Raw genomic sequence first — 114,113 nt, 5'->3', positions numbered from 1 at the left:
GTTTGGCGACGCAGGAACAATTGCGCCGTTTTGCCACCGACGTTGAATTGACCGGAAACCCACGGGCCAAGTTTCATTGTTCGCACAAGCGGGGCTTTATGTTTGCCCGGTAACCGTCGAGAATGCCGCACGTATTCAGGCTACGGCCCGAAGCTCCAATCCCGTAGGAACGTTATGAAACTCGATAAAAAGCAGGCCATTGCCCGCAGGAACCAGGAACTGGGCGGCGCCGTACTGGGCGTCAACAACTGCCATTTCAGCGAATTGAACCGTAACCGCAATATCTTCTGGTTCAACATCCCGGTGACACGCCTGGCCGTCGGTCAGTACGAATGGATTCATCTGCTGCTGCACACCCCGGCCACCGACGAGCTGCTGCACCTGAAAGTGCCGACCGTATTCCTGCGGGAAAAAATGGAAGGCCTGGAAGTGCGCAACCAGGGCAAGCGCAAGGCAGCCTTGAGCCTGGAGCTGAGCGCCGACAAGGATTCGTATCTGCAGGATTTGCGGCCCGGTGGTACCAACCTGAATTTTGCGCAGTTCAAGTTGTAACCGGCACCGCCGTGGGAGCAAAGCTTGCTCCCACAGATTGTGGATTGCAGCCTGCCCTACTTCTTCACACCCAGCTTCCTGAGCTCTTCATCGCGCAACTCGCGTCGCAGAATCTTGCCCACGTTGGTAGTCGGCAAGGCATCGCGGAACTCCACCGCCTTGGGCACCTTGTAGCCAGTGACGTTGGCGCGCATGTGCTCCATCACCTGCTCCTTGGTCAGCGTAGCCCCCGGCCGGACGACAATGAAAATCTTGATCGCCTCGCCGGACTTCTCGTCCGGTATGCCGATGGCGGCGCATTGCAGCACACCCGGCAAGGTCGCCAACACGTCTTCCAGTTCATTGGGGTACACGTTGAAGCCCGAGATCAGGATCATGTCTTTCTTGCGATCGACGATGCGCATGTAGCCATCGGGCTGGATCACCGCGATGTCGCCAGTCTTGAGCCAGCCTTCGCTATCGAGGATTTCGTCGGTGGCTTCCTGACGTTGCCAGTAGCCCTTCATGACTTGCGGTCCCTTGATGCACAGCTCGCCGACTTCACCCAGCGGCAGTTCGACGCCTGCGTCGTTGATCACCTTGCACAGCGTCGACGGCACCGGAATGCCGATGGTGCCCACATGAACTTTCTGGATCGGGTTGACGGTGGCCACAGGGCTGGTTTCGGTCATGCCGTAGCCTTCACAGATCGGGCAGCCGGTGACCTCCTTCCAGCGCTCGGCTACCGCCAGTTGCAGGGCCATGCCACCGGACAGAGTGACCTTGAGCGCCGAAAAATCCAGCTTGCGGAAAGCTTCGTTGTTGCAGAGGGCCACGAACAGCGTATTGAGGCCGACGAAACCGCTGAACTTCCACTTGGACAGTTCCTTGACCATCGCCGGAAGATCCCGCGGATTGCTGATCAGGACGTTGTGGTTGCCGATCAGCATCATCGCCATGCAATGAAAGGTGAAGGCATAGATGTGGTACAGCGGCAACGGCGTGATCAACACTTCGCAACCTTCATTGAGGTTGGAGCCCATCAGCGCCTTGCATTGCAACATGTTGGCTACCAGGTTGCGATGGCTCAGCATCGCGCCCTTCGCCACGCCGGTGGTACCGCCGGTATATTGCAGCACCGCCACCTTGTCACTGGACGGGTTGGCCTCAGTCACGGGCTGGCCGTGGCCCTTGCTCAGCACATCGTTGAACTTGACGGCCTTGGGCAGGTGATACGCCGGAACCATCTTCTTCACGTACTTGATCACGCTGTTGATCAGCAGACGCTTGAGCGGCGGCAACAGGTCGGCAACTTCGGTCACGATGACGTGCTTGACGCTCGTCTTGGGCACCACGTTTTCGGCCAGGTGCGCCATGTTCGCCAGGCACACCAGCGCCTTGGCGCCGGAGTCGTTGAACTGATGTTCCATTTCCCGCGCGGTGTACAGCGGGTTGGTGTTGACCACGATAAGACCGGCACGGATCGCACCGAACACGGCCACCGGGTACTGGAGAACGTTGGGCAGTTGCACGGCGATTCGATCACCGGGCTGCAAATCGGTATGCTGTTGCAGATACGCGGCAAAGGCACCGGACAGTTCGTACAGTTCACCGTAGGTGATTGTCTTGCCGAGGTTGCTGAATGCCGGCTTGTTGGCGAAGCGTTGGCAGGATTGCTTCAACACCGCCTGAATATTCGGATACTCGTCTGGATTGATGTCGGCAGCAATCCCAGCTGGGTACTTATCCTTCCAAAAGTCTTCAATCATGGAAGCCCACTCCTCAGCAACGCGAATTCTCACCGCATTTGATGCGATTATTATTGGTGTGTGTTTGTTGGTGAATCTGGCTTGAATGAAGGCCGAGAAGTCACAAAAGCGCGCCGAGAGTAGCAGCTTTGCCAAGGGTCGACTAGAGCCAAAATAGGCCTCCATAGTCACCAATACGACTCAAGAATATTCAGTGGTCATTTTTAGAGTAAAAATTCTAAGCCCTGTCAATTTCCTCTGAATACATCAAAACTGTGGGAGCGAGCCTGCTCGCGATAGCGGTGTTTCGGTCACCTCTACAATGACTGACCTTCCGCTAGCGCGAGCAGGCTCGCTCCCACAGGGTTTGGTTTTTACTGAAGCACTGCCCGGGTCTCAGGCGATATCCCGCAACTCCCGCCGCAGGATCTTGCCCACCGGTGTCATAGGCAGCGACTCGCGCAAGACGATGTGCTTGGGAATCTTGTAGCCAGTGAAGTTCTCCTTGCAGTAGGCCTTGAGTTCTTCGAGGCTTACGCCCGCCTCGCGAGCCACCACGAACAGCTTCACCGCCTCCCCCGAACGCTCGTCCGGTACACCGATCACCGCGCAGTTGGCAACCTTCGGGTGAGCCATGACCACGTCTTCGATTTCGTTGGGGTACACGTTGAAACCCGAGACGATGATCATGTCTTTCTTGCGGTCGACGATGCGCACGAAACCGTCCGGGTCGATCACGGCGATGTCGCCAGATTTGAACCAACCCTCGCTGTCCAGTACTTCAGCGGTGGCTTCAGGCTTGTTCCAGTAGCCCTTCATGATCTGCGGCCCCTTGATGCACAGCTCGCCGCGCTCGCCCAAGGGTTGCTCGACGCCGTCGTCGTTGACCACTTTCATGAGCGTCCCCGGCACCGGCAGCCCTACCGTACCCAGTCGGGACTTCTGGCCATAGGGATTGGTGCAGGCCACGGGTGAGGTTTCGGTCAGGCCATAGCCTTCGGTGATACGGCAGCCGGTCAACTGTTCCCAGCGATCAGCGGTGGCCTTGACCAGGGCGGTGCCACCGGAGTTGGTGAGCTTGAGGCTGGAGAAATCCAGGGTCTTGAAATCGGGATGGTCCATCAACGCCACGAACAGCGTGTTGAGCCCCAGCAACGCCGAGAAACGCCAGTTCTTCAACTCCTTGATGAAGCCGCCGATGTCCCTTGGGTTGGTGATCAGCACGTTGTGGTTGCCGGTGACCATCATGCACATGCAATTCGCTGTAAAGGCGTAGATGTGGTACAGCGGCAACGGCGCGATCATCACTTCCTGGCCTTCGCGCAACAGTGGATGACCGTCGTCGCCGAACTGCCCCAGGCACGCCCGGGCCTGTTGCATGTTGGCCACCAGGTTGCCGTGAGTCAGCATCGCGCCCTTCGCCAGCCCGGTCGTACCGCCAGTGTATTGCAGCACCGCGATGTCATCGAGGCTGACGCTCAATGGCCGCAGCGCCTGGCCGCGCCCCAGGCGCAAAGCGCTCTTGAAGGAAATGGCCTGGGGCAGCGAATAGTCCGGGACCATCTTCTTGACCTTGCGCACCACGGTGTTGACCAGCCAACCCTTGGCGGTGGGCATCAGGTCGCCCATCTTCGCTTCGATCAGGTATTGCAGGTCCGTGTCGGGCAGCACTTCCTGGACCTTGCTGCCGAACAGGTTCATGTAAACCAGCGCCCGGGCACCGGAATCCTTGAACTGGTGACGCATCTCCCGTGGGGTGTACAGCGGGTTGGTGTTGACCACGATCAGCCCGGCGCGCATGGCCCCGAATACGGCGATCGGGTATTGCAGGACATTGGGCATCTGCACCGCGATGCGATCGCCGGGGGCCAGGTCGGTGTGGGCTTGCAGATAGCCGGCGAACGCCGCGCTGTAGCGCTCCAGCTCGGCATAGGTCAGCGTCACGCCCATGTTGCTGAACGCCGGGCGATCGGCGAATTTCTTGCAGGAACGCTCGAACACCTCGATGACCGACTTATAGGCCCCGACGTCAATGTCGGAGGGCACGCCGGCCGGGCGTTTGTCATTCCAGAAATCAGGCTGCATTGTTTTTGTCCTCTTTACCTGAACTGTCCCGGGCCGCCTCCGAGCTGTGCGAGAAGCGGAGCTCTTGGGACACTAGCAGCTCTGGCCAATCAGGCAAATACGGCAATTTGTGTCATATATTGTGTGAATCTTGCTGCCTACGCATGGCCTGATCAGGCGGAACGCAGCGGATGGGCTATACAATGCAGCAACGGCGCGCATGCTCCCCTGCAAAGGAATCGTCATGATTCATGAAACGTTCTGGCTGACCACGACCGACCACAGCCGCCTGTTCGTCAATCAGTGGCTGCCCGAAAACGCCCCCCGGGCAGTGATCATGGTGGCCCATGGGATGGCCGAACACAGTGGCCGCTACGCACGCCTGGCCCAGGCGCTGTGCAACGAAGGTTATGGCGTCCTCGCCCCGGACTTGCGCGGCCACGGCCGCACCGCCGAGGGCGCGATCCTGGGCCATTACGCCGACCATGACGGCTGGGCCAAAGTGGTGGGTGACCTGGCCAGTCTCAATCAGCACATCGGCCAGCAACATCCCGAGACCCCCATCCTGCTGCTGGGGCACAGTATGGGCAGCTATATCGCCCAGGCTTATCTGCTGCATCACAGTGCAAGCCTGCATGGAGCGATTCTCAGCGGTTCCAATTTTCAACCGGTGGCGCTTTATCGCGCCGCTCGCCAGATCGCCCGTTTCGAACGCTGGCGCCAGGGGGCCGCCGGGCGCAGCGCCTTGATCGAGTGGCTGTCGTTCGGCAGTTTCAACAAGGCATTCAAACCAACGCGTACGGCCTTCGATTGGCTCAGTCGTGACCCGGCCGAAGTGGACAAATACGTTCAGGACCCGCTGTGCGGCTTTCGTTGCACCAACCAGCTATGGGTGGATCTGCTCGGCGGATTGCAGCAAATCAGCAAAGCGTCCAATCTCGCCCAGATCGATCCGGGCCTGCCGCTGATGGTCATTGGCGGCGAATGTGATCCGGTGAGCGAAGGCAAGCGTCTCAAGGATCTGGCCGATGCCCTGCGCGACGCCGGCAACCGGCACTTGCAATTGAAGATTTACCCGCAGGCCCGGCACGAATTGTTCAACGAAACCAACCGCGATGAGGTGACGACCGACGTGCTGGCCTGGATCGCCCAGGCGTTGAGCCACAAACGGCCGCCACGAAGCGAGTAATTTCCTGGCGCAGCCCGCTGGCTGCGTTTTTCCTTTTTACCCGTCACAGGATTTGAGACAAATGACCCAGGTTACCAACATCCCTTACGAAGCCCTCGAAGTGGGCCAGACTGCCAGCTACAGCAAGACCGTCGAAGAGCGTGACATCCAGCTGTTCGCCGCGATGTCGGGCGACCACAACCCGGTGCACCTGGACGCCGAGTTCGCGGCGGCGAGCATGTTCAAGGAACGCATCGCCCACGGCATGTTCAGCGGTGCACTGATCAGCGCGGCGGTGGCTTGCGAATTGCCTGGGCCGGGCACCATCTACATCGGCCAGCAGATGAGCTTCCAGAAGCCGGTGAAAATCGGCGACACCCTGACCGTGCGCCTGGAAATCCTGGAAAAGCTGCCGAAGTTCCGCGTGCGCATCGCCACCCGCGTGTTCAACCAGCGCGACGAGCTGGTGGTCGACGGCGAGGCCGAAATCCTCGCACCGCGCAAGCAACAGACCGTGACCTTGCCGACTTTGCCGGCGATCAGCATCGGCTGAGCGGCCCTATCTCTGGTGTGACATCTACCTGTGGCGAGGGGATTTATCCCCGCTGGGCGGCGAAGCGGCCCCAAAACAGTCAACTCAATCTGTCTGGCACACCGAGGTAACAGGCTCTAGGGCTGCTTTGCAGCCCAACGGGGATAAATCCCCTCGCCACAATTATCTCAGTGCCAGAGCTATCGAGTCCCACCTCCCTCCTGCACCTGCACACTGGCGGTCATCCCCGCACTCAGGCTGACCCCGTCCGGCACCTTGTCCAGCTTGATCCGCACTGGAATCCGCTGGGCCAGGCGCACCCAGTTGAAGGTCGGCTCAACCTCGGCCAGCAACTGGGTATCGGGGTTGGTGTTGCGGTCGGTGATGCCGCGGCTGATGCTTTCCACGTGCCCCTCCAGCGCATGGTCGGCGCTCATCAACCAGACCTTGACCGGATCGCCCACGCGGATCCTCGGCAATTTGGTTTCTTCGAAATAGGCCTGCACATAAAACGTCGAGTCGTCGATCAGCGCCATGACCGGCTGCCCGGCGTTCACGTAGTTGCCTTCGGCCAACCGCAGGTTGGTGATGTGGCCGCTGCGTGGGGCCAGCACCTGGCTGCGGGCCAGGTTGAGCTCGGCAACCTTGGCTTCGGCCTGGGCTTCGCGCAGTTCGCCCCGGGCGATGCCCGCATTGATCTGGGCGTTCTCCCGCAGCTCGGCGCTGATGGCCTGGGGTCCAAGGGCGGCGCGGCGACTGGCTTCGTGTTCGCGCAGGCTCAGTTGCTGCTGGCGGGTCTGGACCACCGCCCGGGCCTTTTCCACCGCCGCCTCGAAACGCTCGCGGTCAATGCTCAATAAAAGGTCGCCCGCCTTGACCTGCTGGTTGTCCACAGCCTTGAGCTCGCGCACCCAGCCCGATACGTCAGGGGCAATCACCACCACGTCGGCGCGGATCCGCGCATCCCGGGTCCAGGGGGTGAGCATGTAGTACTGCCACAGATGAAAGCCGGCGAAGATGGCCACCGCCACCACGCTCAACGTGACGGCGACGCGTACGGAGGTCCGCATATTCAACTCCTTATAACGGCCCGAGGACCACAGTTATGACAGTCAGGACGCAGACGTACAGGGCGCAGTCGAACAACGCCTCATGCCATATCCAGCGCCCGGCCGGCACGAGGCTGAGCAACAGGCGCAAGGCACCGGTCACCAGCAGAGCCAGCACGACATAAATCAGAAACGGGCTGAGCAGCACCCCGCCGATCGACCATTCACGCAAGCCCATGGCTGTGCTCCCGTCGTTCAGGTTCGTGCTGGCGGCACCAGGCACGCCAGCTGTTTTGCAATTGCACCACCGCCCCCTGGGCCAGCTTCAACGCATCGCCCGGCGGCTGCGCCGACAGCACCTTCAGGAACTCGGCGCTCGCCGGAGCCAACGCCTCGGCCTGCTCACCGACAGGGCCACGTTGGAGCACCCGCTCCAACGCGTCGAAATAGCGCTCCTGCGCCAAGTGATCGGGCACTTGGGCAACGGCCAGGCTCAGGCGCAGGTGCAACAACTCATCACCGATGTCCAGGCCCAACAACCCATCATCCCAACGGCTGCGTGCCGGTACCGGCAACTCGGGATAATGCCGCGCCAGTTGCAGCAAGCGGTCGGCCATGCGTCCACCGAACCAGCTTTCGGCGCCGCGCAGGTTGCGATGGGTCAGGCGCACCAGGTCGTCGAGCGTCGCCGCCAGGAGTCGACGGCTGTGCCAGGCAGGATCGCGCAGGATCAGCAGATTGAACGCCAGCACCGCCGCCCCCACGCCGATCATCATGGCCTGGGCATTATTGAAGAACGCGGCAACGTCGTACTTCATGGTATTGAGCGGCGACACCAGCACGATAAAGTGCAGAACGAACGAGGTGGCCGTGGCGAAAATCGGCGGCTTGGCCATGCCCAGCGCCCCCAAAAACAGCGGCACGCCCATGGCCATGCAGAGCATCGCGAAACTGCTCCATTGCGGCAGCACGATCTCGCCGACCACGAAGGCCGTCGGCACGGCCAGCAGGATGCCCCGCAGGAAACTCAGGCCGATCTGCGCACCGTTTTCGCGACTGGCAAACAGGCTGCACACCACGCAGGTGAGCAGCAGCGCACCCGATGCGGCGGGCCAGGCCGTCGCCAGCCAGAAACAGCTCACGGCGAGAAACGCCAGGGCGCTGCGGGCGCCGAACACCATCGCCAGGGACAGGTCACGGTGCGGCGTGAGGGTACGTGGCGGATCCGCCGCCTCCCTGCCCTCCTGCACCGCCGACAGCGCAGCGCAGGCAGCCAGGGCGGTATCGAGCAACAAGGCGAAGCGGGCCAGGCAATAACTTTGCGCCGAGCTGATGTCAGGATCATGGGAGGCGTCCAACACCCTGGGCCGCAAGGCGTGCAGCGTTGCGCTGTCGGCGGCGAGGGCGTGTTGCACGTCATCCATCCAGGGCTTCAAGGCCTCGGCTTCCTGCGGCTCGAGCTGCTTCCATTGCCGGCGCACCGAACGGGATATGCGCAACAGCATCAGCAGCTTCTGGCTCAAGCCGCTGATGGCCCGGGCACGCTGCCGGCCGAGGCGGCCTTCGAACCAGGCATGTTCACGCTGGGCGTCCACGGCGACGATTTTGCCGAGGATTTCCAACAAGCCTTTTCGCGCCTGGGCGTCACCGGCCAAGGTAGCACGGGCGGCCTGCATCCCACTTTGCCAGGCGGCACGAGCCTGATCCGCCAGTTGCCGCTCGACCCGTAACGGCCACAGCAAGGCGCTGGCCGCCGTCGCACAGACAATGCCCAGGCTGATCTCGGTGCAGCGCGCCACCGCTTGGTCGAACACGGTCAACGGATGGGAAATGGCCGGCAGGGCAATGATCGCCACCGTGTATCCAGCCAGTACGAAGGAATAAGACCAAGCGCTGCGCAGCAACGTGGAGCAGGCCGTGCACAGCCCTAGCCATAGCGCCAGCGCCAGAAGGAACAACCATGGCGCCTGGGCGAACAGGCCCATGAACACCACTGACATGACCGTTCCTACCAAGGTGCCGAGCAAACGCGCCAAGCCCTTCTGCACCACCATCCCGGACAAGGGTTGAGCCACGATGAACGCGGTCATCAGCGCCCATGACGGCTGCTCCAGACCCCAGCGCAGAGCCAGCCATAGCGCCAGCCCACCACCGAGTACGGTTTTGATGGCGAACTGCACAGCGAGGCGGTCGGGGGCAAACAAGGCCTGCAAAGTAATGGGCACGCAAGAAACTCTTCAAGGATTGCAGTAACAATAGTCGCAACGACAAATGCAGGGACAGCGCAATTATTAGCTAGCTATCTACTTGAGTCCATAGCCAATTACCCCAAGATCGAGCAACACACTTTTACGTTTCCGGAGGCAAACGCCGTGCGCAATCGCAACCACAAAAAAACGCCAGACTGGCTGGCGTTTTTTTGGACAACAGGCGTACTCAGCTGGCTTTAGCCCGATTACGCAAGGCCTTGACCTGATCATGGTTGCGTTGCACGCCGTGATACTGACGCTCTACCAGATCACGAATGCCGACCAGATTGTGCTTGTTGATCTTTTCAAGCGCTTCCTGATAGGCCTTCTTCGCATGGTCTTCGCCACGCTCGGCCTCGTTGAGCACCGCCTCTTCATCCTTGCCGGTGAACATCGACTTCACATCGACCCAACGGCGGTGCAAGTCACCGGCTACGCTGGTGGAGGTTTCCGGATCTCCGCCCAGGGAGCGAACAGCGGCTTGAAGCTCAGACGCGGCAGTGGCGCAATCGGCGGCGCGCTGAACGAACAGAGCCTTGAGTTCAGGGTGCTTGATGTCTTCAGCACAGGTCTTGAAACCTTCCTGACCGTCCTTGCTGGTCTGGATCAGGTCGTTGAGGACGGAGATGGCTTCTTTGTTCATATCGGTCATTTTTCAGTTCCTTTGCTGGTGAATAAAAAACCTGCAAGGAACGTTGCATCGGCCATGCCAGATTAAATCGAAATAAAAAATCATTAAAAATCAAATAATTAATTCGTAACAAGCAAACTGTATCCGCGTTATTTGCATGATCTGTCATTTGGCCTGCATGCAGAATGCCTGTATTTTTCAAGGCTGTTGAATCAAGACATTTGCCATGAATCCGGAAACCCTCGAACTGCTGGTGACGCGCCAGATGCCCTTTGGCAAATACAAGGGCAGAATCCTGGCCGACCTGCCCGGTCCATACCTCAACTGGTTCGCCCGCGAAGGCTTCCCGCACGGGGAACTGGGGGGTTTGCTGGCATTGATGCAGGAAATCGATCACAACGGTCTGTCCGATCTGCTCGATCCCCTGCGCCTGAAACACGGCAAACCCAAGCCCCGTCCCTGATTGAGCCTCACCATGCCCGAGAATACGCTGCGCGCCCACGATGAAGCTTTCTGGCAGACCTTTGTCGGCCGCTACGATGTTGACCCCGATGGGCCGCTGAATCTGGAGAACGGCTACTTCGGCCGCATGTCGCGAACGGTCGTGGAGGAATACCAGCGCAACATCGAATTCATCAACCGCAGCAACTCGGTCTATGTGCGCCAGCACTTCGACCGTGAACATGGCGAAGCGATTCGCCGCCAGGTCGCGGAGCTGATCGATGTCGCCCCGCAAACCGTGGCGCTGGTCCGTAGCGCGGTCGACGCCCTCCACTCCCTGATCCGCAACTATAACGGCCTGGTGCCAGGCGATCAGATCCTGATATGCGACCTGGAATACCCATCGGTCAGGGACGCCATGCGTTGGCTGGCTCGCCAGCGTGGGGTGGAAGTGATCGAGCTGGTCCACCAGCACCCTGCCAGTTTCGAAAGCCTGGTGGGGACCTATCGCGAAGCGCTCATCCGCTACCCTCGCCTGAAGCTGATGACGCTGACCTACGTCAACCACCTGACCGGGCTGGTCATGCCGGTCCAGGCCATTGCCGAAACGGCGCGGGAATTCGGCGTCGACATCATTCTCGACGGCGCCCATGCCCTGGGGCAGATCGACTTCGATCTGAAGAAGCTGGGAATCCCGTTCGCCGGCTTCAATCTGCAGAAATGGATCGGCGGCCCGCTGGCCCTCGGGTTTCTGTACATCGACCCGCAGCGGCTGGCCGACATCGACCCGGATATGGGCGATGCCAGTCATCCGTTGAACGACATTCGCTCCCGCACACCCCACAGCACGCCCAACATCCCGGCGTTGATGACCCTGCCCCTGGTCTTCGAAGAGCACTGTGCCCTGGGGGGCGCCCCGGCCAAGGGCGCACGGCTCGCCTACTTGCGTGATTTGTGGGTGAGTGCCGTGCGTGACCTACCGGGCATCGAGGTGATGACGCCGGATGATCGGCGACTCTACTGCGGCATCACTTCCATGCGCTTTACCGCTCGGACAGACCAGCAGGCGATGGCCGATCGATTGCTCAACGATTACGGGATCTTCACGGTGGTACGCAACACCCATGTTGGACCCTGCATCCGTATCACGCCGGGGTTGATCACGCTGGCCAGCGACATCGAGCGGCTGACCCAGGCCCTGTTCGAGCTCAGCCATATATAACGACTCGCGCCGCCTTCTGTGGCGAGGGGATTTATCCCCACTGGACTGCGGAGCAGGCCCGAAAGGGAGTGGGGCCGCTGCGCGACCCAGCGGGGATAAATCCCCTCGCCACAGGAGGCTGTGTCTAGTCAGAAAATCAGGGCAAAAAAAAACGGCGCGCCGACCAAGCGCACCGTAAAGCCGTAGATACACCCAACGAAATTCGGTCAGATTCAGTCCAGCAGCGCCAGGGCCTCGGCGGTGCATTCCTGGATGCGGGCCCAGTCGCCGTTCTTGATCCATTCGGGATCGAGCATCCAGCTACCGCCCACGCACATCACGTTCTTCAACGCCATGTAGCTCTTGATATTGGCCGGGCCAACGCCGCCGGTAGGGCAGAACTTCACTTCGCCGAACGGACCACCCAGCGCTTTGAGGGCCGCAACGCCGCCGCTGACTTCCGCCGGGAACAACTTGAAGCGGCGATAGCCCAGGCCATAGCCTTCCATGATGCCGGATGCGTTGCTGATGCCCGGCAGCAACGGGATCGGGCTCTGGACACTGGCCTCAAGCAGATCGCGGGTGATGCCCGGGGTGACGATGAACTGCGAACCAGCGGCCTCGGCAGCGGCCAGCATGTGACGGTCGAGCACGGTGCCAGCGCCGGTCACCAGCTCCGGGCGCTGCTCGCGCAGCACTTGAATGGCCTTGAGGCCATACTGGGAACGCAAGGTCACTTCCAGCGCCGTCAGGCCACCGGCGGCCAACGCATCGGCCAGCGGCAGGATGTCCTGTTCACGGGCAATGGTGATCACCGGCAGGATCCGCGCCTTGGCGCAGAGGTTGTCGATCAGGGTAACTTTGTCCGCCATGGAAACGGTCGGGGATGGGTTTTTCATAGCGGCTGATCCTAGGTTCATGGGCACCAGTAAATCTCTAACGTAGGTTGCAAAAACGCACGGATCGGCATCTCGGCGACATTGTCACCAGCCACCGCGGCGTTCAGGGTGGTCAACTTCGATTGACCGGAAATCGACAGCACCTTGTGCTTCGCCGAAGCCAGCAAGGCACGGCTCATCGTCAGGCGCTGGTGCGGCACGGTCGGCGCCAGCATCGGCCAGCAACGACGAGTCCCCTGGGCATCCAGGGCTTCGGCCAGGTTCGGGCTGTCGGGAAACAGCGAGGCGGTGTGCCCGTCATCGCCCATGCCCAGGACCAGCACGTCGATGGGCGGAAACTCGGCCAGCAAGCGATCCGCCTGTTCGGCAGCCGCCTCCAGGTTGGCGCTGGCGCTGTAGAGACTCAGGAACTGAGCCTTGGCTGCGGCCCCCTGCAACAGGTAACGCTTGAGCAAGCCGGCGTTGCTGTCGGCGTGCTCAACCGGTACCCAACGCTCGTCGGCCAGGCTCACTACCACTTTCGACCAATCCAGCGCCTGCTTGGCCAGGCTCTGGAAAAACGCCACCGGGCTACGACCGCCGGAGACCACCAGGGTCGCCGCACCACGTGTTTCAATCGCTTCGCGCAATTGCTCGGCCACTTTCAACGCCAGCCCTTCGGCCAACAGCACCGGGCTCTTGAATTCAAGGGCGCTGACGCCCTGGGGCAGTTTCAGTTCAGATATCGCCATACCATGACCTCCCGTCCCGCGTGATCAGTGCGATGGAGCTCATCGGCCCCCAGGACCCGGCCGCATACGGCTTGGGCGCGTCACCGGACTTCTTCCATCCGGCGATCAACTGGTCACACCACGTCCACGCGGCTTCGATTTCATCTTTACGGACAAACAGGTTCTGATTGCCGTTCATGACTTCCAGCAACAGCCGCTCATACGCATCGGGAATCCGTGCGCTGCGCCAGGTGTCGGAAAAATTGAGTTGCAACGGACCGCTGCGCAATTGCATGCCCTTGTCCAGACCTTGCTCCTTGGTCATCACCCGCAGGGAAATCCCTTCGTCCGGTTGCAGGCGGATGATCAGTTTGTTGCTGATCTGCAAACGCTGCTCCGGCGCGAAGATGTAGTGGGACGGTTCCTTGAAGTGGATGACGATCTGCGACAGCTTCTGCGGCATGCGCTTGCCGGTACGCAGGTAGAACGGAACGCCGGCCCAGCGCCAGTTACGAATGTCGGCGCGCAGGGCGACGAAGGTTTCGGTGTCGCTCTGGGTATTGGAATTGGGTTCTTCGAGATAGCCAGGCACCGCCTTGCCCTCGCTGTGGCCAGCGATGTACTGGCCGCGCACCACCTGGGTGGTCAGGCCTTCCGGACTGATGGGCGCCAGGGCCTTGAGCACCTTGACCTTCTCGTCACGGATGCTGTCGGCGGACAGGTCGGCCGGCGGGTCCATGGCGATCAGGCACAACAGCTGCAACAGGTGATTCTGGATCATGTCCCGCAGTTGACCGGCCTTGTCGAAATAGCCCCAGCGGCCTTCGATGCCGACTTTCTCGGCCACGGTGATTTCCACGTGGGAAATGTAATTCTGGTTCCACTGGGTTTCGAACAGGCTGTTGGCGAACCGCAGCGCGATCAGGTTCTGTACGGTTTCCTTGCCCAGGTAGTGGTCGATGCGATAGGTGCGGTTCTCCGGGAAAAACTGCGCCACGGCATCGTTGACCTTGCGCGACGATTCCAGGTCCGAGCCGATGGGTTTTTCCAGCACGACACGGGTGTTTTCGCTCAGACCGACCTTCGCCAGGTTCTCGCAGATCGCGCCGTACACCGCTGCCGGCGTGGCGAAATAGGCGATGACCTGCTGGGCGGAACCGGCCTGCTCGGCCAGGGCGACGTAATCGTCAGCCTTGAGGAAATCCACATGCAGGTAGGTCAATCGTGCCATGAAGCGCTCGACGACGGTTTCGCTCAGGTCCTTGTCGCCAACGTAGCGGCGCAACTCAGTGCCGATGAACGCCAGATGCTGCTGCTCGCTACCCGGTTCCCGCGCCAGGGCGAGGATCCGCGTGTCCTCGTGCAGCAGGCCCGCCGCATCGAGTTGGTAGAGGGCAGGAAACAGCTTGCGCAAGGCCAGATCGCCCAGCGCGCCGAACAAGGCAAAGGTGCACGGTTCAACCGTAATCGGAGGCATGATGTTTGTTCTTTTATCAAGTTAAGCTACAAATACCTTTTTTCAAGGCATCACTCAAGGAAAAATGTAGTAATAACCACAACATTTTCCGAAAATATTGATTCCGAGTGGTGGTCCGCCGGAGCCAACAGTAGGATAGGCCACCACAAAGGGTCGTATCAAAGACCCGTCTTTTCTAGGAATCTTTTATGGACCGCGTGCGAAATCTCCTGGAGCAGATCCAGAGTCGCCTTGAAGACCTCAACAAGGCCGAGCGCAAGGTGGCCGAGGTGATCCTGCTCAACCCACAGCAGGCCACTCGCTTCAGCATCGCCGCCCTCGCCCAGGCCGCGTCGGTGAGCGAACCCACGGTAAACCGTTTCTGCCGCTCGTTCGGCGTCAGCGGCTACCCGGAACTCAAACTGCAGCTGGCGCAAAGCCTGGCCAGCGGCGCTGCTTATGTCAGTCGTGCAGTAGAAGCCGACGACAATCCGCAAGCCTATACCCAGAAAATATTCGGCAGTGCCATTGCCTCGTTGGACAGCGCCTGCCAGGCACTCGATCCAAATTTGATCAGCCGTGCCGTGGACCTGTTGATCCAGGCCCGGCAGATCCACTTCTTCGGCCTCGGTGCCTCGGCCCCGGTGGCTCTGGACGCCCAGCACAAGTTTTTCCGCTTCAACCTGGCGGTAACCGCCCATGCCGACGTGCTGATGCAGCGCATGATCGCGTCGGTGGCCCACACCGGCGAGTTGTTCGTGATCATTTCCTACACCGGTCGTACCCGTGAGCTGGTGGAAGTGGCTCGCATCGCCCGGGAAAACGGCGCTTCGGTGCTGGGCCTGACCGCCGAAAACTCCCCCCTGGCCAAGGCCAGCACCCTGAGCCTGAACATTCCGTTGCCCGAGGACACCGATATCTACATGCCGATGACTTCTCGGATCATCCAGCTCACCGTGCTGGATGTACTCGCCACCGGCATGACCCTGCGCCGTGGCGTGGATTTCCAGCCGCATCTGCGCAAGATCAAGGAAAGCCTGAATGCGAGCCGGTATCCGGTGGGGGATGAGTTCAACTGAACCTGCTCGCGATAGGGCCAGCAGCAACACTGACAACCTGCCTAAGCCCCCGCCCACGCCTGCAAGCTCAAATGCGCCCGCTCCCCCGGCGCCAGGCACAGGCTGTCCGTGCCGCCACTGGCCGCCTCGACGCACACGAACTCGTTGACCTCATCCCAGCTCACCCCCAGCAACGGTCGGGCGCCGGGATGCCACACCACCGTGTCGGTACCGTCGCCTGTGTCGATGCACAATTGGCGCTGCCAGGCACGGTCCTTGAGCTGCAATTCCCCTTCGTGCTGGAACACCCGCTGACAGCCGCCCTCGACTCGTAATTCGCCTTCCTGCCGACAAACCGCACGGTTCAAATGGTCGTAACCCTGCGCGCCCTCGAGCCCAGACAGCGCTACCTCGCCAACGTCACCAATACGCCAATAAGCGTGCAACGCCTGGCTCAATTGACAGGGCAGGCTGTCCTGATGCTCGGTGCTCAAGCGCAATTCCATGCGTTCGCCCAAGTCTGCATGCAGGTCGACTTGCCAATCGCACAGCTGTAACTGCCAGTGCAGGTGCACGCCGTCGTCGTCGCTGCGGCTGTCCATCAGCTTCCAATCGATCAAACGCGCCCAACCATGGGATGGCCAGGCGTTCTCGCTCGGATGGCGGCCATACCAGGGCCAGCACACCGGGACTCCGCCCCGTATCGCGCCGACGTGCGGCCATTTGGACGCGCACCACAGCCACGGTTTCTGGCCACGAGGCTGGAAATGCAGCAACTGCGCACCCTGGCGACTGAACACCGCCTGGCACAGCGGATGATCGATCACCAGCACATCGCGCTGCCGATAGCGCTCCCACGCAAACACCGGGCGCTCGCGCAAGGATTTGAAAAAGCGTTGTAGCGGATGCTCATGCATGGGCCACGGTCCTGGAAATCATTGAACTCTCAATTGGGTGAAACACGCTGTTGTGGCGAGGGGATTTATCCCAGCTGGGCTGCGAAGCGGCCCCCAACCAGTAACCTGATGCGCTGAGTTGCCATTTTCAGGGCCGCTGCGCGCCCCAGCGGGGATAAGTCCCCTCGCCACAGGGTTCTGTTCCGGCCAGCCACTTCACAAAAAAAAGCGGACAGCCTTGGCCGTCCGCAAATATGCGCACATAGAGAGGAGCTTATCGCAACAGCGTTAGAACACCGACTGAATTTTCAGGCCGGCCACCAGCGCGTTGTCCACTTCATCCACACCGCCTGGATGGGTGATGTATTGCAGGTTGGGACGCACGGTCAGCCAGTTGGTCACGTGGACACCATAGTTGAGCTCGTAGTTGTACTCGGTGTCGCGCAGCGGAGCGAACAGTGGGTTCTCGTAGTCGCTCACACCGTTGGCCGCGTTGGTCAGCTCGGCGTTTTTCTTCACGTCATCGTTGACATGGATGCGGGAGAAACCGATGCCGATGTCATCCTTCGGACGAGCGTCGAACGGGCCCTTGTACACGAACATCAGCGACTGGTAGTTGTCGACGATGTTGGTGTCCTTGTCGTGGAACGTCGCGTTGGCCGCGATGTTCAGACCGCGAGACGCATCGCCGTTGTGGGTGGTGAGTTGCTGCTGCGCCACGAACCAGTAGCCGTGCTTGCTGCTGTGGCTGCGATAGGCGTTACCTGTGGTCGCGGCGTCATCACCGTTGTCGTCTTCGCGGACGTCATCGGCATCAGCCGTACTCTTGTAGTAACCGACACGGTATTCGCCCGGCAGGTTGTTGACCTTCGGCGACCAGACCAGCTCGACCGGGATCACGGTGCCCTTGGTGCCACTGCCGCTGAGTTTGAAGCCGTTGCCGTGTTCCAGCTGCGAAGGGTTCTGGTTGTACGCACCGATCTGCGCGTAGAACTCTGGCGTGAGGTTGTACTTCACGCGGATCGCGGCCTGGCTGACCGGCCAGTTGTACCAGATGTTGGTCGCCCAGTTACCCACTTGGGAACCGCAGAAGGCCAGGTTCTGGAATTCGCAGGGGAAGGTGTTGAAATCTTCGCCTTCGCCGAAGTAACCGGCCTTGACGTCCAGCTTGCCGTCGAGGAACTGGTGCTTGATCCACAGTTGGGTCAGGCGAACCATGTGGCCACGGCCATAGACTTCCTGGGAGGAGCTGAGGGTGCCGGCACGCGGGTCGCCGACACGATCGTTGGAGATGTTCTGACCGTTACGATTGGTGAGCTGGATCTTGGCCTGGGTGTTGTCCCAGCCCCACAGCTTCTGCAGGTCCAAAGCCACGCCCAGACCGAACTGGTCGGAATAACGCGCAGTCTTGTCGTTGTTGTAGCCCCCGTGCAGGTTGCCGCCCACTTCGCCGACGTAGTCAGCCTTGATGTCGATGCCCTGTTCGATCAGCTCGGTGCGCTTACCACCCCAATCGCCCGTCATCCACTTCGAATCGGCGCTGAACGCTTCGTCAGCCTGTGCGCTACCCACCAGCATCATCGCCGCAACGGCTGACAACTGGCAGATAAGCTGGGCGTTGTTTTTCTTCTTCATCCCTACATTCCTCGTCTTTATTGTTATTGACTGTTTTTATTTTTTCTAACGCGGTTTACAACGATTGCGGTGGACGGTTTCCCACCCACCGCATACTTCTTTGGGGGAGCGAGCCTGCTCGCCCCCACATTTGTTCTTCACCGACCTTTGAACTGCGCCACGTTCGGCGCTCGCCCTTCGGCTTGCGCCTGACCAGCCGCTCCTAGACGCTCACCGGTCTTCGCATCAAATAGTAATACTTTTTGAGGATCAAACTGAAGCGTCATTGTTTCCCCGGCCTGCGGAGCCACGTCCGGAGCCAGGCGGCAGCAAACCTTGGTGTCATTTAGACTGACAAATACCAGGGTGTCCGGGCCGGTGGGCTCGGTGACCTGGACTTCGGCGCGAATGGTCGGCAGGCCATTCGGTTCGCTACCCGCCAGCGCGATCTGCTCCGGACGCAAGCCCAGGATCACTTCGCGATCCTCCAGACCGACGTCCTGCATGCCCAGCGGCAGCTCGCAACGGGCCTGGCCGCTGTCGAGCAAAGCCAGCAGGCGACCGTCCTTGCGTTGCAGGCGCAACGGGATGAAGTTCATCGGCGGCGAACCGATGAAACTCGCCACGAACTGGTTGGCCGGGTTGTTGTAGATCTCCTTCGGCGTGCCGAACTGCTGGATGATCCCGTCCTTCATCACCGCCACCTTGTCGCCCAGGGTCATGGCTTCGATCTGGTCGTGGGTGACGTAGACCGTGGTGGTCTTGAGGCGCTGGTGCATCAGTTTCATTTCGGTGCGCATCTCGACCCGCAGCTTGGCGTCGAGGTTGGACAGCGGTTCGTCGAACAGGTAGATCTTCGGTCGCCGCGCCAGTGCGCGGCCCATGGCCACGCGCTGTTGCTGGCCGCCGGAGAGCTGGCCGGGCTTGCGGTTGAGCAGGTGTTCGATCTGCAACAGCTTGGCGACCCGGGCCACTTCTTCGTCAATGGCCGATTGGGGCATCTTGCGGATCTTCAGGCCGAATTCGATGTTCTCGCGCACGCTCATGGTCGGGTACAGCGCATAGGACTGGAACACCATGGCGATATCGCGATCTTTGGGACTCATGCCGCTGACATCCTGGTCGCCGATCATGATCGCGCCGCCAGTAATGGTTTCCAGGCCGGCGATGCAGTTCATCAGGGTCGACTTGCCGCAACCCGAAGGGCCGACAAGAATCAGGAACTCACCGTCCTTGATGGACAGTTCGATGTTCTTCAGGGTGTCGGGCAGGCCGGCGCCGTAGGTCTTGTTTACATTGCGAAGTTCGAGCGTTGCCATGATTACCCCTTGACCGCGCCGGCCGTCAGCCCGCGCACGAAATACTTGCCTGCGACCACATAGACCAGCAGGGTCGGCAGCCCGGCGATCATCGCCGCCGCCATGTCCACGTTATATTCCTTGGCCCCGGTGCTGGTGTTGACCAGGTTGTTCAGCGCCACCGTGATGGGCTGCGAATCGCCGCTGGAGAACACCACGCCGAACAGGAAGTCGTTCCAGATCTGCGTGAACTGCCAGATCAGGCAGACCATGATGATCGGCGTCGACATCGGCAGGATGATCCTGCGGAAGATCGTGAAAAAGCCCGCACCGTCCAGGCGCGCCGCCTTCACCAGCGCATCGGGAATGCTGACGTAGTAGTTACGGAAGAACAGCGTGGTGAACGCCAGGCCATACACCACGTGTACGATCACCAGGCCGGTGGTGGTGCTGGCCAGCCCCATCTTGCCGAGGGTGAACGAGGCCGGCAGCAGCACGGTCTGGAACGGCAGGAAGCAGCCGAACAGCAACAGGCCGAAGAACAGCTGCGAACCACGGAAACGCCACATCGACAGCACGTAGCCATTCAACGCACCGATGGCGGTGGAGATCAGCACCGCCGGAACGGTGATCATGATCGAGTTCCAGAAGTAACCGTTCACCGTGGCCCAGGCCTTGGCCCAGCCGATGCCACTGACCACGGTCGGCCAGCTGAGCAGGTTGCCGGTGCTGATGTCTTCCGGCGTCTTGAAGCTGGTCAGCAACATGACCACCAGCGGCACCAGATAAAGCAGTACGGCAAGGATCAGCACGGCATGGATCGCGATGCGACTCAGGCTGATACCCGGTTTGGCGACGAGACTAGTCATGGCGCTTGGTCCTCAGCTCGGAATACAGGTAAGGCACGATGATCGCGAGGATCGCACCGAGCATCAGGATCGCACTGGCCGAGCCCATGCCCATCTGGCCACGACTGAAGGTGAACGAATACATGAACATGGCGGGCAGGTCGGACGAGTAGCCGGGGCCACCGGCCGTCATCGCCGCCACCAGGTCGAAACTCTTGATGGCGATGTGCGCCAGGATCATCACGGCGCTGAAGAACACCGGACGCAGGCTCGGCAGCACCACTTTCCAGTAGATCGTGGGCATGCTCGCACCATCGATCTGCGCTGCGCGGATGATCGACTGGTCGACACCCCGCAGGCCGGCAAGGAACATCGCCATGATGAAACCCGAGGCTTGCCACACGGCCGCGATCACCAGGCAATACACCACGCGGTCCGGGTCGATCAGCCAATCCAGGCGAAAGCCTTCCCAACCCCAGTCACGCAGCAGCTTGTCCAGGCCCATGCCTGGGTTGAGCAGCCATTTCCAGGCAGTACCGGTGACGATCATCGAGAGCGCCATCGGGTACAGGTAGATGGTGCGGATAAAACCTTCGCGGCGGATGCGCTGATCGAGCAATACCGCCAGCAACACACCAATGACCAGCGTGATGCCGATGAACAGTCCGCCGAACACGGCCAGGTTCTTGCTCGCCACCCACCAGCGGTCGTTATCGAACAGCCGCGCATATTGCGCCAGGCCGACCCATTTGTAGGTCGGAAGAAAAGTCGAGTTGGTGAACGACAGGAGAAACGTCCACAGGATGTAGCCGTAAAAGCCCACCAGGACGATGAACATGCTGGGCGCCAGCACCAGTTTTGGCAGCCAGCGTTGCAGTGCATCGAACGGCGAGGCTTTGCTGAACACAGCAACAGAACTCATGGGAAAATCCAGTACAAAGATAGATTAGGGGCAGCTACAAGCCGCAAGCTGCGAGCTAAAACACACCCTTGCAGCTTGTAGCTTGTAGCTTGCAACTGCTCTTATTTGGCCGACTGAACCGCCGCGCCGAGTTTCCTGGCGGCGTCGGCCGGATCAGCTTTCGGGTCATTGATGTAGTTGGTCACCACGTCAAAGAACGCACCCTGTACGGCCAGCGTGGTCGCCATGTTGTGCGCCATGCTCGGTTGCAGGCCTCCGGTCTGGGCGTCCGCCAGGAAGTCCTTGGCCGCGGTCTGGGCACAGGAGTCGAACCCGTACTTGGCCATGTCCTTGAGCATGTCGTTACGCACCGGGATCGAACCCTTGTTGATGCTGAAGACCTTCTGGAAGTTTTCACCCAGGACGACCTTGGCGATATCTTCCTGACCGGCCGAAGTGCCCTTGTCCTTCTGCTTGAACACTGCCAGGGAGTCGATGTTGTAGGTGAAGGCCTTGTCGGTGCCCGGGAAGGCTACGCATTCGTAATCCTTGCCGGCGACTTTCTTGGCAGCGGTCCACTCGCTCTTGGCCCAGTCACCCATGATCTGCATGCCGGCCTTGCCGTTGATGACCTTGGCCGCTTCCAGGTTCCAGTCCTGGCCCTTGCCATCGACGTCCATGTAGGTCGCGACTTTCTTCAGTTCGGTCAGTGCCTTGACCATTTCCGGTCCGGTCAGGGCCTTGTTGTCCAGGTCGACCAGGGCCTTTTTGTAACCGTCGGCGCCCATGACCGACAGCACCACGGCTTCGAATACAGTGCTGTCCTGCCAAGGCTGGCCGCCGTGGGCCAGAGGAATGAAGCCCGCAGCCTTGAGCTTGTCGCCGGCGGCGTAGAATTCCTGGAGGGTGGTCGGCGCTTTGTCGATGCCGGCCTTCTTGAAGACTTCAGGGTTGATCCACAGCCAGTTGACGCGGTGGATGTTCACCGGCACGGCTACGTAATCCCCCTCATACTTGACGGTGTCGGAGACTTTCTTGTCGAGCAGCGAATCCCACTTCTCTTGCTTGGCAACGTCCTTCAGGACGTCGCTGTCGAGCAGGCCAGTGGATGCCCACTCCTGAATGTCCGGACCTTTGATCTGGGCAACGCCTGGCGGGTTGCCGGCCACCGCGCGGCTTTTCAGCACGGTCATGGCCGTGGCGCCACCGCCACCTGCGACGGCACCGTCTTTCCAGGTGAAGCCGTCTTTCTCGACTTGGGCCTTCAGGACATCTACAGCCGCCTTCTCACCGCCCGAGGTCCACCAATGCACCACTTCGACCGTCCCTTTCGAGTCGGCGGCAAAAGCACTGAGGGGGAACAACGTGGCAATGGAAACAGCAACGGCGAGGCGATTGATCGCGTTCATCTGAGTACCTTTCTTGTTGTTATGCATGCAAGTCTGGTGCTTGCGCTGCATGGATTCTAATCAGGGGAAATCCCCTCGCAGGTAACGAAGGGATGCGTCTATGTCACGACATGGTTACACAGCGACCAGGCTGGAATACTCCGCCAGGGCCGACGCCATGCTGGGCGCCAGGGGCAGTCGCGGAATCAGCACCGCCTGCCAGGCGTGATACAGGTCCGGCTTACCCGGCCAGATATCGGCGCTTGGGCGGTTCTGAGGATCGAGCTCGTGGTGCCAGCTGCCGTTGCAACGGTCGATGAAATGGCGCTCACAAAACTCCCAGAAGCATCGGTACCAGGTCTCGTATTGGGCTTCATCGGTACGCTTGAGCAGCGCACTGGCAGCGGCGGCCGCTTCGGCATGCACCCAATGCAACCGATGGCGGACCACCGCGCGATTATCCCAGTCCAGCGTGTAGACAATGCCGGGCGCACCATCGACCTCCCAGCCGTGGCGACAGTTCCGTTCGAAGAGTTTTTGCGCGTCCTGGACCAGCCAACCCGGGGTCAGCATGCCGATCCGCACCCGCGCCGCTTCGAGATGCAACAGCAGGCGCGCCCACTCGAAACCATGGCCCGGCGTGGTGCCGTAGGGCCGGAAGCCGTCGGCGGGGTTGTCGTGGTTGTATTCGCGCAGCGGCTGCCAGTCGCGGTCGAAATGCTCCACCACCAGGTAGTCGTTGGCGGCGGCATGGCCATGGATCACACGCTCAACGATACGCAGCGCACGGGCCAGCCAGCGGGGGTCGTCAGTGGCATCGGCCAGTGCGAGGAAGGCCTCGGTGGCGTGCATGTTGCTGTTGGCGCCGCGATAGGCTTCTTCGTCACGCCAGTCACGGGAAAAGGATTCGCGCAGGGCGCCCTCCTCCTCGCTCCAGAAATGCTCGTCGATGACCCGCACGGCTTCCTCCAGCAGCGCCTGGGCGCCGGGACGCCGGGCCACCACCGCTGAACTGGCGGCCAGGGCCACGAACGCATGGAGATAAGCGGCTTTGCCGGCGTTGTCCTCGGTGGGTTGCGCAGTGGCGAACCAACCGCCGTACTCGGCGTCCCGCAGCGGGCCGCTGAGGGCTTCGATGCCGTGATCCACCAGCTCGGCGAATCCTGGCAGGCCCTGGATGTGGGCCATGGCGAAGCTGTGGGTCATGCGTGCGGTGTTCATGGTTTCGGCCTGGGCCCCGGCCGGCAGGCGTCCCAGCTCGTCAAGGTTGCCGAAGCCGACCGGCAGCCTCGACGCCCTGGCGAAGGCCAGCAGCCGCAAGCCTTCGGCGGCGAGCCATTGCTGGTGGGCAGGAGCGTTCAGCCAACTGCTGAAAGCCGGTTGGAAGGTGTCCATCGGGAATACCTTTTTTGTTGTTTTGACGCAGGGAGTCTAAACAAGGGGGGGCGGTGGGCAGGTAACGAAAGGGGAGCGTTATGTCACCGTCTTGTGACATTTACCTGAGAAGAGTGGTGAGGCTACTAATGTCATCGCGAGCAGGCTCGCGATGAAGATAACGCGGTGTGATTAATCAGCACTACGCGGCAACTGCAACGTCACCCGCAGTCCCCCTTCACGCAGATTCTGCAAGCTCACTTCGCCACCATGGCTGTGAGCGATATTGCGAGCGATGCCCAGGCCCAGACCGTAGCCCTGCTGTTGCCCGGCCAGGCGGAAGTGTGGTTCGAAGACTTGTTCCAGACGCTGCTCCGGTACACCCGGCCCCTCGTCGTCGACGTGCAGGATGAATGCGGTTTCATCGTCATCGATGTGCAGGTGAGCGTTCTGCCCGTATTTCAGCGCGTTGTCGATCAGGTTGCCAATGCAGCGCTTGAGGGCCAGCGGCTTGCCGGGATACGGCGCCAGCGCCCGGCCATCCAGGGTAACGCGACCGTTGCCGTTGGGTGCCACGTAAGGCTCCACCAGACAATCGAGTACATGGTTCAGATCCACCGGTTCGATGTTCTCGTGGATATCGGTGTCCTTCACACACTGCAGCGCCCCCTTGACCAGCAGTTCCAGCTCATCCAGGTCACGACCGAACTTGGCTTGCAGATTCTCGTCCTCCAGCAGTTCGACCCGCAGCCGCAGGCGCGTGATGGGTGTCCGCAAGTCGTGGGAAATGGCGCTGAACAATTGGCTGCGTTCGGTCAGGTAACGGCTGATGCGTTCTCGCATGGCATTGAAAGCCCGCCCCACCTCCACCACTTCGCTGCCGCCGCCCTCGGGCACCGGCTCCACTTCAGCGCCCAACGACATGTTCCGCGCCGCCCGGGCCAGGCGCTTGAGAGGCCGGCTCTGCCAATGCACCAGCAAGCCGATGAACAACAGCAACAGACTGCTGGTGAGCACGATAAAGCCGACCTGCTGCTTGGGCAGGTCCTGCTCTTCGAGACTGGTGTAGGGTTCGGGGAGCAGTGAAGCGATGTACAGCCACTCACCCGGCGCCATCTGAATTTGCGTGACCAGTACCGGCGGGTTCACCGGCTCAAGGGTCAGGGCGTAATGAGCCCATGAACGGGGCAACTCATCGAGCTTGAGTCCGCCGTTGAAGATCCGCAGGTCTTCGGGGCTGACGAACTTGACGGAGATATCGGCGTTATTGCCCAGGGAACGTCGCAGCACCTCGTCCACCGCCTGGAGCACCGCCAGTTTACGCGGTGTAACGGGCAGGACATCCATGCCCAGGGGTTTGTCGTTGAGCGTGACGACAAACCGCGTTCCGCCCATGCTGCGCAACTGGTCCAGCACCAGCGGCCGGTACGCGACCGGCAACGAACGCAAATAACTGACACTGGCGGTCATCGAATGAGCAAGGCTGCGGGCGCTGGTCACCAGGCCCTCAAGCTGCGTGGCGCGCAGTTGTGACACCCAGATCAGGCTGGACAAGGTTTGGGCGAACAACACCACCAACAGCGTCAGCAGCAGCATCCGTCCCAACAACGAACGGGGCACCGGCAGCCGTCGGGCGAGTTTCCGCAGCCAGTCAGTGACCATTGCTGGCAACCACATTGGCCGCCAATTGATAACCGCTGCCGCGCACCGTACGGATCAGCCGTGGCGGTTTGTCGGTATCCCGCAGACGCTGGCGCAGCCGACTGACCGCCATGTCGACGATCCGGTCCAGCGGCATCAACTCCCGGCCGCGGGTCGCGTTGCCGATGGTGTCGCGGTCGAGGATTTCCTGAGGGTGATCGAGGAACAACTTGAGCAGGGCAAAATCGGCACCGGAAAGAATCACCTCTTCCCCGTCGGCGTGAAACAGCCGATGGCTGACCATGTCCAGCCGCCACTCGTCGAAGGCCAGCACTTCGCTTCCCCCACGCTCCTGTCCGAACTGAGCCCGGCGCAGCAAGGCCTTGATGCGCGCCTGGAGTTCCCGCGGGCTGAACGGCTTGCCCAGGTAGTCATCGGCCCCCAGCTCCAGGCCGATGACGCGGTCGGCTTCGTCGGAGCTGGCGGTGAGCATGATGATTGGCACATGGGCCTGGCGCGGGTGCTGGCGAACCCAACGGCACAGACTGAAACCGTCCTCGTCGGGCAGCATCACATCGAGGATCACCAGGTCGCTCGGCGCTTCGTTCAGCGCCTGGCGAAACCCGGCTCCATCGGGGGTGGTCCGCACCTGGAATCCCGCACGGCTGAGGTAAGTGTCCAGCAGCTCGCGAATCTCCTGGTCATCGTCGACCAACAAAATCGATTTGTTCACTGAACTCACGGGGCCTCATCCTTGTTGTTTGGGTTGGGGCGGATTATGCCTGATGAGCCGGATCTATAAACACCGCAACCCCCTTGTGGGAGCGGGCTTGCTCGCGAATGCGGCGTGTCAGCCGACGAAAATGTTGAATGAAACACCGCTTTCGCGAGCAAGCCCGCTCCCACAGGGGATTTGCATTTCAAATCTTAAACTTGTGCCGACTGCTCCAACGCCACCCCCGCCCCCATCAGGCCGGAATACGGCGCCGTCACCAGCCAGACCGGAATCCCCTTGAAGTAATCGCTCATGCAGCCCTTGTCGGCAAAGCAACGGGCGAAACCGCTTTCGAGGAAGAAATCGGCAAACCGCGGCACGACGCCGCCGACGATGTAGACACCGCCTCGCCCGCCCACCGTCAGCACGTTGTTGCCGGCCACACGGCCCAGCCAGCGACAGAACTGCTCGAGCACTTCCAGGGCGATGGGATCGCCCGCCAGGCCGGCGGCGGTGATGGATTCCGGAGTATCGAGCACCGGCTCATGGCCGTCCACCGCGCAGATCGCCCGATAGACCCTGGGTAAACCGCTGCCGCTCAAGGCTGTTTCGGCGCTGACATGGCCGATCTCGTCGTAGATGTGTTGCCAGAGCTGGGTCTCGCGCGGGCTGCTCATTGGCAGGTCGACGTGACCGCCCTCCCCCGGCAGCGCGGCGAAACGACCTTCGCCCAGATCCAGCAGCGTGCCGACGCCCAGCCCGGTGCCCGGACCGATCACCACGGCCGGTCGCATCGGCTCCGGTGTACCCTCGCACACGACCCGGTATTCATCGGGACGCAGGCGAGTCATGCCCAGGGCCATGGCCGAGAAGTCGTTGACCAGCAACAGCTTCTCCACCTGCAAGGTTTCGCAGAACGCGAGATTGCTCAGGCGCCAGTGGTTGTTGGTGAAACGAAACGTGTCACCGCCCACGGGGCCGGCGACCGACAGGCACACCGAGCCAATGGAACCCGGCCCCATGCCCATGCCGCTCAGGTACACCTTGATGGCATCTTCGGGACAGGCGTAATCCGCCGTTGCCAGCACCTGGATGTTTTTCAGGTTATGGTTCTTCCACAACGCGAAACGTGCGTTGGTCCCACCGATGTCACCGACCAAAGCCAGTTTCAATTAAGCGTCTCCAGGGCAGAAGTGAAGGCGCTGGCGCCCTGCTCTGCCGAGCTGAACGCCATGCGCATGAAACCGAACAGCTCGCGACCGGTACCGATGTTGTTGCCCAACAGGCCCTTGGCAGGTTCGCGTGCGGCGAATTCCTCGGCGTCCACCTTCAGTTCCAGGGTGCCTTTGACGCCATCGACGCGGATGATATCCCCCTCCTGCACCCGAGCCAACGCGCCACCGACATAGGCTTCAGGGCTGACGTGGATCGCCGCCGGGATTTTCCCCGATGCACCGGACATCCGCCCGTCGGTTACCAGCGCCACCTTGAACCCGCGATCCTGCAGCACACCCAGGAACGGCGTCATCTTGTGCAGTTCCGGCATGCCATTGGAACGCGGGCCCTGGAAGCGCATGACCGCGACAAAATCCTTTTCCAGCAGTCCGGCCTTGAACGCATCCGCCAGGTCCTGTTGATCCTGGAACACCATGGCCGGCGCTTCGACGATCTGGTTTTCCAGGGCCACCGCCGAGACTTTCATCACGCCGCGCCCCAGGTTGCCTTCCATTACGCGCAGGCCACCTTCGGGAGAGAACGCCCGAGCCACCGGACGCAGGATATTTTCATCGAGGCTTTCAATCGGACCATCTCGCCACACCAGCTTGCCATCCTCCAGGAACGGCTCTTGGGTATAGCGGCTCAGGCCGCGGCCGAGCACGGTGTTGACATCCTCATGGAGCAGACCGGCTTCCAGCAGTTCGCGGATCAGGAACGACATACCGCCCGCCGCCTGGAAGTGGTTGATGTCGGCCTTGCCGTTCGGGTAGACGTGGCTCAGGGTCGGCACCACCTCGGAGAGGTCGGCCATGTCCTGCCAGGTCAGCTGGATACCTGCCGCCATAGCGATGGCCGGCATGTGTAGCGTGTGGTTGGTGGAACCGCCGGTGGCGTGCAGCGCAACGATGGAGTTGACCAGCGCCCGCTCGTCGACGATTTCGCCGATGGGCATGAAGTTACCGCTTTGCTTGGTCAGGCGCGTCACCTGGAACGCCGCTTCGCGGGTCAGCGCATCGCGCAATGGGGTGTTCGGGTTGACGAACGAAGCGCCCGGCAAATGCAGGCCCATCACTTCCATCAGCAACTGGTTGGTGTTGGCGGTGCCGTAGAAGGTGCAGGTGCCGGGGCTGTGGTAGGACTTCATCTCCGATTCCAGCAGCTCTTCGCGGGTGGCCTTGCCTTCGGCGTAGCGCTGGCGCACGTCGGCTTTTTCCTTGTTGGAAATGCCCGAGACCATCGGCCCGCCGGGCACGAAGATCGTCGGCAAGTGGCCGAAGCGCAGCGCGCCCATCATCAGGCCCGGCACGATCTTGTCGCAGATGCCAAGCATCAGCGCACCGTCGAACATGTTGTGGGACAGCGCCACCGCCGTAGACAGGGCAATCACTTCGCGGCTCGGCAGACTCAATTCCATCCCCGCTTCGCCCTGGGTCACGCCATCGCACATGGCTGGCGTACCGCCCGCGAACTGGCCGACCGAGCCGATCTCGCGCAGGGCCTTCTTGATCTGTTCCGGAAAGGTTTCGTAGGGCTGGTGGGCCGACAGCATGTCGTTGTAGGAAGACACGATGGCGATGTTGGCGGCGTTCATCATCCGCAAGTGGTGCTTGTCTTCACTGCCGCAACCGGCCACACCGTGGGCGAAGTTGGCGCACTGCAACTTGCCGCGCATCGGCCCGTCGCTGGCTGCACCGCGAATCAATGCAAGGTAAGCCTCGCGCGTGGCGCGGCTGCGGGCGATAAGCCGTTCGGTGACCTCAAGTACGCGGGGATGCATGTGTAGAACTCCAGGCTAACGGGTGTGGCGACCTGATTGTCTATGCTGGTCAAAAACCCCCGACGCATTGGCCGACGGACGGTTGATGACCACTTCGGACCAGTTGATTCAGGTCACTCGTTGTAGATAAAACAAAATATTGCCATCAAAAAGGCTTGTTTTCTATTTTTATGCGAATAATCTTGTAATTCCAACAACAAATCGACGGCGGCGCAGTTAATGACTCTTCGAATCGCAATCAATGGTTTTGGCCGCATCGGCCGCAACGTCCTCCGTGCACTGTATACCCAAGGCTACCGCCGCGACTTGCAGATCGTCGCGATCAACGACCTGGGCGACAGTGCAATCAATGCTCATCTGCTCAAGTACGACACCGTCCACGGCACATTCGATGCCGATGTACAGCACGATCATGAAAGCCTGACGGTCAATGGCGACCGCATTTCGGTCAGCGCCATCCGCAACCCGGCCGAACTGCCCTGGGCCGCCGAAAAGATCGACGTGGTGTTCGAATGCACCGGCCTGTTCACCGACCGCGCCAAGGCCGCCGCGCACATCAGCGCCGGCGCCCGCAAGGTGATCATCTCGGCCCCGGCCAAGGGTGCCGACGCCACCGTGGTGTATGGGGTGAACCACGACATCCTGCGCCAGTCCCACCAGATCATTTCCAACGCGTCGTGCACCACCAACTGCCTGGCCCCGGTGGCCCAGGTGCTGCACCGCGAGTTGGGCATCGAAAGCGGCCTGATGACCACCATCCATGCCTACACCAACGACCAGAACCTGACCGACGTCTACCACAGCGACCCGTACCGCGCCCGTTCGGCTACCCAGAACATGATCCCTAGCAAGACCGGCGCCGCCGAAGCGGTGGGCCTGGTGCTGCCGGAACTGGCAGGCAAACTGACCGGCATGGCCGTACGCGTACCGGTGATCAACGTGTCCCTGGTGGACCTGACCGTGCAGCTCAAGCGCGATACGTCCGCCGACGAAGTCAACGCCCTGCTGCGCCAGGCCAGCCAGCATTCCAAGATCCTTGGCTATAACACCCTGCCGCTGGTTTCCAGCGACTTCAACCACAACCCGCTGTCGTCGATCTTCGACGCCAACCACACCAAGGTCAGCGGCAAGCTGCTCAAAGTACTGGCCTGGTACGACAACGAGTGGGGCTTCTCCAACCGCATGCTGGATAACTGCCTGGCGTTGTGTAACGCCGAGTAAACCACGAACACGACTGAGCCGTTCTGTGGGAGCGGGCTTGCTCGCGAAGAGGGTGGGCCAGGCAACAAGGATGTTGAATGTGAAATCGCTTTCGCGAGCAAGCCCGCTCCCACAGGATTCAGGAGCCCCTTGATTCGAGGCTTGACCATTTACCTGGATGAGAAGCATTATCATTCAGGTAAACCGAATCGGGCCCTACCGTGAGTCAATCGCGCTTTCATCATGTCTTCCTCGCCCAGCGCACGCCGCTACTGCGCACCCTGGAGCGAATGGTCAACAACCCCAGCACTGCCGAAGACCTGCTTCAGGAAACGTACCTGCGGGTCACCCGTGCGTTGAACGAACATACGGTCGATCATCTCGAACCCTTCGTCTTCCAGACCGCACGCAATCTGGCGCTGGACCATTTGCGCGCCCGGCGCATCCAGTCCCGGACGCTGCTGGAAGATGTGCCGGTGGAAGTCGTGAACAATGTGGTCGCTCCCCAGGGCAGCGCCGAAGATGCCGCTCACGCCGGGCAGATGCTCGAACGGCTCAACGCCAGCCTGCAAGCGCTGAGTCCGCGCCAGCAGCAAATCTTCATTCTCAGCCGCCTGCAGGGTCACGGTTACCAGGACATCGCCGAACGGTTGGGGGTGTCACTGAGCACCGTGCAAAAGGAACTGAAGCTGATCATGGCGATCTGTATCGGCGTGGCCGAGCGCCACACCGGCTGCTAGCTGCAAGCCGCAAGCCCCAAGCGGTAAACTGCGCCACTTGCCGCCCACGACGAGGCCTTATCGTGACAGACCCTCACCGCCCCCCTGAGCCGACGACATCCCTGGACACCGCCCATGCCATGGAGCAGGCGCTGGACTGGCTGATCCTGCTGGAGAACCCCAGCCAGGAGCAGACCCGGCAATTCCAGGACTGGTTGGCGGCCGATCCGCGCCATGGCGAAGCGTTTGTCAGGGCACAGACCATCTGGGACGGCCCGCAGGTACTGGAAAGTGCGCGCCAGTTGCAGGCCCGGCCCAAGGTCACCGCGCTATCACGTTTGCGTAGCCACTGGAAGCCGCTGGCGACTGCGGCCGTGCTGTTCCTGGGTCTGTTCAATTTCAGCGACCTGCCCTTGCGCTTCCAGGCCGATCACCTCACCGTGGTCGGCGAACGCCAGCGCCTGCAGTTGGAGGATGGCTCCAAAGTCCTGCTCAACACCGACTCGGCCTTCTCCAGTACGTTCAACGGACAACGGCACATGGCCCGGTTGTACAAGGGCGAAGCGTTCTTCGAGGTACCGGGCAATCACAACCGGCCCCTGGAAATCGAAGCCGGCCCGGTCATCGCCAGTGTCAGCGACACTGCATTCGCGATGCGCTATCTCGACGGCGTCACCCAAGTCCAGGTGCAACGCGGCGATGTGGAATTGCGGGCCAACCGCAACGACACCCATGTACGACTCTCGGCCGGAGAAAGCATCCGCATCGGCCCCAACGGCTTCGATCGCCCGGCAAGGCTCGATGCCGGCACCGACCTGGCGTGGGTCCAGGGACGGCTGGTATTCGAAAATCGACCGCTGGAGCAGGTTTTGGCCGAACTGCAGCGCTACTACCCCGGCTGGATCATCAATCGCAACGAGCAGTTGGCCCATATCACGGTGACCGGCAATTACCGCCTCGACCAGCCGCTGGACGTGGTTCGCTCGCTGGCCCACATCACCTCGGCGCGGGTCCAGGAGTTTCCAGCCCTGGTCATCCTGAACTGAATGAGAATTATTTTTACTCGATAAGCCTCGCTCGTTCGTCTCGTTATAGCCAATGCAATTGATTCGCATCCAGCGGATGCGATCTGCACCTATAACAGATGCGACACGGAGCGCTATCGATGTCCTCTCGCCTTACTTGCCGGTTCCTCGCCCCTACCCGCACGTTGTCATTGCTGACCGCCGCCATCCTGATGGCCGGCAGCGTCCCGGCCGCCCTGGCCGCCACCGCCGTACAATCGTCTACGCACAACATGGGCGACTACACCTTCGCCATCGCCCAGCAACCGCTGGTTTCGGCCCTGAATGCCTTTACCGCGGTCACGGGTTGGCAGGTGGGTCTGTCGGCCGAACTGGCCGAAGGCGTCGCCTCGCCCGGCGTGAACGGTTCGCTGTCGCCGGAAAAAGCCCTGGAACGCCTGTTGGTGGGGACCAACCTCGGCTATCGCAAACTGAGCAGCCACAACGTTGTCCTGGAAAAGAACGACACCGGCAGTGTGCTGAACCTGGAACAGGTGACCATCAGCGCCACCCGCCAGGAACAAGCCATCACCCGCGTCCCCAGCACCGTCACGGTCCATGATCGCCAGGCGCTGGATCGCCAGAACGTCAACACCATCAAGGACCTGGTGCGTTACGAACCCGGTGTTTCAGTGGGGGGCGCCGGCCAGCGCGGCGGTATCAGCGGCTACAACATCCGCGGCATCGACGGTAACCGGATCCTGACCCAGGTCGACGGCGTGGAAATTCCCGACAGTTTCTTCAACGGCCCCTACGCCAAGACCCAGCGCAACTATGTCGATCCGGAAATCGTCAAGCGCGTGGAAATCCTTCGCGGCCCAGCCTCGGTGCTGTACGGCAGCAATGCCATCGGCGGTGCCGTCAGTTACTTCACCCTGGATCCGGACGATATCATCAAGCCAGGCAGCGACGTCGGCGCCCGGCTGAAAACCGGCTACAGCTCCGCCGACGAGAGCTGGCTCAAGTCCGCCACCGTCGCCGGCCGCAGCGGTGCCTTCGATGGCCTGCTGCATTACAGCCAGCGCGACGGTCATGAAACCGAATCCTACGGCAGCCATAACGGCACCGGCCTGGACCGCACAGCGGCCAACCCGGAAGACGTACGCGCCAACAATGTGCTGGCCAAGCTCGGCTGGAATTACAACGATGATTCGCGCCTGGGACTGGTGTACGAAAAGTACAAGGATGACCGCGACAGCGATCTGAAAAGCGCCTATGGCGGCCCCTACAGCAACGGTCGACCGACCATTCCCGTGTCCATGCTGCCCGGCGGCATGTACCAGTGGCGCACCGGCAACGACACCATCACCCGTGAACGTTTCGGCCTGGAACACCGCTTCGCCCTCGACAGCCTGCTGGCCGATAACATCAAGTGGAGCCTGAATCACCAGATCGCCAAGACCGACCAGAGCACCACCGAATTCTACTTCCCGCTCAGCCGCCAGGTACTGCGCACCCGAGACACGCTCTACGAGGAGAAACAGTGGGTCTTCGACGCGCAGTTGGACAAAACCTTCAGCCTCGCCGACACCGACCATGCCCTGACCTACGGCACCACGATCAAGCACCAGAAAGTCACCGGCTCGCGCAGCGGCAACGGCGTGTGCCTGGCGGTCGGCGCAGGTTGCCCCTTTGTCGGGGCCATCAGCGCCCGTGACGTGCTGGCCAAAGCCAGCGACTTCCCGGACCCGACCATCGACACCTACAGCCTGTTCGCCCAGGACCAGGTCCGTTGGGACAAATGGACCTTCACCCCGGGCCTGCGCTACGACTACACCCGACTCAAGCCGCACCTCACCGAGGCCTTCCTCAACACCGTGGACCCCACCAGTGGCGGCGAAGTGAGCGACACGAACAAGACCTGGCATCGCGTCTCGCCCAAGTTCGGCCTGACCTACGCCTTCACCGATCAGTACACCTGGTACGGCCAGTACGCCGAAGGGTTCCGCACCCCGACCGCCAAGGCCCTGTACGGGCGCTTCGACAACCCCGGTGCCGGCTACAGCGTGAAACCCAATCCCGACCTGGAGCCGGAAAAAAGCAAAAGCTACGAGACCGGCCTGCGGGGCCGTTTCGACGCCGGCTCGTTCGACCTGGCCGTCTTCTACAACAAGTACCGCGACTTCATCAACGAAGATGCGGTCACCCCGGGGGCCAACCAAGTGACCTTCCAGAGCAACAACATCAAGCACGCCACCATCAAGGGCGCCGAGGTCAGAGGGCGCCTGGACCTGGATCTATTCGGTGCGCCCCAGGGCCTGTATACCCAGGGTTCGGTGGCCTACGCCTACGGGCGCAACGACGACACCGGTCAGCCGATCAACAGCGTCAACCCGCTGACCGGCGTGTTCGGCCTGGGTTATGACCAGGACGACTACGGCACCTTGCTGAGCTGGACCCTGGTCAGGAAGAAAAACCGTGTCGACGACAGCAACTTCAATTCGCCCGACGGCATCAACAGCCAGTTCAAGACACCGGGCTTCGGCATCCTCGACCTGACCGGGTTCTACAAGGTGACCCACGACGTCACGCTCAGTGGCGGGCTCTACAACCTGACCGACAAGAAATATTGGCTGTGGGACGACGTACGCGGCTACGACAGCGTCGGCGAAGCATCGGTGCTGAACCCCGCCAACCTCGATCGCCTGACCGCGCCTGGGCGCAATTTCGCGGTGAATCTGATCTGGGACATCTGACCCGGTCACTGCGCCAGACAAATCCTTTGCAGGCGTAAAAGCTTGCGCCTGCAAAGGAACCGAATGCCTGTTTTCATCAAAGGAATATTCATGAGTACCCAACGTTCCCAACGCCTGAACCAGATCACCCACGAACCGCACAGCAAGCTCGATGCCCTGGTCAAGGCCCACGCGCCGTTCGAAACGCCGGCCAGCTTCGCTCGCTTCGTCGTCGCCCAGTACCTGTTCCAGTCGGAACTGGTGGCTCTGTACAACGACCCGGAGCTGTCTGCCCTGATTCCCGACCTGCCGGCCCGCTGCCGTGCCGAAGCGGCCAAGGCCGATCTGGTGGACCTGGACACTGAAGTGCCGGCGGCAGTGCCCGGCGCCGTGAAGAACCCGACCCAGGCCGAGGCCCTGGGCTGGTTGTTCGTGTCCGAGGGTTCCAAGCTTGGCGCTGCGTTCCTGATCAAACGCGCCGTTGCCCTGGGCATGAGCGAAACCTTCGGCGCCCGCCACCTCGCCGAACCGGCGGGCGGTCGCGCCGAAGGCTGGAAAACCTTCACCCGGATTCTCGACGGGCTGGCATTGACCGAACAGCAGGAAGCCGAGGCGGACAAAGGTGCGCTGGATGCCTTCAACCGGTTTACCGTGTTGCTGGAGCACGCCTACGCAACTGAACTGGCCTGAACGATCAACGCATTCCACTGTGGGAGCGAGCCTGCTCGCGATAGCGATGTAGGGGACAACGTCGATGGGCTGGTCCACCGCATCGCGAGCAAGCTTTGCTCCAACGGGCCCGCTCCCACAGCGGAACGCGGTACCTGAAACACCACGCCCGCCCTCGCAAAGCATTTTGATCTATGCTCGAGCCCACGTTCCGGAGGGCCTTCGATGACAGACCTGCTTACATCCATGCAAGCCGCACTCGGGTTGCCGACAACGCCGATTCCCTTCACCGCCGAAGGCGCCCTGCCCTCCGCGTTCGACGTCACCGGACTCGCCTGCGCCAGCATCGCCGTTGCCGGTCAGGCCACAGCCGAACTCATCCAACAGCAAACCGGCCGCCTGCCGCCGGTTGAAGTCGACCGGCGCCTGGCCTCGTTCTGGTTCTCCACTTCCCTGCGCCCCATTGGCTGGAGCGTGCCGCCGATGTGGGACCCGGTGGCCGGCGACTATGCCACCGCCGATGGCTGGATTCGCCTGCACACCAATGCACCGCATCATCGTCTTGCCGCGGAAAAAGTCCTCGGCGCTTGCCGTGATCGCGACGACATGGCGAGCAAAGTGGCCGGCTGGAACAAGCTCGAACTGGAACAGGCCGTGGTGGACGCTGGTGGCTGCGCCGCCGAAATGCGCTCGTGGCCGGCCTGGCAGGCGCATCCCCAGGGCATGGCGGTGAACGCCGAGCCGCTGGTGCATTTGGCTGAATCCGTCGACCCACGACCTGGACTCTGGCTCGGTTCCGTGGCGCGACCACTGGCGGGCCTCAAGGTGCTGGACCTGACACGGGTGTTGGCCGGTCCCATTGCCAGTCGTTTTCTCGCAGGCCTGGGGGCCGATGTGCTGCGCATCGATCCGCCCACCTGGAACGAACCCGGCGTGGTGCCGGAAGTCACCCTCGGCAAACGCTGTGCTCGCCTCGACTTGCATCGACCTGACGACCGAACCACGTTCGAGGCGCTGCTGAGCGATGCCGACATCCTCCTCCACGGCTACCGTGCCGATGCCCTGGAACGTCTGGGCTACAGCGCCGAAGCCCGCCGGCAGATGGCGCCGGGCCTGATCGATGTCAGCCTCAATGCCTACGGCTGGAGTGGCCCGTGGCAGCACCGTCGTGGCTTCGACAGCCTGGTGCAGATGAGCAGCGGCATTGCCGAAGCCGGCATGGGCTGGAAACCATCGGACAAACCGACGCCGCTGCCAGTACAGGCCCTGGACCATGGCACCGGCTACCTTATGGCGGCCAGCGCCATTGTGCTGTTGTCCCGACGCCTGGAGAAGGGCCACGGTGGGTCGGCACGCCTGTCGCTGGCACGGACGGCGAAGCTGTTGATCGAGCACGGCCCCGGCATCAGCACGACGCTGCCTGCCGAGACGCCCGACGATCAGGGCCTGCTGGTGGAACAGACGCCCTGGGGCCCGGCCCATCGGTTGCAGGTGCCCCTGAAGATAACCGGTTCGCCATTGCAGTGGGCCTATGGGGCGAGCGAGCTCGGCGCCCATAGAGCCCACTGGTAATCTGCCCCCTCCTGATCTGGATCAGCTAACCCGACGGCGAATCAACCTAGGCTGTGACTCTCTTCTGCAGCATTGGAGTCTCGCCATGTCTGACACCCCCGGAAAACTCCGACTCGGCGCCCTGGTCGCGCTGGTCGTCGGCTCCATGATCGGCGGCGGGATCTTCTCCCTGCCGCAGAACATGGCCGCCAGCGCCGATGTCGGCGCCATTCTCATTGGCTGGGCAATCACCGCAGTGGGCATGTTGACCCTCGCGTTCGTGTTCCAGACCCTGGCCAATCGCAAGCCCGATCTGGACGGCGGTGTCTACGCCTACGCCAAGGCCGGATTCGGCGACTACATGGGTTTCTCATCGGCGTGGGGCTACTGGATCAGCGCCTGGCTGGGCAACGTCGGCTACTTCGTGTTGCTGTTCAGCACCCTGGGCTACTTCTTCCCGATCTTTGGCGAGGGCAATACCGTCGCAGCAGTGATCGGTGCGTCGGTGCTGCTGTGGGCCGTGCACTGGCTGGTCTTGCGAGGGATCAAGGAAGCGGCGTTCATCAACCTGGTGACCACCGTCGCCAAGGTTGTGCCGTTGCTGCTGTTCGTACTGATCGCGCTGTTCGCGTTCCGTCTCGATATCTTCACCGCCGATATCTGGGGCGTGAACAACCCGGACCTGGGCAGCGTGATGAACCAGGTGCGCAAGATGATGCTGGTCACCGTCTGGGTGTTCATCGGCATTGAAGGCGCGAGTATTTTTTCCGCCCGCGCCGAGAAACGCACGGACGTGGGCAAGGCCACGGTGATCGGGTTCATTACCGTGCTGTTGTTCCTGGTGCTGGTGAACGTCTTGTCGCTGGGGATCATGACTCAGCCGGAACTGGCGAAGCTGCAGAACCCGTCCATGGCGGCCGTGCTGGAGCACGTGGTGGGCCACTGGGGCGCGGTGCTGATCAGCGTCGGCCTGATCATCTCGCTGCTCGGCGCGCTGCTGTCCTGGGTGCTGCTATGCGCCGAGATCATGTTCGCCGCGGCCAAGGACCACACCATGCCCGCCTTCCTGCGGCGCGAGAACGCCAACCATGTGCCGGCCAACGCCCTGTGGCTGACCAACGCGATGGTCCAGCTGTTCCTGATCATCACCCTGTTCTCGGCCAGCACCTACTTGTCGCTGATCTATCTCGCCACTTCGATGATCCTGGTGCCCTACCTGTGGTCGGCCGCGTATGCGTTGTTGCTGGCGGTGCGTGGCGAAACCTACGAAAACACCCCGGCCGAGCGCCGCAAAGACCTGCTTATCGGTGCCATCGCCCTGCTCTATGCCGTGTGGCTGCTGTACGCCGGCGGACTCAAGTACCTGTTGCTGTCAGCCCTGCTCTATGCCCCTGGCGTAATCCTGTTCGCCAAGGCCCGGCACGAAGTGGGCAAACCGGTCTTCACCTCGATGGAAAAGCTGATTTTCGCCGCAGTAGTCGCCGGTGCCCTGATCGCTGCCTACGGGCTGTATGACGGTTTCCTGACCCTGTAACTGGCTGCCTGCATTATTTGGAGGAAAATGTAATGACCACGGAAAAAGTGAAGTACGGCGTTCATTCCGAAGCCGGCAAGCTGCGCAAAGTCATGGTGTGCTCCCCAGGCCTGGCCCATCAGCGCTTGACGCCGAACAACTGTGACGAACTGCTGTTCGACGATGTGATCTGGGTCAACCAGGCCAAGCGCGACCATTTCGACTTCGTTACCAAGATGCGTGAGCGTGACATCGACGTTCTGGAAATGCACAACCTGCTGACCGACATCGTCGCCATCCCGGACGCACTGGACTGGATCCTGCAACGCAAGATCACGCCAAACTCGGTAGGCCTGGGCCTGGTCCACGAAGTCGATGCGTGGCTCCGTAGCCTGGAGCCGCGCCACATCGCCGAATACCTGATCGGCGGTGTTTCGGCCGATGACCTGCCGGACAGTTTCGGCGGCAAGACCCTGCAGATGTTCCGCGACTTCCTTGGCCACTCCAGCTTCATCCTGCCGCCGCTGCCCAACACCCAGTTCACCCGCGACACCACGTGCTGGATCTATGGCGGTGTGACGCTCAACCCGATGTACTGGCCGGCGCGTCGCCAGGAAACCCTGCTGGCAACTGCCATCTACAAGTTCCACCCCGAGTTCACCGACGCCGACTTCCAGATCTGGTACGGCAACCCGGACCTGGACCACGGCAGCGCCACCCTGGAGGGCGGCGACGTGATGCCCATCGGCAACGGCGTGGTGCTGATCGGCATGGGTGAGCGCTCATCGCGCCAGGCCATCGGCCAACTGGCGCTGAACCTGTTCCAGCACAAGGCCGTGGAGCGGGTGATTGTCGCCGGTTTGCCGAAGTCTCGCGCGGCCATGCACCTGGACACCGTGTTCAGCTTTTGCGACCGCGACCTGGTGACGATTTTCCCGGAAGTGGTCAGCCAGATCGTCGCCTTCTCCCTGCGCCCCGATGAGAGCAAGCCCGGCGGCATCGACGTGCGCCGTGAGGAAGGCAGCTTCCTCGACACTGTGGCGGCAGCCCTCAAGTTGCCCGCATTGCGCGTGGTGGAAACCGGCGGCAACAGCTTCGCCGCCGAACGCGAACAATGGGACGACGGCAACAATGTGGTGGCCCTGGAACCGGGAGTGGTGATCGGCTACGACCGCAACACCTACACCAACACCTTGCTGCGCAAGGCCGGGGTGGAAGTCATCACCATCAGCGCCAGCGAGCTGGGACGGGGCCGCGGCGGCGGCCATTGCATGACCTGCCCGATCATTCGCGACCCGATCGACTACTGACTTTTGAGCCTGGGCCGGTGTTGACCGAACACCGCCCAGGGGATTACCGAAACCCAAGGAGATCCATCATGGCGTTCAACATCCACAACCGTAACCTGCTCAGCCTCGAACACCACACCCCACGCGAACTGCGCTACTTGCTGGACCTGTCCCGCGACCTCAAGCGGGCCAAGTACACCGGCACCGAACAGCAGCACCTCAAGGGCAACAACATTGCGCTGATCTTCGAGAAAACCTCGACCCGTACCCGCTGCGCTTTCGAAGTGGCCGCCTATGACCAGGGCGCGAACGTCACTTACATCGACCCCAACTCCTCGCAGATCGGCCACAAGGAGAGCATGAAGGACACCGCCCGCGTGCTGGGGCGCATGTACGACGCCATCGAATACCGGGGCTTCAAGCAAGAAATCGTCGAAGAACTGGCGAAGTTCGCCGGCGTGCCGGTGTTCAACGGCCTGACCGATGAATATCACCCGACGCAAATGATCGCCGACGTGCTGACCATGCGCGAGCATGCCGATAAGCCAATCCACGAAATCAGCTATGCGTACCTGGGCGATGCACGGAACAACATGGGCAACTCGCTGCTGCTGATCGGCGCCAAACTGGGCATGGACGTGCGTATCTGCGCGCCGAAAGCCCTGTGGCCCCATGACGACCTGGTGCAACGCTGCCATCAGTACGCCGAGGAAAGCGGCGCGCGCATCACCCTGACCGAAGACCCGAAAGCGGCGGTCAAGGGCGTGGACTTCATCCACACTGACGTCTGGGTGTCCATGGGTGAGCCGGTCGAAGCCTGGGCCGAACGGATCGAGCAATTGCTGCCCTACCAGGTCAACGCCCAACTGATGAAAGCCACCGGCAACCCACGCACGAAGTTCATGCACTGCCTGCCAGCGTTCCATAACAGTGATACCAAAATCGGCAAGCAGATCGCCGAGCAGTACCCACACCTGGCCAACGGCATAGAGGTCACCGACGACGTGTTCGAATCACCGGCCTGCATCGCCTTCGAGCAAGCGGAAAACCGCATGCACACCATCAAGGCGATCCTGGTGTCGACGTTGGCGGATCTCTGAACCCACCACCGTCCATTGTGGGAGCGAACCTGCTCGCGATGCGGCATGTCAGGCGACGTTCCCGGTGACTGACACACCGCCATCGCGAGCAGGCTCGCTCCCACAGGAAATCGAGTCGTTTCTGACCTCTTTGTAGAAGGACCACACCATGCGCATCGTCGTTGCCCTGGGCGGAAACGCCCTCCTGCGTCGGGGTGAGCCCATGACCGCAGACAATCAACGCAGCAATATCCGCACCGCCACCGAACAGATCGCCAAGATCCACCCCGGCAACCAGCTGGTCATCGCCCATGGCAACGGCCCGCAGGTCGGCCTTTTGTCGTTGCAGGCGGCGGCCTACACCTCGGTGACGCCTTATCCGCTGGACGTGCTGGGGGCCGAAACCGAAGGCATGATCGGCTACATCATCGAGCAGGAACTGGGCAACCTGCTGGACTTCGAAGTTCCGTTCGCGACCCTGCTGACCCAGGTGGAAGTGGACGCCAGTGACCCGGCCTTCCAGAACCCGACCAAACCCATCGGCCCGGTCTACAGCCAGGAACAGGCACAGAAACTGGCCGCCGAAAAAGGCTGGGCCATCGCTCCGGACGGTGACAAGTTCCGGCGGGTGGTTGCCAGCCCGCGCCCCAAGCGCATCTTTGAAATCCGTCCGATCAAGTGGCTGCTGGAAAAGGGCAGCATCGTGATCTGTGCCGGCGGCGGTGGCATCCCGACAATGTACGACGCCAACGGCAAGCTGCAAGGAGTCGAAGCGGTGATCGACAAAGACCTCTGTTCGGCACTGCTGGCCGAACAGCTGGAAAGCGATCTGCTGGTGATTGCCACGGACGTCAACGCCGCGTTCGTCGACTTCGGCAAGCCAACCCAGAAAGCCATCGTCCGGGCCCATCCCGACGAAATGGACAAGCTCGGTTTCGCCGCCGGCTCCATGGGACCGAAGGTGCAGGCTGCCTGCGAGTTTGCACGCAACACTGGCAAGGTCGCGGTGATCGGTTCACTCTCGGACATCGACGCCATCGTCCAGGGCTCCGCCGGCACCCGTATCAGCACGGCGACACCCGGCATCGCTTATCGATAACAGGAAACTTGCGGGGCAGATCCAGGGTCTGCCCTTCTCCAGGCTTTCAAAGGAGAGACGTTTATGGCCATGTTCCAACCCGGTCACCTGCACATGGAACGCCATGCGCTGAACAAGGACGATTTCAGCTACAACCTGTGCATCGATTATGAAGTGGCGCAGGATCCCAAGGAGGGCGAAGGCATGTCGTTCCGCTTGCACGGCACGGTCGAGGACAAGACCGTGGACGAGACGTTCTTCCTCGCCAAGGACCTGGCCTTCGACTTCGCCCGCCACGCCACGCGCATCGCCCAGACATATGGCCTGCCCAAGCACGCCAGCATCGGCTCGATGCACAAGTATTACGATGAAATGTTCGAAGACGTGCGCAAACAACTGGATGTGAAACCGGGGGATCCGGTGCGGCCTGAACATTTGGCGTAGCCCACTTGAAGGTCACGCCGAGCCCTGTGGGAGCGAGCCTGCTCGCGATAGCGGTGTGTCAGTCACCGGGGATGTTGCCTGGCACACCGCTATCGCGAGCAGGCTCGCTCCCACAAGGGGGGATATCAGTGTTCTGAATATCGGATTACATCCCGTGCTGTTCGAGTGGCAACTCCCCCGCGCTGACCTATGCTCAACGTAGTACCCCCGGGTATTCGTTCAGAGGTCACCGCCATGAACATCAGAACAAAAAGGCGCTTCGCCATTTTCATCACCTGCGCTGCCACGCTTGCGCTCTATGGCACCGCGGCCTACCGGGTCGAACAGGCCAGGCAACAGCCCCGCGAATACGCCAGCTGCAACCTGGAACGCTGTATCCCCCACAACGCGACCCTGAACGCCCTGCGCTGAAGCGGGTTCAGTCGTCCTGCTGATCGGTCTTGAGCCGGTCGCGGAAGGCCTTGGGTGAAATACCGACCCGCCGGCGGAACAGGCGGGTGAAGTTGGTCGGGTCGGAGAACCCGAGCATCTCTGAAATCTCGTAGATGGTCAGCCCGGTATAGGTCAACAGCCGCTTGGCTTCCAGCAATTGGCGCTCATGCATGATCTGCAACGCCGGTTGCCCCGCCAGCTCGCGGCAGGTGCCATTGAGGTGCGACACCGAAATGCCCAGGCGATGAGCCAGGTCCTCGACCTTGACGTGCTGGCGATAGGTTTCCTCCACCAACTGGATGAAGCCGTTGAGGTATTCCCGGGCGCGCTGTGGACGCTGGGCCTTGGTGCGCCGCTGCATCACCTGGCGGCTGACCCAGACCATGATCACGCTGACCAGCGCGTGCATGAGCATTTCCCGGGCCGGTTGATGCCCCAAGTACTCGTCCTGCAAGGCACTGAACAGGCTGTTGAGGTATTCGGCGTTTTCCCCGGCCGGGTAGCTGTCGGCCTGGGCCAGGATATTGACCGAATGCCCCAGCTGCGCCTGCAAGTGCGTCACCAGCGGCGCCGCCAGGGTCACCACGTAACCCTCCACATCCTCGGAAAAACGAAAACCGTGCACCGACAGTGGCGGCAGGATCTGCACGGTGGGCGGGCTGAGCAGCGTGCGTTGACCCTCGATTTCCAGCTCCGCTTGTCCCTGGTACACAAACAGCAATTGGCAGAGATCGGCATGCCTGTGCGGTTTGATTTCCCACTGGTGCTCGCGGCTGCGCTTGGAAATGGTTTCGCAATGCAGAAGATCCGGCGTCGGCCAATCCTGGCTTTCACCGTAGAGTTTGAACACCGGGATCGAAGGCAGGTCGGTTTTCTTCATAACGAGGATCGGCCTCGGGTTGCGGGCGATAATCGCACCGATTGGCAGAAAGTACAGGAATCGGCTCAGTTTTCCCCTTCAATCGACAGGTCTGCAAGCAAAAAATGCACGGACCAATCATCACCGACCTGGTCGCGTGCTTCGTGAGAGTCATAACAACAATGAGAACCCTCAAGACCCAAGTCGCCATTATCGGCGCCGGCCCCTCTGGGCTGCTGCTTGGCCAGCTATTGCACAATGCCGGAATCGACACGTTGATCCTCGAACGCCAGGCCCCGGATTACGTCCTGAGCCGCATCCGTGCCGGGGTGCTGGAGCAAGGCATGGCCGAACTCCTGCGCAAGGCCGGCGTCGGCCACCGCATGGACGTCGAGGGCCTGCCCCATGACGGTTTTGAACTGGCACTCAACGGTCGTCGGGTGCACATCGACCTCAAGGGCCTGACCGGCGGCAAACACGTGATGGTCTACGGCCAGACCGAGGTGACCCGCGACCTGATGGCCGCGCGCGAAGCGGCTGGCGGCCGCACGCTGTATCAGGTCGACAAGGCCCAGCCCCACGACATCCAGACCGACCACCCCTTCGTTACCTTCGAGCATCAAGAGCAAACCTGGCGCCTGGAGTGTGACTACATCGCCGGTTGCGACGGTTTTCACGGCGTTACCCGGCAGTCGATCCCGGCAGAAGACCTCAAGGTCTTCGAGCGGGTCTACCCGTTCGGCTGGCTCGGTATCCTGGCCGACACGCCACCGGTCCATGAGGAGCTGGTCTACGCCCGCCACGAACGCGGTTTTGCCCTGTGCAGCATGCGCTCCAGGACCCGCACCCGCTACTACTTGCAAGTGCCCGCCGAGGAACAGACAGCGGACTGGCCGGACGACCGTTTCTGGGCCGAACTCAAGCGCCGCCTGCCCAGCGACCTGGCCGAAGCGCTGGTGACCGGCCCCTCCATCGAAAAAAGCATCGCGCCACTGCGCAGCTTCGTGGTCGAACCCATGCAACACGGGCGCCTGTTCCTGGTGGGCGACGCCGCTCACATCGTCCCGCCCACGGGCGCCAAGGGGCTGAACCTGGCGGCCAGCGATGTCAGCACGCTGTTCGACATCCTGCTCAAGGTCTATCGCGAGGGGCGCGTGGACCTGCTGCGGCAGTATTCGCCTATCTGCCTGCGCCGGGTCTGGAAAGCCGAGCGTTTTTCCTGGTGGATGACCTCGATGCTCCATCGTTTCGACGACGACGCCTTCGGCCAGCGTATCAGCGAAGCGGAGCTGGAATACTTCGTCGACTCCGAAGCCGGGCGAAAAACCATCGCGGAAAACTACGTCGGGCTTCCTTACGAGGCTATCGAATAGCCGCCTATCGATCTACACTGCGGGCTCCGTCCCCGGCGTGATGCCCGCAGGTTTACCTTGAATCAGCTCAACACCGCCCAAGCCCAACAGCCCGCCATTCGCAGCGTCCTGATCGCACTGATGCTGGCGATTTTCCTGGGTGCCCTGGACCAGACCATCGTCGCCGTCTCGATGCCGGCCATTTCCGCCCAGTTCAAGGACCTCAGCCTGCTGGCCTGGGTGATCTCCGGCTACATGGTCGCCATGACCGTGGCGGTACCGATCTACGGCAAGCTTGGTGACCTCTATGGACGGCGCCCGCTGATGCTGTTCGGCATGGGCCTGTTCACCCTGGCCTCGCTCTTCTGCGGGCTGGCGCAGAGCATGGAGCAACTGGTACTGGCGCGGATCGTCCAGGGCATCGGCGCCGGCGGCATGATTTCCGTCAGCCAGGCAATCATCGGCGACATCGTGCCGCCCCGCGAGCGGGGTCGCTATCAGGGCTATTTCAGCAGTATGTACGCGGTCGCCAGCGTCGCCGGGCCGGTGCTGGGCGGCTACATGACCGAGTACCTGTCGTGGCGCTGGGTGTTCTGGATCAACCTGCCGCTGGGCCTGGGTGCCTGGCTGGTGGCCCGGCGCACCCTGGTCGGGCTGACGGTGCCACAGCGCACGCCGATCATCGACTACCTGGGTACCGTGCTCCTGATCATCGGCCTGACCGCGTTGCTGCTGGGGATAACTCAAATCGGCCAGGGATACGCCTGGCATAGCCAGGACGTGCTGGCGTTGCTGGGTTGTGCGGTGGTGGCACTGGCAGTCTTCGTCTGGCATGAGCGCCGGGCAAAGGAGCCCCTGCTGCCAATGCACTTGTTCGTCAACCGCAGCGCGGTGCTGTGCTGGTGCACCGTTTTCTTCACCAGTTTCCAGGCGATTTCCCTGACCGTGCTGGTGCCGTTGCGCTTTCAGAGCGTGACCGGTGCCGGCGCCGACAGCGCAGCGTTGCACCTGTTGCCGCTGGCGATGGGGCTGCCCATGGGCGCGTATTTCGCGGGGCGGCGCACATCGGTCACGGGCCGTTACAAACCGATGATCCTCAGCGGCGCCCTGCTCTTTCCTTTCGCCATTCTCGGCATGGCCTTCACACCACCCGGTGCGTTCTGGCTCAGCAGCCTGTTCATGCTGCTCGGCGGCATCGCATCCGGCATGCAGTTCCCCACCTCGCTGGTGGGCTCGCAGAATTCAGTGCAACAACAAGACATCGGCGTCGCCACCAGCACCACCAACCTGTTCCGCTCCCTGGGCGGCGCGGTGGGCGTGGCGCTGATGTCGGCGTTACTGCTGGCGTTGCTACAGGACTCCAGCTTTGCCCAGCTCAGCGGTTCGGCGCTGCTGAGCGAAGGGCACTCGGGCAACGCCCTGTTGGACGGCCTGAACGCCGCTCCGGGCGAGGCGCAAAACACCTTGCGCCAGGAGTTGCAGAGCACGTTCCGGCACCTGCTGCTGATCAGCGCGGCGGTATCGCTGCTGGGACTGGCGGCCGCGGTGGCGATGCCCAATCAATTGCTACGTGGGCGGGATGAGAAAGAGCGATAAATACAAATCCGCGGTTTGCACCGAACCTGTGGCGAGGGGATTTATCCCCGCTGGGCTGCGCAGCAGCCCCCAAAAAAAGCATGCAATCCACCTGACACACCGCGACATTGGTTTTAGGGCTGCTTCGCAGCCCAGCGGGGATAAATCCCCTCGCCACAGGGGGGGGTGCAGGGCCTACTTCTTGTGTGCGGCTTTATGCTGTCGCCGCTGTGCCCACCGGGTCGACCACCCCACTCATCCCCTCTTTCATGCGCTTGGCATCACGGGCGAAACAACGCGACGCCAGGAACAGGAACAGCATGGTCATGAACAACGCCACCGGGATCAGGTACATCGCATCATGCAAGCCGATGGCCTTGAAGGCCTCGGTCATCTGGTCAACGCCGGCCGCGGCCATGGCGGTGCGGGCGAAATAATCCGACAAGCCACCGACCACCACCGGCCCCAGGCCACCGCCGAGCAGGTACAAGCCGGCGAAGAACAGCGCCATCGCTGTCGCCCGCAAGCGCGGTTCCACCACGTCCTGGATCGCGGTGTAAACACAGGTATAGAAGGTGTACGCAAACAGCCAACCGACGCTGAACACCGCGACGAACACGCCGATCTCAATGCGTCCGGCGTGCAGCGCCCACGCCGTGGTGAGCGTGGAGACCACCAGACTGAACGCCGCGAACAACAGGCGCCCGTTGGGCACCCGTTGATGAATCTTGTCGGCGATCCACCCCCCCAGGGTCAATCCGAACAGCCCGGTCACGCCGACCATGATCCCCGTGGCAACGGCGGCCTCATGCAATGGCATCAGGAAATAGCGCTGCAGCATCGGCACCAGGAAGGAGTTGCAGGCATAGGTAGCAAAGTTGAAGCACAACCCCGCCAGCACCAGCCACAAGAACGTAGGAATCGCCAGTACCCGGCGAATCGGCCGGTCGATTTTTTCCTGGGACACCTGCACGGTTTCCGCCGCGCCGCGCTTGGGCTCCTTGATGAAAAACATGAACACCGCCACCACCAACCCCGGCACCGCGGCGATAAAGAACGGGGCCCGCCAACTGTCGAAGGCCTTGACCATCGCCCCGATGGTGAAGAAGGCCAGCAGCAGCCCGATCGGCAACCCCAGCATGAAGATGCCCATGGCCCGCGCCCGACGGTGGGCCGGGAACAAGTCGCCGATTAATGAGTTGGCTGCTGGTGCATAGCTGGCCTCACCAATCCCCACCCCCATGCGCACCACCAGGAATGCCCAGAAGCTGCCCACCAGGCCATTGACCGCCGTCAGCCCGCTCCAGGTCGCCAGCCCCCAACCCATCAACCGGCTGCGTGAACCGGTATCGGCCATGCGCCCCAGCGGCAGACCAGCGATGGCGTAGACGATGGTGAAAGCTGTGCCGATGATGCCGATCTGGAAGTCGCTGAGGCTCCACTCCATGCGAATCGGCTCGATGATGATGGCCGGGATGGTGCGGTCGAAGAAATTGAACAGGTTGGCCAGGAACAACAGGAACAGAATGCGCCAGGCATTCGCCGCTTGGGTCGAGTTCTGCATGGGTCCGTCTCTTTATTGTTATGGGGCAACGGCGAGGCATCCGGGCCCTGAATCTGCAATCTAGATAGCGCAGCGCGGACTGTCTCCAATCATTCGCCCCGCTGATATCCGGCCATGGCGCACGGCGTGTTTGTTGATGCCGATCAACTGACTGTAACAATTGCTATCATTTTGCCGTCTCCCGATTAAAGAACGTCCCTCGGTGGCCGATTCAACATGAATAGATTCACTCGAGCGCTATCAGGCGGCAGCCCTGAAGACTCGGGCCGACCTTCGCGCCGACCAGGACGCGAGCTCCCATCAGCGATGGTTCGATAACAACGATTGTCGAGCCGACCAGCTCAGGCATACGCGCACCATGACCTCAAAAAAAACCACCACTGCGTTATCCGATCTGACTCTGAGCCCGGCCGCCAACGGCCCTGAAACCTCAAAGTCCCCGGGTGGCCTGCGCGCCCTGTCGTCCCAACAGTACCTGTACTTCACCGAAACCAACACCGACCGGATCCTCGATAACCTCGACGGCCTGCGTGACACCGTGTTCCCGCGCCCTCCGCATCTGGTGGACGAGGAAAGCGAACGCGACCAGCAGGAATTCCCGTCGGTGTGCCTGATCGGCCTGGGTCGATGCGGCTCAAACATTGCCCTGGATGTGGCGGAGCTGGTGTACAACGCCCGCAAGTTCTACCTCAACGAATTCAACGCCGAGGACAAGGGCTACAACGACAAGGGCTACCGGCCTGCGCAGTGGATCCGCAACAATCTGCGCCTGGGCACAGGCAAGGCGACCAAGCCGGTGTTCCTGGTGGAGCCTCTGGTCATGCTCGGCGACCTGGACAAGGACATCGCCGGGCGCATCCGCTTCTCGCGCAAGGGCGAAAAAAGCGGCTTCCTGCGTGACTACAGCAAAATGAAAATCATGGACCTGTCGGAGGTTCATGCCGGGGGTGCCGGTAACGCCCCCATCCTGGGCCAATACCTGGCCAAGATCATCCTGAACAAGGACACCCAGCGCTTTTCCAGCCCTGACTGGAAAATGATCCACTCGTACCTGATCGACAGCTGCGGCATCAAGGCCAACCAGTCGCGCCTGTACTTCTCGATCTTCAGCGCCGGCGGCGGTACCGGTTCGGGCATGGCTTCGGAGTTCGGCCTGGCCCAGCAGTACTCCTACATGAACAAGACGTTCGACACCAAGCCGATGGACGAGCACGACAGCAAGAGCGGCCACTCTTTCGTCTTCGAGCCGATCTTCACCAGCGGCATTTGCGTGCTGCCGAACATTTCCGATCATCGCAGCGAAATGTCCGAGGCATTGCACATCAACGCCGGACGTTTGCTGTGCAAATATCTCTCGGAAGAATGGGATTTCTCGTACAACTTCGCCAATGAAGACAGCAGCGAAGCCAGCGTCATGGGCCGTATCCGTCCCTGGAACGCCATGATGCTGATTTCCAACGACATCATGCGCTACGCCGAAGAAAGCGATGACGGCAACATCCAGAACATCGATGTCAATGCCATGGAGAAGCACGCCAACCAGTACATCTCCCAGCAGATCTTCAACATCCTGACGGCCCAGGCCGTGACCACCGACTACGACCAGAACTATTTCCGTCGCGCCGGTATCGACATCGGCGAAACCATCCGCCTGGATGCCAACGACCTGTTCATGAGCCTGGCCGGCCCGGTGGCGATCGCCTACGCCGAATCCGTCGTTCCGGAAACCCCGGCGCCCAGCAACGACAAGTTCAAGGTGTTCGATAAAGAGCCGCCACGCCTGAACATCGACGACCTGTTCTTCCGCTCCATCGATCTACCGCATTTCAACAAGGTGACCCAGGCCATCGAAGGCATCAGCCTGCTGCCGATCGAATCCAAGCGCTACCGCGCCTCGCTGGAGCAGTACAAGAACTCCGGCTACGATGCCGCGGCCCTGCACGACCTGCATTTCTTCAAGAACTGCTCGTCGGTGGTCTCCATCGTCTCGCTGCCCAAGGACTACAAGCTGTCCTATATGGACCTGAACCGGCTCAAGACCCACCTCAACAGCCTGTTCCCCAACACCACCCTCAAGCGCTATGCCCTGGTGATCGGCGCCTCGGCCAACCTGTCGCTGACCACCCTGATCGCCAAGAGCCCCTGCCTGTCGGATGATTTCCTGACGCTGATCGTGGCCTTCATCAAACGCTGCTTTGCCCGCAACCCGTATCGCTTCGACGACACCCTGGACAACTCGATCCTGGACTTCATCATCAATGAGCAGTTCGATGAAGAGCGGATCGATGAGCTGCTCAACGAATTCGAGAACCCGGCGAAGATCCTCGACACCAACTGGTATGCGATCAAGCCGATGTACGAAAAGAAATATCGCGAGCTGATCAGCGACAAGGAGAAGTTCGTTTCGATCAACGATATCCGCCTGTCCCGGGACTGCGTGAAGAAGGCCATCAAGTACCTGCGCGAGATCTACCGGCACCGCATCGGCAAGACCAAGGTTATTTCCCTTAATAACCATACTGGGCGGACTTACTGAGCCAGGCTTGGTATCGCATCGCCCCGAATCGCGAGCAGGCTCGCTCCCACATTTGACCGTGTTTCTTCCTGATGGACGCGGTCCCTGTGGGAGCGAGCCTGCTCGCGATAGCGATCTCGAATCCGTAAGCATTACAACATTCAGAAACAATTAAGCAGCCCACCGGCTGCTCCATAAACTGTTCCCGTTACGTATACGTCACCCTCCCCTGTGGCGTTTCACCACGGCACGGCGCCATCACGCTACTCAGCTACACACTTCCTCTCACTCAACAAGCGCACTTATTTGGTGCATCGATCATTTCGACGCCCTCTCCTGGATCAGGATCCAAGGGGAAACCACCACTGCCCAAAGCAGCGGATCGCGCTCCACGAAATCCAATGCCCGCGTTTCAGACAGCTTGGCGACATGCCCGGCGGCCAGCCAGGCAGCGACTTTATCCCCTTCGTCCTGAGCCACGGCCTCGGCGGCAGCGATCAAATCCAGTGCCGGGTCGACCCACAATAGGGCACCCTTGGCGAAGAACGGTTCCAGCTCCTTCCAGGTGATGGAAGCCGTTTCACCAAGCAGCTTGGCATAGAGGGTGCTAGGTTCTTGATTCATGGGCACTGTCCGGAAAAGAAATCGGCGCGAATGATAACGTCGGTGGTCCGGCAGAAAAACCCGGTAGCAACAGGAGTCACCATTGAATAGAAGCAGCATTGCCAGGGATTGCCGATTAGACCGGACACCGCCCGCCGCTTTTCTGTCTTTTTATTTCAATAAAGCGACACCCTCTGATTTTGTCCCCAAGTGCCAGCTTCCCTTGCCAACAACGGGCGCTCTACACTGTACCGGTACAGTTGCCGGGGGCATTTTCCGTGGGGATATCCAGCATATCTGACCCGGTTCTGCCGCTGCGGCGCCAGGACTATAAAAACTACAACAGCATGAGTGGAGCACTATGACTAAGGCTACTAAGCAGATTTCCAAACTGTTTGCCGCTATGGTTCTGGCCGGGGTTGCCAGCCATTCGTTCGCCGCCGACACCATCACGATCGGCATCGCCGGTCCGAAGACCGGTCCGGTCACCCAATATGGCGACATGCAATTCGTTGGCGCTAAACAAGCCGTCAAGGACATCAACGCCAAGGGCGGCGTCGATGGCAAGATGCTCGAAGTCAAGGAATACGATGACGCCTGCGACCCTAAGCAGGCCGTCGCCGTGGCGAACAAAGTGGTCAACGATGGCGTCAAGTTCGTCGTCGGCCACCTGTGCTCCAGCTCCACCCAGCCAGCTTCGGACATCTACGAAGACGAAGGCGTGATCATGATCACCCCGGCCGCCACCAGCCCGGACATTACCGCCCGTGGCTACAAGATGATCTTCCGCACCATCGGTCTGGACAGCGCCCAGGGCCCTGCCGCCGGCAACTACATTGCCGACCACGTCAAACCGAAAGTCGTGGCTGTCCTGCACGACAAGCAGCAGTACGGTGAAGGCATCGCCAGCGCCGTGAAGAAAACCCTCGAAGCCAAAGGCGTGAAAGTGGCCGTGTTCGAAGGCCTGAACGCCGGCGACAAGGACTTCTCCTCGATCATCCAGCGCCTCAAGCAGAACAATGTCGACTTCGTCTACTACGGCGGCTACCACCCTGAACTGGGCCTGATTCTGCGTCAGTCCAAGGAAAAGGGCCTGAAAGCCAAGTTCATGGGGCCTGAAGGTGTCGGTAACGACTCCATTTCGCAGATCGCCCAGGACGCTTCCGAAGGCCTGCTGGTGACCCTGCCGAAGTCCTTCGATGCCGACCCGGCGAACAAGGCCGTCGTCGACGCCATCAAGGCCGACGGCAAGGATCCAAGCGGTCCGTTCGTGTTCCCGGCCTACTCCGCGGTCCAACTGATCGCCGAAGGCATCAAGGCCGCCAAGAGCGACGACACCGCCAAGGTCGCCGAAACCATCCACAAAGGCACCTTCAAGACGCCGACCGGCGACCTGTCGTTCGACGAGAAGGGCGACCTGAAGGACTTCAAGTTCGTGGTTTACGAATGGCATTTCAACAAGCCGAAAACTGAAGTCTCCCCTCAGTAAGCCAGGCATTACTGGTCAACAAGCCCACTGTGCAAGCAGTGGGCTTTGTTTTACGAGGTTTATGGGCCAGGCACCCGCGATCCGGGCGCTGGTTCACCTGAAAATCTTAAAACCGTCACCAGCGGTTCGCTGGCAAACGCTTGGAGCAAATGTGATCAGAGAACACAGCACCGGGCCGGAACATGACTCCACCAGTGAAATGCGTATCGGGTTTTTAGGAGCGCTGTAATGCCTGAGATCTATCATTTTTTCCAACAGCTGGTTAATGGCCTGACCATTGGCAGCACCTATGCCTTGATAGCCATTGGCTACACAATGGTTTACGGCATCATTGGAATGATTAACTTCGCCCATGGCGAGGTCTACATGATCGGTTCCTACGTGGCCTTCATCGCCCTTGCCGGGCTGGCCATGATGGGTATCGATTCACTGCCGCTGTTGATGACCGCCGCCTTCGTGGCATCGATCATCGTAACCAGTGCCTACGGCTACAGTATCGAACGCGTTGCCTATCGTCCCTTGCGTAACAGCAACCGGTTGATCCCGCTGATTTCCGCCATCGGCATGTCGATTTTCCTGCAGAACACCGTATTGCTGTCCCAGGATTCCAAAGACAAATCGATTCCCAACCTGATCCCGGGGAGCTTCTCCTTCGGCCCGGGCGGCGCCGAAGAAGTCCTGGTGTCCTACATGCAGATCCTGGTGTTCGTCGTGACCCTGGTCGCCATGCTCGGGCTGACCCTGTTCATCTCCCGTTCCCGCCTTGGCCGCGCCTGTCGCGCCTGCGCCGAGGACATCAAGATGGCCAACCTGCTGGGCATCAACACCAACAACATCATCGCCCTCACCTTCGTCATCGGGGCCGCGCTGGCGGCTGTCGCCGCGGTACTGCTGAGCATGCAGTACGGCGTGATCAACCCGAACGCCGGTTTCCTGGTAGGCCTGAAGGCCTTTACCGCGGCGGTACTGGGTGGCATCGGCAGCATTCCGGGCGCGATGCTCGGCGGGCTGGTGCTTGGGGTAGCCGAAGCGTTCGGCGCCGATATCTTTGGCGACCAGTACAAGGACGTCGTGGCGTTCGGTCTCCTGGTCCTGGTCCTGTTGTTCCGGCCGACCGGCATCCTGGGCCGTCCGGAGGTTGAGAAAGTATGAACAAATATCTTAAACAGGCGCTGTTCAGCGCCGCGCTGGTCTGGGCCGTTGCGTTCCCCGTGCTGGGCCTCAAGCTGAGCATCGTCGGGGTCAACCTCGAAGTACACGGCACCGGTCCCCTGACACTGGGCGTGATTGCCCTGTGTTCGGTACTGATGTTCCTGCGGGTGCTGTTCAGCCAACAGGTCGGTACCCTATTCCGCTCCAATCGCGGACCGCTGGTTTCGCCCAAGGTCAGCCAGTTCCTGACTCTGCCACGCACCCAGCGCCAGATCATCGTCGGCCTGATCGTGGTTGCCCTGGTCTGGCCGTTCTTCGGCTCCCGGGGCGCGGTGGACATCGCCACGCTGATCCTGATCTATGTCCTGCTGGGACTGGGCCTGAACATCGTGGTCGGCCTGGCCGGGCTGCTGGACCTGGGCTACGTGGGTTTCTACGCAGTCGGTGCCTACAGCTACGCGCTGCTGTCCCACTACTTCGGCCTGAGCTTCTGGATCTGCCTGCCCATCGCCGGGATGATGGCGGCCACCTTCGGTTTCCTGCTGGGCTTCCCGGTGCTGCGGCTGCGGGGTGACTACCTGGCCATCGTGACCCTGGGCTTCGGCGAGATCATCCGCTTGTTCCTGCGCAACCTCACCGACCTCACCGGCGGTCCCAACGGTATCAGCAACATCCCCAAGCCGACGTTCTTCGGCCTGAGCTTCGACCGTACAGCGGCCGAAGGCATGCGGACCTTCCACGAGTTCTTCGGGCTGACTTACAACCCGGTGAGCAAGGTAGTGTTCCTCTACCTGGTCGCACTGCTGCTGGCCCTGGCTGCGCTGTTCGTTATCAACCGCCTGCTGCGCATGCCCATCGGTCGTGCGTGGGAAGCGTTGCGCGAAGACGAAATCGCCTGCCGTGCACTGGGTCTCAATCCGACCGTGATCAAGTTGTCGGCCTTTACCCTCGGCGCCGCCTTCGCCGGTTTCGCCGGCAGCTTCTTCGCTGCCCGCCAGGGCCTGGTGACGCCGGAATCCTTCACCTTCATCGAGTCGGCGATCATCCTCGCCATCGTCGTGCTGGGCGGGATGGGCTCGCAGTTGGGTGTGATCCTGGCCGCGATCGTGATGATCCTGCTGCCTGAAATGATGCGTGAATTCAGCGAATACCGCATGTTGATGTTCGGCGCCTTGATGGTGCTGATGATGATCTGGCGTCCTCAAGGTCTGCTGCCTATGCAACGCCCCGAACTCAAACTACGAGCGGAGCCGCACAAATGAGCCGCGAGATCCTCAAAGTCGAAAATCTGAGCATGCGCTTCGGCGGCCTGCTGGCGGTCAATGGCGTGGCCCTGACCGTGAAAGAAAAACAGGTCGTGGCACTGATCGGGCCGAACGGCGCGGGCAAGACCACCGTGTTCAACTGCCTGACCGGCTTCTATCAGCCCACAGGCGGCACCATCCTGCTCGATGGCGCACCGATCCAGGGCCTGCCGGGCCACAAGATCGCCCTCAAGGGCGTGGTGCGCACCTTCCAGAACGTGCGGCTGTTCAAGGACATGACGGCGATCGAGAACCTGTTGATCGCCCAGCACCGTCACTTGAACACCAACTTCTTTGCCGGCCTGTTCAAGACCCCGTCGTTCCGCAAGAGCGAGCGCGAGGCGATGGAGTACGCCGAGTATTGGCTGGAAAAGGTCAATCTCAAGGAATTCGCCAACCGTACCGCCGGCACCCTGGCCTACGGTCAGCAGCGTCGCCTGGAAATCGCCCGCTGCATGATGACCCGCCCGCGGATCCTCATGCTCGACGAACCGGCCGCCGGCCTGAACCCGAAGGAAACCGAAGACCTGAAAGCCCTGATCGGCGTGTTGCGTGAGGAGCACAATGTCACGGTACTGCTGATCGAGCACGACATGAAGCTGGTCATGAGCATTTCCGACCATATCGTCGTGATCAACCAGGGCACGCCCCTGGCCGACGGTACGCCGGAGCAGATCCGCGACAATCCTGAAGTGATCAAAGCCTACCTGGGGGAAGCGTAAATGCTGCAGTTCGAAAACGTTTCCACTTTCTACGGCAAGATCCAGGCCCTGCACAGCGTCAACGTGGAAGTCCGCCAGGGCGAAATCGTAACGCTGATCGGTGCCAACGGCGCCGGCAAGTCCACTCTGCTGATGACGCTCTGCGGTTCGCCCCGGGCCCACAGCGGCAGCATCCGCTACATGGGTGAGGAACTGGTAGGCCAGGACTCGTCGCATATCATGCGCAAGAGCATCGCCGTCGTACCGGAAGGCCGTCGGGTATTTGCCCGGCTGACTGTGGAAGAAAACCTCGCCATGGGCGGATTCTTCACCGACAAGGGCGACTATCAGGAACAGATGGACAAGGTGCTACACCTTTTCCCACGCCTGAAAGAGCGCTTTACCCAGCGAGGCGGCACCATGTCCGGCGGCGAACAGCAAATGCTCGCCATCGGCCGTGCGCTGATGAGCAAACCCAAGCTGCTGCTGCTCGACGAGCCGTCCCTGGGCCTGGCGCCGATCATCATCCAGCAGATCTTCGACATCATCGAACAGCTGCGCAAGGACGGCGTGACGGTGTTCCTGGTCGAGCAGAACGCCAACCAGGCGCTGAAAATCGCTGACCGTGCCTACGTGCTGGAAAACGGCCGGGTGGTGATGCAAGGCACCGGTGAAGCGCTGCTGACCGATCCGAAGGTACGAGAGGCGTATCTGGGCGGTTGAGTTCGTGTTTGATGAAGGCCACTTTGTGGGAGCGAGCCTGCTCGCTCCCACATCGTTTTTATGCAGCGCTGGCTAAAGGCGATCCAAGGCCTCGCCGCTGCGTTTGAACCAGTCAATCAAGTAGTCGGCCAGCACTTGGGTGCGCTTGGGCAACCCACCCTGATACGGGTGTACCAGGTACATCGGCATGCGTCGGGTCTGAAAATCCCGTAGGAGCCAGCGCAGGCGTCCATCAGCCAATTCTTCATTAAGCAGGTACGAGGGCAGCCGGGCGATTCCGGCACCGGCCAGGGTGGCTTTTTTCAACAGACTGTAGTGATTGCTGGCAAACGGTCCGGACACCCGGACACGTAGCAATTCATGCCGCTGGTGATACAGCCATTCTTCCCGGCCGCTGTAGTGGCTGTTGAGCAGGCAACGGTGTTCGGCAAGCGCCTGGGGCGTTTGGGGTTCGCCGTATTGATCGAGATAGGCCGGGCTGGCGCAGGTCATTTCATGCCAGGCCAGCAATGGTCGCGCCACCAGCCGTTCATCGATGGCGGCGTCGGAACGGATCGCCAGATCGAAGCCTTCCCGGGACAGGTCGCGGTAGCCGTTGCTCAGTTCCAGTTCGATCTGCACGTTGGGATAGGCGCGGGCAAACTCCGTGAGCAATCCGTCAAAGAACGTTTCTCCCAGCGAAACCGGAACCGTCATACGCACCGGCCCGGAAATTTCGTCCTTCAGCCGGGCCAACGCCTGACGCGCCCTCTCCACTTGGATCAACAGTGCCTGAGCTTGGGGGAGCAAGGCCGCTCCTGCCGCCGTCAGGCACAGGCGGCGCGTGGTGCGTTGCAGCAATACGACCGAAAACGCTTCTCCAACAGACTGATGCGCTTGGACAACTGGCCCTTGCTGCACCCCAATTGCTGGGCCGCCGCCGTAAAACTACCCGCCTCGATCAACACCGCGAATGCCGCCAGGTCATCCATCTCGCTCATCGGATTGTTTCCAATTGAAAACCAAAGGTTGCCTATTAGCACGATTATCGCCGGAAAGATTCCCTCTAGACTGAAAACTCGTTCAATTCATTGAGGATCCGCCATGAAAATTCTGTTGATCGGCGCCAACGGCACCATCGGCTCGGCCATCGATAACGAACTGTCGCCGCGTCACGAAATCGTCCGCATCGGCCGCCACAGCGGTGACCTGCACGTGGACATCAGCGACAGCGCCTCGATCCGCGCCCTGTTCGAGAAAACCGGGCGCTTCGATGCACTGGTCTGCGCTGCCGGGAGTGTCACGTTCGCGCCGCTGGGCGACATGACCGAAGAAAGCTTCGCCCTGGGTTTGAAAGACAAACTGATGGGCCAGGTCAATTTGCTGCTGATCGGCCGGGAATTCGCCAATGACGGTGCCTCCTTTACCTTCACCAGTGGCGTGCTCAGCCATGACCCGATCAAGAGCGGCGCCTCGGCGGCCTTGGTCAACGGCGCCCTGGACAGTTTCGTCCGCGCAGCAGCCATCGAGTTGCCGAGGGGCTTGCGAGTCAACTCGGTAAGCCCGAACGTGCTGCTGGAGTCCATGGACAAGTACGCTCCCTATTTCCGCGGCTACAAACCGGTGGCCGCCGCCGATGTCGCATTGGCCTACGCCAAGAGCGTCGAAGGCCTGCAAACCGGCCAGACCTTTCACGTCGGTTAAATAAGAGCTCGCCTACGGGTTGTGGTGTAGGACCAGTCTGAGTAACGTGGCGGCACCTGTCTGGAGACCCAATGATGCGTGCCGCCCGTTCCGTTCTGTTTGTCGCCCTCCTACCGCTTTTCGCTGGCTGCCAGTTGCTCGACGGTCCCCGTCAGAGCGCATCTCACGCTGGCCAGACGCGCATGCAGGGCGAGCTCACGGCAGCCGATGGCAAGCTGGTTTTCCAACCGTGCCAGGAACAGCGTCGCTACCTCGTCAACGACAGTGGCGCTACCAGCGTGCTGCAACAAGCCGCGACCCTGGCCAATGACCAGGGCAAGCTGTTTGCCGATATGCGAGGCCCTATTGTCTCCAGCGCAGCGGCTGGTACGGACAGCCAGTTGAACGTAGAGCAACTGTATCGCCTGGAACGTTCGAGCACGGCGTGCGATGACGAGAACTTCAAGCGGCTGGTCCTGCGCGCCGCCGGCCATGGCCCCGAGTGGAGCCTCAACGCCAGCGGCAAGGGCATGGTCCTGGAGCGTGAAGGCCAGCCGACACTGGCGGTGCCCTACCTTGAAGAGCAATTGGGTGATGGCCGCTTCAACCTCAGCACCGAAGCCAACGGCCAGAAAGTCGAACTTTGGGTCGCGCCGCAACGCTGCATCGATCCCCTCACCGGAAGCGTCCAGCACATGAGCGCCGAAATCCGGGTCAACGGCCAGGTCCAGCGCGGCTGCGCCTACTTCGGTGGTGCCCGCGACGACTGATTCGACGAGCAACCGTTTTAACCTCACGGGCGTTGCGGATTGCAGCTTATAATCGCCGGTTTGAACGCCCTGGCGCAGTTGTGCGCCCCGCGAACCGGATCCCGTCATGTTACGAATCACCGAACTCAAGCTGCCGATCGATCATCCCGAAGAAGACCTGCGCGCTGCCATCGTGCAGCGCCTGGGTATCACCAACGATGATCTGCTCGACTTCACCCTGTTCAAGCGCAGCTACGACGCGCGCAAGAAATCCTCCGAACTGTGCTTCATCTACACCCTCGACCTGACGGTGCGCGATGAGGCCGGCCTGCTGCGCAAGTTCGCCGATGACCGTAACGTCAACGAAGCACCGGATGTCAGCTACAAAATGGTCGGCCAGGCACCGGCAGACCTGAGCGAGCGGCCGATTGTGGTGGGTTTCGGCCCATGCGGGATCTTCGCAGCGCTGTTGCTGGCGCAGATGGGTTTCAAGCCGATCATCCTCGAGCGCGGGCCTGAAGTCCGCCAGCGCACCAAGGACACCTGGGGCCTGTGGCGCAAAAGCGTGCTCAACCCTGAATCCAACGTGCAATTCGGCGAAGGTGGCGCGGGGACGTTCTCCGATGGCAAGCTTTACAGCCAGATCAAGGACCCGAAGTTCCTCGGTCGCAAAGTGCTGCACGAGTTCGTCAAGGCCGGCGCGCCGGAAGAAATCCTGTACGTCAGTAAGCCGCATATCGGTACGTTCCGCCTGACAGGCGTTGTGGAAAACATGCGCGAGCAGATTCGCGCCTTGGGCGGCGAAGTACGCTTCCAGCAGCGAGTAACCGACGTCCTGATCGAAGACGGCCAACTGGTCGGCGTGGAACTGGCCAGCGGCGAACGGCTTTACTCCCGGCACGTCATCCTGGCCTTGGGCCACAGCGCCCGCGACACGTTCCGCATGCTCCACAGCCGTGGCGTGTACATGGAAGCCAAGCCGTTCTCGGTGGGTTTCCGCATTGAACACCCGCAGTCGCTGATCGACAGTGCGCGCCTGGGTAAATACGCCGGCCATCCGAAACTCGGCGCCGCCGACTACAAACTGGTGCACCACGCCAGGAACGGTCGTTCGGTGTACAGCTTCTGCATGTGCCCGGGCGGGACCGTGGTGGCGGCCACCTCCGAGCCAAATCGCGTCGTCACCAACGGCATGAGCCAGTATTCGCGCAATGAGCGCAATGCCAACTCCGGCATCGTTGTCGGCATCACCCCGGAAGTGGACTACCCCGGCGGACCGCTGGCCGGGATCGAACTCCAGGAACGCCTGGAATCCCACGCATTCGTGCTCGGCGGCAGCAACTACGAGGCCCCGGCGCAATTGGTGGGCGACTTCATTGCCGGCAAACCGTCCACCGCCCTGGGCAGCGTCGAGCCATCCTACAAGCCAGGGGTTTCGCTGGGTGACCTGGCGCTGGCCCTGCCGGACTTCGCCATCGAAGCCATCCGCGAAGCCCTGCCGGCGTTCGAGAAACAGATTCGCGGCTATTCGCTGCATGACGCCGTATTGACCGGCATCGAAACCCGCACTTCGTCCCCGCTGCGCATTACTCGCAACGAATCGTTGCAGAGCCTGAACGTCAAGGGCCTGTTCCCGGCGGGTGAAGGCGCCGGTTATGCAGGCGGGATCCTGTCGGCAGGCGTGGACGGGATCCGGATTGCCGAGGCGGTGGCGCGGGATCTTCTCGGCCTCAAGGCCTGACTCCCCCTTGTGGGAGCGAGCTTGCTCGCTCCCACAAGGGAACTCCAGCGCCTCGTGATTCAAATCCCCGCCCGCAACACGCTCTCCGGCAACGCCTCCCCGCGCTCCACGCTCGCTGCCACGGCATCCATCAATCCGCTCAATTCATAGCCCTGTGCCTTGAGCCAGGCCGGATCGTAATAGGTCGTGGCATAACGCTCGCCACCGTCGCACAGGATCGCCACGATCGATCCCGACTCCCCGTCCTCCTTCATCCGCTTGGCGGCGATCAGCGCACCGATCAGGTTGGTGCCGCTGGATCCGCCGACCCGCCGACCCAGGCGTTGCGCCAGGTAATGCATGGCGGCCAGCGATAAAGCGTCCGGTACCTTGACCATCGCATCGATGACCTTGGGCAGGAACGACGCCTCGACCCGTGGACGGCCAATGCCTTCGATCCGCGAACCGCACTCCAGGCGCAGGCTTGCATCGCCGCTGCGGTAGTAGTCAAAGAACACCGAGCGCTCAGCGTCGGCGCACAGCACCCGGGTGCAATGCTGGCGATAGCGCACGTAGCGCCCCAGAGTCGCGGTGGTGCCCCCGGTGCCAGGGCTGGAGATCAACCAGCTGGGCTCCGGATGCCGCTCGAAACGCATCTGCTGGAAAATCGACTCGGCGATGTTGTTATTGGCCCGCCAGTCCGTGGCGCGTTCGGCGTAGGTGAACTGATCAATGAAATGCCCGTCATGCTCACGCGCCAGTCGCTCGGACTCGGCGTAGATCTGCGTTGGATCCTCCACCAGATGGCTCTGGCCTCCGTAGAAAGCGATCTGTGCGATTTTTTCCCGAGAGGTGGTCGCTGGCATCACCGCGATGAAGGGCAGGCCCAGCAGCCGGGCGAAATAGGCTTCGGAAATCGCCGTCGATCCGCTGGACGCCTCGATCACCGGCGCGCCGGGCTTAAGCCAGCCGTTACACAACGCGTAGAGAAACAGCGAGCGAGCCAGGCGGTGCTTGAGGCTGCCGGTGGGATGGCTGGATTCATCCTTGAAATACAGCTCGATGCCCGGAAAGCCAGGCAGTGGCAACGGGATCAGGTGGGTATCGGCGCTGCGCTGGAAGTCGGCTTCAATGATGCGAATCGCTTCGCGTGCCCACTGGCGGAGGTCGTTCATGTGTTTTCTCGCAGATCGGTTCGACGCGGGGAAGCCTGGCGGTCAGGCACAACGCATATTCGGAAAAGCCAGTCCCAAGCTTAGGAAAAAAACTACATCGCGCACAGGTACAGCTAAGGTCCAATATGCCCGGCATCTGCCCGAACGAACCTCAGGCGCTGTAACGTCATATAACAAAAAAGAATATAACTTTTGTTTTAACAACTAACGGTACGGGTTAGGGTGTGACCACTTTTTGATTGACGACATGGAGAGCGATCTTGCCTCTACGTAATTCTCTGACACGTTTTTTTCAGTTGGAAGCCGCCAGTGGCCTGCTGCTGATCGCCGCCGCCGTGCTGGCCCTGGTCATCAACAACTCGCCCCTGTCCTGGCTGTACGGTGGCCTGCTGGACACCCCGGTAGTGGCTCAGGTCGGCGCGTTGAAGATCGCCAAGCCTCTGCTGCTGTGGATCAACGACGGCCTGATGGCATTGTTCTTCCTGCTCATCGGCCTCGAGGTCAAGCGCGAGGTGCTCGACGGCCAACTGTCGAAACCCTCGCAGATCGTCCTGCCCGGAGCCGCGGCCATCGGCGGTATGGTGGTGCCTGCCCTGATCTATTGGTTTCTCAACCGCGACAATCCTGCGGCCCTTTCGGGCTGGGCGATTCCAACGGCCACCGACATCGCTTTCGCCCTCGGAGTGCTGGCCTTGCTGGGCAAGCGGGTGCCGGTATCGCTCAAGCTGTTCCTGATGACGCTGGCGATCATCGACGACCTGGGCGCCATTATCATCATCGCCGTTTTCTACTCGGGCGCCCTGTCGACGCTCTCGCTGATGCTGGCAGCGGCCTGCATCGCCGTACTGGTGGCAATGAACCGGATGGGCGTGGTCAAGCTGGGTCCTTACATGGTCGTAGGCCTGATTCTCTGGGTTTGCGTGCTCAAGAGCGGCGTGCACGCCACGTTAGCCGGCGTCACCCTGGCATTCTGCATTCCGCTGCGCACGAGAAACGCCGAGGCGTCACCGCTGTTGGCCCTGGAACATGCCCTGCACCCCTGGGTGGCCTACGGCATCCTGCCGCTGTTCGCCTTCGCCAATGCCGGCCTGTCCTTGAGCGGTGTCACCCTCGAAAGCTTCACCCACCACGTACCGATGGGCATCGCCATCGGCCTGTTGCTGGGCAAGACCGTCGGGGTGTTCGGCCTGACCTGGCTGGCCGTGAAAATCGGCATCGCCGGGCTGCCCGCCGGCGCCAATTGGGGCCAGATACTGGGTGTGGCGATCCTGTGCGGTATCGGCTTCACCATGAGCCTGTTCGTCGGCTCCCTGGCCTTCGAGCCGGGTACCAGCGAGTATGCCGGCATGGACCGGATGGGCATTCTCACCGGCTCGATCCTCGCGGCATTGTTGGGTTATGCGGTCACTGCAGCGGCCAGTCGCAAGCGTAGTGCACTGCCTTCCTGATACGCCCCACAAATCAGGCCCTACGGGGCCTGATGAAAACGGAGCGACCACCAAGGAAACTTCCTACAGCCCCACCTTCTGTCACTGGGTTAGCGTCCGTCCTGCCCTGAACGGATGAGATTCGCAACTTCGTGACACACCCAAACGATATTCCCAAGGTAAGAAACCCACCCGGCGGCGACGGACATTACGTCATCTATCGGGACATGACGCCCAGCGAGCTTGCTGAGCGCGAAGCCCGGCAACAGACCTATGAAGCCATGCTGGCCCGGCAGACGGCCTATGCAGAACGGCGCCGGATCACAGTCGGCAGAACAACACGTCCCATCACCGGCAGCGTATTTGCCAAAAGCTGCAACCTGCCCAACGCGATCACCGATTACAACAACCCCAACGGTTATCTACCGGCAGAACTGGTCAAGCAGTACGGCGATCTGGTGTGGCTAGGCGGTGAGACGCCCTCTCCATCCGGCACGATCCCTCTCAAGCGGATTGGCGCGGGAGCAACGCCGGTCGCTGTGGGCAGGTTCGCACTGGGCGGGTCCGCCGCTTCCACGGCCGGAGTTGCCGGCGGCACGGTCGGTGCAGCCCTTCTGAGCGGCATCGTCGCGCTGCTCTGGCCCTCCAACCTCGGCGACAGCGCGCTCTATTCCGAGGAGCAGCTGCGCAACCTCAAACAGGCCCGAAGCCGCATGCGCCTGCATGTCGAACAACGGGCAGACGGCAGCCTCAAGGGCTATGGCTACTACACCGGCCACAATCGCGATTGGGAAATGGTCGACGTCGTCCAGTTCACGCCACGAGCCGACCAATTCGTCGCCGACCTGGGCGACGGTATCGAACTGATCTGGACCCCGGCCATCGATCCGTCCGACACCTTGGGCATCCCGGCGCTGGAAGCGGCGCCCCAGACGCCCACCGTTTGGATCTATCCGCCTACGCCCATGGCCGACAGCATTATCGTCGACCCGATCTATCCGCCGGAATACAAGGATTTCATTCTGGTGTTTCCGGCGGATTCGGGGGTTCGGCCGGTTTATGTGGTTGTGAGTGTTGCTCGTCATGATTACCACCCGGCCCCAAAATTCTTATTGGCTTATCCAGATGCAATCCTTGCAAAGCAGAAAACCAGAGTTAAGGGCGGTGGATTGCGCAAGCGTTGGAAATTGGGCGATGGGAGGATTTTAGAATGGGACTATCAGCACGGCGCGCTAGAAACTTACGATAAAAGAGGTCGTCACCTTGGCGAATATGACCCTGACACCGGCGTACAAACAAAACCAGCCAATCCAAAGCGAAGGATCGAACCATGACTTTTGAAATTTGTGCATTTGACAAATCTACGGAGGATTTCAGGTTCTCGATAACCGTTCCTTCGGAGCACGTCAAAGAACTAAGAAAAATCATGAAGTGGACAAAACCGGAAGATGAATTGTTCGGGTACGACTTGAATGAAGAACAAATCGCCCAACTGGAAAAAATGCTCGATACGCGCTTTTATATTCCAGAATGCGATTTTCAGATTTCCGGCTAATTTGGGGGAGTGGGATCGGTAAGGGGGTGTATATCCGTTTCTGCGGTAATGGCGGCTGGCGGTTCCGCCCTTACGGCGGGTCACTTTTGAAAAGGCGCCAAAAGTAACCAAAAGCGCCTCGCCCCACCACTGGGCACCTCGCTTACGCGAGGTGTTCCCTCACTCCGGCATTGCTCCGTGGGCCCGCCGCGAAGGGCCATCCATGGCCCAGCGCGGCTATCCCGGCATCCATGCCGGGATGCTCACTGCGCAATGCCTGCGTTCGGCCCTTGTGGTTAATGGGGCGTCCAAGATCAAAAGCAAAAGCAAAAGCAAAAGCAAAAGCAAAAGCAAAAGCAAAAGCAAAAGCAAAGACAGAGCATGCACGTGCATGGGCGCTCCGTTAAGTACGCCCATAGCTATCAAAAAAAACGGCGCCGTTCCTGCGGGAACGGCGCCGTTTTCTCATACCCTTCAAGCTTAGTGCGATACGCGGCTCGTCCCACCTACAGTGGAAATACGAACCCGCTCACCCACGCGGAATACTTCGTTTTCCTGAACCTGTTGCACGTAGGCGCGCATGCTGCCGTCGTCTTCGCGGACGGTGATTTCCACGCCCTGGGTGCGGGTCAGGCCTTCTTCGGTGGCGGAGCCGATCAGGCCGCCGGCCACGGCGCCAATCACCGCGGCGACGATACTGCCGCGACCGCCACCAATGGCGCTGCCGCCAACACCACCCACCACCGCACCGGCAGCACCGCCGATCGGGGTCTTGGTGCCTTCGATCTTGACCGGACGCAGGGATTCGATGGTCCCCATGCGAATCGTCTGCACGCGACGCGCTTCGTCACGGGAATAGGAGTCACCGGTCAGGCTCGACTGACAACCCGTGAGCAACATCGCCATCGTGGAAAAGGAAGCAACCAGCAAAACAGACTTACGCATAGCATCAAACTCCAAAAGACAGGTATCCATTAAACTCCGCAGCTTGACGCCTGTCACGGCCTCGCCGGGATAAAACTGTTTTCATTCAGGTGGGATACAGGCACACCCAGGAAATTCCAGAAACAGTAGCGCCAATTTACGAAACCTGCGTCATCGGCCCAAGGATTTTTCATGGATTACTTCATCATCGTCGCGACCACCGTCGCCGGCCTGTACTTTCACTGGTGGCTTTACGTGCGGATCAAACGCTGGGCGGACCGCGACCTGGCGCTGTCATTGGCGGGGCGGGACGAGCAGAAAAAGGACTACATGCTGCGACAGCTGGTCCGCGCCCGGGAGTTGCGAATCAAGCGCCGGGACCTGCCGCAATGGCTTGAAGCCGCTGCGGCGGGTTACTCCGCTAAGGCGCCAGACGCTCGCGAGTCCAGTCCGTCCCCTGCAAGCGATAATTGAGACGATCATGCAGGCGACTTGGGCGGCCTTGCCAGAACTCGATGCGTTCAGGTAACAAACGGTAACCACCCCAATGCTCAGGGCAATGCGGCTGACTGTCACTGAAACGCTGTTCAGTGGCCTTGAGCAAGTCCTCCAGCTCATGACGCCCGGCAATCACCCGGCTCTGCGGTGAAGCCCAGGCGCCGAGACGGCTGCCCAAAGGACGTACCTGGTAGTAGGCATCCGATTCCTGCGCCGTCACCTTCACTACTTTGCCCTCGATGCGCACCTGACGCTCAAGGGTCGGCCAGAAAAAAGTCATCGCCGCAAACGGATTCGCGGCCAGATGCTGACCCTTGGCGCTGTCGTAGTTGGTGAAGAATGTGAAGCCTTGGGCATCCAGGCCTTTGAGTAGCAGGATGCGACAATGAGGACGTCCGTCGGCGTCCACCGTCGCCAGGGTCATGGCGTTGGCCTCCACCGGGGCCTGTTCGGTTTTCACCGCCTCGGCGAACCATTGGTGGAACAGCGCAAACGGCTCGGCCGGGGCTTGCGCCTCGGTCAGGCCGTCGCGGGTGTAGTCGCGGCGCATATCAGCCAGCGTTTGGGTCATGGCGCACTCCTTGTGGTTCGCCCATCACTGCTTGGAGGTATCGGCGGCCGCGACTTTCTTGGTATCGGTGGCGGCTTTGGCCGGTTCGGGTTTCTTCGCCGGGGTGGCCTTCTTGGCTGGGGCTTTCTTTGCCGGAGCCTTGACCGGAGCCTTGGCCGGGGTCTTTTTGACCGGAGCTTTTTTGGCAGCCGCAGTCGTAGTCTTCTTGGTGACAGGCGCAGGAGCCGGGGTTGCAGGCTTCACATCCTGGGCGGCCACCATCGTAACCGGCGCCGGGGCTGGCATGTTGTATTTGCTCAGCAGTGCGACCAGGGTACTTTGCGGCGTAACCAACAGCTCTACACGACGGTTCAAGGCACGGCCTTCCACACTGTCGTTGGCTGCACGCGGCTCTACAGAGCCCATGCCCCGCAACATCAGGCGATCACGCTGCAAACCGCTGAGACGGAAAATCGCTGCCACGGACTGGGCACGTTCCTGGCTGAGTTTCAGGTTGGCCGGTGCCGCTCCCGAAGTGTCGGCGTGACCGAGAATCAGCACGGCCGCTTTCGGATCGGCTTCGAGGACCTTCGCCACGCGGGTAAACGGGCCGAGGGTCACGGGCAGCAGCATGGCCGGACGGTCCGGGTTGAAGGAGCTGTCGACCGGTGCGGTGACCACCAGCACGTTATCGCGACGCTCAAGCTCGAGCTTGCTGTCCTTGATGGCCGTGCGCAGCTTCGGCTCGTAGTCGTCGAGCCAGGCCTGGGTGATTTTCGGGTCGGGCAGCGGTGCCGCCTTGACGGTTTCCTGCTCCTTATCGCCAAACGGCCACCACCACTTGCCGCCGCTTTGCGTTTCTGCCTTCGCAACGTCGGCAGGAGCCTTGGCTTCCGGCTTCAGGGGAGCCGCAGGCGCCGCTTCCTTGGTCGCCACCTTGTCGGACGAGCCAAATGGCCACCAGCCACCACCGCCCTCGGCATCATTCTGTGGAGTTTGCGCGCAACCGGTAACAACGAAGCACAGCGCCAGAGCGAGGGTTTTATTCGATGACATTGGATATCCACAAAATGATGTAAATGAAAATACAGCCCCCTGCTCGGGGCGCATAAACAGACGCTTTGAAACAAAAAAGGACACGAGGTTCCTGTGCCCGCTTTCTCGAAGAAGCTTTACAGACAAGTGGCAAGCACCCTCGCCAGGTTCTGCGCGCGCGGGTCCATCAGCACATAAGGGCCAAGCGTATTGGTCACAAAACCGAACGCCACGTCATGCTCCGGATCGGCAAAGCCAATGGAACCCCCTGCCCCCGGATGACCGAAGGCCCGGGGCCCCAGGCCGTAGGTCGCGTTCGGTACGTCCGGTTGGTCGAGCATGCAACCCAGGCCGAAACGGGTCTGGGTCAATAACGTTTTGTCGTCGCCGAAACTGTGCAGGCGGGTCAGCTCATCGAGCATTTCGCCTTCCAGCAGGCTGCCGTCCAGCAGGCCTGCGTAGAACCCTGCCAGGCTACGGGCGTTGCCATGGCCGTTGGCGGCCGGCTGCTGCATACGCCGCCACTCCGGTTTGTTGGTGCTGGTCATGATCGAGGGTGGGTTGGTGAAGGCTCGCGTGGTCATCGCCGTGGGCTCACGCATCGTCACTTGTAACAGCCGCTGTGCGGCGGCATCGCCGACATTGCCTTTGCCCCGGGCGATGTGGGCCACGCGGTGAAACTCCGCATCGGCCAGCCCCACATGAAAGTCCAGCCCCAGCGGCCTGGCAACCCGGGCCACGATGGACTCGCCAGGCCCGCGGCCATCCGCCCGACGCAGCAATTCGCCGATCAGCCAGCCGTAGGTAATCGCGGCGTAGCCATGGCCCTCGCCGGGTGTCCACCAGGGCGTTTCGGCCGCCAGCGCATCGACCATGGTCTGCCAGTCATACAGCGCCTCGGGCGCCAGCAACTCACGCAGCGCCGGCAGGCCGGCCTGATGACAGAGCAATTGACGCAAGGTGATGGCTTGTTTGCCGGCGGCGGCAAACTCAGGCCAATACCGGGCGACCGGGGCGTCCAGTTGCAACTTGCCCTCGGCCACCAGTTGCAGGGCCGTAACGGCCGTAAAGGTCTTGGTGCAGGAAAACAGATTCGCGATGGTATCGCTGTGCCAGGCTTCGTGGCCGTCCTTGTCGGCCGTACCGGCCCACAGATCGATCACCGTCCGGCCGCCCACCTGGATGCACAACGCCGCGCCGCGCTCCTGGGGATCATCGAACAACGCCGCGAACGCTTCACGAACGGCCTCGAACTGAAGTTCATAATGACCTTGAATCTGCACTCGCAACTCCTTTGAAACAAAGACTTTTAGCGTGGGCGCATTGTTTCAGCCATTGAGCTTTTTGAAAACCGTCATGGGACGGCTGGTCACGGACGATTATTCGCCGTGACCATCAGGAAATTTCCCGCCGGAACGGCGGCAACGCGTTGAGGATGGCCTTGCCATAGCGCTGGGTCACCAGTCGGCGATCGAGCAAGGTGATGGTGCCGCGGTCCTCTTCGGTGCGCAGCAACCGGCCACAGGCCTGGACCAGCTTCAGCGAGGCATCCGGCACCGAGATCTCCATGAAGGGATTACCACCGCGAGCTTCGATCCATTCGGCCAGCGCGGCTTCCACCGGGTCGTCCGGGACCGAGAACGGGATTTTGGCGATGACCACGTGCTCGCAGTAGGCACCGGGCAGGTCCACGCCCTCGGCAAAACTCGCCAGGCCGAACAATACGCTGGAATCACCACCGTCGACCCGCGCCTTGTGCTTGTTCAGGGTTTCCTGTTTCGACAGGTTGCCCTGGATGAACACCTGCTTGCGCCAGTCGCGGTCGAGACCGTCGAACACGTCTTGCATCTGCTTGCGCGAGGAAAACAGCACCAGGGTGCCCCGCGAGCCTTCCACCAGTGCCGGGAGGTCACGAATGATGGCAGCGGTGTGGGCGGCGGCATCCCGTGGATCGGCCCTGAGATCCGGTACGCGCAACACGCCGGCGTCGGCATGATGGAAGGGGCTCGGGACCACGGCGGTCACGGCCGTTTTCGGCAGGCCTGCACGCATGCGGAAGCGATCGAACGTGCCCAGGGCGGTCAGCGTGGCGGACGTCACCAGCGCACCGTAGGCCACGTTCCACAGGTTACGGCGCAACATGTCCGCCGCCAGGATCGGGCTGGCATTGACCTCGATATCGAACAGCGAACCGCTCTCGGCCAGGGTCAGCCACCGCGCCATCGGCGGGTTGTCTTCCGGATCTTCGGTGGTGAACGCCGTCCAGAGCTCCCAGTTGCCCTGGGAACGGGACAGCAGGCTGCCGAACAACGGGTACCACTCCTCGGCCTGGTTGCTGGCAATACCGATGTTCACCTCGCCGTCCATGCCTTCCTTGAGCAGGTCGGTCAGGCGCGTGAACAGGTCGGTCAGGCGGGCGAAGCCCTTCTTGAGCTCGATGCCCATTTCGCGCATGTGCTCGGGGATGATCCCACCGACGAAACGATGCCGTGGCCGCTCGCGGCCCTCGACGTCTTCGCCGGGCTTGAAGTCGGCGATCTGCTCGCAGGCGGTGAACATGAACTGCTGGTTCGTCTTGATCTCCCGCGCCAGCTCCGGTACCTGCTCGATGAACTTGCCCAAGTCACCCGGCAACGGATGTTGGGCCAACAGCTTGGTGAGGTTCTTGGCGGTCGTCTCCAGCCAGTCGGCGGTGGAGCGCAACCGGGTGTAGTGGGCGAAATGCCCGATGGCCTTGTCCGGCAAGTGGTGGCCCTCGTCGAACACGTACACCGTGTCGCGAGGGTCCGGCAGCACGGCACCGCCTCCCAGGGCCAGGTCGGCCAGGACCATGTCGTGGTTGGTGACGATCACGTCGACCTTGCCCATGCCTTCACGGGCCTTGTAGAACGCGCACTGGCCGAAGTTCGGGCAATGACGGTTGGTGCATTGGCTGTGGTCGGTGGTCAGGCGGGCCCAATCGGCATCTTCCAGTGTGGTGGGCCAGCTGTCGCGGTCGCCATCCCACTTATTGCCGGCGAGCTTCTCGATCATGCTGGTGAACAGCTTCTGGCTGGCTTCGTCGACTTCGATCTTGAAGCCTTCTTCCTCGAACAGCTGGGCCGTAGCGGTCTGCGCCTGGCCTTCCTGCAACAGCATGTCCAGCTTGGACAGGCACATGTAGCGCCCACGCCCCTTGGCCAGCGCGAAGCTGAAATTCAACCCGCTGTTGCGCATCAGGTCGGGCAGGTCCTTGTAGACGATCTGCTCCTGCAGGGCGACCGTGGCCGTGGCGATCACCAGACGTTTGCCGGCGGCCTTGGCTGTGGGAATCGCCGCCAGGCTGTAGGCAACGGTCTTGCCGGTGCCGGTGCCCGCCTCCACCGCCACGACGGCAGGCTCGCCATTGCGCCGGCCTTCATCGTCGGTGTCGATGTCACCCAGGACTTTTGCCACTTCGGCAATCATCAGGCGCTGGCCGTAACGCGGCTTGAGGCTCTTGGCTTCGAGAAAACGCGAATAGGCGCCCTGGATCGTGGTTTTGAGTTCGGTGCTGATCATGAATGGTCGGGCGCTGGAAAACGCTGGATAAATTTTCAGTGGTTCGGATCGGCGGCTATCATACCCCGCTAATCAGTCCCGCGCAGAACGGAGTAACTCAATGACACTTTTTGCCTTCATCTACACCCTGCATTTATTGGCGGCCCTGACCTGGGTCGGCGGGATGTTCTTTGCCTGGATGGTCCTGCGCCCCGCCGCAGTGACGGCTTTGGAGGGGCCTGCCAGGCTCGGATTATGGGTCGAAGTGTTTCAACGTTTTTTCGTTTGGGTCTGGGTCGCGGTGGTGATTTTGCCGATCAGCGGTGTAGGCCTCATCCATGTGCGCTTCGCCGGTTTCGAAACCGCGCCGCGTTACGTGCAGGTCATGATGGGGTTGTATGTGGTGATGACGGCGTTGTTCATCCGCATCCAGGGCTTGCAGTTGCCGTCGTTGCGTAACGCCGTGGTGGCGCAGGACTGGCCGGCGGGTGCGGCGGTGCTGGGCAAGATTCGTCGCTTGGTGGGAATCAATCTGTTGATCGGGTTGCTGGTGGTGGCGATTGGCGCGGCGCGACCGATGTTCTGAGTATCATCAGGCGTTGCACCGCACCTGTGGGAGCGGGCTTGCTCGCGAAGACGGTGGGTCAGTCAGTATTGAATAACCTGACACGCCCTCTTCGCGAGCAAGCCCGCTCCCACAAGGCCTAGAAGCGTTGCACGGTCACCGCACCCGCAGCGCCGGCAGGCCCGGGCTTGCCATCGGCGCCGGGGCGACCGCTTTTGCCACCGTCGGCGGTGTAGACCAGGCAGCCCTTGGCCTTGCCGCCGGCGCCGGGTTTTCCACCCGATCCTGGCGCGCCGCCCGCGCCACCGTCCACCGCGACTTTGATCTGCGCTTGCGGGTAGTCTCGGGGCAGTTCGAGGCGCACCAGGGCGCCGGCCGCGCCAGGCTGGCCATCGCTGCCATTGCTGCCGTCGGCACCGCGCCCCGCCGAACCCCAGGTGCACCCCGGAGCCTGCCCATTGGCACCGTCAAGGCCTACATAACCCGGCGCGCCGGTACCACCGCGGGCATCCACCGACAACAACGGTGCGTTCAAGGCATTGAAGCGCAGGTTGAGGTTGCGCCCCGGCAGCGCTGCCTTCGTATAGGTCCCTGGCGCACCACGGGCAGTAATCTGGCTGCCATCGGCCAGTTCAGCCTGGGTCACGCTCATCTCCAGCGCCTGCTGTGAAGGCACGATGGCGATCCGCGCCTCACGTCCCAGGTGCAGTTGCCCAATCGACAATTGAGTCACATTCGAAGGCACCAGCAATGTCCCGTAATCAGCCACCTCCAGCCGTTCCAGAGTCAGGGTGCTGGTGGTATTGGGCAGGCGCATCAGCGAATGACTTTCCACCTGGAGCACTTGGGCAGATGCCCACGGACAGACGAGTGCAGCGAGCAGACACAATTTACGCATGGGAAGCCTCTGCGGCGGTCGGAAGGGTTTGCAAGTGAAAAATGCCGAACAGCAGCACCCTGAGGCGATCACGGCCAGGCGCGCGCGAGTGGCGAAAATGGGCCCTGAAGAGCAGCAGTTCCAACAGATGGACCGCCAGCAACAGCGCGCCGGCAAGGTTGACCAGCAGGTGCAGCGGATAAACGAACGGCAGGACCAGATTGACCAGCACCACCAGCCAGAACAGCAGGGTCAACAAGCGCCCCAACCCGCAAAACACCTTCATACGCCCCTCGGTGGGAATTATTCTTTGCATGCACAGTAACGGCTTGCCCACAGGTTAAGCCAGAGGCTGCGGCAAATTTAATCCAGGGGACAAGAGCGCTTGCCGGTGCGAGGGAGCATGCCCCCTCGCACCGGGCTTTCAACGGTTGATCTTGATTTCCGTACGGCGGTTCATGGCACGCCCGTCGGCAGTCTTGTTGTCCGCCACCGGCTGGCTCTCACCGGCACCGGCTACCGAGACGAAGCTGGCGCGAGGCACGCCGCTTTCAACCAGGTAGTTGACCACTGAATTGGCTCGCTTCTCTGACAGGCGTTGGTTGTAGGCATTGCTGCCAACGCTGTCGGTATGACCGGTTACCCGCAGCTGTACGGTTGATGACTCCTGTTTCAGCCGGGTCGCAACGGCGCTCAGCGCCTCCTTGTCGGATGGAGTCAACGTGGCCTTGTTGAATTCGAAGTGCACATCGCGGATCACGATGGTCTCTTCCCTGACCACAACCGGTTCTTCAACCGCGGGCGCCGGTGCGGGCGGCGGGCAACCGTCGGCATCGACCTGCACGCCCTTCGGCGTGCCGGGGCACTTGTCGCGGCTGTCCGGCACGCCGTCGCCATCCTCGTCGCCGTCGCCATGGGCCCAGCACCAGGCGCCCGCCACAGTGCCTGCCACCAGCGCACCAGGGCCGATCCAGGAACTGCTTTCGATGGCGCCCAATCCCGCGCCAACGACACCACCCGTGGCCGCACAGATCGGCCAGTCGGTTTTTTGCAAACCTGCGCAACCAGTCAACACACTGGTTAGCAGAACCAGGGGTAACACTGTCCGAACGCTGTTCATTGGTTCTTCTCCTTGAGGAATCGGCTTTGCACCGATTCAGGGGAGTAAAGACCCGAGTCGGGATCCGCGCCAGCGCCTGACTACCCCAGGGTTTGCCTCGTATTTGCGGCCGTTCGGCACTTTTAAGCGCAAACCGCTCTAGGCCATGTGGTCTGAGCAGGCTATCGTGAGGGCTCTGATTGAGGAACCTCGATGACCGCTGCCATTTCTTCGCGCACGCCCCAGCAAGCCCTGGCCGCCGTGCTTGATCGCTACGCCCCGCGAAAACTGTTGCTGATCGGCGCAAGCGGCTTTCCCGCGCTGGAAGCATTTCAACAGGCACACCCCGATACCCAAGTGGTTCTGGCGGCCCCTGGCCCGCTGCCAACGGATGTCGCCACGCAACGCTTCGACCTGGCCCTGGCGCTCGATTGCCTGGAGCATTTGCCCAAGCGCGACGGTCTGAACCTGCTGGGCGGGATCCGCAACCTCAACGCCAGCCGTATCGCCGTGCTGGCGGACCTCAAAGCCTGTGGCTGGCAGGAAACAGACTTCTTTTCCCTGGCCCTGCAGGCCAGCGAGCGGTTCCAGCGCGGGGAGCAGGTGCTGACCCTGTTCACCTACGATCTGCTTGAATACAAACAGGTCCCGGACTGGCTCAACTCACGCTTTTGGGCCAACCCGGAAAACTTTGGAAAATATTGGTGGTAGAGCTGTGAACATAAGCCTGCAGACAACCATTTGCCCCTGCGGCAGTGGCAACCCACTGGACGCGTGCTGCGGCCATTATCACGACGGTCACCCGGCGCCCTGCGCCGAAGCCTTGATGCGCTCGCGCTACAGCGCCTACGTGCTCGGTCTGGTGGATTATCTGGTGGCGACCACCCTGCCTGCCCAGCAGGACGGGCTCGACCGCCAGGCGATGAGCGAATGGAGCGCCAAGAGCACCTGGCTCGGGCTGGAAGTGGAAAGCAGCGAGGTCTTCGGCGGCCAACCGGAACACGCCTTTGTCACGTTCACGGCGCGCTGGCACGACGGCCAGGGGGAACACAGCCATCGCGAGCAGTCTTCATTCGTGCAGAACGGCGGGCGCTGGTATTTCATCGATCCGACTGTCCCGGTCAAGACCGGACGCAACGACAGCTGCCCTTGTGGCAGCGGGCACAAGTTCAAGAAGTGTTGCGCGAGCTACTTCCGCTGATACCGGAATCGTCCGACGCCTCTTGCGTTTGCCGGCGGGCTAGACTGGAGATAGACCAGAGGCGCGGACATGACCTACTCATCACCCCTGCTACGCATCGCCTGCCTGCTGCTCTTCATCGGGCTCGGCAGCTGTGCCTCCTGGCAGGGTGACGAGCCTCCCGAACCGCAGGTGCATCTGGTCAAGGTCGAAGTCATCCGTGCACGGTTGCTGGAACAGCGATTCATGTTGCACTTTCGGGTCGACAACCCCGGCGACAGTGACCTGACCGTGCGAGGCCTGACGTACCGGATCCATCTCGCGGACCTGTTGCTGACCGACGGCGAGCACGAGCACTGGTTCACGGTGCCCGCGCGAGACAGTGGCTACTTTCAGGTGCCGATCCGGACCAACCTGTGGCCACAGGTGCGGGAAGTGGTGAAGTTGCTCGGGGAACCCCGGCAGCAGATCCCCTATCGTTTGGAAGGTGAGCTGGAAACCGGATTATTCATCGCTCACTACGTGCACCTGGAGCGCAATGGCGTGATAATCGCCGCCGATTTAATTGCGGAGTGACACCGATGACCCAACAACCCCACGTCCATGGCCCCGATTGCAACCACGACCATGACCATCACCACGATCATGACCACGGCCACGTCCATGGTCCGCACTGCGGCCACGCCCACCAGGAACCGGTGCGCAACGCCCTGAAGGATGTAGGCCGCAACGACCCTTGCCCATGTGGCAATGGCAAGAAGTTCAAGAAGTGCCACGGGGCTTGATTCAGCGGTTCTCCCGTTGAAACGCCATCGCGAGCAGGTCTCGCTCCCACAGAATCGGCGATAAGCATGTGGGAGCATGGCTTGCCCGCGATGACGCCGGCACAGCCAATGCCGCAGTATCAGCCTGCTTCCAGAATCCGCCTCGCGCTGATCACCGTCGCATACTCTCCATGCAGGTTGCCCAGTGACATCGCGTGCACCTCATCCGCCGAACGGGCGTTACCGAAATAATCGGCCTTGTCGAACGTGAAGCATGCGTCTTCGACGACCCACGTTTCGAAGCCCAGGTTGCCGGCCGTGCGCGCCGTGGACTCCACCGAGTTATGCGTCGCCACGCCCACGATCACCAGCTGCCCGATCCCGGCGCTGCGCAGGTCCGCCTCCAGCCGGGTGCCGCTGAATGCGTCCGGTACCTGTTTTTGAATGAGCCTTTCTCCGGCGAGCGGCGCGAATCGCTCCTGCACCTCCACGCCCGATTGCCCCGGCCAGAACACTGAATCCGGCGAGCGGGACAGGTGATGCACATGGATCACCGGACGCGCCGAGTGTCGCCAGAGCGCTAGCAACTCAAGCATGCGCAGTTCCGCCTCGGGGTTGTTACGCGGACCGAGCCTGGGATGCAGGATGCCTTTTTGTTGATCGATGAGAATCAGCGCCGCGTCTGTCTTTAGCTCCATGCCGGTTTACTCTCTGGCAGTCATTGAAACGCCACACTTGAGCACCCTCTCGTCCCGAGGGCAAGCCACGGCGAGGGGCTTTCATCGACAAATCCATAAATATCCCCTGCCCCCGCTTGCGCGGCCCTCTCCTGCTCACTAACGTAGCGCCTTTCGTTTGGTGCCCCCTCCCGCAGGAGCTTTGCCATGGCCTCGCCAGCCTTTAATTTCTTCTTCCCCCGACTCGGCGTTGCCGCCGCGGTGGCCGGTGTGCTCGGTTTGAGCGGTTGCCAGGCCTGGAACACCCAGGATACGGTCCCGCCCACCTCCGGCGTCCAGCCGCTCAAGGGGCTGGCGCAGAACGTCACGATCCGGCGCAATGCCATGGGCACGCCGTTGATCGAAAGCAGCAGTTTCCATGACGCGCTGTTCGCCCTCGGCTACGTCCACGCCAGCGACCGCATCACCCAGATGGTGACCCTGCGCCTGTTGGCCCAGGGACGGTTATCGGAACTGTCCGGGGCCGACCGGCTGGATGTCGACCGTTACATGCGAGCCGTCAACCTGAAGAAAAGCGCCGACGAGCTGTACAAGGCGTCGTCACCGCGGCTCAAACGCTTCTTTGAAGTCTATGCCCGAGGCGTCAACGCCTACCTGTTCCGCTACCGCGACAAGTTGCCTTCGGACCTGGCCGCCACGGGCTACAAGCCCGAGTACTGGAAGCCGGAAGATTCGGCCTTGATGTTCTGCCTGCTGAATTTCAGCCAATCGGCCAACCTGCCGGAAGAAGTCGCCAGCCTGGTGTTGGCCCAGACGGTCACGAACGACAAACTGGCCTGGCTGACCCCATCCTATCCGGACGAACCACTGCCCCTGGATGAAGCCGGCAAGCTCCAGGGCATCCGGCTCAACGGCCAGGTCCCGGGCTTGAACGAAATCAGCAACGCCAGCAGCCAGTTGGCTGCGCTGAACCTGCCAGGCGCGGGGTCATCGAATGACTGGGTCATCGCCCCGCAACGCAGTCGCAGCGGCAAGAGCCTGCTGGCCAGCGACAGCCATGGCCCCTTGAGCACGCCTTCGTCGTGGGCACCCGTGCAGATCCGCGCCCCGAAATACCAGGCCGCCGGGCTTTCCGTACCGGGCATTCCGATGATCCTGGCGGGTTTCAATGGCAACGTGGCGTGGAGCATGACCAGCGTGCTGGGGGACAACCAGGATCTGTTCCTGGAGAAAATCCGCCGCCAGGGCAACAGCCTGTCCTACGAGGTCAACGGTAAATGGCAGCCGGTGAGCGTGCGTAACGAAACCTACTTCGTCAAAGGCCAGCGACCGATCCGTGAAGCCGTGTTCGAAACCCGCCATGGCCCGCTGCTCAACAGTGCCCAAGGCACCGCAATGGCCAATGGCTTTGGTCTGGCCTTGCAGACGCCGGGCTTGGCCGACGACAAGACCCTGGACGCACTCTTCGATCTGTCCCGTGCGCAGAATGCCGAGAAAGCCTCCGATGCCAGCCGTGAAGTCCGCGCCCTGGCGACGAACCTGATCTTTGCCGACGCCAGCCACATTGGCTGGCAGGTCACCGGTCGCTATCCGAACCGCCGCGAAGGCGAAGGCCTGCTGCCGTCGCCGGGCTGGGAAGGTCGCTATGACTGGGAGGGTTACGCCGACCCGATGGCGCATCCCTACGACCAGGACCCGGCCCAGGGCTGGCTCGGCAACGCCAACCAGCGGGTCATTCCCCACGGCTACGGCATGCAGTTGTCCAACTCCTGGGCTGCACCGGAGCGTCGCGAGCGGCTGGCCGAACTGGCCGGTGCGGGCAAGCATGACGCCCGCAGCCTGACCGCGATGCAATACGACCAGACCACGCCATTGGCCGCCAAGCTCAAGAAGGTCTTTGAAGCGCCGGGCATGGCCCTGCCGCTCAAGCAGGCGATCGAGGCATTGCCAACGGCTGAGCGGGCCAAGGCCCGAGAGGCCTACACCCGGCTGATGGCGTTCGACGGTCGGCTCAGCCCGGTTTCCGCCGATGCGGCGATCTATGAACTGTTCCTGCAGCAAAGCATGAAACAGATCTTCCTCGACGAACTGGGCCCGGAAAGCAGCCCCGCCTGGAAAGCGCTGGTCGCCAACGGTCAATTGTCCTACTCGGCCCAGGTCGATCATCTGCTCGGTCGTGAAGACAGTCCGTTTTGGGACGATGTGCGTACGGCGCAGAAGGAAGACAAGGCCATCATCCTGGCCCGCAGTCTGGCAGCCACCATCACGGCCGGGGAAAGCCAGTTGGGCGGCGACCACAACGCCTGGCAGTGGGGCAAATTGCACCGCTACGAGTGGAAGAATGCCGGCGGTCAAACCGTGCGCGGCCCGCTGCCGGCCGGTGGCGACGCGACCACGCTCAATACCGCGGCATTCGCCCTGGGTCAGGATTTCAACACCACCCAGGCGCCGACTACGCGCTTTATCGTTGACTTCGGCCAGCCCGAACCGTTGATGATCCAGGGCGGCATCGGTCAGTCAGGCAACCCGGCCAGCCCGAACTACATCAATGGCATCGATCCATGGATCAAGGGGCAATACCAGAGCCTGCCACTGCAACCGCAGAACTTTGATCGGGCATATGGCAAGACGCGACTGACCCTGACACCGGGCAAATAACTTGCCCGTGGCGAGGGGATTTACCCCCTCGCCACAAATGGCCTGCATGTTCCTGGCGTCGCCGCAAACCCGATAGAACTTCTCCCCCCGCGCCCACCTCTACCTGACAAGCCCATCGCCCCGGTGATAGCATGGATCTTGTCATTGCCCGCCCCGAAGGCCTGTATTGCCCGCCCGGAGATTTCTACATCGACCCCTGGCGACCAGTGGAACGCTCGGTCATCACCCATGCTCACGGCGACCATGCCCGCAGCGGCAACCAGCATTACCTGGCCGCGGCCCCCGGCGAAGGCATCCTGCGTTCACGACTGGGCCAGGCCATCAACCTGCAAACACTGCCCTATGGCGAACGCCTCCACCACCACGGCGTGACCTTGAGTTTCCACCCTGCCGGCCATGTGTTGGGGTCGGCTCAGGTGAGACTGGAATATGAAGGCGAGGTCTGGGTGGCGTCCGGGGACTACAAGGTGGAACCCGACGGCACGTGTGCCGCGTTCGAACCGGTGAAATGTCATACGTTCATCACCGAATCCACCTTCGGCCTGCCGATCTATCGCTGGCAGCCCCAGGCGCAGATATTCGATGAAATCAACCAGTGGTGGCGCGGCAACATAGCGGCCGGCCGGGCCAGCGTGTTGTTCTGCTACTCCTTCGGCAAGGCCCAGCGAATTCTCCACGGCATTGACGCAAGCCTCGGGCCCATCCTCGCCCACGGCGCGGTCGAACCGTTGAACCGTGTCTACCGCGACGCCGGGGTGTATTTGCCACCGACGATTTATGCCGGCGACATCAAAAGGAACGACCCGATCATGGCCCAGGCCCTGGTCATCGCCCCACCCTCGGCCGGTGGCAGTACCTGGATGCGTCGCTTCGGAGATTACAGTGATGCGTTCGCCAGCGGCTGGATGCGCCTGCGCGGCACTCGCCGGCGAAGAGGCGTGGACCGGGGATTCGTGCTGTCCGATCACGCTGACTGGCCCGGTCTGCTATGGGCCATCGAACAGACCGGCGCGGAGCGAGTCATGGTCACCCATGGGTCGGTTGGCGTGCTCGTGCGGCACTTGCGCGAGCTCGGCCTCGACGCCCAGGGGTTCACCACCGAATACGGCGACGATGAAGAAGAGCTCGTCACCGCCACGCCCCACTCCGACGAGGACGCGTCATGAAGGCCTTCGCCGAGCTGTATGCCGATCTCGATGCAACCACCTCCAGCAATGCCAAGCTGGCCGCCATGCAGAACTACTTCACCCAGGCCCCCCCTCAGGATGCGGCATGGGCCGTGTACTTCCTGTCCGGCGGGCGTCCACGGCAATTGGTGCCGGTGAAAATCCTCCGGGAACTGGCGGTGCAAGTGTCCGGGTTGTCACTTTGGCTGTTCGAGGAAAGTTACCAGGCTGTGGGCGACCTCGCGGAAACCATCTCGCTGGTGCTGCCGGAGTCGCCGTACCGTTCCGACGAAGGCCTGGCAGTGTGGATCGAAGAAAAACTGCTGCCCTTGCGCGGTGAATCGCCTGAAGTGCTGGCGGTGCAGCTGCCGGCGCTGTGGGCGCAACTCGACCGGCCGAGCCTGATGCTCTGCATCAAGCTCATCACGGGCAGCTTCCGGGTCGGTGTGTCCAAGCTGCTGGTGACCCGGGCGCTGGCCGCAATGGCAGGGCTGGACAGCAAACGGGTGGCCCAGCGCCTGGTGGGTTACACCGACCTGTCCCATCGCCCGACGGCCGCCAACTACCTGAAGCTGATCGCGAGCGAATCGGAGGACGAGCATGCCCAACGTGGCGGCCAGCCTTACCCGTTTTTCCTGGCCCATGCGTTGTCCGCCCCGGTGGAACAGTTCGACACGCTGCTGGGGCCGGCCAGCGACTGGCAAGTGGAGTGGAAGTGGGACGGCATCCGATCCCAGGTGATCAAGCGCGACGGCCATCTGTGGGTCTGGTCACGGGGTGAAGAGCTGGTGACCGAACGCTTCCCCGAGCTTCATCCCCTGGCCCAGGCGTTACCCGATGGCACGGTGATCGACGGCGAGATCGTGGTCTGGAAATCTTCGCAGCCGCTCACTGCTCAAGCTTTCGACCCGGATACGCCCCTGCAACCCTCGGTACAGCCCTTCGCCCTGCTGCAACAGCGTATTGGCCGCAAGACCCTGAGCAAGAAAGTTCTCGAAGAAGCGCCCGTGGTGGTGATGGCCTACGATCTGCTGGAGTGGCAAGAGGAGGATTGGCGCAGCCGTCCCCAGGCCGAGCGACGCGAGCGACTGGAGACCCTGATTGCCCACTGTCACAGCCCGGTCCTGTTGCCGTCGCCGGTCGTGACCGGCCAGGACTGGCTCGACCTTGCCCGTCAGCGCGAAGCGTCCCGCAGCCTGGGTGTCGAGGGGATGATGCTCAAGGCTCGTAACGCGTTGTATGGCGTCGGCCGGACCAAGGACATGGGGGTGTGGTGGAAATGGAAAATCGATCCGTTCAGCGTCGACGCCGTGTTGATCTACGCCCAGCGCGGCCATGGCCGCCGCGCCAGCTTGTACAGCGACTACACCTTCGCCGTCTGGGACAACCCTCCGGGCAGCCGCGAACGCAACCTGGTGCCCTTCGCCAAGGCGTACTCGGGGCTGACCGATGAAGAAATGCGCCAGGTCGACAGCATCGTGCGCAAGACCACGGTGGAGAAGTTCGGCCCGGTAAGCAGTGTAACCCCCACCCTGGTCTTTGAATTGGGCTTTGAAGGCATTGCCTTGTCCAAGCGCCACAAAAGCGGGATCGCCGTGCGGTTCCCAAGGATGCTGCGCTGGCGCCAGGATAAAACCGTTGAAGACGCCGATACGCTGGCTACGCTTCAGGATCTGCTGAAATAAGCCTCATGCGGTTCCGCAGGAGAGCACAGCTTACCCTCCAGTCTCGCTCCATCCCGGTGCGCTTTTTAAGGTACGCTGCACGCCCTTGCACCATCACGTTCCACCGGCCGTCGGCTAAGCTGTTAAACGCTTGTTCGGTACTCTGGTTCGGAAATTGCTATCTTTTTGCCGTCTTACCGTTCGCACCTTTACCGGTAACAAAACTTACGCGCTTCACGCGCTCATTTTGGTTTTAGGGACTCGATAATGAAAAAAGCACTGCTGACCCTTTCTGCACTGGCATTGTGCATGGCCGCCGGCGCCGCCACGGCCAAGGAATACAAGGAACTGCGTTTTGGTGTCGACCCGTCCTACGCCCCGTTTGAATCCAAGGCCGCCGATGGCAGCCTGGTAGGTTTCGATATCGACCTGGGCAACGCGATCTGCGAAGAACTGAAAGTCAAGTGCAAGTGGGTCGAAAGCGATTTCGACGGCATGATTCCTGGCCTGAAAGCCAACAAATTCGACGGTGTGATCTCCTCCATGACCGTGACTCCAGCCCGTGAGAAAGTCATCGACTTCTCCAGCGAGCTGTTCTCCGGCCCAACCGCTTATGTCTTCAAGAAAGGCTCGGGCCTGAGCGAAGACGTCGCGTCGCTCAAGGGCAAGACCGTCGGCTATGAGCAAGGCACCATCCAGGAAGCCTACGCCAAAGCCGTGCTGGACAAGGCTGGCGTCAAGACCCAGGCCTATCAGAACCAGGACCAGGTCTATGCCGACCTGACCTCCGGCCGCCTCGATGCAGCGATCCAGGACATGCTGCAGGCCGAGCTGGGCTTCATGAAATCGCCGAAGGGCGCCGGCTATGAAGTCAGCAAACCGGTGGACAGCGAACTGCTGCCATCCAAGACCGCCATCGGTATCAAGAAAGGTAACAAAGACCTGAAGGCGCTTTTGGATAAAGGTATCAAAGCGTTACACGATGATGGCAAATACGCTGAAATTCAGAAAAAACACTTTGGCGATCTGAATCTGTACAGCGGCAAATAATGCGCAGCGCCCATCCGGTTTCGGATGGGCGCTTTTTTCCGGCCAAAGGCTTCTTTCATGTTCGAACAACTCCTACAAAATCTGGGGCTCTCGGCCTTCAGCCTGCAGGGCTTTGGCCCGCTGCTGATGCAAGGCACCTGGATGACCATCAAACTCTCGGCCCTGTCCTTGTTGTTGAGCGTCTTGCTCGGGCTGCTGGGCGCCAGTGCGAAACTGTCCAGCGTCAAACTGCTGCGTATCCCGGCCCAGCTCTACACCACGCTGATTCGTGGGGTGCCAGACCTGGTGCTAATGTTGCTGATCTTCTACAGCCTGCAAACCTGGCTGACTTCTCTTACCGACTTCATGGAATGGGAATACATCGAGATCGACCCATTCGGCGCCGGGGTCATTACCCTGGGCTTCATTTATGGCGCGTACTTCACCGAAACCTTCCGCGGCGCGATCCTCGCCGTGCCAAGGGGCCAGGTCGAAGCCGCCACGGCGTATGGCCTCAAGCGTGGCCAGCGTTTCCGCTTCGTGGTGTTTCCGCAAATGATGCGCTTTGCCCTGCCGGGTATCGGCAATAACTGGATGGTGATGCTCAAGGCCACCGCACTGGTGTCGATCATCGGCCTGGCCGATCTGGTCAAGGCTGCCCAGGATGCGGGCAAGAGCACCTACCAGCTGTTCTACTTCCTGGTGCTGGCGGCACTGATCTACCTGCTGATCACCAGCGCTTCCAACTTCATTTTGCGCAGGCTTGAACGCCGTTACGCCGCCGGTGCACGGGAGGCAGTGCGATGATCGAGCTTTTGCAGGAATACTGGCGGCCGTTCCTCTACAGCGACGGCGTCAACGTCACGGGCCTGGCGATGACCCTGTGGCTACTCAGCGCTTCGCTGCTGATCGGCTTTGTGGTGTCGATTCCGTTGTCCATCGCTCGGGTTTCGCCCAGGTTCTACGTGCGCTGGCCCGTGCAGTTCTACACGTACCTGTTCCGCGGCACGCCGCTCTATATCCAGTTGCTGATCTGCTACACCGGCATCTACAGCATCGCGGCGGTGCGTGAGCAGCCCCTGTTGGACAGCTTCTTCCGCGATGCCATGAACTGCACGATCCTGGCCTTCGCGCTGAACACCTGCGCCTACACCACGGAGATTTTCGCCGGTGCGATTCGCAGCATGAACCATGGGGAAGTCGAAGCGGCCAAGGCCTACGGCCTGACCGGCTGGAAACTGTATGCCTACGTGATCATGCCTTCGGCACTGCGGCGTTCGCTGCCCTACTACAGCAACGAAGTGATCCTGATGCTGCACTCGACGACGGTGGCATTCACCGCTACCGTTCCAGACGTACTGAAAGTCGCCCGGGACGCCAACTCGGCTACCTTCCTGACCTTCCAGTCATTCGGGATCGCCGCGTTGATCTACCTGAGCGTCACCTTTGCGCTGGTGGGGCTGTTCCGTCTCGCCGAACGCCGCTGGCTGGCCTTCCTCGGCCCGACTCACTAAGGTTCACGCAAATGCGCCACCAGATACATGACTTGCTGGCCCCGGTGCCGGGAACCGCACGCAAGATCCACAGTTTTCACTTCGGCCCGGAAAAAGCTGCCGGCAAGATCTATATCCAGTCGTCACTGCACGCCGACGAATTACCCGGCATGCTGGTGGCCTGGCACCTCAAGCAACGCTTGGCGGAACTGGAAGCCTCGGGCCATCTGCGCCACGAGATCGTCCTCGTTCCGGTGGCCAATCCTGTTGGCCTTGAACAAGTGCTGATGGACGTGCCCCTGGGCCGCTACGAGCTGGAAAGCGGGCAGAACTTCAACCGCCGGTTCGTCGACCTGAGCGAAGAAATCGGCAATGAGATCGAAGAGCTGCTGACCCAGGACCCACAGCATAACCTGATGCTGATCCGCACCAGCCTGCGCGATGCCCTTGCCCGGCAAACCGCCGCCACCCAGTTGCAATCCCAACGCCTGGTACTGCAAAGGCTGGCCTGCGACGCCGACATGGTGCTGGACCTGCACTGCGACTTCGAAGCCGTGGCCCACCTTTACACCACGCCCGAAGCCTGGCCCCAGGTCGAGCCGCTGGCCCGCTACATCGGCGCCGAAGCCTGCCTGCTGGCGACCGACTCGGGAGGCCAGTCATTCGACGAATGCTTCACCCTGCTCTGGTGGCAACTCAAGGAACGCTTTGGCGACCGGTTCGAGATTCCCCTGGGCAGCTTTTCGGTCACCGTCGAATTGCGCGGCCAGGGCGACGTCAACCACGGGCTGGCGAGCCTGGACTGCCAGGCCCTGATCGAATACCTGATTCGCTACGGCGCCATCGAAGGCGAACCGATGCCCCTGCCGGACCTGCCGTATCCAGCCACTCCCCTGGCCGGCGTCGAGCCGGTGGCAACGCCCGTCGGCGGGCTGTTGGTCTACAGCGCCCTGCCGGGGGAATACCTGGAGGCGGGGCAACTGGTGGCGGAAATCATCGACCCGGTCAGCGACACCGTCACCCCCGTCCACTGCCACAATGCCGGGCTGCTGTACGCCCGCTCGCTGCGCCGCATGGCCACCGCCGGCATGGTGATTGCCCATGTCGCCGGCACCGAAGCCTACCGTAGCGGTTACCTACTTTCGCCTTGAGGATGCACGTTCCATGTACAAACTGACCATCGAAGGCCTGCACAAAAGCTATGGCCAGCACGAGGTACTCAAAGGCGTTTCCCTCAAGGCCCGGACTGGTGACGTCATCAGCCTGATCGGCGCCAGCGGCTCGGGCAAAAGTACCTTCCTGCGCTGCATCAACTTCCTTGAACAACCCAATGATGGCGCCATGAGCCTGGACGGCCAATCGATCCGCATGGCCAAGGATCGCCACGGTATGCATGTGGCTGACCCGGATGAGCTGCAACGCATCCGCACGCGCCTGGCCATGGTGTTTCAGCACTTCAACCTGTGGAGCCACATGACCGTGCTGGAAAACATCACCATGGCGCCGCGCCGGGTGCTGGGTGTCGACCGCCAGGAAGCCGAAGCACGTGCCCGTCGTTACCTCGACAAGGTCGGCCTGCCGGCGCGGGTCGCCGAGCAGTACCCCGCGTTCCTGTCCGGCGGCCAGCAACAACGCGTGGCGATCGCCCGGGCCCTGGCGATGGAACCGGAGGTGATGCTGTTCGATGAGCCGACCTCGGCCCTGGACCCGGAACTGGTGGGGGAAGTTTTGAAGGTCATTCAGGGCCTGGCCGAGGAAGGCCGGACCATGATCATGGTGACCCACGAAATGAGCTTCGCCCGCAAAGTCTCCAACCAGGTGCTGTTCCTGCATCAGGGCCTGGTGGAAGAAGAAGGCGCCCCGGAAGACGTGCTGGGCAACCCGAAGAGCGAACGGCTCAAGCAATTTCTCAGCGGTAATCTGAAGTAACTTTACCCTGGATGGCTCGAGATGCGGTCCTGTGGCGAGGGGATTTAATCCCCGTTCGAGTGCGAAGCGCTCGCCTCAGGACCGTACCGATACGTAGCGTTTGGGATTGCTTCGCAATCCAGCGGGGATAAATCCCCTCGCCACAGCAAGCATTAAACCTTTGCTATCGGCCCGTGGTCACTGAGAGAGGACTTTCAGGGCGCACGCGGCACGCATGGCAACCTCCAACGACTTCGCAAACCAGTGGTTCAGCGCTCGCGGCTGGAAGCCGTTCGCCTTTCAGAAACAGGTATGGGCCGCAGTCAAGCGAGGCGAGTCCGGGCTGCTGCACGCCAGCACGGGCGCCGGCAAGACCTACGCCTTGTGGTTCGCCGCCCTCAACCGTTTTGCCCGCCCTGCATCAACGCCAGATAAACCGCGCAAGCGCAAGCCACCGGCCGAACCGCTAACCGTCCTGTGGATCACGCCGATGCGTGCACTCGCCGCCGATACCGGTAAAGCCCTCGAAGTCCCCCTGGCCGAGTTGCAAATTCCCTGGAGCGTCGGCCTGCGCACCGGCGACACCAGCGCCAGCGAACGAGCCCGCCAGGGCAGGCGCCTGCCCACGGCTCTGATCACTACGCCTGAAAGCCTGACCCTGATGCTTGCCCGCGCCGATTCACAGAGCACAACATCGACGCTGTGCATGGTCGTGGTGGACGAATGGCATGAACTGCTGGGCAACAAGCGTGGCGTGCAACTGCAACTGGCGCTGGCCCGCTTGCGACAGTGGCACCCCGACCTCATCGTCTGGGGCGTGTCCGCCACCCTGGGTAACCAGGCCCATGCCGAGCGGGTCTTGATCCCACAGGGCAACGGCATCAGCGTGCAGGGCGCAAACGAAAAAGCCCTGCTGGTCGATACGCTGCTGCCTCCCGCCCTGGAACGGTTTCCCTGGGCCGGACACATAGGCCTGAAGATGCTGCCCCAGGTCGTTGCGCAAATCGACGCCAGCAGCAGTTGCCTGGTCTTCACCAATACCCGGGCGCAATCGGAAATCTGGTACCAGGCCATCCTCGAAGCCCGGCCGGACTGGGCCGGGCTGATTGCGTTGCACCACAGCTCATTGTCCCGCGATACCCGGGACTGGGTGGAGCGCGCACTCAAGGATGGCGAACTCAAAGCGGTGGTCTGCACCTCCAGCCTGGACCTGGGCGTGGATTTCCTGCCGGTGGAGCGGGTGCTGCAGATCGGTTCGGCCAAGGGCGTGGCGCGGCTGATGCAACGGGCCGGACGCTCCGGCCACGCGCCCGGACGGACTTCACGAATCACGCTGGTGCCGACCCACAGCCTGGAGTTGATCGAAGCCGCCGCCGCGCAGGACGCCGTGGCCCAACGACGCATCGAACCTCGCGAATCGCCCCACAAGCCGCTGGATGTGCTGGTGCAACATCTGGTCAGCATGGCGCTGGGCGGCGGCTTCGTGCCCGATGAACTGTACCGGGAGGTGCGCGGCGCCTGGGCCTATCGCGACCTGAACGAAGCCGAATGGGCCTGGGCGCTGGCGTTCGTGCGCCATGGCGGCCTGTCATTGACCGCCTACCCCGATTACCGACGGGTCGAGCCGGACGAGCAGGGCATCTGGCGCGTCCCCGATGCGCGCCTGGCCCGGCGTCATCGCATGAGCATTGGCACCATCGTCAGCGACGCCAGCCTGCAGTTGAAGTTCTGGAGCAAGGGCGGAGGTGGCAAAACCCTGGGCAGCGTGGAAGAAGGTTTCATCGCCCGCCTGCGACCCGGTGACGGATTCCTCTTCGCCGGACGCCTGCTGGAATTGGTCCGGGTCGAAGACATGACCGCCTATGTGCGGCGCAGCCAGGCGAAAAAAGCGGCCGTTCCGCGCTGGAACGGTGGGCGAATGCCGCTCTCCAACGAGTTGGCCGCCGCCGTCGTCGCGCGCCTGAGCGAAGCCGCTGCGGGTCGCTTCGAAGGCCCGGAAATGCAAGCCGTAAAACCTTTGCTGTTGACCCAGCAGCGCTGGTCCGGATTGCCCACACACACCACGTTGTTGGCCGAAGCCCTGAAATCCCGGGAAGGCTGGCATCTGTTTCTCTATCCGTTTGCCGGCCGCCAGGTTCATCTGGGGCTCGCCAGCCTGTTGGCCTGGCGCGTCAGCCGGCAGCAACCGGTGACGTTCTCCATCGCCGTCAACGACTACGGCCTGGAATTGCTCAGCGCCACGGAGGTGGATTGGTCGCGACACCTGAACCGGGCGCTGCTGAGCGCCGACAATCTGCTGGCCGATGTCCTCGCCAGCCTGAATGCCGGGGAGCTGGCCCTGCGACGCTTCCGTGAAATCGCCCGGATCGCTGGCCTGGTCTTCGCCGGCTACCCCGGCGCACCGAAAAGCACCCGGCAGGTCCAGGCTTCCAGTGGGTTGTTTTTTCAGGTGTTCAAGCAGTACGACGCCGACAACCTTTTACTGGCCCAGGCCGGCGAGGAAGTCTTGCGGGAAGAATTGGACATACGCCGATTGGAGCAGACCTTGGAACGCCTCAATACCTTAAAGCTGGACCTTTACACTACCAAACGCCCCACTCCGCTGGGGTTCCCTTTGCTGGTGGAACGGTTCAGGGAAAGCATGAGCTCGGAAAAACTGGCCGATCGCATCCGGCGGATGGTCAGCGAGCTGGAAAAAACCGCCGATCGCGGTGACCGCTGATGCCCGCGCCTTATCCTGTCAGCCTCGCCGGCGAAGAACTCTGGTTACTGCCGCAGAAGGCCCTGTACTGGCCCGCCCAGGAAACCCTGATGGTGGCGGATGTGCATTTCGGCAAGGCCGCCGCCTATCGCAGCCTCGGCCAGCCGGTGCCCCACGGCACCACCGCCAGCAACATCGCCGTGCTGGACGCCTTGCTGGAAAGCCTGCCGTGCCGTCAGTTGATCTTCCTCGGTGATTTCCTCCACGGCCCCGGCTCCCATGCGCCGGCGACCTTGAAGGCGCTTGCCGAGTGGCGTGAACGACATCCGCACCTGGCGATGACGCTGATCCGCGGCAACCACGACAAGCGCGCCGGTGACCCGCCGTCGACGCTGAATATTCGCGTCGTGCCGGAGCCGTTGCTGCTGGGCCCCTTCGCCGTGCAACACGAGCCTCATCCACACCCGAGCCGTCATGTCCTGGCCGGACATGTGCATCCGGTCTATCACTTGAGCGGCAAGGGTCGGCAGCGCCTGCGCCTGGCGTGTTTTCGCCTGGGTAGCGAAATCAGCCTGCTGCCGGCCTTTGGCGCATTCACTGGCGGCTACCGGGTCGAGCAGGACAACGACTGTAGGATTTTCGTCATCGGCGACGACGAAATATGGCCCATCAACTGACGGAGGTTGATGGGCGAGCATTCAGGCGGTAGGCATGGGAGGCGGCTCGTCCGGCAGTACCGGTTCGCCGGTCTCGTCTGGGTCAGCAGGCTGTTCGTTGGGGGTATCAGGATCGGGTTGACCGGGAATGCCTCCCGCCGCTTCGACAGGGTGGGCCAGCAGGGACCAAGCCAGGACGCCGATCTGGTTGGGCTCAAGCCTCGCCAGTTCGGCACTGATGCGCGGATCGATCTTCATAGAGCAACTCCTGAGCGAAAGCCCGCTGCTCAGACGCAAAAACGGGCAGTACACCCCAATAGAGTGTCTGCCCGTCCAAGAATTCCGACAGCTCGTCAGAATCAGGTGCGCGGCAATGTCACGCCGCGCTGGCCCTGGTACTTGCCGCCCCGGTCCTTGTAGGACACTTCGCATTCTTCATCGGATTCGAGGAACAGCATCTGCGCCACGCCTTCGTTGGCGTAGATCTTCGCCGGCAGGGTCGTGGTGTTGGAAAACTCCAGGGTCACATGGCCTTCCCACTCCGGTTCCAGCGGCGTGACGTTGACGATGATGCCGCAACGGGCATACGTACTTTTGCCCAGGCAGATGGTCAGCACGTTACGTGGGATGCGGAAATACTCGACCGTACGCGCCAGAGCGAAGGAGTTCGGCGGGATGATGCAAACATCGCTCTTGATGTCGACGAAACTCTTTTCGTCGAAATTCTTCGGATCGACGGTGGCCGAGTTGATGTTGGTGAACACCTTGAATTCATCGGCGCAGCGTACGTCGTAGCCGTAGCTTGAAACACCGAACGAAATCAGCCGATCGGCGCCTTCGCCACGCATCTGGCGCTCCACGAAAGGCTCGATCATGCCGTGCTCTTGCGCCATGCGGCGAATCCACTTGTCCGATTTGATGCTCATGGCGGGTGTCCTGATAGCGAGGTGGAAAAAACTGTCCGGCATCTTACCGGGGCACGGGACGGGTTCAAAGTGCAGCGAGCAAATCTCGCCGATCCGCCTTGATTTCCGGTGCCTGCCGGCAATTGCGCGCGCCGTCAGTCACTAAAACCGAGAAACCTTCGCAAAGACCATTGGCACGTTCCGGAAAAAGGGTTAAGGTGGCGTCACTGTGCTGCTTGTGTCACTGAGAATCTCTACACGATATGTTGAATTTCGATCCAACCATCTACAAGAATTTTTCCTGCTCTTTGCACTCAGTCTCGGCCAGGGTTCTTCCTGAGTCGCAGTTATCTTTGTCCAAGGAGTTACACCATGTCTAATCGCCAAACCGGTACCGTCAAGTGGTTCAACGATGAAAAAGGCTTCGGCTTCATCACCCCACAATCCGGTGACGATCTGTTCGTACACTTCAAAGCTATCCAATCCGACGGCTTCAAAAGCCTGAAAGAAGGCCAACAGGTTTCTTTCATCGCTACCCGCGGTCAGAAAGGCATGCAAGCTGAAGAAGTAACAGTTATCTAACTGTTCCTGCTTTAGCCAAAAGCCCCGCCCTTAAAAGCGGGGCTTTTTTGTGCCCGTCGATTCATACGAGCACACAAAAACCTGTGGGAGCGAGCCTGCTCGCGATAGCAGTAGACCAGCAACAACGCTGTTGACTGATACAACGCCATCGCGAGCAGGCTCGCTCCCACAGGGATTATTTCCGCCTGGGACTTACCAGGTCACACCAAACCCGGCCGTATAGCGGGTCTTGCTCAAGTCGCTGTCTTCGGTACCCTCGATGACATCCTTCTCGGCCTTGAGGTTGAGCGACGCCCAGTCAGTGACTTTGTAGCGCAGCCCCACCTCGGCATCGTAGGCGTACTCAGCGACACCGGACAGTGGCTTGCCCACTTCCCCATTGGTGAAGAACTCGACGCGCTTGCCCATGAGATACCGGTTGTAGTCCCACTTCATGGCGACGGAGTAGAAGTTGTCCTTGCCACCGTCCCGATATTCGTAGTCGGTACGGTTCAGCAGCGAGCCCAACGAGAACGCCCCGAGTTCATCGTCCCAGAACTGGTAGCCCGGACCGGTACCCACCACCCGCTGGCGAGCCAGGTCCTCGACCTTGTCGCGCTTGTAGTTCAAGCGCCCTTGCCAGAACCATTTATCCGTCAGGAACCGGTCCAGGGAGTATTCCAGCCTCCAGTTGTCGGCAGAGACCACGTCGTCCTGGAATTCCCGGTTGTACTCGCCCTCGGCGGTATGGCGCCAACGGCCATGGCGCGCCGAGGTCTTGAAGTCGATGTCGTAGTCGTCGGTATCGTTTTCCGCGCGCTGATAATCCAGCGCGGCATCGATATTGCCCTTCCACACCAAGTCTTCGACCACTGGCTTGGGCTTGAGGATCTGCTGGATACTGGCCAACTCAACCGTCTTGGGCCCCTCGCCATTGGCCAGGGTGACCTTGCCATCTTCGGCCGCGTGCAAGGCCTTGGCTTTTTCGCCGGTGTAGGCGTCCTGCTTGACCAGCAACTGCTGGTCGCTCTCGAGCGTCTTGACCTGTTTCCAGTCGATGGGAACGGCACCTGCGTAATCGGTCTGGATCAGCAACTTGCCGCCATCGAAAACGGTGATTTTTCCGCTGAGCTTGTCGCCGTTCTTCAGCCAGACGGTATCGGCAAGCAAGGGCATGGAGGCGCTGGTGACAGCTAGGCATAACAGGGTTCTGGACAACATAAGCGATAATGGGCTCAAGTTTTCGGTGAAAAGGCGGCATTATCCCCCGGGATGACACCTCAGCAACGACTGACCCGCGTAGGGGGAATGAGTTCATTTCTCAACCGCCCCTGTAGGAATTAATCTACGGACGGACACATTTCTCAGGAAAACCTAACGTGACTGATCTTCCTGCGGCCCCCGAAGATGCCGCGCAAATCCGCCGCACCACCCTTTACCTGACCCTGGCGCAGGTACCGGCCGGCAAGGTAGTCACCTATGGTCAGCTCGCCGAGATGGCCGGCCTGGGCCGGGCAGCCCGCTGGGTTGGCCGGACCCTCAGCCAGTTGCCGGACGACACCCGGTTGCCCTGGCATCGGGTGGTGGGTGCCGGCGGTCGGATCAGCCTGCCGGCGGGCAGCACTTCGGGGGACGAGCAACGCGCCCGGCTGCGCCTGGAAGGCATCAGTGTCCTGAACAATCGTGTTGATATTCGGCGCCATGGCTGGCGTCCGGTAGAGCACAGCGGTTAGAGTGCGCGCTTTGTTTTCGCAATTTTTGAGGCAGACTCCAGCCCATGCCCCGTAAAACCTGGCGCGCCGCCCTCGCCGCCTATGCCAGTCCTTCGACGCTCGTGCTGTTGCTGCTTGGCTTCGCCGCCGGCTTGCCCTACATGCTTGTGTTTTCCACGCTTTCGGTCTGGTTGCGCGAGGCTGGCGTGGCCCGCGAAACCATCGGCTATGCAAGCCTGATCGGCCTGGCGTATGCCTTCAAATGGGTCTGGTCGCCGCTGCTCGACCAATGGCGCCTGCCACTGTTGGGTAAACTCGGGCGACGCCGTTCATGGCTGGTACTTTCCCAGGGCCTGGTGATCCTGGGCCTGGTCGGCATGGGGTTCTGCGATCCGCAGAAACACCTGTCCTGGTTGATCGCCATCGCCGTGATCGTGGCCTTCGCTTCGGCCACCCAGGATATCGCCGTGGATGCCTATCGCCTGGAAATCGTCGACGACACGCGCCAGGCTGCCCTGGCCGCCAGTTACATGTCCGGCTACCGGGTCGCCGCACTTCTGGCCACCGCCGGCGCGCTCTACTTCGCCGAGGGCTTCGGTTCCACCGGTTTCAGCTACAAACACTCGGCGTGGGCCGGCACGTACCTGTTGTTCGGCGTGTTGATGGTCCCGGCTCTGCTCACTTCGGTGTTCATGCGCGAACCCCCGGTACCGCTACGCACGCAATTGCAGGCCGGACGTTATACGTTCGTCCATCAGTTGGCGTCGGTGTTCGTGCTGATCGTCCTGCTGGTGTCGGTCCCGGCGATGTTCACTCAACTCTACAATACCGACTTCGCCAGTGTGCTGTTCGAGGGCGTCAGCCTGCTCGACCTTTTGCTTGAAGACCGCGCGTTCCTGCGAGCCATCCTCTATATCATCCTGACGGCGATGTGCCTGTCGAGCATGGGGCGCCGTGGCCTGGCGCCGGTGCTCACGCCCGTCAACGATTTCATCCTGCGCTATCGCTGGCAGGCCCTGCTGCTGCTCGGGCTGATTGCCACCTACCGGATGTCCGACACGGTCATGGGCGTCATGGCCAACGTCTTCTACATCGACCAGGGCTTCAGCAAAGACCAGATCGCCAGCGTCAGCAAGATTTTCGGCCTGATCATGACGCTCGTCGGTGCCGGCATGGGCGGCCTGCTAATCGTTCGCTTCGGCATCCTGCCGATTCTGTTCACGGGCGGCGTCGCTTCGGCCGCGACCAACATCCTGTTCCTGATGCTCGCCGACATGGGCCCGAACCTGAAGATGCTGGTGCTGACCATCTCCCTCGATAACTTCAGCTCCGGTCTCGCCACCTCGGCATTCGTGGCGTACCTGTCGAGCCTGACCAACCTGAAGTTCTCCGCCACCCAGTACGCCCTGCTCAGCTCGATCATGCTGCTGCTGCCACGCTTGATCGGTGGCTATTCCGGCGTAATGGTGGAGAAGTTCGGCTATCACAACTTCTTCCTCATCACCGCCCTGCTCGGCGTACCGACCCTGCTGTTGATTGCCCTGCATTGGTTCCAGGAAAATCGTCGCCAGGGTCCGGCCGTTCCCGTGGAGTCGACACCCACCCGGCCGGCAGAAGAATCGTAGGAAACTTTACTAAACGCCGGGGAAACCAGCGTTAGTAACAGGCGACCGGCCACGCGCCTGTACGCCAAGGCATCTCCTCCGTACAATGCTTCGTCATTTCCAGTCATCAGCAACCGACAACGGCCAACCATGCGCACCAGTCAATTTTTGCTCGCCACACAGAAAGAAACGCCTTCCGACGCCGTCGTGATCAGCCATCAGCTGATGCTGCGTGCCGGCATGATCCGCAAACTCGCCTCGGGCCTCTACACCTGGCTGCCGATGGGCCTGCGGGTGATGCGCAAGGTAGAAGCCATTGTGCGCGAAGAAATGGACGCCGCCGGTGCCCTGGAAGTGTTGATGCCCGGAACCCAGCCGGCCGAGCTGTGGCAGGAATCGGGACGCTGGGAAGAGTACGGCCCCGAGCTGCTGCGCCTCAAGGACCGTCACGGTCGCGACTTCTGCGCGGGCCCGACTCACGAGGAAGTGATCACCGACCTGATGCGCAACGAGCTGAGCAGCTATAAGCAGTTGCCCATCAACCTGTATCAGATCCAGACCAAATTCCGTGACGAGATCCGTCCACGCTTCGGCCTGATGCGTGGTCGCGAATTCATCATGAAGGACGCCTATTCGTTCCACGCCGACCTGGCGTCGCTGCAGGTCACCTACGACCGCATGCACCAGGCGTATTGCAACGTATTTACCCGCCTGGGCCTGAAATTCCGTCCGGTCGAAGCCGACAACGGCTCCATCGGCGGTGCCGGTTCCCACGAATTCCACGTACTGGCCGAGTCCGGTGAAGACGACATCGTCTTCAGCAGCGGTTCCGACTATGCCGCCAACATCGAAAAAGCCGAAGCCGTGCCACGGGAAACCTCCCGTCCCGCACCGACCGAAGAGCTGCGTCTGGTGGATACGCCAAACGCCAAGACCATCGCTCAGTTGGTGGAAGGCTACAACCTGCCGATCGAGCGCACCATCAAGACCCTGATCGTGCACGCCGAAGAAGAAGGCAAGCTGATCGCCCTGATCGTCCGTGGCGATCACGAGCTGAATGAAGTCAAGGCTGCCAATCAGCCAGGCGTCGCCAGCCCGCTGGTCATGGCCTCCGACGCCGAACTGCGCGATGCCATCGGAGCCGGAGCCGGCTCCCTTGGCCCGCTGAACCTGCCGCTGCCGATCATCATTGACCGCTCGGTGGAACTGATGAGCGACTTCGCCATCGGCGCCAACATCGACGACAAGCATTATTTCGGCGTGAACTGGGAGCGCGACCTGCCGGTTCCCACCGTGGCCGACCTGCGCAACGTCGTGGCCGGCGACCCGAGCCCGGACGGCAAAGGCGTGCTGGAAATCAAGCGCGGCATCGAAGTCGGCCACATCTTCCAGCTGGGCAACAAGTACAGCAAGGCGATGAAGTGCGAAGTGCTGGGCGAGAACGGCAAGCCGGTCACCCTGGAGATGGGTTGCTATGGCATTGGCGTGTCCCGCGTCGTGGCGGCCGCCATCGAGCAGAACAACGATGAGAAAGGCATCATCTGGAGCGACGCATTGGCACCGTTCCAGATCGCCCTGGTGCCGTTGCGCTACGAGACCGACCTGGTGCGCGAGGCCACCGACAAGCTCTACGCCGAACTGACGGCCGCCGGCTTCGAAGTACTGCTGGACGACCGCGACAAGAAAACCAGCCCCGGCATCAAGTTCGCGGACATGGAACTGATCGGCATCCCGCACCGGATCGTGGTCAGTGATCGCGGCCTGGCCGAAGGCAACCTGGAATACAAGAGCCGTACCGAGGCCGAGCCGCAAGCGCTGCCGGTCGCGGACGTGCTGTCCTTCCTCCAGGCCCGTATCCGCCGCTGACACCAGATAGAGACGTCATGTTCAAGCGAAACACCTTAGGCCTCGGGGGCGTCGCACTGTGCGGCGCCCTGCTGGTCAGTGGCTGTGCCAATCAAATGTCGCAACGCAGCGAGCACGAGGAACGGGTCGAGCGCAAATTGCTCGACCACAGCCTGCAGATCGATGCAGGCGAACCCAAGGTGCTCGACCTGCCGCAGCGTCGGGTACGCATCAACGAGCAGAAGACCTTCGAAGTCACCGAGTTCGAAGTCACTCGCCATTACGACCGTTACACGCCCTACCAACCCTGGCGGGAAATCTACGAGATCCCCCTCGGCGCCGTGGCGCTGGTGGCCGGCATCGGCGCTAACGTGGTCAACGTGATCACCTTCGGCAACGTGCCGGACAGCGCGACCCACGACTGGATCAGCTACGGTGTTTCCGGACTCAATCCGTTCATGAACGTGCCATCCCATGGCCGTGCCCAGCAGAACCTGGCCGGAATCGACGAAGTCCAGCGTGACAAACGCACCGAATATTCGAGCCTGCCCTGGAGCGAACGCCCGGTGCAGGTCAAGGCTGCCCGGCAAACCTTCGAGCTGAGCACCGACCGTAACGGCGTGCTGCGCTTGAACCTGCTGGAAAGCCCGTTCGCCGAATATGACCCGAGCCATTTGGGTAAATTGCAGATCAGCGTGACGGACGCCCTGGACGAGGTCCATATCGACTCCTCCCTGAGCATCAGCAGCAACCTGCGTAACAAGCTGGTTGAAGCCCATGCGCTGATCTATGACGACCTGGAAGACGACGAAGTGAGCCAGTGGGTCCACCGGGTCAAGCGCCTGTCGGAACTGGGGCTGGAAGAAGAGGCCAGCGAGCTGGAACAGAGCCTGATCGAATTGACCCGCAACGATCCGGAACTGCAGACCGAATTCCTTAAAGCCCTGACCAAGGATGGCGGCCGACTGGTGGCAGATCCCGGCGCGAACTGAAACACAACCTCTGTGGCGGGGGGATTTGTCCCCTCACCGCAAAGAAGCGCCTGATGCAGCCCCGCAACCTCAGCGCTCAAACAACTCCAACTGCTCGAACCCACCCCGCAAATCTTCCAGCCGTACCCCAATTCCCAGCAGTCGCACCGGCTTGCCCCCACGGTTGAACGCCTGGGTCAACAGCAGCTGATAGCTGCCCAGATCCCGCCCTGCCCCGGCCTGCTCCAGGGTTGTCTGGGTAAAGTCATGGAACTTCACTTTGACGAACGGCTTGCCGGGCCGATAGCTGCTATCGATTCGCGCCATGCGCCCACTCAGGGTTTGCATCAGTTCCGGCAGTTTGTCGAGACAACTGGCCAGATCAGGCAAGTCGACGTCATAAGTGTTTTCCACGCTGATGGATTGCCGTCGGCTGTCGTTATGCACCAGGCGCTCGTCGATTCCACGAGCGAGGTTCCACAGCCGCTCTCCGAAACTGCCGAACTCACGCACCAGCGCCAACTTGTCCCACTGGCGCAGTTGCAGGCAGTCGGCGATTCCGAGCCTGTTCAGTTTGTCGGCGGTCACCTTGCCGACGCCGTGGAGCTTGCTCACCGGCAGGGCCGAAACGAAGTCCTCGACCTGGTCCGGCGTAATGACGAACAAACCGTTGGGTTTCTTCCAGTCACTGGCGATCTTGGCCAGGAACTTGTTCGGCGCAACCCCGGCGGACACCGTGATATGCAGCTGGTTGGACACCCGTCGACGGATGTCCTGGGCGATCCGCGTGGCGCTGCCGCCGAAGTGAGCGCTGGCGGAGACGTCCAGATAGGCTTCATCCAGAGACAACGGCTCGATCAGGTCGGTGTAATCGCTGAATATCGTATGAATTTCCTTGGACGCTTCCCGATACGCATCCATACGCGGCTTGACGATGATCAGGTCCGGACACAGCTTCAAGGCATGGCCGGACGACATGGCCGAACGCACTCCATAGGCCCGAGCCTCGTAGTTACAGGTCGCAATCACGCCCCGCCGATCCGCCGACCCGCCGACAGCCATGGGCTTGCCGGCCAGCCGCGGGTCATCGCGCATTTCGATGGCAGCATAGAAGCAGTCGCAGTCGACGTGGATGATTTTGCGTTGCGTCATGGCGAAGCAGAATGTGAGGCAGATCGGACCGCCAGTATCGCACCCGAACCTGTATATAGCACCAGTAGTTTGAAAGATCCTTCGTGGCGGCAGGAAAATGCCCACGCGAAATTTAGTTTCTTCAATTGCAGCGCCCCCTCCAATAGCCTCCAGCCCTTGCCGGGCCTGCGTCACAGGGCAGTCACAATGCATTCTTCCGAGGCTAAGCACTTGAAGCGGAACAGTTTTTCCCAGGCCAAGGGTTGACAGTCATTCAATCCTCTGTAGAATGCCGCCTCACAGACGCGGGATGGAGCAGCCTGGTAGCTCGTCGGGCTCATAACCCGAAGGTCGTCGGTTCAAATCCGGCTCCCGCAACCAAACGTCTGAAAAAGGCCATTCGAAAGAATGGCCTTTTTTGTGCCTGATAGTTTTTCACTTGCGGGAGTTGGAGAGCCAGGTTGTAGGACAATTTTCTTTTTGATTTCTTGCATTTAGCCACATGGGCTGCGAATGGGCCGTTAATTTGACCTCACGCACTTTTAACGGTTGACACCTGAGCTTTCGCCTGTAAAATGCCGCCTCACAGACGCGGGATGGAGCAGCCTGGTAGCTCGTCGGGCTCATAACCCGAAGGTCGTCGGTTCAAATCCGGCTCCCGCAACCAAACGTCTAAAAAGAGGCCATTCGAAAGAGTGGCCTTTTTTGTGCCTGTTGTTTTTGCGTTTGGTAAAAATCGACTTCATTACAAAAGTTTTGTAATTATTTTCTGCCGCAGGGATTGGTAACCTGGCCGGATACCCCCATCCTGTCGCGCATAGCTCAAGAGGTGATTGATGCGCGCCCACTCTGACCCGCAAGACACTGTTACCGCGACACAACCGATCAAGGCCGAACGACTGCGCTGGCTGGACCGGATCAGCCAGTACCGCCAGCCGATCGGCCTCGCCGTCACGCTGTTGCTGTTTGCGATTGCACTGATTGCCTGTCGTCATCTGCTTAGTGAACTCGATCTTTACGCGCTGCACGACTCGATCCTCGATGTGCCTCGCCCGGCCCTGCTTGGCGCCATAGCCGCCACGGTCACAGGCTTCATCATTCTGTTGGGCTACGAATGGTCCGCCAGTCGCTATGCCGGTGTGACGCTCCCTACCCAGACATTGATTCTTGGCGGGTTTACCGCGTTTGCCATCGGCAATGCCATTGGCCTGTCACTGCTGTCGGGCGGTTCGGTGCGCTACCGGCTGTATGCCCGCCATGGCCTCGGAGCGGCGGATGTCGCCCACATGACATTGTTCGCCAGTCTGTCCCTGGGCTGCGCGCTGCCACCGCTGGCGGCCCTGGCCACTCTCAGCAACCTGCCCGCTGCCTCCGCGGCGCTGCACCTGCCCGCGACTTTGCTGGCCGCGATCTCCGTGGCGGTGTTGCTGCTCATGAGTGTGCTGGCTGTCGGTATCTACCGCCGGCGCCTGCCGGAACAGCCTCATCGGGACAGTCTCCTGGTCAAGGCCGGACGCCGTACCCTGCGCCTGCCGGGCCGACGCCTGACCTTCCTGCAATTGATCATCACGGCACTGGACGTGGCCGCCGCCGCCACGGTGCTGTATCTGCTGCTGCCCGAGGCGCCGCCCTTCGGCGCATTCCTGTTGGTGTACCTGCTGGCGTTGGCCGCCGGCGTGCTCAGCCATGTGCCGGGCGGCGTCGGGGTGTTCGAAGCGATCCTGCTCGCTGCCTTCGCCGACAAACTGGGTGCCGCGCCGCTGGCCGCCGCCCTGCTCCTTTACCGTCTGATCTACGTGTTGCTCCCCATGCTGGTGGCCTGCGTGCTGCTGCTGATCAATGAAGCGCAACGGCTGTTCCAGACCCGCCAGACCCTGCGGGCGGCGTCCGGTTTCGCGGCGCCGATCCTGGCGGTGCTGGTGTTCCTGTCGGGCGTGGTGCTGCTGTTTTCCGGCGTGACCCCGGAAATCGATACCCGCCTGGAGCACATCGGTTTCCTGATCCCTCATCGACTGGTGGACGCTTCGCACTTCGGCGCCAGCCTGGTGGGTGTCTTGTGCCTGTTGCTCGCCCAGGGCCTGCGCCGTCGCCTGTCGGCAGCCTGGATGTTGACCACCGTGTTGCTGCTGGTGGGCGCCCTGCTCTCGCTGCTCAAGGGCTTCGACTGGGAAGAGGCGACGTTGCTGACATTGACCGCCGCCCTGCTGGCTGTGTTCCGGCGCTCCTTCTATCGTCCGAGCCGCCTGACCGAACTGCCTTTTTCGCCGCTGTTCCTGATCGCCAGCCTCTGCGTGCTGGGCGCTTCGATCTGGTTGCTGCTGTTTGCCTATCAGGATGTCCCGTACAGCCATCAACTGTGGTGGCAGTTCACCCTGGACGCCGATGCCCCACGGGGTCTGCGCTCGCTGCTGGGGGCCGCAGTACTGCTGGTAGTCGTGTCGCTGACCTGGCTGCTGCGCACGGCGCGGCCGGTGATTCATTTACCCACGGCCGAGGAATTGGAGCGCGCCAGGGCGATTCTCATGACGTCTTCACAACCCGACGGTGGCTTGGCCCTGACTGGCGACAAGGCGTTGCTGTTTCATCCCAACGATGAGGCGTTCCTGATGTATGCCCGCCGCGGCCGCAGCCTGGTGGCGCTGTACGACCCGATCGGACCGACCCAGCAACGGGCCGAAATGATCTGGCAGTTCCGTGATCTGTGCGATATCCATCACGCCCGGCCGGTGTTCTATCAGGTGCGCGCCGAGAACCTGCCCTACTACATGGACATTGGCCTGACGGCAATCAAGCTGGGTGAAGAAGCGCGGGTCGACCTCAAGCGTTTCGACCTCGAGGCCAAGGGCAAGGAGATGAAGGACCTGCGTTACACTTGGAACCGTGGCACCCGGGACGGCCTGTCCCTGGAGATCCACGAGCCGGGCCAGGCCCCGATGGACGAACTCAAGGTCATTTCCGATGCCTGGTTGACCGGCAAGAACGTGCGCGAAAAAGGCTTCTCCCTGGGTCGTTTCAGCAATGACTACCTCAAGCATTTCCGCATCGCGGTGATCCGCTTCGAGGGTCGTCCGGTGGCCTTCGCCAACCTGTTGGAGACCCACAGCCACGAGCTGGCCAGCCTCGATTTGATGCGCGCCCACCCCGACGCCCCGAAGCTGACCATGGAATTCATGATGGTCGGCCTGATCCAACATTACAAAACCCATGACTACGCCCGCTTCAGCCTCGGCATGGTCCCGTTGTCGGGCCTGCAACCGCGTCGCGGCGCACCGCTGACCCAGCGCCTGGGCTCGATGGTGTTCCGCCGTGGCGAGCAGCTCTATAACTTCCAGGGGCTGCGCCGCTTCAAAGACAAATTCCAGCCTGACTGGGAACCTCGTTACATGGCCGTGCCTGCCGGACTTGATCCGCTGGTGGCACTGGCCGATACCGCCGCCCTGATTGCGGGCGGCCTGACTGGACTGGTGAAACGCTGATGATGCAACGCTCCTGGCGATATGTAGTGGCCGCCCTGCTGGTGCTGGCGGTGATCCTCGGTGGCGGTTACTGGTATTGGAACCGCCCGGCCCCACAACCCACTCTCGAACAACTGACGCCCGCCGATGGCGCGCCGATGACCCGGGTCATCCCAGGCACCAAGCCTCGCGCCCAGGTCCTGGTGGCCGTCAATGAAGACCAGAAACTCAGCGATACACAATTGACGACCCTGAGCCGCAGTGGCTCGGCGCAGATCGTCCAGGTGATCCTGCCCAAGGACTGCATGCTGCAGGGGCGCGCCCTGCAAGCCGGCCTGAGAGAACTTCAAGGACCGGCGACGCTGGTCAGCGGCATCGGCCCGGGGGCCGTGCTGGCGTGGCGCTGGCTGGCCGAGCAGAAGGACGACAAGGCCAAGGCCGTCTCGGTGGACCTGGCCCTGGAAAAACCCGGTTGCACCCACCTGCTGCCCAAAAGCGCCGCCCACGGTCACTGGCTGGTGGCCTGGAACGACAACCCCGACGACACCAGCGCTGCTTTCGTGCGGGATCAGAAGAATGCCGAAACCAGCATCAGCGACTACGACATCAACTTGCCGCAGGTGCTGAACAACGAACTGCGCAAAATCCTGGTGGGCGCGGAAAAAGGCAAGGGCGGCCTGGCCATCCCGGTGGTCGAAGTGCCCGCCAGCCAGGCCAGGGATACCGTGACCCTGTTCCTCTCCGGGGATGGCGGCTGGCGTGACCTGGACCGCGACGTGGCCGATGAAATGGCCAAGCTCGGCTACCCGGTGGTGGGCATCGACACCCTGCGCTACTACTGGCAGCACAAGAGCCCCGAGCAAAGCGCCGTGGACCTCACCGAACTGATGCAGCATTACCGCCAGGTGTGGGGGACCAAGCGCTTCATCCTCACCGGTTACTCCTTCGGCGCCGACGTGCTGCCAGCCATCTATAACCGCTTGCCGGCCACCGAACAGCAGCGGGTCGATGCAATCATCCTGCTGGCCTTTGCCCGCACGGGCAGCTTCGAGATCGAGGTCGAAGGCTGGCTCGGCAACGCCGGCACCGAAGCCGCCACCGGCCCGGAGATGGCCAAGCTCCCAGCCGAAAAAGTGGTGTGCATCTACGGCGCAGAAGAAGCCGACGAAAGCGGCTGCACCGACAAGACCGCCGTGGGCGAGGCCATGAAACTGCCGGGCGGCCATCACTTCGACGAAAACTACCCGGCCCTGGCCAGGCGCCTGATCGACGAGATCAACGATCGGCAGCCCAAGCCCGCTGATCAGTAATTCAATACCGGCTTAACGAGAAGCCCCTGCCGCTTTACAGCGTGCAGGGGCTTTCTGTTTTGGCGGTGCCGTCGCCTTCGTGAGCAAGCTCCCGCCGAGGGGGACTCAGTAGACCTGAACTCGCCACAGCTCCCGCGAAGCAGAACCCGCCGACATCGGTAGCCGCCCGTGCAGCGTTCGGTAGTTGTCGATCAGCACCAGATCACCTTCGCTCCATTGATGGGCAATCAGGCACTCCGGGTCGTAGACCAGGCTGTTGACCCGATCCAGCAACGTCTGTTGTGCCTCCTCGTCATGATCCTGCACAGACTGGCTGAGGGTCTGCAACGTCGAGTCGGTGCCTTCCTGATAACGCAGGATGAGTTCGCCGCTGCGGGGATGATGATCCACCAGACTGTACATGCGCGGCGAACCGCCGAAGTAGGTCATTTTGGTGTAGTAGGTGATGTTCACCGCCTGCCATTGCCGGGCGACCTGTTGTCCGACCTTGCGCAACACGTTCCGGCTGTCGACGATGGTGGTCTGGCCTTCGCCCGGCAGCGGCGCCGTCTTGCAATACAACATGAACTTGCTGGCGCAGAATTTCGGGTTGCGCTGAACCTGAGGATCGCTATCGGGCAGCATGTTCAAGTCCCAATGCAATGGGGTTTTCTCCAGCGAGTGCACCACGCCTTGCGGTTTGTCCGCTGGCTTGACCACGTGCACGGCGCCGAAGGCCCATTCGTACAGGGTGCCAAAGCGTTCGCAACTGCGGGCGAAACTGTCCTGATCCTCGAAATGACAGCCCTTGAGGCAGACAAAGCCGAAGGTTTCCACCAGCGCCTCCAAGAGCCCCGTCGACAGTCGTTCGAAACCCAGCCCCAACGGATCCCGCACCACCAGACCGAAGAGCGGCAGTTTTTGCAGCTCGTACTCGAAGCCTTGTGCCTGGGGACCTTCTGTCTGGTGATAAAGCCACGGCCGCCCCTGCCAGGTGACCAGCACATGCTGGTCCAGGTCGACCTGGGCTCGCGCGCGCAGGCGCTGGCTCCCGTCGAGGTTACGTACAGGCACCGCGTGCCAGGGACTGTCGACGCGACCCAACCCTTCAGCCAGCCCGACGGTAAACTTGGGCCCGGTATTGCTGTACTGATGGACCGACAATCGGATGTCATCAGGGAAGAAGCGATCCACCGCAGCATTCAAGGCCTGGCCACGCAGCATCATTTGATAGGCCTTGTAACTGATTTGCTGCAGGTACTCGTCTTCGCTCTGCCCTTCCTCGCGGCACAGGCGCAGGTCGTTGTAGAGATGACTGCACAGATTGTCATGGGTCCGACCGAGGGCTTCATCATGCCGGCTCTGTTCGATCAGGTCCCCCAGGTTTTTCCAGGGTAACCGGGCCTGCTTGACCAGGCTGGCGCGTACCGCCTCGGCACTTTGAGCCTGCGGGAACAGGTCTTCCATGCTGACCCATTCAATGGTGTGGGTCGTACACAGCTCACGCAGCGCCCGGTTATAGTCCGCACGAACGTCATCGCTCACCCCGACGATGTCATTGAACGTCGTGCCATCGCTGAGGATCGATACCACGCAACCAGGCTCATGCAGCGCGGCAATCGCCTGGCCCATCTGATCGAGGCGTTCGATGGCCATGACCTCACCATAGTCCGGCAGTACACCGAAGGTCTGGTCGATGGCATTAGGGGATTTGCAGGGAAAACCCGGCAGGATCAGGCGTACCGGACGGCGCTGATCGAAGCATTGCCCCAGCCGGAGTGCCAGACAGTCCCGGCCCTGTGTTTCAAAACGATCATCCGTACCCTTGAACAGGTAACCGGCCAGCAAATCGCTGACGGCCGTGATCCAGGCTTCTCTATGTTCCATGGAACAGCTTCCTTGAGAGTGGGTGTATCAACAGGTTTTGACGGTATCGCCATGCTCGATGAACGCCTGCACGGCGCCACGGTGTTGCTTGAGGATGTGTAACAGCCCGGCCGGCTGTTCACAGTAGAAGTCGGGGACCTGGGCCTGCCCGGTACACGTCGGACCATAGCCCCAGGCGACCATTGCCGAGGACATGCCCGCGGCACGGGCAGTCTGCAGATCGATCTCCGTGTCCCCGACGAACAGGCAGTGTCGGGGCTCGACCGACAACCGTCGTGCGGCTTCCCACGCTACCGCCGGCTGGGGCTTGAGCGAGCGGCCTGCGCGGTGTCCCAGGATCGCCTCGAATGCCGTATGCGCGAGCAGCGACTCAGCGACCCGGTAGGCCATGTCCTCGGCTTTGTTGGTCACGATCGCCAGTGGCAGTTGGAGCGCTTGGCAGCCTTCGAGCATGGCCAATACACCCCTGAAGGGCTTGGAAAACTGCACCAGATGATCCTGGTACAGGCCCACATAACGCTGGTGCAACATGGCCGCATCGGCGATGCCAAACTGCGTCGCCACTGCCTCGATCATCGCCGTGGTGCCGCCGCCGATATAGCCCCGCACCGTTTCTGTTGTCAGCGATGGACACCCGTGCGCCAGCAGCACCTGGTTCAGGCACCAGGTGATGTCCGGCAAGGTGTCTACCAGAGTCCCGTCCAGATCGAAGAGCACGGCATCGATCCGCAACCGAGGCGTTCTCATTGGGCACAGGCGTAGTGACAAGGACGCCCCTTGCGAAATACCAGCCGATGGAAGCGCTCGTCGACATTGCTGCGTTTCTCGAGGGTCACCACACCCCGTCGCTTGATTGCCACCGAGTGCCAGGGTGTTCGCCACAGGTCACTGGTCGGAACGAGGCGGATACCGATTTTCGCCGATACCGCCAGTTGCGGGTGAATCGACAGGCGCAGGCAATCCGGATAGCGCGCCTGCAACAGTGCACTCCAGGCCTCACTGCGCTGGATCACTCGCTGAGAGGCCGGCTTGGCGATCTTCTTCACCGCGTTGAGGCTCATGCCGGCGAATGCCTCAAGCCCCGAATAATCCTCGGACAGGAAACGATGGATACCGCAGTACATCAACATCATGTGCGGATCGTCCTTGAAGCGCTGTTGCAGCAGGATCAATGACTGACCGTGTTCGATCATCATTTCTTCGCGCATCGCGTCCAGGCAGTCAAGCTGAGGGTAGGCATTGCTGAGGTCGAAATGGGCAAAAGTGCCGCCGTAGTGCTGTTCGGCGTAATCCTGGATCGAGTCGGTATACGCCTTGACGTCCGCATCGGGGACACGCACCAGATCGGCAAACACATAACCATCCGAGCAGATGTGGATCAACGCACCGGGTGCATAGATCGCCTGGATTTCGGCACACAGGCGATACAGCTCGTCGATGGCATGGTATTCAGCCAGGTCAGGCAAGTGGCTCAGGGTTTTCTTGCGGCTGGGGGATTTTCCGGGAAAGGCCGGCAAAACCATTTCAACTTTGCGACCGCTTTCGACTGCCCGCGTGACTTTCGCCAGATGGGGCTCCAACACCGGCAAGGAAAGTTCGTCGCTTTCTCCGGGGGCGAGGCTACGACGGCGAAACAGGCATTCGAGAATCTGTTGGGCAATGTTCCGGGACGAGACAGGCTGATGCTCATGCACGCCCTGACCGCCCACCTGTGGGGCAACGGTGGTTGAACCCTGCATAGACAATCCTTTGTTTGATGGTGGCGGCAGCCAAATCCTTGGCCACCGGCAGATACTCCCTGATCTGCGAGCGGGTAAAAATCCTACAGAAAGCAAACACTTGTCAAATTTTTACGAAGCGCCACAGGACAGTGCTGTCACGGAATACCGGGACAAATGCCGCAAAAAATCCCCCGCTGCCGCAAGGCAACGGGGGGCTTTGGATTGACCGCGCCCACGCTCGGCCAGAAACGTCCTTTGCGCTCCAAGGCCTGAACGCAAATCGTCGGTGGACGCTACATCTCGACCTGCGTCCCCAATTCAATCACCCGGTTCAACGGCAGATTGAAGAACCGCAAATTGCCATTGGCATTCTTCAACATGAAAGCGAACAGCAATTCACGCCAGCGGGCCATGCCTTCGAGCTTGGAGGCGATGACCGTCTCGCGACTGAGGAAATAAGTGGTGCGCATCGGGCTGAAGTCCAGGTCATCCAGATGACAGAGCTTGAGCGCCTCGGGCACGTCCGGCTCGTCGGTGAAGCCGAAATGGAGAATGACCCGGAAGAAGCCTTCGCCGTAGGAATCGACCTCGAAGCGCCGTTGTGGCGGTACACGAGGGATGTCCTCGTACACCACCGTCAGCAACACCACTTGCTCATGCAACACCTGGTTGTGCAGCAAGTTGTGCAACAGCGCGTGGGGCACGGCATCGGAGCGTGCAGTCAGGAACACGGCGGTGCCCTGGACCCGGTGAGGTGGCTGCACGCGGATACTGCTGATGAAGATCGGCAGTGGCAGCGCGCCCTCGTCCAGACGCTCCACCAGCAACTGCTTGCCGCGCTTCCAGGTGGTCATCAGCACGAACAAGGCAATACCGGCGATGACCGGGAAGGCCCCGCCCTGGATGATCTTCGGCACGTTGGCGGCGAAGTACAGGCCATCCACCAGCAGGAAACCGAGCAATACCGGCACCGCCAGCACAGGTGGCCATTTCCACAGCAGCAACATCACCGCCGACACCAGGATGGTGGTCATCAGCATGGTGCCCGTTACCGCGACGCCGTAGGCCGAGGCCAGCGCACCGGAAGACTCGAAACCCAGCACCAGCAGCACCACGCCGACCATCAACGACCAATTCACCGCACCGATGTAGATCTGTCCTTGCTCGGCGCTGGAGGTGTGCTGGATGTACATGCGAGGGATGTAGCCCAGTTGGATCGCCTGGCGCGTCAGGGAAAATGCTCCGGAGATCACCGCTTGCGACGCGATCACCGTGGCCAGGGTCGCAAGACCGACCAAGGGCAGCAGTGCCCAGCTTGGCGCCAGCAGGTAAAACGGGTTGCGCGCCGCCTCCGGATCGCCCAACAGCAATGCGCCCTGGCCGAAATAGTTGAGCATCAACCCCGGCAGTACCAGGATGAACCAGGCGCGGGCAATGGGTTTGCGACCGAAGTGGCCCATGTCGGCGTACAGCGCTTCGGCGCCGGTCAGCGCCAGCACCACGGCACCGAGGATCGCCACGCCCATGCCCGGATGGACCACGAAGAAACGCACGGCCCAGGTCGGATTCACTGCCTGCAACACTTCCGGATGCTGAATGATGCCGTATACACCAAGGGCGCCGAGCACCAGGAACCAGGTGACCATGATCGGGCCGAACAGGATGCCGATCCGGGCGGTACCGTGGCGCTGGATCAGAAACAGCGCCACCAGTACCACAAGAGACAGCGGCACGACCCAATGGTCGATACCCTCGAAGGCCAGCTCCAGGCCTTCGAACGCCGACAGTACGGAAATCGCCGGCGTGATCATGCTATCGCCATAGAACAGCGCCGCGCCGATCAAACCGCAGATCACCAACAGCGTACGCAAGCGCTTGCGCTCCCCGGCCGCGCGTCGCGCCAGGGCAGTCAGCGCCATGATGCCGCCCTCGCCCTGGTTGTCGGCACGCAGGACGAACATCATGTACTTGATCGAGACGACCCAGATCAGCGACCAGAAAATCAGCGACAGGATCCCCAACACCCCGTCGTGATTGACAGGCACGCCATAGGCGCCGGAAAACACTTCTTTAAGGGTGTACAACGGGCTCGTGCCGATGTCGCCATACACCACCCCGACCGCTGCGACCAGCATGCTAAGCGGATTCGCTGCCGAATGCCCGGCACCCGCCGCCTGACTACTTGCCTGCCCCATCCAATACTCCTGACTTCCAGACCTGTCTTCTTCTACGAAGCACGATGCTTCAGCGTACGCGGCTTTACATCTCGTTACAGGTATTTTGTTGACCATTCAAAGCGGCAAAGCGCAAAGGCGCGAAGCATAGCGCAGCACTCGTCGTTTTTCCCGGTATAAAGCTGGTCAAGAGCGTCGTCCATCGCTAGAATTGCGCACTTTTTGATCAGAGGCGCGTCAGCGCCCTGTCTCCGTATCAGAGACGATCCCCCTACACCGAGGTTAGACATGTCCACCACTACCGCGCCAGCCAATCCCAAGGTCGGCTTCGTTTCCCTGGGTTGCCCGAAGGCCCTGGTCGACTCCGAGCGCATCCTGACCCAGCTGCGTATGGAAGGCTATGACGTCGTGTCCACGTACCAGGACGCCGACGTAGTAGTGGTCAACACCTGTGGCTTCATCGACTCGGCCAAGGCCGAGTCCCTGGAAGTGATCGGTGAAGCCATCAAGGAAAACGGCAAGGTCATCGTCACCGGCTGCATGGGCGTGGAAGAAGGCAACATCCGTGACGTGCACCCGAGCGTGCTGGCCGTGACCGGCCCGCAGCAGTACGAACAGGTAGTCAGCGCGGTACACGAGGTGGTGCCACCGAAGCAGGACCACAACCCGCTGATCGACCTGGTACCGCCACAAGGCATCAAGCTGACCCCACGTCACTACGCCTACCTGAAGATTTCCGAAGGCTGCAACCACAGCTGCAGCTTCTGCATCATCCCGTCGATGCGCGGCAAACTGGTCAGCCGTCCGGTGGGCGATGTACTCGACGAGGCACAACGCCTGGTCAAGTCTGGCGTCAAGGAACTGCTGGTGATTTCCCAGGACACCAGCGCCTATGGCGTCGATGTGAAATACCGCACCGGCTTCTGGAACGGTGCGCCGGTGAAAACCCGCATGACCGAACTGTGCGAAGCCCTCAGCACCCTCGGCGTCTGGGTTCGTCTGCACTATGTTTATCCGTACCCGCATGTCGACGAGCTGATCCCGCTGATGGCCGCCGGCAAGATCCTGCCGTACCTGGACATCCCGTTCCAGCACGCCAGCCCGAAGGTCCTCAAGGCCATGAAACGCCCGGCGTTCGAAGACAAGACGCTGGCCCGTATCAAGAACTGGCGCGAAATCTGCCCGGACCTGATCATCCGCTCGACCTTCATCGTCGGCTTCCCCGGCGAAACCGAAGAAGACTTCCAGTACCTGCTGGACTGGCTGACCGAAGCCCAGCTCGACCGCGTTGGGTGCTTCCAGTACTCCCCGGTCGAAGGCGCACCGGCTAACGACCTGAACCTGGACGTGGTACCGGACGACGTCAAGCAGGACCGTTGGGAGCGCTTCATGGCGCACCAACAGGCCATCAGCTCGGAGCGCCTGCAAATGCGTATCGGCCGTGAAATCGAAGTGCTGGTGGACGAAGTGGACGAACAAGGCGCCGTGGGCCGCTGCTTCTTCGACGCTCCGGAAATCGACGGCAACGTGTTCATCGACAACGGCAGCCACCTCAAACCGGGCGACAAGGTCTGGTGCAAGGTGATCGACGCTGACGAATATGATTTGTGGGCTGAGCAGATCGGTTGACCAATCGCCTGCACAAGGCCACTGCAATACCCTGTGGGAGCCGAGCTTGCTCGGCTCCCACAGGTGCTTTGCAAACCCGCAAAAATGGATAAGCCCTGCCCCTGAACAAGATGCGGGGCTTTTTTACGGCTATCGTAAGGAGACCACGGGATATTCAGCACAAGGAACAGGCGGGCATGCGCCAGCATTCGGTCATTCACACCCCAAAACCCAGCGATTACCAGGAGCTGACCCAAGTCTGGGAGGCTTCGGTGCGGGCCACCCACGATTTTCTGCCGGACAGCTACATCGAACTGTTGAAAAACCTGGTACTGACCCGTTACCTGGACGCGGTGATGCTGATCTGCACCCGCGACGCTCGACTGCGCATCACCGGGTTCGCCGGTGTGGCGGCCGGCAAGATCGAGATGCTGTTCATCGACCCGCAACATCGGGGCCAGGGATTGGGCAAGCAGTTGTTGCATTACGCCATGGAGCACATGAACGCCGATCAGCTGGACGTCAACGAACAGAACCCACAGGCCCTGGGCTTTTACCTCAAGCAAGGGTTCGAAGTGGTCGGCCGTTCGGCACGAGACGGCATGAACCAGCCGTATCCCCTGCTGCACATGCGCTACCGTCAGCCCGAGCTGAAGGCCCAGCGCGGCTGAACGAGGCAAATCGACGCGCGATTAACCGGCGCCAGACAGGTACAATGGCTGCCCTCTTTTCGTTACGGCCCTGTCATGACTGACCCGATTCGCCTCTCCAAACGCCTTATCGAACTGGTCGGCTGTTCCCGCCGGGAGGCCGAGCTGTTCATCGAGGGCGGCTGGGTCACCGTGGACGGCGAAGTCGTCGACGAACCGCAGTTCAAGGTCACCACGCAAAAAGTCGAGCTTGATCCGCAAGCCAAGGCCTCCGCGCCGGAACCGGTCACCCTGCTGTTGAACGTTCCAGCGGGCATGGACGTGGACACCGCCATGGCCAGCCTGGGCCCGCAGTCCCTGAGCGAAGAACATCGCTTCGGCAAACGCCCGCTCAAGGGCCATTTCCTGCGCCTGACCGCCAGCGCCGACCTGCAGGCCAACGCCAGCGGTCTGCTGGTGTTCACCCAGGACTGGAAAATCCTCCGCAAGCTCACCGCCGATGCGGCCAGAATCGAGCAGGAATACGTGGTGGAAGTCGAAGGCGAGATGGTCGCCCATGGCCTCAATCGCCTGAACCATGGCCTGACCTACAAGGGCAAGGAATTGCCGGCGGTCAAGGCCAGCTGGCAGAACGAGAACCGCCTGCGCTTCGCCATGAAGAACCCGCAGCCGGGGATCATCGCGCTGCTTTGCCAGGCGGTCGGCCTCAAGGCGACGGCCATCCGCCGCATCCGTGTCGGCGGCGTGTCCATCGGCAAGGTGCCGCTGGGTCAGTGGCGCTACCTGTCGGCCAAAGAGAAATTCTAATTTTCCGGTGCCCCGCCGAGCCGGGGCGTCCACTGCAGATCGATCAGGATTGCATACATGATTCACAACGACGTACTGCGCAGCGTGCGCTACATGCTCGACATCAGCGACAAGAAAGTCATCGAAATCATCAAGCTCGGCGGCCTGGAGGTGTCCCTCGCGGACTTGGCAGGCTATCTGAAGAAAGAAGATGAAGAAGGCTTTGTGTTCTGCCCCGATGAAGTCATGGCGCATTTTCTCGATGGCCTGGTGATCTTCAAGCGGGGCAAGGATGAGAGCCGGCCGCCATTGCCCATCGAAGTACCGGTGACCAACAACATCATCCTCAAGAAGCTACGGGTGGCCTTCGAATTGAAGGAGGATGACATGCACGCAATCCTCAAGTCGGCGGATTTTCCGGTGTCCAAGCCGGAACTCAGCGCGCTGTTCCGCAAATTCGGCCACACCAACTATCGTCCGTGCGGCGACCAGTTGCTGCGCAACTTCCTTAAGGGGCTGACGCTGCGCGTCAGAGCTTGAACAATAGCTCCAAGCCTCAAGCGGCAAGCTATTCACTTGTCGCTTGTCGCTTGTCGCTTGTCGCTTGTCGCTTGAAGCTTGAAGCTTGAAGCTTGAAGCTTGAAGCTTGAAGCATGAGACTTTAAATGACCTACACCGTCTCCCCCATCGGCTTCGTACGCTCCTGTTTCAAGGAGAAGTTCGCCATCCCCCGGCAACCGCAACTGGCGCCGGCCGCGCGGGGCGTGCTGGAGCTGGTGACGCCGTTCGATCAGGGCGATGCGGTACAGGGCCTGGAGCAGGTCAGCCATGTCTGGTTGCTGTTCCTGTTCCACCAGGCCCTGGAAGAAAAGCCGCGACTGAAGGTTCGTCCGCCACGCCTGGGCGGAAACAAGTCCATGGGCGTATTCGCGACCCGTGCCACTCACCGCCCCAATGGCATCGGGCAATCCGTGGTCAAGTTGGATCGGGTCGAAGCCGGGCGGCTGTGGATCTCGGGGATTGATCTGCTGGACGGCACCCCGGTCCTGGATATCAAACCCTACGTGCCCTATGCCGACATTATCGGCTCGGCGACCAACACCATCGCCCAGGCCGCGCCTGGGTTGATCCCGGTGCAATGGACGGATACGGCGTTGCTCCAGGCTCAAAGCCATGCCACTCGCCTGGAAGAACCCTTGGTAGAACTGATCGAACAATGCCTGGCCCAGGATCCGCGTCCGGCGTACCAGGTGCCTGCGGCCGAACGGGAATACGGAGCGCAGTTCTGGGACCTGGATGTGCGCTGGCACTACCCGCAGCCAGGGTTGATCCGGGTGTTGGAAGTCATTCCCGCGAAGGGATAACCGCCGGAAACGAAAAAGCCCGCGCTGCCTTCATCAGGTAGCGCGGGCTTTTTCGTGGGCTGTCAGTCAGACCGAGTCGTCATCATCGCGAGCAGGCTCGCTCCCACAGTTGATATCAGTGAACACAAAAATCAGTCCACACACAATCCAACGTGGGAGATTCTATGGTTGAGGGGAAGCCCTCAAGCCGCTTTTGGTTGGTATTCGCTTTGCCCTTTCAGCAGAGCGAATACGATCCGAGCAAGCTTGCGAGCCAGCATTAC

At 61.3% G+C, this 114,113-nt stretch carries 101 protein-coding genes, 2 tRNA genes and 2 pseudogenes; 62 read left to right on the top strand and 43 right to left on the bottom strand.

Annotation, left to right across the window (positions count from 1 at the left end; translation table 11 throughout):
- Positions 1-174: 174 nt before the first annotated feature.
- Complete coding sequence (locus EGM97_RS12470; RefSeq protein WP_238960911.1) at positions 175-552, top strand: hypothetical protein; 378 nt, start codon at positions 175-177, stop codon at positions 550-552.
- A 56-nt stretch (positions 553-608) separates the two neighbouring features.
- On the opposite strand, the gene fadD1 is transcribed toward EGM97_RS12470, so the two are convergent.
- Both fadD1 and fadD2 read right to left on the bottom strand, forming a co-directional pair.
- Positions 609-2,300 (bottom strand): long-chain-fatty-acid--CoA ligase FadD1, encoded by a 1,692-nt coding sequence (gene fadD1, locus EGM97_RS12465; protein WP_238960912.1) that lies wholly within the window; start codon positions 2,298-2,300, stop codon positions 609-611.
- Between the two features lie 375 nt (positions 2,301-2,675).
- Positions 2,676-4,364 (bottom strand): long-chain-fatty-acid--CoA ligase FadD2, encoded by a 1,689-nt coding sequence (gene fadD2 / locus EGM97_RS12460; protein ID WP_238960913.1) that lies wholly within the window; start codon positions 4,362-4,364, stop codon positions 2,676-2,678.
- Positions 4,365-4,587: 223 nt separating this feature from the next.
- On the opposite strand from fadD2, the gene EGM97_RS12455 reads away from it, so the two are divergent.
- Together EGM97_RS12455 and EGM97_RS12450 are read left to right on the top strand one after the other, a co-directional pair.
- Positions 4,588-5,532 (top strand): alpha/beta hydrolase, encoded by a 945-nt coding sequence (locus tag EGM97_RS12455; RefSeq protein ID WP_238960914.1) that lies wholly within the window; start codon positions 4,588-4,590, stop codon positions 5,530-5,532.
- 61 nt (positions 5,533-5,593) lie between these two features.
- Positions 5,594-6,064: a MaoC family dehydratase gene (locus tag EGM97_RS12450; protein ID WP_003227420.1), complete on the top strand. Its 471-nt coding sequence runs from the start codon at positions 5,594-5,596 to the stop codon at positions 6,062-6,064.
- A 179-nt stretch (positions 6,065-6,243) separates the two neighbouring features.
- On the opposite strand, the gene EGM97_RS12445 is transcribed toward EGM97_RS12450, so the two are convergent.
- From EGM97_RS12445 to EGM97_RS12430, 4 genes are all read right to left on the bottom strand, one after another.
- On the bottom strand, positions 6,244-7,113 hold the full coding sequence (locus EGM97_RS12445; protein WP_238960915.1) for an efflux RND transporter periplasmic adaptor subunit: 870 nt from the start codon (positions 7,111-7,113) through the stop codon (positions 6,244-6,246).
- A gap of 10 nt (positions 7,114-7,123) precedes the next feature.
- Positions 7,124-7,330, bottom strand: a complete 207-nt coding sequence (locus EGM97_RS12440; protein ID WP_003198565.1) for a DUF1656 domain-containing protein — start codon at positions 7,328-7,330, stop codon at positions 7,124-7,126.
- On the bottom strand, positions 7,317-9,317 hold the full coding sequence (locus tag EGM97_RS12435; RefSeq protein ID WP_238960916.1) for an FUSC family protein: 2,001 nt from the start codon (positions 9,315-9,317) through the stop codon (positions 7,317-7,319). Before EGM97_RS12435 ends, EGM97_RS12440 begins: the two co-directional genes overlap by 14 nt.
- 211 nt (positions 9,318-9,528) lie before the next feature.
- Positions 9,529-9,993, bottom strand: a complete 465-nt coding sequence (locus tag EGM97_RS12430) for a ferritin-like domain-containing protein (protein WP_053153183.1) — start codon at positions 9,991-9,993, stop codon at positions 9,529-9,531.
- Between the two features lie 205 nt (positions 9,994-10,198).
- On the opposite strand from EGM97_RS12430, the gene EGM97_RS12425 reads away from it, so the two are divergent.
- Together EGM97_RS12425 and EGM97_RS12420 are read left to right on the top strand one after the other, a co-directional pair.
- The gene (locus EGM97_RS12425) at positions 10,199-10,435 is read left to right on the top strand and encodes a DUF3820 family protein (RefSeq protein WP_238960917.1); all 237 of its coding nucleotides are present in this window, start codon (positions 10,199-10,201) and stop codon (positions 10,433-10,435) included.
- A 12-nt stretch (positions 10,436-10,447) separates the two neighbouring features.
- Entirely contained in the window at positions 10,448-11,635 is a 1,188-nt protein-coding gene (locus tag EGM97_RS12420) for an aminotransferase class V-fold PLP-dependent enzyme (protein ID WP_238960918.1), read from the top strand.
- Between the two features lie 212 nt (positions 11,636-11,847).
- On the opposite strand, the gene EGM97_RS12415 is transcribed toward EGM97_RS12420, so the two are convergent.
- From EGM97_RS12415 to zwf, 3 genes are read right to left on the bottom strand one after another with little or no spacing between them, the layout of a single operon-like run.
- Positions 11,848-12,513, bottom strand: a complete 666-nt coding sequence (locus tag EGM97_RS12415; RefSeq protein ID WP_053153172.1) for a bifunctional 4-hydroxy-2-oxoglutarate aldolase/2-dehydro-3-deoxy-phosphogluconate aldolase — start codon at positions 12,511-12,513, stop codon at positions 11,848-11,850.
- Positions 12,514-12,530: 17 nt separating this feature from the next.
- The gene (pgl, locus tag EGM97_RS12410) at positions 12,531-13,244 is read right to left on the bottom strand and encodes a 6-phosphogluconolactonase (protein ID WP_238960919.1); all 714 of its coding nucleotides are present in this window, start codon (positions 13,242-13,244) and stop codon (positions 12,531-12,533) included.
- Complete coding sequence (zwf, locus tag EGM97_RS12405; RefSeq protein ID WP_053153166.1) at positions 13,231-14,700, bottom strand: glucose-6-phosphate dehydrogenase; 1,470 nt, start codon at positions 14,698-14,700, stop codon at positions 13,231-13,233. The genes pgl and zwf overlap by 14 nt, the downstream gene beginning before the upstream one ends.
- Before the next feature lie 197 nt (positions 14,701-14,897).
- Between zwf and EGM97_RS12400 the strand changes: the two genes are divergently transcribed.
- Positions 14,898-15,758 carry a MurR/RpiR family transcriptional regulator gene (locus EGM97_RS12400; RefSeq protein ID WP_172679636.1) on the top strand — a complete coding sequence of 287 codons (861 nt, stop codon included), beginning with the start codon at positions 14,898-14,900 and terminating at the stop codon, positions 15,756-15,758.
- 41 nt (positions 15,759-15,799) lie between these two features.
- Here EGM97_RS12400 and EGM97_RS12395 read toward each other — a convergent pair whose 3' ends face one another.
- From EGM97_RS12395 to edd, 12 genes and pseudogenes are all read right to left on the bottom strand, one after another.
- The gene (locus EGM97_RS12395) at positions 15,800-16,654 is read right to left on the bottom strand and encodes a D-hexose-6-phosphate mutarotase (protein WP_238960920.1); all 855 of its coding nucleotides are present in this window, start codon (positions 16,652-16,654) and stop codon (positions 15,800-15,802) included.
- 267 nt (positions 16,655-16,921) lie between these two features.
- Complete coding sequence (locus EGM97_RS12390; protein WP_238960921.1) at positions 16,922-18,268, bottom strand: carbohydrate porin; 1,347 nt, start codon at positions 18,266-18,268, stop codon at positions 16,922-16,924.
- A gap of 137 nt (positions 18,269-18,405) precedes the next feature.
- Positions 18,406-19,566, bottom strand: a complete 1,161-nt coding sequence (locus EGM97_RS12385) for an ABC transporter ATP-binding protein (RefSeq protein ID WP_238960922.1) — start codon at positions 19,564-19,566, stop codon at positions 18,406-18,408.
- 2 nt (positions 19,567-19,568) lie between these two features.
- Complete coding sequence (locus tag EGM97_RS12380; protein WP_053153148.1) at positions 19,569-20,414, bottom strand: carbohydrate ABC transporter permease; 846 nt, start codon at positions 20,412-20,414, stop codon at positions 19,569-19,571.
- Positions 20,407-21,315, bottom strand: coding sequence for a carbohydrate ABC transporter permease (locus tag EGM97_RS12375; protein WP_053153146.1), 909 nt, complete (start codon positions 21,313-21,315; stop codon positions 20,407-20,409). The genes EGM97_RS12380 and EGM97_RS12375 overlap by 8 nt, the downstream gene beginning before the upstream one ends.
- Before the next feature lie 101 nt (positions 21,316-21,416).
- Positions 21,417-22,703 carry an ABC transporter substrate-binding protein gene (locus EGM97_RS12370; protein ID WP_238960923.1) on the bottom strand — a complete coding sequence of 429 codons (1,287 nt, stop codon included), beginning with the start codon at positions 22,701-22,703 and terminating at the stop codon, positions 21,417-21,419.
- Positions 22,704-22,817: 114 nt separating this feature from the next.
- Positions 22,818-24,077, bottom strand: a complete 1,260-nt coding sequence (locus tag EGM97_RS12365; protein ID WP_238960924.1) for a D-mannose isomerase — start codon at positions 24,075-24,077, stop codon at positions 22,818-22,820.
- 171 nt (positions 24,078-24,248) lie between these two features.
- Positions 24,249-25,718 carry an ATP-binding protein gene (locus EGM97_RS12360; RefSeq protein ID WP_238960925.1) on the bottom strand — a complete coding sequence of 490 codons (1,470 nt, stop codon included), beginning with the start codon at positions 25,716-25,718 and terminating at the stop codon, positions 24,249-24,251.
- Positions 25,708-26,439 carry a response regulator gene (locus tag EGM97_RS12355; RefSeq protein WP_053153139.1) on the bottom strand — a complete coding sequence of 244 codons (732 nt, stop codon included), beginning with the start codon at positions 26,437-26,439 and terminating at the stop codon, positions 25,708-25,710. The genes EGM97_RS12360 and EGM97_RS12355 overlap by 11 nt, the downstream gene beginning before the upstream one ends.
- Positions 26,440-26,513: 74 nt before the next feature.
- A pseudogene (locus tag EGM97_RS12350) lies at positions 26,514-26,621 on the bottom strand (metal ABC transporter ATP-binding protein); the annotation flags it as partial.
- Positions 26,622-26,624: 3 nt separating this feature from the next.
- The gene (locus EGM97_RS12345; protein WP_238960926.1) at positions 26,625-27,584 is read right to left on the bottom strand and encodes a glucokinase; all 960 of its coding nucleotides are present in this window, start codon (positions 27,582-27,584) and stop codon (positions 26,625-26,627) included.
- The gene (gene edd / locus EGM97_RS12340; RefSeq protein WP_053153133.1) at positions 27,581-29,407 is read right to left on the bottom strand and encodes a phosphogluconate dehydratase; all 1,827 of its coding nucleotides are present in this window, start codon (positions 29,405-29,407) and stop codon (positions 27,581-27,583) included. The genes EGM97_RS12345 and edd overlap by 4 nt, the downstream gene beginning before the upstream one ends.
- 219 nt (positions 29,408-29,626) lie before the next feature.
- On the opposite strand from edd, the gene gap reads away from it, so the two are divergent.
- The 12 genes from gap (at position 29,627) to EGM97_RS12280 (ending at position 43,099) form a co-directional block, all read left to right on the top strand.
- A complete protein-coding gene (gene gap, locus EGM97_RS12335; RefSeq protein ID WP_053153130.1) occupies positions 29,627-30,628 on the top strand; it encodes a type I glyceraldehyde-3-phosphate dehydrogenase in 1,002 nt (333 codons plus the stop codon).
- Between the two features lie 200 nt (positions 30,629-30,828).
- Entirely contained in the window at positions 30,829-31,347 is a 519-nt protein-coding gene (locus EGM97_RS12330) for an RNA polymerase sigma factor (protein WP_238960927.1), read from the top strand.
- 62 nt (positions 31,348-31,409) lie between these two features.
- The gene (locus EGM97_RS12325) at positions 31,410-32,372 is read left to right on the top strand and encodes a FecR family protein (RefSeq protein ID WP_238960928.1); all 963 of its coding nucleotides are present in this window, start codon (positions 31,410-31,412) and stop codon (positions 32,370-32,372) included.
- Between the two features lie 119 nt (positions 32,373-32,491).
- Complete coding sequence (locus EGM97_RS12320; RefSeq protein ID WP_238960929.1) at positions 32,492-35,086, top strand: TonB-dependent receptor; 2,595 nt, start codon at positions 32,492-32,494, stop codon at positions 35,084-35,086.
- A gap of 90 nt (positions 35,087-35,176) precedes the next feature.
- Positions 35,177-35,755, top strand: a complete 579-nt coding sequence (locus EGM97_RS12315; protein ID WP_238960930.1) for a biliverdin-producing heme oxygenase — start codon at positions 35,177-35,179, stop codon at positions 35,753-35,755.
- 204 nt (positions 35,756-35,959) lie between these two features.
- Positions 35,960-37,306, top strand: coding sequence for a CoA transferase (locus EGM97_RS12310; protein WP_238960931.1), 1,347 nt, complete (start codon positions 35,960-35,962; stop codon positions 37,304-37,306).
- A gap of 85 nt (positions 37,307-37,391) precedes the next feature.
- A complete protein-coding gene (gene arcD, locus EGM97_RS12305) occupies positions 37,392-38,819 on the top strand; it encodes an arginine-ornithine antiporter (RefSeq protein WP_238960932.1) in 1,428 nt (475 codons plus the stop codon).
- A gap of 32 nt (positions 38,820-38,851) precedes the next feature.
- On the top strand, positions 38,852-40,108 hold the full coding sequence (gene arcA, locus EGM97_RS12300; protein ID WP_238960933.1) for an arginine deiminase: 1,257 nt from the start codon (positions 38,852-38,854) through the stop codon (positions 40,106-40,108).
- A gap of 68 nt (positions 40,109-40,176) precedes the next feature.
- The gene (locus EGM97_RS12295; protein WP_238960934.1) at positions 40,177-41,187 is read left to right on the top strand and encodes an ornithine carbamoyltransferase; all 1,011 of its coding nucleotides are present in this window, start codon (positions 40,177-40,179) and stop codon (positions 41,185-41,187) included.
- A gap of 148 nt (positions 41,188-41,335) precedes the next feature.
- Positions 41,336-42,265: a carbamate kinase gene (gene arcC, locus EGM97_RS12290; protein WP_238960935.1), complete on the top strand. Its 930-nt coding sequence runs from the start codon at positions 41,336-41,338 to the stop codon at positions 42,263-42,265.
- 63 nt (positions 42,266-42,328) lie between these two features.
- Positions 42,329-42,688, top strand: a complete 360-nt coding sequence (locus tag EGM97_RS12285) for a DUF5064 family protein (RefSeq protein WP_238960936.1) — start codon at positions 42,329-42,331, stop codon at positions 42,686-42,688.
- Between the two features lie 234 nt (positions 42,689-42,922).
- Positions 42,923-43,099: a hypothetical protein gene (locus EGM97_RS12280; RefSeq protein WP_172679631.1), complete on the top strand. Its 177-nt coding sequence runs from the start codon at positions 42,923-42,925 to the stop codon at positions 43,097-43,099.
- 7 nt (positions 43,100-43,106) lie between these two features.
- On the opposite strand, the gene EGM97_RS12275 is transcribed toward EGM97_RS12280, so the two are convergent.
- Complete coding sequence (locus EGM97_RS12275) at positions 43,107-44,000, bottom strand: helix-turn-helix domain-containing protein (RefSeq protein ID WP_238960937.1); 894 nt, start codon at positions 43,998-44,000, stop codon at positions 43,107-43,109.
- A gap of 161 nt (positions 44,001-44,161) precedes the next feature.
- Between EGM97_RS12275 and pobA the strand changes: the two genes are divergently transcribed.
- Positions 44,162-45,352 carry a 4-hydroxybenzoate 3-monooxygenase gene (pobA, locus tag EGM97_RS12270; protein ID WP_238960938.1) on the top strand — a complete coding sequence of 397 codons (1,191 nt, stop codon included), beginning with the start codon at positions 44,162-44,164 and terminating at the stop codon, positions 45,350-45,352.
- Between the two features lie 57 nt (positions 45,353-45,409).
- Entirely contained in the window at positions 45,410-46,927 is a 1,518-nt protein-coding gene (locus EGM97_RS12265) for an MDR family MFS transporter (RefSeq protein WP_238960939.1), read from the top strand.
- A 193-nt stretch (positions 46,928-47,120) separates the two neighbouring features.
- Here EGM97_RS12265 and EGM97_RS12260 read toward each other — a convergent pair whose 3' ends face one another.
- On the bottom strand, positions 47,121-48,470 hold the full coding sequence (locus EGM97_RS12260; RefSeq protein WP_238960940.1) for a spinster family MFS transporter: 1,350 nt from the start codon (positions 48,468-48,470) through the stop codon (positions 47,121-47,123).
- Positions 48,471-48,828: 358 nt separating this feature from the next.
- Between EGM97_RS12260 and EGM97_RS12255 the strand changes: the two genes are divergently transcribed.
- The gene (locus tag EGM97_RS12255; protein WP_238960941.1) at positions 48,829-51,006 is read left to right on the top strand and encodes a hypothetical protein; all 2,178 of its coding nucleotides are present in this window, start codon (positions 48,829-48,831) and stop codon (positions 51,004-51,006) included.
- 297 nt (positions 51,007-51,303) lie between these two features.
- Here the strand turns inward: EGM97_RS12255 and EGM97_RS12250 are convergent, their stop codons facing one another.
- The gene (locus EGM97_RS12250; protein WP_238960942.1) at positions 51,304-51,609 is read right to left on the bottom strand and encodes a DUF2288 domain-containing protein; all 306 of its coding nucleotides are present in this window, start codon (positions 51,607-51,609) and stop codon (positions 51,304-51,306) included.
- 340 nt (positions 51,610-51,949) lie between these two features.
- On the opposite strand from EGM97_RS12250, the gene EGM97_RS12245 reads away from it, so the two are divergent.
- The 5 genes from EGM97_RS12245 to EGM97_RS12225 all read left to right on the top strand — a co-directional run bounded on the left by EGM97_RS12245 (position 51,950) and on the right by EGM97_RS12225 (position 56,957).
- The gene (locus tag EGM97_RS12245; protein WP_072387707.1) at positions 51,950-53,077 is read left to right on the top strand and encodes a branched-chain amino acid ABC transporter substrate-binding protein; all 1,128 of its coding nucleotides are present in this window, start codon (positions 51,950-51,952) and stop codon (positions 53,075-53,077) included.
- Positions 53,078-53,305: 228 nt separating this feature from the next.
- Positions 53,306-54,229: a high-affinity branched-chain amino acid ABC transporter permease LivH gene (gene livH / locus EGM97_RS12240; RefSeq protein ID WP_238960943.1), complete on the top strand. Its 924-nt coding sequence runs from the start codon at positions 53,306-53,308 to the stop codon at positions 54,227-54,229.
- Entirely contained in the window at positions 54,226-55,491 is a 1,266-nt protein-coding gene (locus EGM97_RS12235) for a high-affinity branched-chain amino acid ABC transporter permease LivM (RefSeq protein ID WP_238960944.1), read from the top strand. Before livH ends, EGM97_RS12235 begins: the two co-directional genes overlap by 4 nt.
- Positions 55,488-56,255 (top strand): high-affinity branched-chain amino acid ABC transporter ATP-binding protein LivG, encoded by a 768-nt coding sequence (gene livG, locus EGM97_RS12230; RefSeq protein ID WP_238960945.1) that lies wholly within the window; start codon positions 55,488-55,490, stop codon positions 56,253-56,255. Before EGM97_RS12235 ends, livG begins: the two co-directional genes overlap by 4 nt.
- Positions 56,256-56,957, top strand: coding sequence for an ABC transporter ATP-binding protein (locus tag EGM97_RS12225; RefSeq protein ID WP_053153070.1), 702 nt, complete (start codon positions 56,256-56,258; stop codon positions 56,955-56,957).
- Between the two features lie 72 nt (positions 56,958-57,029).
- Here the strand turns inward: EGM97_RS12225 and EGM97_RS12220 are convergent.
- A pseudogene (locus tag EGM97_RS12220) lies at positions 57,030-57,937 on the bottom strand (LysR family transcriptional regulator).
- Between the two features lie 103 nt (positions 57,938-58,040).
- Between EGM97_RS12220 and EGM97_RS12215 the strand changes: the two are divergent.
- From EGM97_RS12215 to EGM97_RS12205, 3 genes are all read left to right on the top strand, one after another.
- Positions 58,041-58,640, top strand: coding sequence for a short chain dehydrogenase (locus tag EGM97_RS12215; protein WP_238960946.1), 600 nt, complete (start codon positions 58,041-58,043; stop codon positions 58,638-58,640).
- 74 nt (positions 58,641-58,714) lie between these two features.
- Positions 58,715-59,389 carry a COG3650 family protein gene (locus tag EGM97_RS12210; protein WP_238960955.1) on the top strand — a complete coding sequence of 225 codons (675 nt, stop codon included), beginning with the start codon at positions 58,715-58,717 and terminating at the stop codon, positions 59,387-59,389.
- A 106-nt stretch (positions 59,390-59,495) separates the two neighbouring features.
- Positions 59,496-61,109, top strand: coding sequence for an NAD(P)/FAD-dependent oxidoreductase (locus tag EGM97_RS12205; RefSeq protein WP_238960947.1), 1,614 nt, complete (start codon positions 59,496-59,498; stop codon positions 61,107-61,109).
- Between the two features lie 59 nt (positions 61,110-61,168).
- On the opposite strand, the gene EGM97_RS12200 is transcribed toward EGM97_RS12205, so the two are convergent.
- Positions 61,169-62,263: a PLP-dependent cysteine synthase family protein gene (locus tag EGM97_RS12200; RefSeq protein WP_238960948.1), complete on the bottom strand. Its 1,095-nt coding sequence runs from the start codon at positions 62,261-62,263 to the stop codon at positions 61,169-61,171.
- Positions 62,264-62,523: 260 nt separating this feature from the next.
- On the opposite strand from EGM97_RS12200, the gene nhaA reads away from it, so the two are divergent.
- The 3 genes from nhaA (at position 62,524) to EGM97_RS12185 (ending at position 65,245) form a co-directional block, all read left to right on the top strand.
- Complete coding sequence (nhaA, locus tag EGM97_RS12195; RefSeq protein WP_238960949.1) at positions 62,524-63,711, top strand: Na+/H+ antiporter NhaA; 1,188 nt, start codon at positions 62,524-62,526, stop codon at positions 63,709-63,711.
- A gap of 131 nt (positions 63,712-63,842) precedes the next feature.
- A complete protein-coding gene (locus EGM97_RS12190) occupies positions 63,843-65,024 on the top strand; it encodes an S-type pyocin domain-containing protein (protein ID WP_238960950.1) in 1,182 nt (393 codons plus the stop codon).
- A complete protein-coding gene (locus EGM97_RS12185; RefSeq protein ID WP_477788807.1) occupies positions 65,021-65,245 on the top strand; it encodes a DUF7683 domain-containing protein in 225 nt (74 codons plus the stop codon). Before EGM97_RS12190 ends, EGM97_RS12185 begins: the two co-directional genes overlap by 4 nt.
- A 459-nt stretch (positions 65,246-65,704) precedes the next feature.
- Here EGM97_RS12185 and EGM97_RS12180 read toward each other — a convergent pair whose 3' ends face one another.
- The gene (locus tag EGM97_RS12180; RefSeq protein ID WP_024776354.1) at positions 65,705-66,169 is read right to left on the bottom strand and encodes an outer membrane lipoprotein; all 465 of its coding nucleotides are present in this window, start codon (positions 66,167-66,169) and stop codon (positions 65,705-65,707) included.
- A gap of 171 nt (positions 66,170-66,340) precedes the next feature.
- Between EGM97_RS12180 and EGM97_RS12175 the strand changes: the two genes are divergently transcribed.
- Complete coding sequence (locus EGM97_RS12175) at positions 66,341-66,622, top strand: hypothetical protein (protein ID WP_238964171.1); 282 nt, start codon at positions 66,341-66,343, stop codon at positions 66,620-66,622.
- Here EGM97_RS12175 and pdxH read toward each other — a convergent pair.
- The 4 genes from pdxH to dinG form a co-directional block, all read right to left on the bottom strand.
- Positions 66,570-67,217 carry a pyridoxamine 5'-phosphate oxidase gene (gene pdxH, locus EGM97_RS12170; RefSeq protein ID WP_238964170.1) on the bottom strand — a complete coding sequence of 216 codons (648 nt, stop codon included), beginning with the start codon at positions 67,215-67,217 and terminating at the stop codon, positions 66,570-66,572. The genes EGM97_RS12175 and pdxH overlap by 53 nt on opposite strands.
- A 24-nt stretch (positions 67,218-67,241) precedes the next feature.
- Positions 67,242-68,252, bottom strand: a complete 1,011-nt coding sequence (locus EGM97_RS12165) for an OmpA family protein (RefSeq protein ID WP_238964169.1) — start codon at positions 68,250-68,252, stop codon at positions 67,242-67,244.
- Between the two features lie 116 nt (positions 68,253-68,368).
- Positions 68,369-69,514: a serine hydrolase domain-containing protein gene (locus tag EGM97_RS12160; RefSeq protein ID WP_238964168.1), complete on the bottom strand. Its 1,146-nt coding sequence runs from the start codon at positions 69,512-69,514 to the stop codon at positions 68,369-68,371.
- 112 nt (positions 69,515-69,626) lie between these two features.
- On the bottom strand, positions 69,627-71,771 hold the full coding sequence (gene dinG, locus EGM97_RS12155) for an ATP-dependent DNA helicase DinG (protein WP_238964167.1): 2,145 nt from the start codon (positions 71,769-71,771) through the stop codon (positions 69,627-69,629).
- A 100-nt stretch (positions 71,772-71,871) separates the two neighbouring features.
- Here dinG and EGM97_RS12150 point away from each other — a divergent pair, with 100 nt between their 5' ends.
- Positions 71,872-72,336 carry a CopD family protein gene (locus EGM97_RS12150; protein ID WP_238964166.1) on the top strand — a complete coding sequence of 155 codons (465 nt, stop codon included), beginning with the start codon at positions 71,872-71,874 and terminating at the stop codon, positions 72,334-72,336.
- A 118-nt stretch (positions 72,337-72,454) separates the two neighbouring features.
- Here EGM97_RS12150 and EGM97_RS12145 read toward each other — a convergent pair whose 3' ends face one another.
- The 3 genes from EGM97_RS12145 to EGM97_RS12135 all read right to left on the bottom strand — a co-directional run bounded on the left by EGM97_RS12145 (position 72,455) and on the right by EGM97_RS12135 (position 74,312).
- The gene (locus tag EGM97_RS12145) at positions 72,455-73,213 is read right to left on the bottom strand and encodes a collagen-like protein (protein ID WP_238964165.1); all 759 of its coding nucleotides are present in this window, start codon (positions 73,211-73,213) and stop codon (positions 72,455-72,457) included.
- Positions 73,206-73,478 (bottom strand): DUF1145 domain-containing protein, encoded by a 273-nt coding sequence (locus tag EGM97_RS12140; protein ID WP_238964164.1) that lies wholly within the window; start codon positions 73,476-73,478, stop codon positions 73,206-73,208. Before EGM97_RS12140 ends, EGM97_RS12145 begins: the two co-directional genes overlap by 8 nt.
- Positions 73,479-73,616: 138 nt before the next feature.
- Positions 73,617-74,312: a PA1041 family peptidoglycan-binding anchor lipoprotein gene (locus EGM97_RS12135; protein WP_238964163.1), complete on the bottom strand. Its 696-nt coding sequence runs from the start codon at positions 74,310-74,312 to the stop codon at positions 73,617-73,619.
- Between the two features lie 192 nt (positions 74,313-74,504).
- Here EGM97_RS12135 and EGM97_RS12130 point away from each other — a divergent pair, with 192 nt between their 5' ends.
- The 4 genes from EGM97_RS12130 to EGM97_RS12115 all read left to right on the top strand — a co-directional run bounded on the left by EGM97_RS12130 (position 74,505) and on the right by EGM97_RS12115 (position 76,256).
- Positions 74,505-75,002, top strand: a complete 498-nt coding sequence (locus EGM97_RS12130; RefSeq protein WP_238964158.1) for a DUF6231 family protein — start codon at positions 74,505-74,507, stop codon at positions 75,000-75,002.
- A gap of 16 nt (positions 75,003-75,018) precedes the next feature.
- Positions 75,019-75,492 (top strand): YchJ family protein, encoded by a 474-nt coding sequence (locus EGM97_RS12125; protein ID WP_053153261.1) that lies wholly within the window; start codon positions 75,019-75,021, stop codon positions 75,490-75,492.
- A 69-nt stretch (positions 75,493-75,561) separates the two neighbouring features.
- The gene (locus EGM97_RS12120; RefSeq protein WP_238964151.1) at positions 75,562-76,047 is read left to right on the top strand and encodes an LEA/WHy family protein; all 486 of its coding nucleotides are present in this window, start codon (positions 75,562-75,564) and stop codon (positions 76,045-76,047) included.
- A gap of 5 nt (positions 76,048-76,052) precedes the next feature.
- Positions 76,053-76,256, top strand: coding sequence for an SEC-C metal-binding domain-containing protein (locus tag EGM97_RS12115; protein WP_053153014.1), 204 nt, complete (start codon positions 76,053-76,055; stop codon positions 76,254-76,256).
- 119 nt (positions 76,257-76,375) lie between these two features.
- Here the strand turns inward: EGM97_RS12115 and EGM97_RS12110 are convergent, their stop codons facing one another.
- Entirely contained in the window at positions 76,376-76,933 is a 558-nt protein-coding gene (locus EGM97_RS12110; RefSeq protein ID WP_238964149.1) for a cysteine hydrolase family protein, read from the bottom strand.
- A gap of 186 nt (positions 76,934-77,119) precedes the next feature.
- On the opposite strand from EGM97_RS12110, the gene EGM97_RS12105 reads away from it, so the two are divergent.
- From EGM97_RS12105 to pdeM, 10 genes are all read left to right on the top strand, one after another.
- Positions 77,120-79,570, top strand: coding sequence for a penicillin acylase family protein (locus EGM97_RS12105; RefSeq protein ID WP_238964147.1), 2,451 nt, complete (start codon positions 77,120-77,122; stop codon positions 79,568-79,570).
- A 131-nt stretch (positions 79,571-79,701) separates the two neighbouring features.
- A complete protein-coding gene (locus EGM97_RS12100) occupies positions 79,702-80,736 on the top strand; it encodes a ligase-associated DNA damage response exonuclease (protein ID WP_238964146.1) in 1,035 nt (344 codons plus the stop codon).
- A complete protein-coding gene (locus EGM97_RS12095) occupies positions 80,733-82,421 on the top strand; it encodes an ATP-dependent DNA ligase (RefSeq protein ID WP_238964138.1) in 1,689 nt (562 codons plus the stop codon). Before EGM97_RS12100 ends, EGM97_RS12095 begins: the two co-directional genes overlap by 4 nt.
- A 246-nt stretch (positions 82,422-82,667) precedes the next feature.
- The gene (locus EGM97_RS12090; RefSeq protein ID WP_238964136.1) at positions 82,668-83,450 is read left to right on the top strand and encodes a transporter substrate-binding domain-containing protein; all 783 of its coding nucleotides are present in this window, start codon (positions 82,668-82,670) and stop codon (positions 83,448-83,450) included.
- 57 nt (positions 83,451-83,507) lie between these two features.
- The gene (locus tag EGM97_RS12085; RefSeq protein WP_238964134.1) at positions 83,508-84,236 is read left to right on the top strand and encodes an ABC transporter permease; all 729 of its coding nucleotides are present in this window, start codon (positions 83,508-83,510) and stop codon (positions 84,234-84,236) included.
- On the top strand, positions 84,233-84,943 hold the full coding sequence (locus tag EGM97_RS12080) for an ABC transporter permease (RefSeq protein WP_238964132.1): 711 nt from the start codon (positions 84,233-84,235) through the stop codon (positions 84,941-84,943). The genes EGM97_RS12085 and EGM97_RS12080 overlap by 4 nt, the downstream gene beginning before the upstream one ends.
- 11 nt (positions 84,944-84,954) lie before the next feature.
- Positions 84,955-86,073, top strand: a complete 1,119-nt coding sequence (locus EGM97_RS12075; RefSeq protein WP_238964130.1) for a succinylglutamate desuccinylase/aspartoacylase family protein — start codon at positions 84,955-84,957, stop codon at positions 86,071-86,073.
- Between the two features lie 13 nt (positions 86,074-86,086).
- Positions 86,087-86,851 carry an ABC transporter ATP-binding protein gene (locus tag EGM97_RS12070; RefSeq protein ID WP_238964128.1) on the top strand — a complete coding sequence of 255 codons (765 nt, stop codon included), beginning with the start codon at positions 86,087-86,089 and terminating at the stop codon, positions 86,849-86,851.
- Between the two features lie 214 nt (positions 86,852-87,065).
- Positions 87,066-89,552 (top strand): ligase-associated DNA damage response DEXH box helicase, encoded by a 2,487-nt coding sequence (locus EGM97_RS12065; RefSeq protein WP_238964126.1) that lies wholly within the window; start codon positions 87,066-87,068, stop codon positions 89,550-89,552.
- Positions 89,552-90,208, top strand: coding sequence for a ligase-associated DNA damage response endonuclease PdeM (gene pdeM, locus EGM97_RS12060; RefSeq protein ID WP_238964124.1), 657 nt, complete (start codon positions 89,552-89,554; stop codon positions 90,206-90,208). Before EGM97_RS12065 ends, pdeM begins: the two co-directional genes overlap by 1 nt.
- Before the next feature lie 21 nt (positions 90,209-90,229).
- On the opposite strand, the gene EGM97_RS12055 is transcribed toward pdeM, so the two are convergent.
- Both EGM97_RS12055 and dcd read right to left on the bottom strand, forming a co-directional pair.
- Positions 90,230-90,445: a hypothetical protein gene (locus EGM97_RS12055; protein WP_238964122.1), complete on the bottom strand. Its 216-nt coding sequence runs from the start codon at positions 90,443-90,445 to the stop codon at positions 90,230-90,232.
- A gap of 101 nt (positions 90,446-90,546) precedes the next feature.
- Positions 90,547-91,113 (bottom strand): dCTP deaminase, encoded by a 567-nt coding sequence (gene dcd, locus EGM97_RS12050; protein ID WP_017126297.1) that lies wholly within the window; start codon positions 91,111-91,113, stop codon positions 90,547-90,549.
- 351 nt (positions 91,114-91,464) lie between these two features.
- On the opposite strand from dcd, the gene EGM97_RS12045 reads away from it, so the two are divergent.
- Positions 91,465-91,674 carry a cold-shock protein gene (locus EGM97_RS12045; protein WP_047701932.1) on the top strand — a complete coding sequence of 70 codons (210 nt, stop codon included), beginning with the start codon at positions 91,465-91,467 and terminating at the stop codon, positions 91,672-91,674.
- A 192-nt stretch (positions 91,675-91,866) separates the two neighbouring features.
- Here EGM97_RS12045 and EGM97_RS12040 read toward each other — a convergent pair whose 3' ends face one another.
- The gene (locus EGM97_RS12040) at positions 91,867-92,874 is read right to left on the bottom strand and encodes a DUF481 domain-containing protein (RefSeq protein ID WP_238964115.1); all 1,008 of its coding nucleotides are present in this window, start codon (positions 92,872-92,874) and stop codon (positions 91,867-91,869) included.
- Positions 92,875-93,032: 158 nt separating this feature from the next.
- Between EGM97_RS12040 and EGM97_RS12035 the strand changes: the two genes are divergently transcribed.
- The 4 genes from EGM97_RS12035 to EGM97_RS12020 all read left to right on the top strand — a co-directional run bounded on the left by EGM97_RS12035 (position 93,033) and on the right by EGM97_RS12020 (position 97,806).
- Positions 93,033-93,386, top strand: coding sequence for an MGMT family protein (locus tag EGM97_RS12035; protein ID WP_238964110.1), 354 nt, complete (start codon positions 93,033-93,035; stop codon positions 93,384-93,386).
- A 44-nt stretch (positions 93,387-93,430) separates the two neighbouring features.
- Positions 93,431-94,990: an AmpG family muropeptide MFS transporter gene (locus tag EGM97_RS12030; RefSeq protein WP_238964108.1), complete on the top strand. Its 1,560-nt coding sequence runs from the start codon at positions 93,431-93,433 to the stop codon at positions 94,988-94,990.
- A gap of 129 nt (positions 94,991-95,119) precedes the next feature.
- Entirely contained in the window at positions 95,120-96,835 is a 1,716-nt protein-coding gene (locus EGM97_RS12025) for a proline--tRNA ligase (protein WP_238964106.1), read from the top strand.
- A 17-nt stretch (positions 96,836-96,852) separates the two neighbouring features.
- On the top strand, positions 96,853-97,806 hold the full coding sequence (locus EGM97_RS12020) for a hypothetical protein (protein WP_238964104.1): 954 nt from the start codon (positions 96,853-96,855) through the stop codon (positions 97,804-97,806).
- 69 nt (positions 97,807-97,875) lie between these two features.
- On the opposite strand, the gene dinB is transcribed toward EGM97_RS12020, so the two are convergent.
- On the bottom strand, positions 97,876-98,937 hold the full coding sequence (dinB, locus tag EGM97_RS12015) for a DNA polymerase IV (protein WP_238964102.1): 1,062 nt from the start codon (positions 98,935-98,937) through the stop codon (positions 97,876-97,878).
- Between the two features lie 283 nt (positions 98,938-99,220).
- Here dinB and EGM97_RS12010 point away from each other — a divergent pair.
- The 4 genes from EGM97_RS12010 to EGM97_RS11995 all read left to right on the top strand — a co-directional run bounded on the left by EGM97_RS12010 (position 99,221) and on the right by EGM97_RS11995 (position 103,681).
- Positions 99,221-99,297, top strand: a tRNA-Met gene (locus EGM97_RS12010).
- A gap of 209 nt (positions 99,298-99,506) precedes the next feature.
- Positions 99,507-99,583 (top strand) — tRNA-Met (locus tag EGM97_RS12005).
- Between the two features lie 169 nt (positions 99,584-99,752).
- Positions 99,753-102,392 (top strand): bifunctional lysylphosphatidylglycerol flippase/synthetase MprF, encoded by a 2,640-nt coding sequence (mprF, locus tag EGM97_RS12000; protein ID WP_238964100.1) that lies wholly within the window; start codon positions 99,753-99,755, stop codon positions 102,390-102,392.
- A complete protein-coding gene (locus EGM97_RS11995) occupies positions 102,392-103,681 on the top strand; it encodes a virulence factor family protein (protein ID WP_238964098.1) in 1,290 nt (429 codons plus the stop codon). Before mprF ends, EGM97_RS11995 begins: the two co-directional genes overlap by 1 nt.
- 105 nt (positions 103,682-103,786) lie before the next feature.
- Here EGM97_RS11995 and EGM97_RS11990 read toward each other — a convergent pair whose 3' ends face one another.
- From EGM97_RS11990 to EGM97_RS11975, 4 genes are all read right to left on the bottom strand, one after another.
- A complete protein-coding gene (locus tag EGM97_RS11990; RefSeq protein ID WP_238964095.1) occupies positions 103,787-105,547 on the bottom strand; it encodes an isocyanide synthase family protein in 1,761 nt (586 codons plus the stop codon).
- A gap of 27 nt (positions 105,548-105,574) precedes the next feature.
- Complete coding sequence (locus tag EGM97_RS11985) at positions 105,575-106,264, bottom strand: HAD family hydrolase (RefSeq protein ID WP_238964088.1); 690 nt, start codon at positions 106,262-106,264, stop codon at positions 105,575-105,577.
- Positions 106,265-106,290: 26 nt separating this feature from the next.
- Entirely contained in the window at positions 106,291-107,286 is a 996-nt protein-coding gene (locus tag EGM97_RS11980; RefSeq protein WP_238964086.1) for an isocyanide synthase family protein, read from the bottom strand.
- Positions 107,287-107,561: 275 nt separating this feature from the next.
- Positions 107,562-109,403: a potassium transporter Kup gene (locus EGM97_RS11975; protein WP_477788810.1), complete on the bottom strand. Its 1,842-nt coding sequence runs from the start codon at positions 109,401-109,403 to the stop codon at positions 107,562-107,564.
- 327 nt (positions 109,404-109,730) lie between these two features.
- On the opposite strand from EGM97_RS11975, the gene rimO reads away from it, so the two are divergent.
- From rimO to tsaA, 5 genes are all read left to right on the top strand, one after another.
- Positions 109,731-111,071 (top strand): 30S ribosomal protein S12 methylthiotransferase RimO, encoded by a 1,341-nt coding sequence (gene rimO / locus EGM97_RS11970; RefSeq protein ID WP_238964082.1) that lies wholly within the window; start codon positions 109,731-109,733, stop codon positions 111,069-111,071.
- Positions 111,072-111,247: 176 nt separating this feature from the next.
- Entirely contained in the window at positions 111,248-111,721 is a 474-nt protein-coding gene (locus tag EGM97_RS11965; RefSeq protein ID WP_238964080.1) for a GNAT family N-acetyltransferase, read from the top strand.
- Positions 111,722-111,796: 75 nt separating this feature from the next.
- Complete coding sequence (locus EGM97_RS11960) at positions 111,797-112,507, top strand: rRNA pseudouridine synthase (RefSeq protein ID WP_238964074.1); 711 nt, start codon at positions 111,797-111,799, stop codon at positions 112,505-112,507.
- Positions 112,508-112,564: 57 nt separating this feature from the next.
- A complete protein-coding gene (locus tag EGM97_RS11955) occupies positions 112,565-113,026 on the top strand; it encodes a YehS family protein (protein ID WP_238964067.1) in 462 nt (153 codons plus the stop codon).
- 125 nt (positions 113,027-113,151) lie between these two features.
- Positions 113,152-113,850 carry a tRNA (N6-threonylcarbamoyladenosine(37)-N6)-methyltransferase TrmO gene (tsaA, locus tag EGM97_RS11950; RefSeq protein ID WP_238964065.1) on the top strand — a complete coding sequence of 233 codons (699 nt, stop codon included), beginning with the start codon at positions 113,152-113,154 and terminating at the stop codon, positions 113,848-113,850.
- The last annotated feature ends 263 nt before the right edge of the window (positions 113,851-114,113 follow it).

The organism is Pseudomonas sp. AF32 (genome assembly GCF_022342325.2).
Taxonomy (GTDB): Bacteria; Pseudomonadota; Gammaproteobacteria; order Pseudomonadales; family Pseudomonadaceae; genus Aquipseudomonas; species Aquipseudomonas uvaldensis.
This window is presented reverse-complemented; position numbering and strand designations above follow the sequence as displayed.

What these genes read in the sequence shown, in the direction of transcription:
- EGM97_RS12260 (WP_238960940.1), bottom strand. Translation starts at nt 48,470, where the DNA reads ATGCAGAACTCGACCCAAGCGGCGAATGCCTGGCGCATTCTGTTCCTG.
- EGM97_RS12205 (WP_238960947.1), top strand. Translation starts at nt 59,496, where the DNA reads ATGTTACGAATCACCGAACTCAAGCTGCCGATCGATCATCCCGAAGAA.
- EGM97_RS12075 (WP_238964130.1), top strand. Translation starts at nt 84,955, where the DNA reads ATGCGCCACCAGATACATGACTTGCTGGCCCCGGTGCCGGGAACCGCA.
- EGM97_RS12455 (WP_238960914.1), top strand. Translation starts at nt 4,588, where the DNA reads ATGATTCATGAAACGTTCTGGCTGACCACGACCGACCACAGCCGCCTG.
- EGM97_RS12065 (WP_238964126.1), top strand. Translation starts at nt 87,066, where the DNA reads ATGGCAACCTCCAACGACTTCGCAAACCAGTGGTTCAGCGCTCGCGGC.
- pdeM (WP_238964124.1), top strand. Translation starts at nt 89,552, where the DNA reads ATGCCCGCGCCTTATCCTGTCAGCCTCGCCGGCGAAGAACTCTGGTTA.
- EGM97_RS12080 (WP_238964132.1), top strand. Translation starts at nt 84,233, where the DNA reads ATGATCGAGCTTTTGCAGGAATACTGGCGGCCGTTCCTCTACAGCGAC.
- EGM97_RS12185 (WP_477788807.1), top strand. Translation starts at nt 65,021, where the DNA reads ATGACTTTTGAAATTTGTGCATTTGACAAATCTACGGAGGATTTCAGG.
- EGM97_RS12020 (WP_238964104.1), top strand. Translation starts at nt 96,853, where the DNA reads ATGTTCAAGCGAAACACCTTAGGCCTCGGGGGCGTCGCACTGTGCGGC.
- EGM97_RS12055 (WP_238964122.1), bottom strand. Translation starts at nt 90,445, where the DNA reads ATGAAGATCGATCCGCGCATCAGTGCCGAACTGGCGAGGCTTGAGCCC.
- EGM97_RS12030 (WP_238964108.1), top strand. Translation starts at nt 93,431, where the DNA reads ATGCCCCGTAAAACCTGGCGCGCCGCCCTCGCCGCCTATGCCAGTCCT.
- EGM97_RS12110 (WP_238964149.1), bottom strand. Translation starts at nt 76,933, where the DNA reads ATGGAGCTAAAGACAGACGCGGCGCTGATTCTCATCGATCAACAAAAA.
- EGM97_RS12250 (WP_238960942.1), bottom strand. Translation starts at nt 51,609, where the DNA reads ATGAATCAAGAACCTAGCACCCTCTATGCCAAGCTGCTTGGTGAAACG.
- EGM97_RS12090 (WP_238964136.1), top strand. Translation starts at nt 82,668, where the DNA reads ATGAAAAAAGCACTGCTGACCCTTTCTGCACTGGCATTGTGCATGGCC.
- EGM97_RS12390 (WP_238960921.1), bottom strand. Translation starts at nt 18,268, where the DNA reads ATGAAGAAGAAAAACAACGCCCAGCTTATCTGCCAGTTGTCAGCCGTT.
- EGM97_RS12440 (WP_003198565.1), bottom strand. Translation starts at nt 7,330, where the DNA reads ATGGGCTTGCGTGAATGGTCGATCGGCGGGGTGCTGCTCAGCCCGTTT.
- pdxH (WP_238964170.1), bottom strand. Translation starts at nt 67,217, where the DNA reads ATGACCCAAACGCTGGCTGATATGCGCCGCGACTACACCCGCGACGGC.
- EGM97_RS12415 (WP_053153172.1), bottom strand. Translation starts at nt 12,513, where the DNA reads ATGAAAAACCCATCCCCGACCGTTTCCATGGCGGACAAAGTTACCCTG.
- EGM97_RS12130 (WP_238964158.1), top strand. Translation starts at nt 74,505, where the DNA reads ATGACCGCTGCCATTTCTTCGCGCACGCCCCAGCAAGCCCTGGCCGCC.
- EGM97_RS12025 (WP_238964106.1), top strand. Translation starts at nt 95,120, where the DNA reads ATGCGCACCAGTCAATTTTTGCTCGCCACACAGAAAGAAACGCCTTCC.
- EGM97_RS12430 (WP_053153183.1), bottom strand. Translation starts at nt 9,993, where the DNA reads ATGACCGATATGAACAAAGAAGCCATCTCCGTCCTCAACGACCTGATC.
- EGM97_RS12420 (WP_238960918.1), top strand. Translation starts at nt 10,448, where the DNA reads ATGCCCGAGAATACGCTGCGCGCCCACGATGAAGCTTTCTGGCAGACC.
- zwf (WP_053153166.1), bottom strand. Translation starts at nt 14,700, where the DNA reads ATGCCTCCGATTACGGTTGAACCGTGCACCTTTGCCTTGTTCGGCGCG.
- rimO (WP_238964082.1), top strand. Translation starts at nt 109,731, where the DNA reads ATGTCCACCACTACCGCGCCAGCCAATCCCAAGGTCGGCTTCGTTTCC.
- pobA (WP_238960938.1), top strand. Translation starts at nt 44,162, where the DNA reads ATGAGAACCCTCAAGACCCAAGTCGCCATTATCGGCGCCGGCCCCTCT.
- EGM97_RS12135 (WP_238964163.1), bottom strand. Translation starts at nt 74,312, where the DNA reads ATGAACAGCGTTCGGACAGTGTTACCCCTGGTTCTGCTAACCAGTGTG.
- EGM97_RS12210 (WP_238960955.1), top strand. Translation starts at nt 58,715, where the DNA reads ATGCGTGCCGCCCGTTCCGTTCTGTTTGTCGCCCTCCTACCGCTTTTC.
- EGM97_RS12225 (WP_053153070.1), top strand. Translation starts at nt 56,256, where the DNA reads ATGCTGCAGTTCGAAAACGTTTCCACTTTCTACGGCAAGATCCAGGCC.
- EGM97_RS12200 (WP_238960948.1), bottom strand. Translation starts at nt 62,263, where the DNA reads ATGAACGACCTCCGCCAGTGGGCACGCGAAGCGATTCGCATCATTGAA.
- EGM97_RS12310 (WP_238960931.1), top strand. Translation starts at nt 35,960, where the DNA reads ATGACAGACCTGCTTACATCCATGCAAGCCGCACTCGGGTTGCCGACA.
- EGM97_RS12470 (WP_238960911.1), top strand. Translation starts at nt 175, where the DNA reads ATGAAACTCGATAAAAAGCAGGCCATTGCCCGCAGGAACCAGGAACTG.
- EGM97_RS12115 (WP_053153014.1), top strand. Translation starts at nt 76,053, where the DNA reads ATGACCCAACAACCCCACGTCCATGGCCCCGATTGCAACCACGACCAT.
- EGM97_RS12320 (WP_238960929.1), top strand. Translation starts at nt 32,492, where the DNA reads ATGTCCTCTCGCCTTACTTGCCGGTTCCTCGCCCCTACCCGCACGTTG.
- EGM97_RS12275 (WP_238960937.1), bottom strand. Translation starts at nt 44,000, where the DNA reads ATGAAGAAAACCGACCTGCCTTCGATCCCGGTGTTCAAACTCTACGGT.
- EGM97_RS12070 (WP_238964128.1), top strand. Translation starts at nt 86,087, where the DNA reads ATGTACAAACTGACCATCGAAGGCCTGCACAAAAGCTATGGCCAGCAC.
- EGM97_RS12105 (WP_238964147.1), top strand. Translation starts at nt 77,120, where the DNA reads ATGGCCTCGCCAGCCTTTAATTTCTTCTTCCCCCGACTCGGCGTTGCC.
- EGM97_RS12255 (WP_238960941.1), top strand. Translation starts at nt 48,829, where the DNA reads ATGACCTCAAAAAAAACCACCACTGCGTTATCCGATCTGACTCTGAGC.
- EGM97_RS12120 (WP_238964151.1), top strand. Translation starts at nt 75,562, where the DNA reads ATGACCTACTCATCACCCCTGCTACGCATCGCCTGCCTGCTGCTCTTC.
- EGM97_RS12180 (WP_024776354.1), bottom strand. Translation starts at nt 66,169, where the DNA reads ATGCGTAAGTCTGTTTTGCTGGTTGCTTCCTTTTCCACGATGGCGATG.
- EGM97_RS12450 (WP_003227420.1), top strand. Translation starts at nt 5,594, where the DNA reads ATGACCCAGGTTACCAACATCCCTTACGAAGCCCTCGAAGTGGGCCAG.
- EGM97_RS12370 (WP_238960923.1), bottom strand. Translation starts at nt 22,703, where the DNA reads ATGAACGCGATCAATCGCCTCGCCGTTGCTGTTTCCATTGCCACGTTG.
- fadD1 (WP_238960912.1), bottom strand. Translation starts at nt 2,300, where the DNA reads ATGATTGAAGACTTTTGGAAGGATAAGTACCCAGCTGGGATTGCTGCC.
- EGM97_RS12295 (WP_238960934.1), top strand. Translation starts at nt 40,177, where the DNA reads ATGGCGTTCAACATCCACAACCGTAACCTGCTCAGCCTCGAACACCAC.
- EGM97_RS12165 (WP_238964169.1), bottom strand. Translation starts at nt 68,252, where the DNA reads ATGTCATCGAATAAAACCCTCGCTCTGGCGCTGTGCTTCGTTGTTACC.
- EGM97_RS12245 (WP_072387707.1), top strand. Translation starts at nt 51,950, where the DNA reads ATGACTAAGGCTACTAAGCAGATTTCCAAACTGTTTGCCGCTATGGTT.
- EGM97_RS12040 (WP_238964115.1), bottom strand. Translation starts at nt 92,874, where the DNA reads ATGTTGTCCAGAACCCTGTTATGCCTAGCTGTCACCAGCGCCTCCATG.
- EGM97_RS11995 (WP_238964098.1), top strand. Translation starts at nt 102,392, where the DNA reads ATGATGCAACGCTCCTGGCGATATGTAGTGGCCGCCCTGCTGGTGCTG.
- EGM97_RS12385 (WP_238960922.1), bottom strand. Translation starts at nt 19,566, where the DNA reads ATGGCAACGCTCGAACTTCGCAATGTAAACAAGACCTACGGCGCCGGC.
- EGM97_RS12315 (WP_238960930.1), top strand. Translation starts at nt 35,177, where the DNA reads ATGAGTACCCAACGTTCCCAACGCCTGAACCAGATCACCCACGAACCG.
- EGM97_RS12215 (WP_238960946.1), top strand. Translation starts at nt 58,041, where the DNA reads ATGAAAATTCTGTTGATCGGCGCCAACGGCACCATCGGCTCGGCCATC.
- EGM97_RS12380 (WP_053153148.1), bottom strand. Translation starts at nt 20,414, where the DNA reads ATGACTAGTCTCGTCGCCAAACCGGGTATCAGCCTGAGTCGCATCGCG.
- tsaA (WP_238964065.1), top strand. Translation starts at nt 113,152, where the DNA reads ATGACCTACACCGTCTCCCCCATCGGCTTCGTACGCTCCTGTTTCAAG.
- EGM97_RS11975 (WP_477788810.1), bottom strand. Translation starts at nt 109,403, where the DNA reads ATGCTGGTCGCAGCGGTCGGGGTGGTGTATGGCGACATCGGCACGAGC.
- EGM97_RS11990 (WP_238964095.1), bottom strand. Translation starts at nt 105,547, where the DNA reads ATGGAACATAGAGAAGCCTGGATCACGGCCGTCAGCGATTTGCTGGCC.
- EGM97_RS12045 (WP_047701932.1), top strand. Translation starts at nt 91,465, where the DNA reads ATGTCTAATCGCCAAACCGGTACCGTCAAGTGGTTCAACGATGAAAAA.
- EGM97_RS12140 (WP_238964164.1), bottom strand. Translation starts at nt 73,478, where the DNA reads ATGAAGGTGTTTTGCGGGTTGGGGCGCTTGTTGACCCTGCTGTTCTGG.
- EGM97_RS12360 (WP_238960925.1), bottom strand. Translation starts at nt 25,718, where the DNA reads ATGGTCACTGACTGGCTGCGGAAACTCGCCCGACGGCTGCCGGTGCCC.
- EGM97_RS12395 (WP_238960920.1), bottom strand. Translation starts at nt 16,654, where the DNA reads ATGCATGAGCATCCGCTACAACGCTTTTTCAAATCCTTGCGCGAGCGC.
- gap (WP_053153130.1), top strand. Translation starts at nt 29,627, where the DNA reads ATGACTCTTCGAATCGCAATCAATGGTTTTGGCCGCATCGGCCGCAAC.
- dcd (WP_017126297.1), bottom strand. Translation starts at nt 91,113, where the DNA reads ATGAGCATCAAATCGGACAAGTGGATTCGCCGCATGGCGCAAGAGCAC.
- EGM97_RS11960 (WP_238964074.1), top strand. Translation starts at nt 111,797, where the DNA reads ATGACTGACCCGATTCGCCTCTCCAAACGCCTTATCGAACTGGTCGGC.
- EGM97_RS12100 (WP_238964146.1), top strand. Translation starts at nt 79,702, where the DNA reads ATGGATCTTGTCATTGCCCGCCCCGAAGGCCTGTATTGCCCGCCCGGA.
- EGM97_RS12285 (WP_238960936.1), top strand. Translation starts at nt 42,329, where the DNA reads ATGGCCATGTTCCAACCCGGTCACCTGCACATGGAACGCCATGCGCTG.
- EGM97_RS11955 (WP_238964067.1), top strand. Translation starts at nt 112,565, where the DNA reads ATGATTCACAACGACGTACTGCGCAGCGTGCGCTACATGCTCGACATC.
- dinB (WP_238964102.1), bottom strand. Translation starts at nt 98,937, where the DNA reads ATGACGCAACGCAAAATCATCCACGTCGACTGCGACTGCTTCTATGCT.
- mprF (WP_238964100.1), top strand. Translation starts at nt 99,753, where the DNA reads ATGCGCGCCCACTCTGACCCGCAAGACACTGTTACCGCGACACAACCG.
- EGM97_RS12280 (WP_172679631.1), top strand. Translation starts at nt 42,923, where the DNA reads ATGAACATCAGAACAAAAAGGCGCTTCGCCATTTTCATCACCTGCGCT.
- livG (WP_238960945.1), top strand. Translation starts at nt 55,488, where the DNA reads ATGAGCCGCGAGATCCTCAAAGTCGAAAATCTGAGCATGCGCTTCGGC.
- EGM97_RS11980 (WP_238964086.1), bottom strand. Translation starts at nt 107,286, where the DNA reads ATGCAGGGTTCAACCACCGTTGCCCCACAGGTGGGCGGTCAGGGCGTG.
- EGM97_RS12235 (WP_238960944.1), top strand. Translation starts at nt 54,226, where the DNA reads ATGAACAAATATCTTAAACAGGCGCTGTTCAGCGCCGCGCTGGTCTGG.
- EGM97_RS12095 (WP_238964138.1), top strand. Translation starts at nt 80,733, where the DNA reads ATGAAGGCCTTCGCCGAGCTGTATGCCGATCTCGATGCAACCACCTCC.
- EGM97_RS12425 (WP_238960917.1), top strand. Translation starts at nt 10,199, where the DNA reads ATGAATCCGGAAACCCTCGAACTGCTGGTGACGCGCCAGATGCCCTTT.
- arcD (WP_238960932.1), top strand. Translation starts at nt 37,392, where the DNA reads ATGTCTGACACCCCCGGAAAACTCCGACTCGGCGCCCTGGTCGCGCTG.
- arcC (WP_238960935.1), top strand. Translation starts at nt 41,336, where the DNA reads ATGCGCATCGTCGTTGCCCTGGGCGGAAACGCCCTCCTGCGTCGGGGT.
- EGM97_RS12085 (WP_238964134.1), top strand. Translation starts at nt 83,508, where the DNA reads ATGTTCGAACAACTCCTACAAAATCTGGGGCTCTCGGCCTTCAGCCTG.
- fadD2 (WP_238960913.1), bottom strand. Translation starts at nt 4,364, where the DNA reads ATGCAGCCTGATTTCTGGAATGACAAACGCCCGGCCGGCGTGCCCTCC.
- EGM97_RS11965 (WP_238964080.1), top strand. Translation starts at nt 111,248, where the DNA reads ATGCGCCAGCATTCGGTCATTCACACCCCAAAACCCAGCGATTACCAG.
- arcA (WP_238960933.1), top strand. Translation starts at nt 38,852, where the DNA reads ATGACCACGGAAAAAGTGAAGTACGGCGTTCATTCCGAAGCCGGCAAG.
- pgl (WP_238960919.1), bottom strand. Translation starts at nt 13,244, where the DNA reads ATGGCGATATCTGAACTGAAACTGCCCCAGGGCGTCAGCGCCCTTGAA.
- livH (WP_238960943.1), top strand. Translation starts at nt 53,306, where the DNA reads ATGCCTGAGATCTATCATTTTTTCCAACAGCTGGTTAATGGCCTGACC.
- dinG (WP_238964167.1), bottom strand. Translation starts at nt 71,771, where the DNA reads ATGATCAGCACCGAACTCAAAACCACGATCCAGGGCGCCTATTCGCGT.
- EGM97_RS12375 (WP_053153146.1), bottom strand. Translation starts at nt 21,315, where the DNA reads ATGAGTTCTGTTGCTGTGTTCAGCAAAGCCTCGCCGTTCGATGCACTG.
- EGM97_RS12175 (WP_238964171.1), top strand. Translation starts at nt 66,341, where the DNA reads ATGGATTACTTCATCATCGTCGCGACCACCGTCGCCGGCCTGTACTTT.
- EGM97_RS12145 (WP_238964165.1), bottom strand. Translation starts at nt 73,213, where the DNA reads ATGCGTAAATTGTGTCTGCTCGCTGCACTCGTCTGTCCGTGGGCATCT.
- EGM97_RS12445 (WP_238960915.1), bottom strand. Translation starts at nt 7,113, where the DNA reads ATGCGGACCTCCGTACGCGTCGCCGTCACGTTGAGCGTGGTGGCGGTG.
- EGM97_RS12150 (WP_238964166.1), top strand. Translation starts at nt 71,872, where the DNA reads ATGACACTTTTTGCCTTCATCTACACCCTGCATTTATTGGCGGCCCTG.
- EGM97_RS12365 (WP_238960924.1), bottom strand. Translation starts at nt 24,077, where the DNA reads ATGGACACCTTCCAACCGGCTTTCAGCAGTTGGCTGAACGCTCCTGCC.
- edd (WP_053153133.1), bottom strand. Translation starts at nt 29,407, where the DNA reads ATGCATCCCCGCGTACTTGAGGTCACCGAACGGCTTATCGCCCGCAGC.